Below are 81,255 nucleotides of genomic sequence, written 5' to 3' on the forward strand. Positions count from 1 at the left end.
CCCTAGCGTGTCTACAAGGCGGTCATGTCACCCTGGGCCCCGGACAGGAGCGCTTACGTGGGTGTCTTCTATGAGTACTACCGCGCTGCGGACCGGGCCTCGGCGACTGTCCAACCTGAGCATTCCCGCGAGATCGTCGATGGCTCGCGTGGAATTCCGGAGTTCGATGTGGTGGTGACCAAATGGATCGACCCCGAAGTGGTCCTGGGGCAACTCGTCGCGTTCGCCGGCCACGTCGACTATTCCCTGGGGTTGGTAGAGACGGTGGGGCTGTATCCACCCCCGGAGAGTGCGCCCCGAAGCGACGAGGAGTGGGACGCCCTTCCCGAAGGCTCGCCGTACCTGGAAGGGCCCGGCATCATGGAACTGTCGGCGGAGGCTCGTGACATGCTCGCCGGTGTGGACGACGCCCGCCTGCCGGTACTGGCGGAGCAGTGGGCAGCCATCGAGGAGTTCTCCCACTTCACCGCTGATGAGGACGGGTACATATTGTCGCTCACCAAGGATCTTGTTGGTCTGGCACGTCGAGCGAGAGAACATGATCAGCAGCTCTACTGCTGGATGTCCTTGTGACGATCCTGCCAGCCGTGCCCGTTGCGTGCCCGATGGGGTGGGAAACAAGGGGGAACAGCAGTGAGTCACCGGTAACGCGATCAGTGTGTTGAGCTGTGTGAGACCTGATGGAGCATGATCGGCATGCGTCTTTGCAAGCAGGAAGTCAGGGGTTCGAATCCCCTAGGCTCCACCCCACGTCAAGCTTGTCCCGGCTCTCCGCCCTGCTCGGCATCCGTTCGTGATGGTTGTGGCGCATCGGCCTCTCGGCGGCCCCTGTGAGGTTTAGGATATTCTTGAGCTCGATCGGTTGGCAACGAGGGGGTTGCAGTGGACGAGTGGGAGATCTTCTTCACCGATGAGGTGGGAGAGTTCCTTGACTCGCTCTACGAGACCGATCGTGACTCGCACAAGCTGGTCAATCAGGCGATCTTGATTCTGGAACGTAACGGTCCCGCCGAAGGCAGGCCACTGGTGGACACCGTAACCGGATCCAAGATTCCTAACATGAAGGAGTTGCGGCCCGGTTCGACCGGTCGTAGCGAGATCCGTATCTTGTTCGTCTTCGACCCCTGGCGAGCGGCGATCTTGCTGGTCGCGGGAGACAAGGCGGGCAACTGGGAACGCTGGTATCGGCAGGCGATTCCACGAGCCGAACACCTGTATGAGATCTATCTGACAGAGCGGTACAAGGAGATGGGCCAGTGAGCAGCTATCGCAAGTGGCGCGAGAGCGGTCACTTGGAGCGCGCGATTGAAACCGCCGGTGGCGTAGAGGCGTTCGAAGACGAGGTTCACTACCTGCGTCAGGAGGCACAGGGGTGGCGGCTCGCGGAGATGCGGAAGCGTCGTGGGCTTACGCAGACTCAGGTCGCCGAGCGGATGGGCATATCCGTGGCTCGCGTGTCACAGATCGAGAACGGCGATGTGTCCACTCGCGAGGTCCTGGATCGTTACGTTGCCGCGCTCGGTGGCACGCTCAAACTCGTTGCCGATTTCGGCGATGAGCAATTGAAGGTCAGCTGACGCGTTGAGCGCAGCAGGCAGGAGGGACCTCGGGTTCGACGCAGTACGGATGGCACTTCAGCCCGTTCGACAGGGAGTACCGGATGCCGTAGCCGATGTCTTGTCAGGTCAACTCGTCCCGTTTACGAATACATGATCGATTGATCTGCTGCTGGAAGCGAGCCTCGCAGTGGTGTCGGCCGTAGGCGGACGAGACCGACCGCCGGGCCATTAGGGGAGGTCGGCGGCGGTCCGACACGGTCACTCGCGGGCGGCTCCTTGCCCAGGTCGGGGCCGTTGGCCCTGGTGATCAGGCCGATTTGCAAGCAGGAAGTCAGGGGTTCGAATCCCCTAGCTCCACCAGCCAAAACGCCGCCGTCCTGATCAAGGAAAGCGGCGCTCGGATCGTTGGCATCTCTCTTCGGTTTGTGCTCCTACCCGGCAAGTTGGAGCTCACGCAGCTTTGCGGCGGTGCTCTCTGTCTCGCCGCCGTAGCACGGTCGCGATCACGCGATAGCGTCTCGTCCATGATTGAGAACAGTAGGATCAAGGAAACCGTGCAAACAGCAGGACCAGCGAAAGACCTGGGGCGCTCCCCACGCGTTACCTTGCGCCGGATCACCAGTCTCGATCAAGATGAGTTCCTCGAACGGGTCCATGCCAGCGTCGACCTGTACCAGCCGAGGATGTCCCTGCCCGCGACGCCGGAGGCGTTCCAGACGTTCCTCGGCCGATTCGATGAGGGACAATCCGCTGAAGGCTTGCTGGTCTGTCTGCGCGACACGGATGCCATCGCGGGCAACGTCAACATCAACAGCATCATTCGCGGACGCTTTCAAGGTGGCTCGCTGGGCTACGCGGCCTTCGCGCCCTACGCTGGTCACGGGTACATGTCAGAGGGTCTTGGCCTGGTGCTGCGTCATGCGTTTGAGGAGCTACGGTTGCACCGGCTGGAAGCGCAGATCCGGCCCGATAACCAGGCGTCCATCAAACTGGTCCAACGTCACGGCTTCCGCTACGAGGGTTACTCACCGGATCTGCTGTTCATTGACGGCGCCTGGCGAGGTCACGAACGATGGGCCATCACCAACGACATGATCGGCATCGTTCCCAGCGCCCCGCATCCAACACTGCCCAACCGTTGAGACCGTAGGCGGACGAGACCGATCGCCGGGCCATTAACGGGCCATTGGATCTCAGCACTGTTCTCCTTCTTGCCGTTGGCCGCCGGCCGTTCGGCCTCCATGTGAGCGTTCAGCGCGGAACGCGGATGCGGTAGAGCACGTGACGCCGCAGCGGGCTGCCCTTCGGGAGGGCGGGGTGGTCGAAGTCCTCCTCCGGGTCACGTGTCATGCCGATCCGGCGCATGACGGCCTGCGACCGCAGGTTGGGCACGGCCGTGAACGAGACGATCTCCGTCAGCCCCACCCGGCCGAACCCGTCCGCCAAGACGGCCAGGGCCGCCTCAGTGGCGTAGCCGTGCCCCCAGGTGGAACGGGCGAGCCGCCAGCCGATCTCCACGCAGGGCGTGAAGCGGGGCACCGACAGTCCGGTGAACCCTATGAACTGCCCGTCCGCCTCCACCGCCCACAGGCCGAACCCGCGCTGTTCGAACCCCGACTCAATGTGGTCCGCCAGTGCGTCGCTCTCCTCGCGCGTGAGCGGGGCGGGGAAGTGTTCCATTACGGCGGGGCCGGCGTTGAGCGTGGCGAAAGGCTCCCTGTCGCCGTCCCTCCAGCGCCGCAGCAGCAGCCGTTCCGTCCGGATTGCCGTCAGGCGCGGGATCTCTTCGCGCCTGACGCGCCCCTGGCGGGCGGTGGTGACGGAGGCGCCGCCCTGGATGGAGAGGGAGTCGGGGAGCACGGGGTTCACCTGGCCCCGGCGAAGGTCACCCGGATCGAGTACAGGTCGCCGCCCGAGCCCGTGATGAACAGGTTGTTGCGCTTGGGGCCGCCGAAGGTGAGGTTCGAGGCGGACTCGGGGAGGCGGAGGCGGGCGATCAGGGTGCCGTCGGGGTCGTAGCAGTGGAGACCCTCCATGGCCGCCGCCCACACCCGGCCGTAGCAGTCGAGGCGGATCCCGTCGAACCATGCCTCGGCGAAGACCGTGCCGCCCGCCAGAGTCCCTGCCGAGGTCACCTCGAACACTCGCAGGTGCCGCTTGCGCGTGTCCACGACGTACAGCAGCGACTCGTCCGGCGAGAAGGCCAGGCCGTTCGGCCGGATGAAGTCGTCGGCCACGATCGACAGTTCGCCGGAGGCGGGGTCGAGGCGGTAGACGTGGTCGCCGCCGATCTCGCTCTCGGCCGGGCTGCCCTCGTAGTAGCCGGTGATGCCGTAGCGCGGGTCGGTGAACCAGATAGTGCCGTCCGAGCGGACCACCACGTCGTTGGGGCTGTTGAGGCGCTTGCCCTGGTAGCGGTCGGCGAGGACGGTGACGGTGCCGTCGTGCTCGGTCCTGGTGACCCGTCTGGCGCCCTGCTCGCAGGTGATCAGCCGGCCCTCGAGGTCGATGGTGTTGCCGTTGGCGTTGCCTGACGGGGTGCGGAAGATGCCGACGGCGCCGGTGGTCTCGTCCCAGCGCAGCAGTCGGTCGTTGGGGATGTCGCTCCAGACCAGGTAGCGCCCCGCGGGGAAGTAGACGGGCCCTTCGGTCTTGCGGCCGCCGCTGTGGAGCACCTCCACGTACTCGTCGCCGCCGTCGTAACCGAAACGCTTGTCGAGCACCTCGAACTCGGCCCGAAATCGCTCCATAGCTGAATCTCCTTCGGTGATATTCGCATTATGCCGGGGCCTCCTGTCGTTGCGATCGAGCGCCGTCAGGAAGCGTGACGGTCCCGTCGGCCTCCTCGGGACCCTGCCCTTCGCGGGGAGGGATCAGCATCTCGAAGCCGGGTCGCACTGCGCCGGCGTTCGGCGAGGCGGCCCCATACCGATGCGGAGGCGATGGAGACGGCGAGCAACACGGCGCTCCCGATAATGTCGAACACGTAGTGGTTCCCCGTGACGAGCACATTCGCCGCCATGACGAGCGGGAACCCCCACGGCAACAGCGCCAATCGCGGGTGAGAGGCCCGGAGCGCGGACCATGCGGCGTACGCGCACCACGCTGACCATCCCACGTGCAGGCTGGGCATGGCCGAGTAGAGATTCTGGCCCTTCCCGGTCCCTTGTGCGGCATGGCTCCCCAGGATGTCGTGTTCAGCGACGATGTCGACGACACCCGGAAGGGCGAACCGCGGGGGTGACATGGGCAGCGCCCAGAAGACCGGCAGAACGAGGACGAGCATCGCGAGAAGGGCGCGGCGGACCTTGATGTAGATCTCGGCGTGCCGGACGAAAACCCAGATCAGCACACCGACGAGCACGACGTAGTACAGGCGGTAGTAGTACACCGCCGGTTGGATCAGGGCCGGATGTTCGGTGAGCCACTCGTTCGCCATCTGCTCGATGTCCACGTGGAGGGCGCGTTCCACGGACTGCAGGGCAAGGGCGTTGGCGGTGGCAGACGCGGTGTCCTTGCCGGCGAGGGCGTGGAAGTGCGTGAAGAGCAGAAACCCGAGCAGCAGAACAATCACTTCGACGAGCACCGCGGGGCGCCCACGCACGCTTCTGAGAAGCGGGCCCGATCGGGCGCTGCGTAGCCGCCGCTTCCTGAGTTCCTTCATCGGCCCGTCCAGCCGCTCACCCGATCACGTTGTCCAGGAAGGAGTGCAGGTTGGCCTGCGTGCGGGCGACCTTCTCCTCCGGGGTGAGGGACTCGTCGATGGCCGCGCCTCCCGCGGCCTTCTTCTTCCCCCGCGTGTAAAGGGAGCAGGCCAGATCGGTGCACAGGTATTGCCCGACCGAGTTGCCCTGGCGGCCGGCCTCGCCGGTTCGGCGCGCGGTCATCAGTGCCACCCCGCCGCTGGTGTGCGTGGTCAGGCACAGCGAGCACATGCTGCGAGAGGTGAAGCCGCGCGACGCGCCGGAGGTCGCTCGCAGCGCGATTCCGACGAGGACGCTCTCGCGTTCGGCGACCAGGTAGGCGCGTTCGGGCGCTCCCGGATCCCGCCATCCCAGGAAGTCGAGGTCTTCCCACGGAAGGTCTGCGAGATCTTTGGGGACGTCGAGACGCTTGGCCTCTCCCTTGGAACAGTTGACGAAGGACGCGCGGATGTCGCGCTCGGTGATTGGTCTCACGAGTAGGGACGCTAGTCGTCCCTAATAGCATTAGGCAACTAATTAAAGCTTGTAAGTACGCGAGAAGGACGGCACATGGCACGGGTGGGAATCACCGCGGAACGCCTGACGCGGGCGGCGGCGGACCTGGCCGACGAGATCGGCTTTCAGAACGTGACCGTCTCGGCGCTCGCGCGCGGATTCGGCGTCAAGCCCGCGGCCCTTTACGCACACATCAAGGACGTACAGGACCTGAGAATCAGGGTGGCGGTGCTGGCGCTGGCGGAGCTCGCCGACAGGGCGGCGGCCGCCCTGGCCGGGCGCGACGGCAAGGACGCGCTGGTGGCATTCGCGAACGCCTACCGGGACTACGCGAAAGAGCATCCCGGCAGGTACGCCGCGACGCAGGTCGAGCTTGAGATGGTGGACACCGGCGCGGGGATCCGGCACTCGGAGATGACGCGGGCACTCCTGCGGGGATACGACCTGCCGGAGCCCGACCAGACGGATGCGGTACGGATGCTGCACAGCACGTTCCACGGATATGTGAGCCTGGAAAGGGTGGGCGGGTTCCGCCGTCACCCCCGCGAGGTGGAGGCCTCGTGGTCCAGAACCCTGGACGCCCTCGACGCCGTCCTCAGAAACTGGCCTCCTGCCTGATGACGGCCGTGGCGCGTGGTATCACATGTCCGACCGAGGTGAGCAGAGCCGAGGGATCAGCATGGTGATCGTGCAGCGGATCGTGGTCCGGTGGACCAAACGAGGGCGTGGCGCCGCCGAGGCCGCGCTTCGGCGCGACATTCCCTCGGCGTTCGAGCTGCCGCCGATGCCCGACGCGCCACTCGTCGTCCACGATCTCCTCGCCGACGAACACACCGGGTACGCGCCGACCGCTGTGGTCGACAGCCACACCTTTCCAGCACAGCTCAACGGGCTTCGGTGCAAGTTGTCCGGAACATCGGTCGAAGTGATGCGGACGCCGATGTGGGTCGCGTACCCGACCAACCGTTTCCCCGGCAGGATGTTCCTTCTGCATCCGGGGGAGCAGGCCCGTTACCGGGCCAACTTCCGCTTCAGCGGCTCCAGCATCGAGTGGTACTACGAGCAGTGGACCGTCAACATCGCCCACAAGCCGTGGCGACGCGACCTGTTCCTGACAGAGGAGATCGACCACGACAAAGACGAACGCGTGTCTCTGTACGGTGGGCGTCGCTGATCCGTACGGCGGGGTGAGCCCGCAGATGTAACAGTGATCGCGACCTTCGTGCCCATCGCTCGGATAGCGTCTTGGGCCATGCGGCTTCATGTGGGATGTGCGATGTGGACCCATGCCCGATGGCAGGGGCGCTTCCTACCGCACCCGCTCGCCCCGGGAGAGCGGCTGCGCGCGTACGCGACCTGGTGCAACGCGGTGGAGGGCAACACGACGTTCTACGCGACGCCGACGAGGGACACGGTGGAGTCGTGGGCGCGGCAGACCGCCCCCGATTTCCGCTTCGTGGTCAAGCTGCCCAAGCCGATCACGCATGAGCGTCGCCTCCTCGGCGTCGACGACGAGGTCCGCTCGTTCCTGGACACGATCGAGCCGCTCGGGCCGCGGATCCACGCCCTCTGGATCCAGCTGCCGGGGTCGTTCGGCCCCACCGATGTCGGGGCCCTGGCCGGCTTTCTCCGCCGGCTTCCCCGCTCGTACGGCTTCGCCGTCGAGGTCCGGCACCGCGCGTTCTTCGACGACCCCCGATCCGTACGGCTCCTCGAAAAGGTCCTGACCGAGGCCGAGGCCGAGTGGGTTCCGTTCGACACCGTCGCCTTCTTCCAGAGCCCGCCGACCAGCGACGCCGAACGAGACGCGTGGACGAAGAAACCACGGGTGCCGCGCCGGTCGTCGGCGCTCACCGACCGTCCGATCGTCCGTTATCTCGGCCGGGACGACACGGCACGCACGGTCGAGGGCTGGCGGCAGTGGGTGGACACGGTCGCAGAATGGCTGCGCGAGGGCCGCTCGCCGACGGTTTTCATCCACACCCCCGACAACGCCGAGGCACTGACGCTCGCCCGTCGTTTTCATGATGACGTACGGGCCGCCCTGCCCGGGCTCGAGCCGCTGCCCGAGCCCATGCCGACCGCAGCGACAGAGCCGCTGACCCTCTTCTGATCGGTCGAGACTAACCGGCCGTGGGGTGTTTCGACCGGTGGGCGGTGACCAACAGGTACTCCCAGTCCATGGCGCCGCCGGCCGGATCGTGTCGGCGGGCCAGCTCGGCGAGTTCGCGATCCAGCGCGGCGACGCGCTCCGGCTGGTCGGCGATCCCCCGGTATGCGGCGATCGTCGGCCCATAGTGTGACTTGAAGTAGTCGCGGAAGCCTTCCGGTGTGTCGAACAGGCCCACGCGCACCGTCTGCCGGCGCATCGCGAGATCCTCGACGTGTTCACCCAGCAGGGAACGGACGTGCTCCTCGTCCCCCCACAGCGGCGGCGGCCGCACGCCCGGCGGAGGCGAGGCGACGTACGGCTTCATCGCCGCGAACATCTGCCCGACGAAACCCTCGGGGGTCCAGCTCAGCAGCCCGATGACGCCGCCCGGCCGGCATACCCGTACCAGCTCGTCGGCCGCGGCACGGTGATGCGGCGCGAACATGACGCCGACGCACGACATGACGACGTCGAACTCGCCGTCGGCGAACGGCAGCGCCTCGGCGTCGGCCGGCCGCCAGTCGATCTTCACGCCGTGCCGTACGGCCTGCTCGCGTCCGGCCTCGAGCAGTTCCGGCGTCAGGTCGCAGGCGACGACGGCGCCTCCGGCCAGCGCGGCCGGGATGGCCGCGTTGCCGGATCCGGTGGCGACGTCGAGCACCCGGGCACCGGGGCTGATCCCGCACGCCTGAACGAGGGTCGCGCCGAGCGTCGGAATGATCTCGCGGGCCAGGGCGGGATAGTCGCCGAGCGCCCACATCGCGCGATGTCCGGCCTTCAGGGCATGGTCTCTCTCGGCCGTCTCGTCCGGAGCGTTCACGCCGGTCCCCTCCCCGTTCGGCATCCCACGCCTACCGTTCCCGCCCTGGGTATTCCGTATGTGTCTGTCTCGCCCACTTCACGTGGGAGGTCCCGTTGGTGGTACGCCGCCGTCTCCGGGCAGCTGGAGCTCCTTTCTGTTTGCCGCGATTGCCCCGGTAGCCTTGGGCGAGGTGCTTCCACGGAAGGGCCGGGTAGGGGGCCTGCCGTCATGAGTGGAGGTGGTTGCGGTGAGTGACTCCCTGAGTCGATCTCGTAACGTCTCCATGGAACGCTGAAGCGCCGCGCTTTCCCTGGAACAGGCGACCGAGGCGCGATTTTTCCGCTCCCCACATGCCGTAGGCATGCGCGGAACCGTGGTTTTCGCTCGTCGCGATGGGAACCGGTATGACGATCACCCAAGAACCCCGCCAGATCCGTGACCGTATGAGCGCCGGCGACCTCGCGGGTCTCGCCCAGACACTCAAGGACCTGCCGCCCGTCGAGATCGTCGATCTGCTCGAAGACCTCCCGCCCCGGGAGGCCGCCGTGGCGTTCCGGGTGCTGCCCAAGCAGACCGCCGTCGCGGCGTTCGACCAGCTTCGGACGGCGACGCAGGCCGACCTCGTCGCCGAACTCGGCCACGGACACGTCGCGGACATATTCGCCGAGCTCGACCCTGATGATCAGGTCGGACTGCTCGACGAGCTGCCGGCAAGGGTCGCCAAGGAGTTGCTGCGCTCCCTGCACGGCGAGGACCTGCAGGCGGCCATGGTCGTGCTCGGTTATCCACAGGGCTCGGTGGGGCGGCGCATGTCCCCTGAGTACGTGCATGCGCGGCCTGCCGAGACCGCCGCGACCGTGATCACCAGAGCCACGGGCCTGGCCTCGGTGTCGGAGACGATCTACACCATTCCGGTGATCAGCCGTGACCGGGACCTGCTCGGTGTGGTCAGTCTCCGGGAACTACTCGCCGCCGAAGGCGATCGGGAGGTCGCGGAACTGATGTCTCCGGCGGTCGGCGCCCGCGCCACCGAGGATGTCGAGGAGGTGGCACGTAGGTGCCTCGACCACGGCATCCTGGCCATGCCGATCACCGATGACGAGAACCGGCTCGTCGGGCTGCTGACCATTGACGACGCCGCGAGGATCAGCCAGGCAGCGGCCGTGGAAGACCAGGCACGCGCGGGTGCCTCCGAGCCGCTGCGCCGGCCCTATCTGCTCACCTCTGTGCGCAGCATCACCAGGTCTCGGATCGTCTGGCTGCTCGTGCTCGCCGTCTCGGCGACCCTCACCGTCAACGTGCTGGAGATGTTCGAGGCCACACTCGAACAGCGAGTCGCTCTCGCGCTGTTCATCCCCCTGCTCACCGGGATCGGCGGAAACACCGGATCGCAGGCGGCCACCACCGTGACCCGCGCTCTCGCCATGGGTGACATCCGGGTGAGGGACGTCGTCAGGGTGGCCTCCAAGGAGGCACGGGCCGGGTTGCTCCTCGGCGGTCATCTCGGCCTGCTCGGGCTGTTGGTCGCGTCACCGTTCTACGGCACGCAACTCGGCGCCGTCATCGCGGTGACGCTGCTGACGGTATGCCCGCTGGCCGCGACCGTCGGGGGGGTCATGCCGCTGGTCGCCAAGGCGTGCCGGGTGGATCCGGCCGTCTTCTCCACCCCCTTCATCTCCACGTTCTGCGATGCCACCGGTCTGCTCGTGTATTTCACCGTCGCCACACTCGTTCTCGGACTGTGACCCGGACTGCCGAGGGAAGCCCCGGATGTCTCCCGAAACGTCCCCGACACTGCCAGTAGAGCATTGCAGTTGCAACTAATTTGCAATAAGATTGGAAGCGTTCTACTTTCGGCGCATGAAGTCCGTCTTGGTCAGATTTGCCACGCTTGTTGCGTCAACTGCCCTTCTGGGGGTTTCTGTTGCCTGCTCAACGCCGTCGTCCCCCCAGGAGACCGGGGGAAACACTCAGGCTGGGCAGGCCGTGGCCCGGGACACCTTCGTCCTCGGGCTGAGTGGAGAGCCCGACAACCTCAACCCGGTGCTCGGCTACGCCCCGGACGGAGGATCGCTCCTCTTCGACGGGCTGGTCACCCGTACCGCCGACCTGGAACTCAAGCCCGCTCTGGCGGTCGAACTGCCGAAGACGGACGGTGCGGGCACCACCGTCACCTTCAAGCTGCGCACCGATGTCCGCTTCCACGACGGCACTCCGTTGACCAGCGCCGACGTCGCCTACACCTATCAGGCGGTGCTGGATGAGAAGAACGACTCGAGCCTGCGAAGCGACTACGCGGCGATCGAGTCCGTCGAGGCGCCGGACCCGGAAACCGTGGTGTTCCACCTCAGGTATCCCTACGCGCCCTTCATCCAGCGCGCCACGTTGGGCATCGTGCCCAAGCAGAGCCTGGACCGGCCGGATTTCAACGCCAGGCCGGTCGGCACCGGCCCGTACCGCTTCGTGTCCTGGACCCCCGGCGACAAGATCGTGCTGGAGGCCGATCCGTCCCACTGGAACGGCGCCCCCGCCATCAAGAAGTTGATCTTGGCCTACGCGTCCGATGACAACATCCGGGCCACCCGGATGGCGGCCGGCGATTTCGACGCCACGGAGCTGGCGCCCAAGGCCGCGGCACGCTTCGAGAAGACGGCCGGCCTGACCGTCTACCGGGTGCCGAGCGCCGACTACCGCAGCGTGATGTTCCCGATGGAGGCTCCCGTCACCCGCGACAAGGCGATCCGGAAGGCGATCAGCCTGGCGGTGGACCGGTCGGCCATGGCGAAGACGATCCTCGCCGGGGCCGGCAGCGCCGCTTTCGGGCCGATCGCGCCCGGCACCTCCTGGTACGACCCGTCCGTACAGGGATCTCCCACCGCCGATCAGGCGCAGGCCGTACGGGCCCTGGAGCAGGCGGGGTGGATGCCCGGCCCGGACGGCGTACGGGTCAAGGACGGCACCGCGGCGAGGTTCACCCTCATGTATCCGGCGGGTGATTCGCTCCGCAAGGAGCTCGCCCTGGCGGTCGCCTCCGACGCCAGGCGCATCGGTGTCGACATCGAGCCGGCCGGGCTGGACTGGGACGCGATCGGGCCACGAATGGCCAAGGACGCCCTGCTCATGGCGTACGGGAACCCGTTCGACCCCGATCACACCAACTTCGAGTTGTTCCACTCCGACTTCGCCGGCCAGGGGTTCTTCAACCCCGCCCGTTACCGGGACTCCGAGGTCGACGCGCTGCTGGAGAAGGGGCGGCGCACGGCCGACCCCACGATCCGCAAGCAGGCGTACGACGCGTTCCAGCGGCGGATCAGAGAGGACGAGCCCTGGGTCTACCTCGTCCATCTCCAGCATGTCTATGTCGTACGCGGTGAGTGGACGGGGATCACTCCCGCCGTCGAGTCACACGAGCACGCCACCGGCGGGCTGTTCAGAAACCTCGCCGACTGGAAGCCCGCCGCATGACCTCCGGAACGCGCCGCGACACCGAGCACCCGGCATGAGCAGGGCACTGGCACGGATGGTGATCTGGCGGGTGGCGTTCACCGTCCCGCTGCTGCTCGCCGTCACCGCGGGCATGTTCGCCCTGGCCACGGCATCGCCGTTCGACCCGATCCGCCAGTATCTGGGAGACCGGGCACAGACGACGAGTCCCGAGATCGCCGCCCGGATCAGGGAGAACTGGGGCCTGGACCGGCCGGTCATCGAGCAGTACCTCGACTGGCTCGGGAGCCTGCTCCGGGGTGATCTCGGCGAGTCGCGGAGCCTGCACCGGCCGGTCGTCGACGTGATCGGCGACCGGCTGGGCTGGTCGCTGCTCGTCGTCGCCGGCGCCATGGTGGTCATGCTGGTCATCAGCCTGGCCGTCGGGGCGCTGGCCGCCTGGCGGCGGAACTCGTGGCTTGACCGCTTCATCACCGGAACGGCCTACGCCAACGAGGCCGCCCCGGTCTTCTGGACCGGGCTCATCGCGATCTGGATCTTCGCGGTGCAGCTGCGCTGGCTGCCCTCCGGCGGGCTCACCGACGCCGCCGCGACGACGGTGCGACCGACGGACGTGCTGCGCCACATGATCCTTCCGGTGGCGGTGCTGGCCTTCTCCCAGTCCTCCTGGCTGCTGCTGTTCGTCCGCGAGTCGCTCATCAGCACGCTGCGGGAGGATTTCGTCACCGGCGCTCGCGCCCGCGGCCTGCGCGAGCGGACGATCCTGTTCCGGCATGCGCTCCGGTCGGCGCTGCTGCCGTTCATCACCCTGCTCGGCGCGCGGATCCCGGAACTGGTCACCGGGGCGATCCTCGTCGAGACGATCTTCTCCTGGCCCGGAGTGGCCGGCACGTCGGTGCGGGCCGCTCTCGCCGCCGACTTCCCGCTGCTCGCGGCGCTCACCCTGCTCGCCACGCTCGCGGTGGTCGTCGGAAACCTGCTCGCCGACGCGGCGTACGTGATCGCGGATCCGCGTGTCCGCGTCCTGGGGGTGAGCTGATGTTCCAGACAGCACCGGGACGGAAACGCGGCCGGTCGGCACGCCTGGCGGCGGGCACGCTCATCGTGTTCGGCCTGGCCGTGCTCGTGGTGCCGTTCGTCGCCCGACTCGATCAGCACCTGGTCGATCTGACCGCGACCTCGCTGTCCCCGCGGCCCGCGCATCCGTTCGGCACCGACGAGATGGGCCGGGACGTACTGCTGCGCGCGGTGTACGGCCTGCGTGTCTCCCTGCTCGTAGGGCTCGTGGCGGCGCTGGTGTCGGTCACCATCGGAACTCTGGTGGGGCTCGTCTCCGGAGCGCTCGGCGGGATCGCCGACCGGATCATCATGCGTGTCGTCGACGGCCTCAACTCCATCCCCCATCTGCTGCTCGGCATTTTCATCGTCGCGATGCTCACCCCCAGCGTGGGCGCCGTCATCGTCTCGGTGGCACTCACGCACTGGACCACCACCGCTCGGATCATCCGTTCGGAGGTGCTCGCCCTGCGCTCCCGCCCGTTCGTGGACGCGGCGATCTCCGGCGGATCGGGCAGGCTGCGGATCGTACGCCGCCACTTCCTTCCGCATCTGTCACCCCAGGTCGCGCTCGCGGCGGTGCTCATGATGCCGCACGCGATCTGGCACGAAACCGCGCTCAGCTTCCTCGGCCTCGGACTGCCTCCCCACCTCGCGTCGCTCGGGAACATGATCAATGATGGATCCAGGTCGCTTCTCGCGGGCAACTGGTGGGCCTCGCTCGTTCCGGGGCTGTTCATCCTCCTGCCCACCCTGGCCATCTCGGCCCTGACGCAGCACTGGCGGGACCGGACCAGCCCACGCGAGCGATCGGAGCTTCAGCTGTGAGCCACACCTCCACAAGTCCTGAAGCCGTCTCTCGGCTGCGCGTCGACGGCCTGTCCGTCCGCTTCCAGATCCCCGGGGCTGTGGTCCGTGCGGTGACCGACGCGCGTTTCGAGGTGCGGCAGGGCGAGTGCCTGGCCCTGGTGGGGGAGTCCGGCTGCGGGAAGTCGGTGATGGCACATGCCCTTCTCGGGCTGCTGCCCGCCAACGCCGAGGTCACCGGGGCTGTCCGGCTGGAGACCGGCGGGGCCGAGCCCGTGGACCTGGTCGGGGCACCGGAAGACGTCCTGGCCCGCCGGGTGCGCGGCCGAATGATCGGCCTCGTCCCGCAGAGCCCGGCCACGCACCTCACCCCGGTCCGTACGGCTCGCGCCCAGCTCGCCGAGACCCTTCGAGAGCTCGGCAACCCGGCCGGGTCGGACGATCTGGCCGACCTGGCCCGGAGGGTCGGGCTCCGGCCGGCCGACCTCGACCTCTATCCCCATCAGCTCTCCGGCGGGATGGCGCAACGGGTGGCGAACGCCCTGGCGCTGGCCGGGGATCCCTGGCTGATCGTCGCGGACGAGCCAACCACCGGCCTCGACCGGCCCCTCGTCGAGACCACCATGTCCGAACTGCGGCGGCTGACCGACGAGGGCCGGGCCGTCCTGCTCATCACCCATGACCTGCGCGCCACCGAGCAGGTCGCCGACCGGGTCGCCGTGATGTACGCCGGCCGGATCGTCTCGCTCACCTCCGCCGACGAATTCTTCACCCGGCCTCGCCATCCGTACGCCGCCGGACTGCTGGACGCGCTGCCCTCACGTCGTTTCACGGCCATCCCCGGCCATCCGCCCGAGCTCACCCTGCTCCCTGACGGATGTGCGTTCCGGCCACGCTGCGACCGGGCGACCGCGGCCTGCGAACGGATTCCCGAACTCAACGAGGTCGCCTGCCATCACCCCCTGGAGCACCATGCCGTCCGCTGAAGGGCCGTCCACTGAAGGGCTGTCCGCTGAAGGTGTCACCGTCGTCTACGATCGTCGCCGCGTGCTGGACGGAGCATCGATGACCGTGCGCCCGGGGATCGTGACCGGGCTCTCCGGGCCCAGCGGGTGCGGCAAATCCACGCTCACCAGAGTCCTCGCGATGCTCCTGCGCCCGGCGGCCGGCCGCCTCACCATCGACGGGACGGAAGTCCGCCGCTGGCGTCACCGCGCCGGCCTTCGCACCCGGGTCGGGTTGATCTTCCAGCAGCCCAGGCTCGCCGTCGACCCCCGTTTCACCCTGCTCGACGTCATCGTCGAACCGTTGCGTGCCGCGGGCCGGCCGCTCGCGCAGGCGGTCGCCGACGCCGAACGGCTCGCCGACGAGATGGGGCTCACCGCGGACCTGCTCACCCGCCGGCCGCACGAGGTGTCCGACGGACAGCTGCAGCGCGCCTGTGTGGCGCGCGCGCTGGCGTTGCGGCCGCGCTACGTGATCTGCGACGAGATGACGACCATGCTCGACGCCTCCACGCAGGCCCACCTCGTCGCACGCCTGGAGAGCTATCGACAGGAGACCGGCGCGGGCGTGCTGGCCGTGACCCACGACATCGATCTCCTCGAGCGTTGGTGCCGACCGGATGCCGTTCATCATCTGCCGGATCCGGCGATCATGGTTGAGGGGATGCCCGCGTGCGTGACGAAGCAAGTGGCGAGGCCGGTCAGGAATCGAGAAGCCCGGCCGCCACGCAGCCCCTAGCGTGATGGTCATGGCAACCACCACTTCCACCGCAGCCCACACGTCCCTCGCGTCCGTCACCCTTGAGGTGGCCGACGTCGTGGCCGCCCGCCTCTTCTACAGCGCCTTCGGCGTGGACACGTACATACGCCTGCAGGCATCCGAGGCCCACTCCACCGGATTCCGCGGCTTCACCCTGGCTCTCACGGTGTCCGGGCCGGCCACTGTCGACGGGTTCGTCGGCGCCGCCGTCGATGCCGGAGCCACGGTGCTGAGGCCCGCTGCGAAGTCGCTGTGGGGTTACGGCGGCGTCGTCCAGGCCCCGGACGGGACGATCTGGAAGATCGCGACCTCGGCGAAGAAGGACACCGGCCCCGCCACCCGCGAGATCGACGAGGTCGTCCTGCTGCTCGGTGTCGAGGGCGTGAAGGCCACCAAGCAGTTCTACGTCAGCCGAGGCCTGACCGTGGCCAAGAGCTTCGGCGGCAAGTACGTCGAGTTCGCCCCCGGCGCATCCAGCGCCGTCAAGTTGGCGCTGTACAAGCGCCGCGCCCTGGCCAAGGACCTCGGCGTCCCCGCCGACGGCACGGGATCGCACCGCATCGTCCTCGGCGGCACCGCCGACGCCTTCACCGACCTGGACGGGTTCGCCTGGGAGGCCGCCGCATAGCTCGCCCTACGCCGTCCTGATTCCCGACCATGCACTCCCGCAGGAGCAGAAGAAGACGGCGGCGCGGCGCGGTTTGTCCCGGGCGGAGAAGGAGTCGGCAGCGGAGCAGGACGTGCTGACCGCGGCCGACGAACAGCTGCCTGGCCCCGCGCGAGCATGAGGTCACCGAGGAGCTCACTGGGCAGGCGACAGGTAGCGGCTCTACGACGCGCGTGTCCACGCCGTGGCCCGGCCAGACCGAGATCTGGCCGGACGGACGGCAGGCTGGTGAGAACGGGGCAGGTCAGAAGGGGTACTGTGCGGGCTCGCCGCGCATGGTGATCCAGCGGGTCTCGGTGAAGGCCTCGATGTTGGCGGCCGCGCCGCCGAAGCGGGACCCGGTGCCGGAGGCCCGTACGCCGCCGAAGGGGGCGTTGGCCTCGTCGTTCACGGTCTGGTCGTTGATGTGCACGATCCCGGTGGGGATCTGCTCGGCGACGGCGAGCCCGTGCATGACGTCGCGGGTCACGACGCCGAGAGATAGGCCGTACTCACTGGCCCCGGCCAGTTCCACGGCCTCCGCCACCGACGACACCCGGGTGACCGGCGCGACGGGACCGAACACCTCCTCGGCGAAGGCGGGCGCGGTGAGGGGAATGTCCGCCAGCACCGTGGGCCGGTAGAAGAGGTTCTCGTACGACCCGCCGGCGGCGATCCTCGCGCCCTGGTCGGCGCTGGCCGTGACCATGCCGTGGATCTTGTCGCGCTGTCCCGCGTCGATGACCGGACCCAGCGAGACCTCGCCGGTCGCCGGATCGCCGACCGTGAGCTTGCCCGCCTTCTCGGCGAGCCGCGCCACGAAGTCGTCGTACAGGCGGTCGGCGACCAGATGACGGCCGGTGGTCATGCAGATCTGGCCCTGGTGGAAGAACGACCCCCACGCGGCCAGGTTGACCGCGGCGTCGACGTCCGCGTCGTCGAGCACGAGCAGCGCGGAGTTGCCGCCCAGCTCGAGGTGTGCGCGCTTGAGGTGCTTGCCCGCGAGCTCGCCGATCCGGCGGCCCACGGCCGTCGAGCCGGTGAACGAGATGACCCGGATGTTCGGGTCGGTGATCAGGGCCTCGCCGACGTCGGCGCCGCCGGGCAGCATCTGCAGCACACCCGGGGGCAGGCCGGCCTCCTCGAACACGCGGGCCATCAGCGTGCCGCCGGTGACGGCGGTGCGGGGGTCGGGCTTGAGGATGACCGCGTTGCCGAGCGCGAGCGCCGGGGCGACCGACCGGATGCCGAGGATGATCGGCACGTTGAACGGCGCGATCACCCCGACCACGCCCGCCGGCATCCGCCGCGCCAGGGACAGTCGGGGCTCCCCCGACGGGAGGATCTCGCCGACGGCCCGGCTGGGCAGCGAGGCCGCCTCGTAGCATTCCTCGGCGGCGACGTGCAGCGCGAACCCGGCCATTCCGGGGACCGCGCCGACCTCGCGGATGTTCCAGCCGCTGATCTCCTCGGCGTGCCGCTGCCACAGGTCTCCGGCCCGGCGGAGCACGGCCGCCCGCTCGGTGTGCGGCATCGCCGCCCATTCCTTCTGGGCCTTGACGGCGGTGACCGCGGCTTCGGCGACGTCCTCGGAGGTCGCTCGCCCCATCCGGCCGAGTTCGCTTCCGGTGGCCGGCTCGATGACCGCGTAGTCGCCGCCACGAGCGGCGGTCCACTCGCCGTTCTTGAAGATGTTCCCCTGCCAGTCGGCACCGTCGAGAAGTCCCACAGCGGGCGTCCTTTCCTGTTGTCCTCAGTGGTTCATGCGCAGCACGGGTTTGAGCACGTCGCCGCGGTGGCTGTCGTCGAGCGCCCGGCCGATGTCGGCCAGGTCGTAGAACCGCACCAGCCGGTCGAACGGGAACCGTCCCTGCCGGTGCAGCTCGACGAGGGTGCCGATGAGCGGCTCGCTACGGCCGCTGCCGCCGAGCGTGCCGATGATCCGCTTGCCCCACAGCGTGGTCAGGTGGTCGAGGCCGAACTCGGCTCCCGCCGGAGCTCCGCCGATGAGCACGCAGGTCCCGAGCATGCCGACGCTGTCGGCGGCCTGCCGTACGACGGAGATGACGCCGGTGCACTCCAGCGCGTAATCGGCCGGGCCGCCGCAGATCCGGTGCACCTCCGCCACCGGATCGACCCCGCCACCGGACCCCACGCCGGAAACCGATTCGGAGACGTCGATGGTGTGGGTGGCGCCGAACTCCTCGGCCAGGGCGAGACGGGACGGATGCCGGTCCACCGCGATGATCTTCGTGGCGGGGGAGAGCCGGGCGGCCATCACGGCGGCCAGGCCGACCGCGCCCACGCCGTACACCACGAGGCTCGAGCCGAGCCGCGGCTTCAGCGTGTTCAGCACGGCGCCGGCCCCCGTGGAGATGCCGCAGGCGAGCGGGCCGAGCAGCTCCAGTGGCGCGTCCCGCGGTACGACGACCAGGGCGTCCGCCCAGGTCAGTGCGTACGTCGAGAACGAGGACTGGCCGAAGAAGTGGCTGTGCACCGGTGTCCCGCCGGGCCGGCGCAGCGCGGGTTCGCCGGCACGCGGGCCGAGCAGCCGTCCGCCGCCGCAGAGCGCCTCGCCGAGGCGTGCGCAATATCGCGGCTCGCCGTCCCGGCAGTTGCGACAGGCGCCACACGACGGCCAGCCGATGACGACATGGTCGCCGGGCCGTACGGCGGTGACGCCGTCGCCGACGGCCTCGACCACGCCTGCGCCCTCGTGGCCGAGCACGCAGGGGAACGGCATGGGCAGGTCCCCATGCCGGGTGATCTCGTCGGTGTGGCAGATCCCCGAGGCGACGATCTTCACCAGGGCTTCGCCGGGCCCTGGCTCGTCGAGTTCGAGTTCCTCGACACGGAACGGGCCGCCGAGCTCGTCGACGACCGCGGCGGTCACCTTCATCGGGTTCCTCCTGCATCGAGGCCGGCGGGTGCGGGGATGGCCGGTCGGGGCAGCGGCGGGCACAGGCGTTCGACGAGGCGGGCCGCGTCGAGCACGACGTCGTCCCGCATGGCGGCCCCGGCGAGCTGCAATCCCACCGGCAGACCGTCGGCGAGTGCCACGGGCACGGAGATCGCGGGCAGTCCGGCCGCGTTGTACGTCGACGTGAGCCGGGTCAGCACCAGCTCGACGGGCCACTCCTGACCGTCGACGTCGAGGATCATCGCCCCGATCTGGGGCGCGGTCACCGGCATGGTGGCACTGGCCAGCACGTCGTACGACGCAAGCGCCCCGTGTGACTCGAGAGCACGGTGCAGCGCGGCCGTCCGCCGCCGGATCGCCGCCTCGTTCCGCTCGACCTGTTCGGCATCGAGCGGAGCCATCCGCATCAGCTCGGCGAGGTCCGGCCCGAACCGGGCGGAGTCCCGTTCGAATGCCTCCCGGTGGAAGGCGCCGGCCTCGGCGACGATCCTGGCGAGCACGGCCTCGGGCAGCAGCGGCTCGTCGGGGACGACGACGTCCTCGACGTGCACGCCGCTGTCTTCGAGCAGCGCCCGGGTGGCCGCCATCGCCTCGCGCACCTCGGGAGCGAGCACCGCGTCGTACCAGCCGCCCAGCCAGCCCACCCGGAGCGCCCGCGGTGGTACGGCGGCAGGCACAGGTGCGGCCAGTCCGGATATCAGCAGCGCCGCGTCGTCCACGGTGCGGGCCAGCACGCCGAGGTGGTCGAGTGACGGCGCCAGCGGCAGCACGCCGTCGAGCGGGATCCGGCCGCGGGTCGGCTTGAACCCGACGCAGCCGCTGAGCGCGGCCGGAATGCGGACGCTGCCGGCCGTGTCCGAGCCGAGCGCGCCGAGGCAGCTCCCGGCGACGACGGAGGCCGCCGAGCCGCCGGAGGAGCCGCCGGGGATGTGGCCGCGGCGATAGGGGTTGTGGGTGGGACCGAAGAACGCGCTGTCCGTGCGCCCACCCCACGCCAGTTCGTGCGTGGTGTGCTTGCCTAGGACCACGACCCCGGCCTCCCGCAGCCTGCTCACCGCGGTCGCGTCCCGCGTGGGTATGTGGTCGGCGAACCGGGGCGATCCGTAGCTCGTGCGCACGCCCGCCGTGTCGATCAGATCCTTGATCCCGACGGGGATGCCGTGCAGTGGGCCGTGCCGTACGTCGCCAGTCAGTGCGACCGCCCGGGCGCGGGCCTCGTCGGCGGTCACCGTGGCGTAGGCGTTCAGGTGCGGCTCGGTGGCCTCGATCCTGGCCAGCATCCGCTCGACCAGCTCAACGGGGGAGATCTCGCCGTCGGCGATGGCGGCCGTGGCGGCCGTGGCGGTGTCGACAGATGTGGTGATCATGCGTCTCGCCCCCGCACGAAGTAGCCGACGGGGAACAGGCTCAGCCCGGTCCGGTCGCGCATCAGGCCCCACAGTCCGCGCGGCAGCCAGAGCGCGGCCGCCATGCCGATGGCGCCGAGGAGCACGAGATACCACGAGCCGTAGTCGGCCAGCAGTTGCTGCAGCCCGAAGAAGATCACCGCGCCGAGCAGCGGACCCTCGATGTAGCCGATGCCGCCGATCACCACGATGAAGATCATGTAAGCGGACCACTGCACGCTGAAGATGGCATCGGGGTTGACGCTGAGCGAGCTCACGGTTATCACTCCGCCCGCGGCGCCGCATCCGGCGGCCGAGACGAGGTAGACCACGCGCTTGGCCCGCCGTACGTCGATCCCGACCGAGCTCGCCGCGGTCTCCTCGTCGCGAACCGCCATGAGCGACAGGCCGAGCCGGCCGCGCAGCAGCAGGTAGCACGCGGCGATCGTGGCCAGCGCCAGCGCGAGCGCGACCCAGTAGGTGAGCGCGCCGCGCAGGGTCTGGTCGAGGTCGGACATGCCGGCCAGGCCCTTGCCGCTGCCGCCGCCGACGCTGTCGATCCGTACGACCAGGAGCCGGTAGACCTCGGCGATCACCCAGGTCCCGACGGCGAAGTAGTCGCCGCGCAGCCGGAACGCGAGCCACGAGGTGGGCACCGCGAAGATCACGCAGGTGACGGCCGCGAGCGGGACCGCCAGGTACGGCTGCACGCCCTGGTCGGCGAAGGCGATCACGCTGTAGGCGCCGATCCCGATGTAGGCCTGCTGCCCGACCGAGACCAGGCCGCCGAAGCCGGCCAGCAGGTTCCACATGCTCGCCAGCGCGATCAGCACGAACAGGTTGACCAGCGTGTCGGTGACGTTGCTGAACGCCACGAACGGCAGCGCCGCGAGGACCGCGACCGCGGCGAGCATGACGACGGCCGACAGCTTCGACGACCGGGCGGCGCGGCTCACGTCCAGCGCGGCGGCCGCGCGGGAGGTCACCATCTGGGAGATCGTCATGCGGTCCGTCCTGCGATCAGGCCCTGCGGCCGGAAGGCCAGCACGGCGAGGAAGACGAGGTGGCCGGCGAGCAGGGTCAGCGCGGGGTCGATCTGCGCGCCCAGCGACTGGGTGACGCCGAGGACCATGCCGCCGAGCAGCGTCCCCCACAGCGACCCGAGCCCGCCGATGACGACCGCCTCGAAGGCGAAGATCAGCCGGGAGGGGCCGGTGGCCGGGTCGAACGACGAGCGCATCGCGAACATCAGGCCGGCCAGCGCCACGGTCGCGAACGCGATGGCGGTCGCGATGCCGTACACGTGCCGGCTGTCGGCGCCCACGAGGTTCGCGGTCTCGCGGTCGTCGGAGGACGCGCGCAGCATCCGGCCCAGGCCCGTGCGGGACAGGAACAGCTGGATGGCGGCCAGTACGGCACAGGCCAGCAGGAACGTCGCCAGCGACAGGTAGCCGATCGAGATCGAGCCGTTGAGCTCGAACGAGCCGGTGCCGAACGATCCCCCGTCGATGGTCCGGGTGTCGGCCGAGAAGACCTCGAGCAGCACGTTCTGCAGCACGATGGACAGGCCGAACGTGACCAGCAGGGTCGCCAGCGGCCCGGACGACAGGCTGCGCTGCAGCAGCACCCGCTGGGTCAGGTAGCCGAGCACCGCGAACAGCGGCACGGTCACCACCAGCACGATCCACAGTGGCAGCCCGGTCCCGCTGACCAGGGCCAGCGCCAGGAACGAGGCCACCACGGCGAGGTCGCCGTGCGCCAGGTTGACGATCCGCATGACGCCGAACATCAGCGAGAGCCCGGTCGCGAACAGCGCGTAGAGGCCGCCGAGCAGCAGTCCTTGGATGACGGCGTTGAGCCAGCCCATGTCAGTCGTGTCCCTCTCGGGCGCTCCCGGCGGGGAGCGCCTGTCCGATGCCGAAGTACGCGTGCTCGACCTGCTCGGCGGTCAGGTCCCGCGGCCGCCCTTCGAGTACGGACCGTCCCTCCAGCAGGCAGTGCACGCGGTCGGCCACCCGCATCGCCTGGGAGACGTCCTGCTCGACGATCAGCGCGGTGGTGCCGGCGCCGACGATGCCGGGGAGGACCTCGTAGATGCGGCGTACGATCACCGGCGCGAGGCCCAGCGACAGCTCGTCGATGAGCAGCAGGTCGGGGTTGGCCAGCAGCGCCCTGCCGATCGCCACCGACTGTTGCTCGCCGCCCGACAGCTGCGAGGCGTTCTGCCTGCGCCGGTCGGACATCCACGGGAACAGCTCGTAGACGCGGGTGAGCGTCCAGGGGCCGGGGCGTTTGCGGTAGGCGCCGGTGAGCAGGTTCTCCTCGACCGTGAGGGAGTGGAACAGCCGCCGTCCCTCCGGCACGAGGGCGATCCCCTCCGACACCCGCTTGTACGCCGGGAGCCGGGTGATGTCGCGGCCGCCGAGGTGAACGGAGCCCGAGGTCGGCGGGTTGAGCCCGGCCAGGGCGCGCAGCAGCGTGGACTTGCCCGCGCCGTTGGCGCCGATGATCGCGAGCACCTCGCCCTTCTCGAGGTCGAGGCTGAGGCCGTCCACCGCGCGCAGCTGCCCGTGGTGCACGGTCAGGTCGCTGATCGACAGCAGCGTCATGCGCCCTCCTCGTCGGTCCGGTCCTCCTCGTCGGCCAGGCCGGTCTCCGGGCCGCCGCCCAGGTAGAGCTCACGCACCTTCGGGTCGGCGAGCACCCCCATCGGCTCGCCGTCCGCGATCACGTCGCCGCCGGCCAGGCAGACCATCCGGCCGACGGCCTCGACCAGCGCGTGCACGACATGCTCGATCCAGACGATGCCGAGACCCTCGGCGTGCAGCTGCTTCACGACCTCGACGAGCTCGAGCACCTCCGGCTCGGTCAGGCCGCCGGCGACCTCGTCGAGCAGCAGCAGCCGGGGGCCCGTGCCCAGGGCCCGCGCCACCTCGAGGCGCTTGCGCTGGAGCAGCGCGAGCCGCCCGGCGGGGGTGTTGGCCAGCTCGGCCAGGCCCGTACGCTCGAGCACCTCCATCGCATGCGTCCAGGCCTGCCTGCCCTTCAGCGCGGCGCCCTGGTGCGCGCAGACCAGCACGTTCTCGAACACGGTCAGGTGCTCGAAGGGCCGGGGCACCTGGTAGGTGCGGCCGATGCCGGCACGGGTCCGGGCGTGGGGCGGGACGTCGGTGACCTTCCGCCCCTGGAACCACACCGCACCGCTGTCCGGGCGCAGATCACCGGAGATCATCGCGAACAGGCTGGACTTGCCGGCGCCGTTCGGACCCACGATCCCGAGCGCCTCACCCGGCCGGACCGACAGCGTCAGATCCTTGGCGACCGTCACCCTGCCGAACCTTTTGGTGATCCCGTCGAGGTGCAGCAGCGCTTGTTCTGTCATCAGCCGTTGGTGGGCCGCAGGTCGCCGCCGACCGGCACGGCCTTGTTCGGCGTGTTGTCCACGATCACGACGTCCCAGGGGAACTTCTCCCCCTTGCGCCACTGACCGCCGACCGGATGCTGGATCGCGATGCCCGGCTCGGGACCCGCCGTGAAGTCCAGGTCGCCGCTCATGCAGCTGAGCTTCATGCCGCGCAGCTTGGCCGCGACCTCGTCACGGTCCTTGGGGTCACCGGCCTCCTTGAACGCCTGGATCGCGATCTCGAACAGCGAGTAGACCGAGCCCAGGGCCTGGGTCCACTGCTTGCCCGTCTCGGCGGCGAAGTCGTCGGCGAGCTGCTGGGCGCTCTTGCCGTCCAGGATCGACTTGTACGGGTGTGCCGGGCTCCACCAGAAGTCGGTGGCGATGTTGTCGGTCAGCGCGCCGAGCGCCTCGGCCTCCGACGGGAACAGCATGACCTTCGCGACCGTGGCCAGCTTCGGCTTGAAGCCCTGCTGCTGCGCCTGCTTCCAGAAGGTCTGGAAGTCCGGGGGGATCGGGGTGCAGGTGAACAGCTCGGCACCCGACTCCTTGAACTTCGCGATCTGGGCGCTGAAGTCGGTCGCGCCGTTCTGGTAGGCGCCGCCGTCGATCGGGGAGTAGCCGGCCTTCTCCATCATCGGGCCGAGCCCCTGGCGGAACGCGTTGGCGTCGGTGTCGTTGGGCCACAGCGCCGCGACGTTCTTGTTGGAGACGTCCATGCGCTCCCACATCGGGAAGAAGCAGTCGGCGAACTCCTGCATGCCGAAGAAGAACAGCGTCGTGTACTTGAAACCCTCACCCGGCTTGCCGTTCCGGCCGTGGAACCACGCCTCCCAGGGGGCGATCGTGGTGACGTTGGGGATCCCGTTGGCCTCGCACTGGTCGGCGACGGGGTTGGTGGTGTCGGGTGTGGAGGAACCGACGATCAGGTCGACCTTGTCGCTGTTGATGAGCTGCCGGGTGACCTCGGTGGCGCGGTTCGGGTTGGACTGCGTGTCCTTGACGATGATCTCGATGGTGCGCTTCTTGCCGCCGGCGGTGAAGCCGCCCCGCATCGCCTCCTGGATCTGCTTGACCACGAAGTTGTCGGCGGTGGCGAAGCCGGCCAGCGGACCCGTCTGGGGACTGACGTAGCCGATCTTTAGTACGTCCGAGGACGAACTGCCGGTGCCCTTCAGCCCGCCGCAGGCGCTCAGCAGGGAAGTTCCGCCGAGGGCGGCGGCGCCGAGGCCGACCGCGCTGAGGAAGGAACGGCGGTCCATCCCGCCGCCCATGGAAGCGTCGCTCACGCCAGGCTCCTTGCGTAAACGGTGTCCGCGCGCGGGGGCGCCGCATGGAACACCGGGAGTTGTTCTTCAGGGGATCAGGTGAGTCGTCCGAGATCGCTCGACCGGCTCGTGACCGGGAGGGACGCCGGTCCGTTGAATGTCAGGAGATGTCGGATGGGGGAGTTCGGGTGTCGCGGAAGTTGCCCCGACCGTACGAGCCCCCTCAGACGCGAGCAACAGAGCGTTCCAAAATTTCGAACGCGAATTGCTCTCTTGAAACAAGATCTAGGAGGTGGGACGGTGGCCGAGGCGGCGGGAGATCTCGGCGGCCGTACGACGGAGGGCCGGCTCGACGCGTCCCGCCAGCATGTCGACGGACGTCGGCGCGATGGTCAGGTGGACGGCGATGTTCACCGCTGCGACGACCTCCCCGGTACGGTCGTGGACCGGCGCGGCGAACGACCGCAGACCCGGGGCGAGCTCCTCGTCGTTGACCGCGACGCCGCTCTGGCGCACCTTGGCGAGGGCCGCCATGAGCTGCTCGCGGTTCGTGATCGTCCTGGGTCCCCGGCGCGCCAGATCGACGCGGTCGAGGATCTGCCGCAGCGTCGCATGGTCCTTGTACGCCAGCAGGACCTTGCCCATCGACGTGCAGTAGGCGGGCAGCCGGGAACCCGCGTGCAGGTTGAGGTCCATGGCGAGGGAGCTGCGGCGGTTGCTGCGCCGCCGGTCCACGTAAACGACGTCCGGCCCGTCGCTCAGGCCCATGCTGACCGTGAACCCCGTCTCGTCGGCGAGGGCCTGCAGCAGCGGCGCGGCGACCCGCGGGAGCTCCATCGAGTCGATCGCCGCGAACCCGAGGTCCACCACCCGGGGGCCGAGAAAATACTTCCTGGTCTCCGGGTCCTGCTGGACGTACTCCAGCTTGGTCAGCGTGGCGACGTACCGGTACGTCGTGCTCTTGTTGAGGCCGACGGCCCGCGCGAGGTCGGCGATCCCGAGCGTGGAGCGGTCGCCGGCGAAGGCTGACAGGATGCGCAGGCCGCGCTCCAGCGACACCGAGAAGGAGGCGGAGGGCTCGGTGGTACGGCCACGGGGGCGCGGGGCGTTCTCTGCGGTCATGAGCGCCAGGATACGGACAGAAACGGACAGGATACGGACAGGGCGTTTTACATACTCGAACGATGGCTTGACCGCCGGGCCGATCACGTGAACGCTTCTCGATCGGGCGCGTCGCGGCCTCCAAGGACAGAGAATCCGATGCGAGCGAGGAGATCGAGGCAGATGGCACCGGGGGAACGCATCGGACACTTCAGCGGGCACGTCATCGGGCACGTCATCGGGCACTTCATCGGGCACTTCATCGGCGGAGAGTGGATGACCTCCGAGTCCGGCCGCTCGTACCGGAAGCGCTCTCCCTGGTCCGGTGAGGTTCTCGCCGAGGTGGCCGCCGGCGACGGTGAGGACGCGCGGCGGGCGATCGTCGCCGCCCACGAGGCGTTCGAGGGCTGGGCCGGGGCGCTGCCCTGGCGGCGGCAGCAGATCTTCCTGCGTGCGGCCGACATCCTCGAACGCCGCCGCGACGAGGTGCTGGGCGCCCTCGCCGTCGAGACCGGATGCGGCCGCGTCTTCGGCGAGGTCCAGGTCGGCTTCGCGCTCAAGCTGCTCCGGCAGGCCGCTCAGCTGGGCTATCGGCCGGCCGGGGAGCTGCTCCCCTCGGATGTGGAGGGCACGCGTGCGGCGGCCGTCCGGCGTCCGGTTGGCGTGGTCGGGGCGATAGCGCCGTGGAACGCCTCGCTCACGCTGGCGGGCCGGGCGGTCGTCGGACCGCTCGCCCTCGGCAACACGGTGGTGCTGAAACCCTCGGAGGAGTCTCCGTACACGGGTGGCGCCCTGTGGGCGGAGATCCTCCAGGAGGCCGGCCTGCCGGCCGGGACGTTCAACGTCGTCACCCACGCCCCGGGGGAGGCCGGAGCGGTGGGCGACGCGATGCTCGCGAGCCCCCTCGTCAAGCGGATCAACTTCACCGGGTCGACGCCGACGGGCAGACGGCTCGCCGAGAAGGCCGGGACGTACCTGAAGCGCGTCGTGCTTCAGCTCAGCGGCCAGAACCCGCTCATCGTCGCGGCCGACGCCGATGTCGGGTACGCGGTGGACGCGGCGGCCTACGGCGCCTTCGTGCATCAGGGGCAGGTGTGCATGTGCGCGAGGCGCATCTATGTCGAACGGCCGCTGGCCGAGGAGTTCACCACCCGGTTCGCGGCGAAGGTGGCGACGCTGCCGACCGGAGACCCGTCCGATCCGGCGACGGTCGTCGGCCCGGTCATCAACGAGTGGGCCCTGGCCCTTCTGGAGCGCCGGGTCAACGAGGCCGTCGAGCTCGGCGCCCGCGTCCTGGCCGGGGGCGTCCCCGCGCCGCCGTGCTATCCGGCCACGGTCCTCGCCGACGTCCCCGACGAGGCCGAGATCACCCAGGGGGAGACCTTCGGACCGGTTGTGATCGTGGAGGCCGTCGACTCGGCGGAGGAGGCGGTCGCCCGGGCCAACGCCTCGGACCTCGGGCTGGCCGCCTCGATCATCACCGGGGACACCCGCCGCGGTCTGCGTCTGGCGTCCACCTTGGAGGTCGGCATCATCCACGTGAACGACCAGCCCGTCAACGACGAGCCGCAGATGCCGTTCGGCGGGGTCAGGGACAGCGGCTGGGGACGGTTCGGCCTCGGGTTCGCCGCCGAGGAGTTCTGCGAGCTCCGATGGGTCACCGTACGCGACCAGGACCGCGAGTTCCCCTTCTGACGCGGCGGCGTGCCGACGGGCTCCGGCATTTGACGTAGAGGGTGCATGGCGGATCGGCTCAGTCAGGTGGCGTCGGTTCGCCGATTCCGTGCGTGATCTCCTCCGGGAGCATCGGAGTCGTACTCCCCTCCTGTCGCGCCCTAACAGGGCCGAGCTGAAAACCACTCGAAAGTGAGGTGCCCCTTGGCGCCCCCCACCTCAACCCTCCTCGACGTGGCTGCCCGTACCGTGGACACGGTAAAGGTGTACGGGCGCAACGAGTCCGTCGTCCGTGCGCTGGACGGTGTGACCATCGACTTCACCCGTGGCGCGTTCACGGCGATCATGGGCCCGTCCGGGTCGGGAAAGTCGACCCTGCTGCATTGCCTCGCCGGGCTGGACACCGTGACCTCCGGAGAGGTCTACATCGGTGACACGGCGATCGCGGGGCTGTCCGACAGCGACCTGACGTTGTTGCGGCGCGACCGGCTCGGGTTCGTGTTCCAGACCTACAACCTGGTCCCCACGTTGACCGCCGCGGAGAACATCGAGCTGCCACTTCGTTTGGCGGGCCGGCGTGCCGACCCGGCGTGGCTGGAGACCGTCGTCGCCGCCGTTGGACTCGCGGATCGGCTGGGCCACCGGCCGGCGGAGCTGTCCGGCGGACAGCAGCAGCGGGTCGCCGCGGCCAGGGCGCTGGTCACCCGGCCGGAGATCCTCTTCGCGGACGAGCCGACGGGCGCGTTGGATTCGCGCTCCAGCGCGGAGCTGCTGGCCTTCCTGCGCCGCGCGGTGGACGAGTTCGGCCAGACGATCGTCATGGTGACCCACGACCCGATGGCCGCCGCTCGGGCGGACCGGGTGGTGTTCCTGGCCGACGGCCGCATCGTCAACGAGATGATCGCGCCCACCACGGGCGACATCCTGGACGCGATGAAGAAGCTGGGTGGCTAGATGTTCATCGTCGCACTCAAGGGACTGGCCGCCCGCAAGCTGAGGCTGTTGCTGACCGCCGTCTCCATCGCCCTGGGCGTGTCGTTCGTCACCGGGACCTTCGTGCTCGGCGACACGATGACCGCCACGTTCGACAAGCTGTACGCCGACATGGGGCAGGGAACGGACGTCACCGTCCGGGCCCGGCCCGCCTTCACCGACGCCCCCACCATGGGCTCACCCCGTCCCATGCCCGTCGACCTGGTGGATCGGGTCCGGGAGGTGCCCGGGGTCGCGGCGGCCGAGGGCGGCATCACCGGCTACGCCCTCATGCTGGACAAGTCCGGCAAGCCGATCCAGCCGGGCGGCGCCCCCACGCTCGGCGTGAGCCACGCCGAGGACGAGAAGCTCGGCGGCAGCATCAGCCTGCGGGCGGGGCGGGCGCCGGCCGGGCCGAACGAGGTGGCCATCGACGCGGCGACCGCCCGCAAGCACGGCTACGCCCCGGGCGACCGCATCCGGATCGTCTTCGAGTCCGGCAAGCCGGCCGACTTCGCGCTGGTCGGCGTCATCGGGTTCGGCGACGCCGACAATCTGGCCGGCGCGACCCTCGCCGCGTTCGACCTGACGACCGCGCAGCAGGTGCTGGGCCGTCCCGGCCAGGTGGACCAGATCGCGGTACGGGCCACCGACGGGATCGGCCCGGATGAGCTTCGGACCCGGATCGCGGCCGTACTGCCGGCCGATCTGGAGGCCGTGACCCGCGCGACCGTGGCCGGCGAGGCCAGCCGGGCGGTGCGCGAGGGCCTGTCCTTCTTCACCACCGCGTTCCTCGGTTTCGCGGCCGTCTCCCTGCTCGTCGGCGGCTTCCTCATCTGGAACACGTTCTCGATCCTGGTGGCGCAGCGCGGCCGGGAGCACGCCCTGTTGCGCGCCATCGGTGCCCGACGCCGGCAGTTGCTCGCCGCGGTCCTGACCGAAGCGGTCGCGGTCGGCCTGCTGGCGTCGGCGCTCGGGCTCGGCCTCGGTCTGCTCGTCTCAGGTGGGCTGCGCGGCCTGCTCGCCGCCGTCGGCATCGAGGTGCCGACGACGACGCTGCAGCTCGAGTCGCGTACGGTCGTCGCCGCGCTGGCGGTCGGCCTCGGCGTGACGCTGGTCGCGGCGCTGGTGCCGGCCTGGCGGGCCACGCGCGTGCCACCGATCGCGGCGCTGCGGGAGGCCGCCACGCCGGCCCACACGTTGCCGAAGGTCAGGATCGTTCTGGGCGGGGCTCTCCTCGCGGCCGGACTGCCCGCACTCTCCTGGGCGATCGCCGGTCCGTCCCGTGGCGGTGCGGCGATGCTCGGTTCGCTGGCCACCTTCGTCGGGTTTCTCCTGCTCGCTCCCGCGCTGGTCCGCCCCCTGGTCGCGGTGCTCGGGGCGCCGATCGCCCGGCTCGGTATGGCAGGGGAGCTGGCCCGGCAGAACGCCGGGCGGACGCCGCGTCGCACCGCGTCGACCGCCGCCGCGCTCACCATCGGGCTCACCCTCGTGGTGGCGATGACGGTCGTGGCGACCTCCATGAAGGCTTCCGTCGCCGATGTGCTGGTCCGCGCCAACCGTGCCGACCTGATCCTGAAGGCCGACAGCCAGATGGCTCCCGGCATCCCGGCGGCCGCAGCGGACAAGCTGCGCGTGCTCCCCGAGGTGGGGGTGGTCTCGCCCATGCGGTTCGGCCGGATCCAGGTCGCCGGTCAGACCAACTCGGTCGCGGCCGTCGATCCCGGGACGGCGGAGCAGGTGGCCGACATCGGGGTCGCGTCCGGCTCGCTGTCGGCGCTCGCCGACGGTGAGTTCATGGCGACGGTGGACGAGGCGAAGGCGCATGGCTGGCAGGCCGGCGACCAGGTGACGCTGCGCTTCCCGCACACGGGGGACCACACGCTGCGGCTCGCCGGCACCTACACCGACACCACCCTGCTCGGCGCCGGCTATCTGATCACGATTCCGACGTACGAGGAGAACTTCAGCGAGCGACTGGACGTCGCGGTACTCGTCACCGCCGCCGGGGGCATCCCCGCGGACGCCCTGAAGCGGTCCGTGCAGCAGGCGCTGGCCGACTACCCCAACGTCGCGGTCCAGGACACCGCCGAGTTCAACGCCGCCCAGGGTGCCACCGTCGACCAACTGCTCGGCCTGGTCAACGCGCTGCTCGGCCTGGCCGTGCTCATCGCGCTGCTCGGCGTGGTGAACACGCTGGCGCTGTCCGTGCTCGAACGCACCCGCGAGCTGGGCCTGCTGCGCGCGGTGGGCATGACCCGGCGACAGGTGCGTGCCTGCATCCGCTGGGAGGCGGTGCTCGTCGCCGCGATCGGATCCGTGCTGGGGACGGTGCTCGGGCTCCTCATCGGCATGGCCGCGGCCCGGGCCCTGGCCGGCGAGGGGATCACCGTGCTTCAGGTGCCGATCGCCCAGCCCCTGGTGTACGCCGTGGTGGGCGCGGCCGCCGGGATCCTCGCCGCGATCACCCCGGCCCGGAAGGCGGCGAAGGTGGACGTGCTGCGGGCCGTCGTCGCCGAGTGATCAGGCTCGATTCACGAATCCGACTGTGACCCCCTGGGGGCCGGGAACGCACTCGCGTTCCCGGCCCCCAGGCATGAGCGGCCGGGCCCGCTAACCGCGCTTCTCGGCGAATCGGGCGATGGGGTTCGCCAGTTCGCCGATGAGCTGGAGCGCGGCGGACGGGTCGGCCAGGTCGACCATCTGCCGGTTGTCGCGCAGCTGCAGCCGGTTGAGGCACGACAGCGCGAACTTCTCGGCGAACAGGTCATATCGCTCGAACTTCTCGGCCAACCGTGGGACCGACTCCTGATAGGCCGAGGCGCACTCGGCGACGGCCCGCCAGAAGGTCTCCTCGTCCAGCACGCCCTCGCTGACCAGCACCGCGTTCAGGAAGCGGAAGAAGCAGTCGAAGACGTCCGTGAAGATCGACAGCAGCCGCATGTGCTCGGGGACCTCGGCACGGATCCGCTCGACCTTCGGCGGCAGCGGCACGCCGGAGTCCATCACCACGATCTCCTCGGCGATGTCCTTGAAGATCACCCGCTCGACCGTGCCGCCGTCGAGGACCAGGATGACGTTCTCGCCGTGCGGCATGAACGCCAGGTCATAGGCGTAGAAAGCGTGCAGCAGCGGGGTCAGGTACGCATCCAGGTAGCGCCGCAGCCACACCTCGGGGGCGAGGCCCGACTGCTCGATCAGCGTACCCGCGAAGGACCGCCCCTCGTGGTCGACGTGCAGCAGGGACGCCATGGTCGCCAGGCGCCTGCCAGGCGCCAACCCCGCCACCGGGCTCTCCCGCCACAGCGCGGCGAGCATCTTCCGGTACGGCGAATAGCGGTCGGTGACGGCCTCGTACTGCCGGTGCCGGTACCCGACGGCCGCCCGCTCCCGGATGATCGTCAGGCCGGTCGCCCGCAGGACCTCGTCGTCGGCGATGAGGTCGGCGAGCCAGTCGTTGATCGCCGGAGTCGCCTCCATGTACGCCGCCGACAGCCCCCGCATGAAGCCCATGTTCAGCACGGACAGCGAGGTCTTCACATAGTGCCTGTCCGGCCTGGCGACGTTGAAGAACGTACGGACCGACTGCTGCGCGAGGTAGTCGTCGTCACCAGGGCCCAGGCAGACCAGGCGCCGCCGGGCGACCTCGCCGGCGAAGGTCACCGACAGCTTGTTCCACCACTGCCAGGGATGGACCGGGATGAGCAGATAGTCGGTCAGGTCGAGGCCGTGACCGGCCATGATGGCCGCGAAGCGGCCGAGGAGCTCCTCGCCCAACTCGGCGCGCGTCAGCCGGTCGTAGTCGATGTCGGCCGAGCAGGTGAAGGTCGCGTGGTCGGGGTGGGCGGCCAGCCAGAGCAGCCGTACGGGATGCCCGGCCTCGGGGGCGTACGCGTGGTAGTCGTGCACGCCGTAGCCGATCCGCCCGTTGTTGGCGACGAAGCACGGGTGGCCCTCGGTCATGCCGGTTTCGATCTCCTGGAAGCCGGCCTCGGCGAGATCGGCGGCGCCGACCTGCGACCGGGTGAGCTTGTAGGCCAGGCCGGCCAGGGTCGAGGCGATCTCCTCCAGGTAGACCGGGATGATCTCGTCGCTGAGGCCGAGCGCGCCGCGCAGCTCGATGCAGAAGTCGACCGCGTCCAGCGGAAGTTCGGCCTCACCGCGATGGCGGGTGATGCTGCCGGCGTCGATCCGCCAGTGATCGAGGGACAGGATGTCGGCCTCGAAGCCGTACTCCGTGGCGCCGTCGTCGCTGTGCACGACATAGCGCCCATCGCCGCGCGCCTCCGGGACGAGCAGCCGCTCATGGGAGAACTCGGCGAGCGCCTTGCGCACCAGGAGCCGGTTGGCCCGATCCCAGTTCTCCGGCGTGAGGTGGCCGACGGCCGCACGGGGATCCAGGTTCACGGACTCACCCTCCTGGCGGCCAGGAAGGCGTCGCGGGTGCAGACGCTGAGCAGCGCCTCCTTCTCGGGTTTGCCGACCACGCCGACGACCTCGAAGCCGACCGCCGCGTTGAGCGCGTGCACCGCGGTGTTGCGGACGTCCGGCTCGACCACGACGCGCCGGGTCGCCGGATCGGCGAACAGCAGCTCCATGACCGTGGTGATCACGGCGAGGCTGAAGCCGTGGACGGGGGTGTCGGCCGGCGCGCACAGGAAGTGCATCCCGACGTCGCCCTGCTGAAAGTCGTACAAGCCGACCAGTTCGACGTAGGCGGGGTCATAACGCTCGACCAGGAAGGCGGGGCGGCCGTCGACCAGCCCGACGAACGCGTCGTGGTGCGGATGCTCGGCGATCGCGCGGTACTCGTCGACGACCCGGGCCAGATCGTGGCCCTGCATCATCCAGAACGCCGCCTTGGGGTGGGTCACCCACCGGTGCAAGGTCTCGGCGTCGGCGTCCAGGTCCAGCGGGCGTACGGAGAACTCGCCGAGACGGTCGTCCGTACGGGAAAAGATGATCTCTCTCATCGGATCTCTCATCTGGCGACCACGGCCTCCGGTGCGCCGAACTCCTGGAACGCGATGGCCTTCTCGATCGGGTAGTGCTCGCGGCCCAGCAGCTCGCGGATGATCCACGAGTTGCGGTACGGCCCCATGCCCAGGTCGGGGGAGGTGACGCTGTGCGTGTGCGTCCCGCCGTTCTGCAGGAAGATCCCGCGGCCGGTGACGTCGATGCTGTAGTTCCTGGCGACGTCGACGCGGCCGTGCCGGTCCCATCGGATGCGGTCGCGCACCGGCTCCAGAAAGGCGGGCGGCTGGTAGCGGTAGCCGGTGGCCAGCACAAGTCCCTGGGTGACCAGCGAGAAATCGCGCTCCTGCTCCTCGTGGCGTAGTCGCAGTGTGTATTCGCCGTTGCCGTACGAGGCGCCGCGTAGCGCGGTGTTGGTCATCAGCCGGGTGGGGATCGGGCCGCCGACGGTCTTCTGGTAGAGCAGGTCGAAGATGTCGTTGATGAGCTCCGCGTCGATGCCCTTGTAGAGCCCCTTCTGCTCGGTTTCGAGCCGATATCGGGTGTCCTCGGGCAGCGCGTGGAAGTAGTCCACGTACTCGGGGGAGGTCATCTCCAGGGTGAGCTTGGTGTACTCCAGCGGGAAGAACCGCGGCGACCTGGTCACCCAGTTGAGGCGGTAGCCGTACGACTCGATGTCGGCGAGCAGATCGCGGTAGATCTCCGCCGCGCTCTGGCCGCTGCCGACGACGGTGATGCTGTCCTTGGCCCGCAGCGACTCCCTGGCGTCCAGGTAGCCGGCGCTGTGGACGAGGTCGCCGCCCAGGCCGGCGCACCCGTCGGGGAGGTGCGGCGGCGTGCCGGTGCCGAGGACGAGCCGCCGGGCCCGGTGCTCGGTCGTCTCTCCGGTGTCGGTCCTGGTCGCGCGTACGACGTAGCAGCCGTCGGCCGTCTCGTACGTCACCGACGTCACCTCGTGCTGGAAGCGGATGGTGCGGAGCTTGGCGGCGGCCCAGCGGCAGTACGCGACGTACTCCCCGCGCAGCTGGTAGAAGATCTCGCGGATGTAGAAGGGGTAGAGGCGCCCGGTCTCCTTCAGATAGTTGAGGAACGAGTAGGGGGAGGTCGGGTCGGCCAGCGTGACCAGGTCGGCGATGAACGGGGTCTGCATCGTCGCCGAGTCGAGCAGCATCCCCGGGTGCCAGTCGAAGTCGGGTTTCCGCTCCAGGAACAGCCCGCCGAGCTCGTCGATCGGCTCGGTCAGGCAGGCCAGGCCCAGGTTGTACGGGCCGAGCCCGATCGCGATGAAGTCATGCGTGGACATGCGTCTCTCCGGTTGGGGGACAGCAGCGGATTCAACGGGCGTGCGCCGGGATCCGGGCGTCGACGTACCGCTCGGCGTGACCGGCGAGGAGACCGAGGACGTGCGCGATGTCGTCCGGCGTGGTCTCCGGGTTGAGCAGCGTGAGCTTCAGGTAGTGGCGGCCGTCGACCCGGGTGCCCGCGACGAGGGCCTCACCCGAGGCGGCCAGCGCCTCCCTGGCGTACAGGTTCGCCTCGTCGGCAAGGCCGATGTTTTTCGGCAGGTAGCGGAACACGACCGTGCTGAGCTGTGACTTCGTGACGACCTCGAAGCGGGGGTCGGCGGCCAGCAGGGCCCAGGCGTCCGCCGCGAGATCCACCACCCGGTCGAAGAGCTCGCCGACCGCGTCCGGGCCCATGATGCGCAGCGTCAGCCACAGCTTGAGCGCGTCGAAGCGGCGGGTGGTCTGCAGGCTCTTGTCCACCTGGTTCGGGGTACGCTGCCCGGCCGGGTTGAGGTAGTCGGCGTGGTAGGTCGCGTGCCGCAGCACCGCGCCGTCGCGCACCAGCACCGCGCTCGAACTCACCGGCTGGAAGAAGGACTTGTGGAAGTCGACGGTGACCGAGTCGGCGCGCTCGATGCCGTCGAGCAGATGCCGCCGGGTGGGGGAGGCCAGCAGCCCGCAGCCGTACGCCGCGTCCACGTGCAGCCACACCCCGTCCTGCGCACACAGGTCGGCGATCTCCGGCAGCGGGTCGATCGAGCCGAAGTCGGTCGTCCCGGCCGTGGCGACCACGGCCATGACGGGCCGGTCCTCCCGGCGGCAGCGGTCGAGATCCCGGGCGAGCGCGTCGGGCCGCATCCGCCGGTCGGCGTCGGTCGCCACCTCGATGACGGCGTCCGGGCCGAGGCCGAGCAGTTTCGCCGCCTTCCGCACGCTGAAGTGCCCGGCCGCCGAGGTGATCACCACGGCCCGCCCGCAGGCCGGCGTCTCCTCCCGGGCGAGCAGCAGGGCCTGCAGGTTCGACTGGGTGCCGCCGCTGGTGAACACCCCGTCGGCGTACGGCCCGAGGCCGAGCCGCCCGGCCGTCCAGTCGATCAGCCTGCGCTCGATGAGGGTGGCGCCCGCGCTCTGGTCCCAGGTGTCGAGTGAGGAGTTGACCGCGCTGAGCACCGCCTCGCCGAGCAGCGCCGGGATCACCACCGGGCAGTTGAGGTGCGCCAGATAGCGGGGGTGATGGAAGTAGACGGCGTCGCGCAGGTAGACCTCCTCCAGCTCGTCGAGGGCGGCGGCGGTGTCGTGCAGCGGCCGGTCCAGGTCGACGGCGGAGATCTCGTGGGCCAGCGGAGCGGGGGACACCCCGCTGAACGGCCGTTCCGTACGGCCGACCCGCGAGGCCACCCGGTCGATCCCGTCGACGAGGGCCCGCCGGTAGTGGTTCAGGTTGCGGTCGTTGAAGAGGTACGGCCTGGCGGCGTCGACGGGCTGCCCGTCCACGGTCATGATCCGTCGGCCTTCTTGGCGTTCTGAATGGCCGTGGCGAGGTTCTCCAGCTGGGGCGCGAAGCCCGCGTAGGAGAAGCGGGGCACGGAGTCCCAGGGGGTGATCTGGTTGGCCTTGACGGCGGGGAGCTCGGCCCAGGCGGGCTTGGCCGCGAGAGCGTCGGGCTGCAGGGCCGTGCCGCGAGCGTCGAGCAGGATCAGGTCGGCGTGGTACTTGTCGGCGTTCTCCCAGCTCAGGCTCTCGAAGTAGCCGCCGTCGTCGAGCTTGTCCGGCTTGACGAAGTCGACGCCGAGCTCGGCGAAATACTTCAGGTCGGCGGCGACCTCGGGGTTGGACGCATACAGCAGGTCGGGGCTGCCGGAGGCGGCCATGACCTTGATCCCGGGGTTGGCGGCCACCGCCTTGCGCAGCTTCTCGGCCGCGGCGTCGAACCGGGCCTTGGCCTCGGTCACCTTGGGGGCGTCGAGATCGGCGCCGAGGGAGGCGGCCAGCTCGGCGTAGCGCTTGATCGGCTCGGTGATCGGAACCCGTGCGACGTTGACGGCCACGGTGGGGGCCAGCTTGAGGATCTTGTCCTTGCTCTCGTCGGGGACGTACCACAGCGCCCCGGGGTCGTACATGTGGGTGACGAGAAGTTCCGGCCGCAGGGCCGCGTACTTCTCGATGTTGAACTCGCCCCACACGTTGCCGAGGATCGTCACCTTGTTCACGTCCAGGTCGCCCGCCTGAGGCTCGGCCGTGCCGTCCGCCTTCTTCGTCTCGCCGAAGACGCCGACGATCTTCTGGTCGAGGCCGAAATCGGCGAGGGCCGCCGCGGTGCCGGTGAAGGCGACGACACGCGACGGGGTGGCGGCGGCGGTGACCGTCTCCTTGCGGTCGTCGGTGAACGACCAGCTCCCGCCGCCCTCGGCGGAGGCGGACGACGATGCGGACGCCGACGTCCCCGCGCCGCTCGTTCCGCCGTTCGTTCCGCCGCAGGCCGTGAGCAGGACGCCGAGGGCGGCGGCGCCGCCCAGGGCCAGCAGGCGCCGGCGGGAGGACCGCGTGGTGATCATCGTGCGAGATGTGGGATGCGGCATAGGTGATTCAGTCCTTCTCGTGGCGGAGCTTTTTGGTTAGCCTTACCTAATGACGATCACATTTTTAGGGTAACCTAACCTAAGTTGTCCAACCAGGCCCACACAGAGTCCCCCCGCCCTCCTGGAGTCCCCGACATGGTCGTAACCGAGTCCGCCCAGGTCACGGGGGCTGTGTCGGCGGCGCAAGCCGTACCGATGACAAAGCCGGCGGGAACGCGGAACGCGGTGCGCGCGGCCGGTCTGGTGGTCGCGGTGCTCGTGCTTCTCGCCGTCCTCGTGCTCAGCGTCGGGCTCGGGGCCAGGCAGCTGTCCGTCGGCGAGGTCTGGCACGGGCTCTTCGGCGACCACTCGGCCGCCTCGACCGTGGTGCGGGAGATGCGGCTGCCGCGCACCCTGCTCGGGCTGCTCGTGGGCGCGGCGCTGGGCGTGGCGGGCGGGGTGATGCAGGCGCTGACCCGTAACCCGCTCGCCGATCCGGGACTGCTGGGGATCAACGCGGGCGCCTCGGCCGCGGTGGCCACGGCCACCGGACTCCTGGGAATGGCCGCGTTCGAGAGCTATGTGTGGTTCGCGCTGGCCGGTGCGGCGGCCGTCTCGGTGCTGGTCTACGTGGTCGGCGGCGGACGCGGCGCGACCCCGGCCCGGCTGACGCTGGCGGGCGCCGCGCTCAACGCCGCGCTCTTCTCGTACGTCAGCGCGATGATGCTGCTCGACAGCGGATCGCTGGAGAAGATGCGTTTCTGGACGGTCGGCTCGCTGGCGAGCGCACCGGCCGCGACGGTGGTCGCGATGCTGCCGTTCGTCGCGACGGGGCTGGTCCTCGCCCTGGCGCTGGCCCGGTCGCTCAACGCCCTCGCGCTCGGTGACGACTCCGCCCGCGCGCTGGGCGTCCGGCCCGCCGGGGTGCGCGTCGCCGCCATGGTGGCCGTGACGCTGCTGTGCGGGGCGGCCACCGCGGCCTGCGGTCCGATCGTCTTCGTCGGCCTGATGGTGCCCCATCTCGTCCGAGCGCTGACCGGCCCCGACCTGCGCTGGCTGCTCCCCTACTGCGCGGTGCTCGCGCCCGTGCTCCTGCTCGGCGCGGACGTGCTCGGCCGGGTGCTCGGCAGGCCGGGTGAGCTGCAGGTGGGGATCGTGACGGCGGTGCTCGGCGGCCCGTTCTTCCTGTACTTCGCCCGGCGGGCCCGGATAGCGCGGATGGCGCGGACATGAGCGTCGTACGCCTCCCGGGGGACCGTTCCGTACGGTTCCACCCTCGGACGCTGGCCGTGGGAACCGGCTGCGCGCTGCTGGCGCTCGCCGTCGGCGTGCTGACGATCGGCGACGGCGACTATCCGATGAGCCCGGCGGAGGTCCTGCGTACGATCGCCGGCGGCGGCACCGCCGCCCAGGACTTCATCGTCAACGAGCTCCGGCTGCCCCGGGTCGTCACCGCGCTGCTCGTCGGCGCCGCGCTGGCCCTGGCCGGTGCGCTCTTCCAGTCGCTCGTACGCAACCCGCTGGGCAGCCCCGACATCCTCGGCTTCACCCAGGGCGCGGCGACCGGGGCGCTCGTCGTGGTCGTCGCGGGCGGCGGCAGCCTGGCACTGGCCGGCGGCGCGGTGCTCGGCGGCACCGTGACCGGCCTCGCGATCTATGCCCTGGCCTGGCGGAACGGCGTGCACGGCCAGCGGCTCGTGCTGATCGGCATCGGCACAGCCGCCATCCTCACTGGCGTCAACGGCTATCTGCTGACCCGGGCTCAGCTCATGGAGGCGGCACGAGCCGTGCTGTGGCTGACCGGCAGCCTCGACGGCCGGGGCTGGGATGACGCCCTGCCGCTGCTGGCGGCGATGGCCGTGCTGGTCCCGGTGGTGCTCCTCGGCTGCGGCCGGGCGCTGCACATGATCGAGATGGGCGACGACCTGGCGAGCGGCCTCGGCGTCCGGGTCGAACGCGTCCGCCTGACGCTGCTGGCGGCGGCCGTGCTGCTCGCCTCGCTGGCGGCGGCCGCCGCCGGACCGGTGGCGTTCGTGGCGCTGACCGCGCCGCAGGTGGCCAGGCGGCTGACCGAGGCGCCGGGGCCGAACCTGCTCGCCTCGATGTGCACGGGCGCGGGCCTGCTGGTGGCGGCCGACTGGGCGGCGCAGCGGCTGTTCGGCGGGCACCAACTCCCGGTCGGCGTGATCACCGGCGTGCTCGGCGGCGGCTATCTCGTCTGGCTGCTCGCCGTCGAGCGCAGGGCCGGCCGGATATGAGGGAATCGGGTAGCCATGAGGGTTGAGGGAATGGAACACGACGGATCATCGTCGCGGCTGGGCGGCAGCGGGCTGACCCTCGCCTACGACAGGCGGGTGATCGCCGAGGAACTGACCGTCGCCATCCCCGACCGGTCCTTCACCGTCATCGTCGGACCCAACGCGTGCGGCAAGTCCACGCTGCTGCGGGCGTTGTCGCGGACGCTCAAACCGGCGGCCGGAGCCGTACTGCTGGACGGGCGGGACATCGCGGCCCTGCCCGCCAAGAAGATCGCCCGCGTCCTGGGCCTGCTGCCCCAGACGTCCATCGCGCCCGAGGGCATCACGGTCGCCGACCTGGTCGGGCGTGGACGTTATCCACACCAGTCGCTGCTGCGCCAGTGGTCGAGGGAGGACGAACGCGTGACGGGGGAGTCGATGGCGGCGACCGGGGTGGCCGATCTCGCCGACCGCCCGGTGGACGAGCTGTCCGGCGGCCAGCGCCAGCGGGTGTGGATCGCGATGGCACTCGCGCAGCAGACGCCGCTGCTTCTGCTGGACGAGCCGACGACCTACCTCGACATCGCCCACCAGATCGAGATCCTCGACCTGTGCGCGCGGCTGCACGAGGAGGAGGGGCGCACGCTGGTGGCCGTGCTCCACGACCTCAACCACGCCGCCCGCTACGCCACCCACCTGATCGCGATGCGCGACGGCCGGGTGGTGGCGGCCGGACCGCCGCAGGAGATCGTGACCGCCGAGCTGATCCGCGAGGTCTTCCGGCTTCCCTGCCGGGTGATCGACGACCCGGAGACCGGCACCCCGCTCGTCGTCCCCGCGGCCCGTCGGCGTACCGAACCGGAAGGGGCGATGGCGTGAGCATCACCATCTGCCGGGACGCCTGGGGGATCCCGCACCTTCGCGCGGACAGCGCGCTGGAACTCGCCTTCGCCCAGGGGCGCGTCACCGCGCTGGACCGCGGCTGGCAGATCGAGGTCGAACGGCACCGGGCCGCCGGGACGACCGCCGCCTTCCTCGGCCCCGCCGCGGTCGGCTGGGACCGGTTCGCCCGGCAGGCCCGGCTGGCGGACACCGCCCGGCGCTGCTTCGACAACCTCGACGCCGGCACCGCCGCCTGGGTGCGTGCGTACGTGGACGGGGTCGACGCCGGCCTGGCCGAGGGCGCCCGCCGGGCGCCGGAGTTCGCGGCGGTCGGGCTTCGGCCGGGACGGTGGCAGCCCTGGACGCCGCTGGCCATCTGGCTGTCCCACCACATCCTCTTCGCCGGCTTCCCTGCCAAGCTGTGGCGCGAGGAGGTCGCCCGGCGGCTCGGCCCCGAGGCGATCGGGCTGTTCGCCTCCGATGGGGCGGCCGTCTCCGGCAGCAACGGCTGGCTCGTGCCCGGTGATCGCACCACCACCGGGCACGCCATCATCGCGGGCGATCCGCACCGGTTCATCGAGGACCCCGGCGTCTACCAGCAGATCCACCTCGCCTGCCCCGAGTACGACGTGGTGGGGCTGGCCGTGCCCGGCGTCCCCGGCATCCCCCATTTCGGGCACACCGGCACGGTGGCCTGGGCGATCACCAACGCCATGGCCGACTACCAGGATCTCTACCGTGAACGACTCCGGCGCGGTGCCACGGGAGTCGAAGCGCTCGGCCCGGGCGGGTGGCGCCCCGCCGCGGCCCACGTCGAGACCATCGAGGTCGCCGGTGCCTCCGAGCCCGTCGAGGTCGAGGTCATCGAGACCAAGCGCGGCCCCGTCGTGATGGCCGAGCCATACGAACCGGGTGCTGCCGATGCCGCCTGGGAGGCGATCAGCCTCCGCTATCCGCCGCGGGTGCGCGGGGAGCTCGGGTTCGAGGCGCTGCCCGCCCTGCTCAGGGCGGAGACCGTCGCCGACGTGGACCGGGCGCTCGACCGGTGGGCCGAGCCCGTCAACGTCGTGCTGGCGGCGGACACCCGCGGCGGGACGCTGCACCGCGTCGCCGGTGCCGTACCGGTCCGGCATCCCGACAACGGCCTGCGCGTCGTGCCGGCCTGGGACTCCGCGTACGAGTGGCACGGCCGGCACACGCCGATGCCGCGCCGCGTGGTCGACGGCATCACGGTGATGGCGAACCAGCGGGACCTGTCCGAGCCGCTCGGCGTCGAGTTCGCCGCGCCGCACCGCGCCGACCGGATCCGCCACCTGCTCGAAAGCTCGCCCGGCCCCTGGGCCGTCGAGGACATGGCGGCCGTGCACACCGACACCCACCTGGCCTCGGCCGGAGCGCTGCTGGACCTGCTGGCCGGGCTGCACGAGCTCGGCCCGGAGGCCGTACGGCTACGCGACCGGCTGCTGAGCTGGGACCGCCGGATGGACGCCGACAGCGCCGACGCCCTGGCCTACGCGGAACTGAGGTCGGCGGTGGTACGGCGGCTCGCGGCCCACCCCGCGCTCGCCGCGCTGAAGGGAATCGGCGGGGCCGCGCCGTACCCGGAGGTCTTCCTGCCGTGGCTCTCCCTGGTCCCCCGCGTCGCGCACGGACTGGGGACGTTGCTCACCACCGACCCCCTGCCCGACCTGTTGCCCGGGCTGGATCGGACCGGCCTGGTCGAACTGGTGCGGGCGGCCCTCGAGGAGGCGGCATCCCGCGAGACTGCGAGCAGTTGGGGGGAGGCGCATCGGCTCGTGCCCTGGCGGGCGCTGCCCGCGGGCTCCCTCGATGAACCGCCGGAACGGCCCGGGCTGTCCGGCGACCACGACTGCGTGCTGGCGACGTCGAGCATCCCCGGCGTCACCCACCACTGCGCCCGCGGACCCGCCGCGCGCTATGTGTGGGACCTGGCGCGACGTGACGACAGCCGGTGGGTGGTCCCGCTCGGCGCCTCCGGCGTACCCGGCGATCCCCACCGGCGCGACCAGCTACCGCTGTGGCTGCGCGGCGAGCTCGTCCCCGTGATCACCGACTGGCGTCATCTCACCGAGGAGCGAACGTGACCACCGAGTCCCGCAAGGCCGTACACGAGCAGGTGATCGACGGGTTCGGCGCCGTCCGCGTCGTCCCTGTGGATCCGGTGGCCGACCTCGATCTGATCCATACCTGGGTCACCCAGGAGCGGGCCGGATTCTGGGGGATGCTCGACGCCGATCGCGAGCGGGTCCTGGAGATCTACACCTATCTGGACGGCCTGAGCACGCACCACGCGTACCTGATCCATCGAGGCGACCGGCCGATCGCGCTCTTCCAGACGTACGAGCCGGCGCACGATCCGGTCGGCGAGTGCTATGACGTCCAGGCCGGCGACTTCGGCGTCCACCTGCTGGTCGGCCCGGTCGAGGGTGCGACGGAAGCGGGCTTCACCGGCAACCTGATCTCCGTGATCCTCACCTACGTGCTGGCCGACCCGAGCAGGAAGCGCATCGTGGTCGAGCCGGACGCCCGCAACGCCAAGGTCATCGCGCGTCTGCTCCGGACCGGTTTCGAGCTCGGACCCGAGATCGACCTACCCGAGAAACGCGCCCGGCTGGCCTTCCTGACCCGGGACGCCATCCGTGCTGACAGCTGATCCGATGTGTTCTGACAGGAGAAAAGCAGTGCCGCTGCTCGACACCCTCTCGAAGCAACTGGAGAGCCTCACGGCCGAACGCGGCGGCGTGCTGGGCGTGCTGCCGGGGTTGGTCGCGGACGACTCCCCGGACTGGATCCGCGTCGCGGATCTGGTGCGGGAGCCGTACGACGGGCTGCGCGCTTTCGTGGAAGAAACGGCGGGCCGGTGGGGTGCGGCGCCCCACGTGGGGGCGGCGTTGCTGTGGAAGACGTACAGCTACTGGCAGACCCTCCCGCTGGTTCTCGGGTGGGCACTCGGGCGTCGGGTGCCGCTGATGCGCTTCGACGACACGGTGGTGAGGTCGTCGGCGGCGGGCGTGACGGTCGCGGCGACCGAGGTGACCGTCGCGGTCCTTCCCGACGATCCGCTGGCCGGCGCGCCCGGCGCGGTGGTCGTAGAGGACCTGGCGGCGGCCATCCGTGAGTCGCTCATGGACGGTCAACTCCCCCTGATCAGGGCGTTGAACGCGCTGACCAAGGTGGGCGAGCGCACGCTGTGGGGCTCCACCGCCGAGGCGGTCGTCCATCCGCTCACGCTGCTCGGCTCGTACGGCGAGGCGCGTCGGCTACTGGACGAGATCGGGCCGCCGGTGGCCGGCCTGGTCGTCCCGGAGGGCGACGGGTTCCGCCGCCGCACCTGCTGCCTGTGGATCACCATCCAGCCCTCCGACCCCTGCTCCACCTGCTGCATCAAGGGGTGAGGGTGAGCGTGTCGGCCGCGTCCGCGCTGGCCGCCTTCTCGGAGGAGCGCATCGGGGTCGTCTGCCCGTCGGCCCACAGCTCGGCCTGATCGTCATAGTTGGCGTGGAAGGCGTGGCCGGAGGCGCCGGTCAGGTTGATCCAGCGTGAACGGTCGAAGTCCGCCAGGTCGACGACCATGCGCATCGACGGCACCCAGCTCACCTGGTAACCCTCCGTGGCGTCCCAGCCGGTCGCGTCCACGGTGTCCTTGCCGCCCTGGGTGCGTAGCGGGCCGCGGTTGAACAGCCACTCGATCGGCCCGATGCCCGAGCTGCCGAGCGTCTCATGGGTGAGCTCCAGCGTGTGCAGGTCGCCCCAGCGCCAGGCGGACGGGTCGTCGCCGAGCAACTCGGTGAGCTCCGCCTTGGCGTCCGCCAGGGCGGCGGTGAGCATGTCGTCCCTGGTCTCGGCCCGGTCCGTGGTGCTCACGTCGTCCCACCACGGGTCGTCCGGCCGGTCCAGCAGAGCTCTGATCACCTCATACCACCGGTCGCCGCCACCGGGCTGGGCGGAATCGGGCAGCTCGTCGCCGAACGTCCGCCGCAGCAGGTGCCGCCAGACCGCGTTGAAGTAGGCGGCCCCGGCCGACTCGCGGTCCTGGTCGAAGTCCCAGCCGCGCAGCGGCTCCCCGGCGCCGACGCGCAGCAGGTGCGGCACGAGCAGGGGCGCGAGGCCGTTGCGGGTGTCGCGCTGGATGTCCTGCATGGTCTCGACCGAGACCTTGCCCTTGGCGATGGCCTGCTCCAGCCGGTCGACGACGCGCTGGGAGCGGTAGCCGTACGACCAGTCGCCGGTCAGGAACGGGCCGCCCTTCTCCTGACGGATCACCGCGTTGTTGGCGGTGACGATATATCCCGCCGGCGGGTTGTAGACGTACGGCAGCTTCTCGAACGGGATGAAACCCTGCCACTCGTACTCGCCGGTCCAGCCCGGCGCGGGCCAGCGGCCGTCGCCCTTGGCACGAACCGGGATCCGGCCCGGGGCCTGATATCCGATGTTGCCGTCGACGTCGGCGTAGATCAGGTTCTGTGCCGGGACCTCGAAGGCCGCCGCGGCCGCGCGGAAGTCTTCGAAGTCGTCGGCCTTGTTCAGCAGGAGGATCGCGTCGGCCGTGCGGCCCGGGTCCAGCGCGGTCCAGCGCAGCGCGACCTCCACTCCCTGCGACAGGTCCTGCGGCAGGTCCGGTGGCTGCTCGCCCAGCTTGGCGGCGGCGCCCGGTACGGCTCTGCCTGCGTCGGCGAGCACCTCGGAGATGATCGGGCCGTGGCCGGTCGAGCGTACGGTGAGGCTCACCGGCGCGCCGCCCGCGACCTTGATCTGTTCGACGCGGGTCTCCATGGCCCGCCACTCGCCCCTGAACTGGTAGGTGTCGCCCTTGGTCCGCTCCAGGTAGAGGTCGGTGACGTCCGGACCGAGGTTGGTGAAGCCCCAGGCGATGCGGTGGTTGTGGCCGATCACCACGCCGGGGAGCCCGGCGAAGGTGTAGCCGGTCAGGTCGAAGGGACATGCCGGGCCGCGCTGTCGGCAGTGCAGCCCCGCCTGATACCAGATCGACGGGATCCGCGGGCCGAGGTGCGGGTCGTTGGCGAGCAGCGGTTCGCCGGTCGTGGTGTGCGCCCCGCTCACCACCCAGGAGTTGGATCCGATGCCGGCGAGGTCGCCCCCGGCGGTGCCGAGCAGGGCGGGCAGGGCGCGCATCGCCTCGGCCGTCCTGGCCAGCGCCCGCGCCTGTTCGGGTACGGCCTGCCGTACGACTCGCGTCATGCCTTTCGCCGCGGTCCCGGCGCCGCTTTCACCTGTCACGATGGGCCGGTGCCGGTCGAACGGGTAGCCGGGGAAGAGCTGCTCGGCCCGGTCGACAGGGACGGACCCGGCGGTCAGCGCCCGGTCCAGCTCCTCGCCCATGTTGGAGCGCAGGTCCCAGGCCATCGCCTTCAGCCAGGCGAGGGAGTCGGCGGGGGTCCACCGCTCGGGCGTGTAGTCACCGTTGGTCAGCTTGAGCACGGCGTACTCCAGGCTCTTGTCCGCCGCGCCCGCGTGCTGGTCGAGCCAGGCGTTGACGCCCGCCGCGTAGTCCTCCAGGGCCTTGCGCGTCTCGGGCGCGAGCAGCGCGATCTCCTGCTCGGCGACCCGCCGCCAGCCGAGCGTGCGTACGACCTTGTCGATTTCGAGAGTGCTCGCGCCGAAGAGCTCCGACAGCCGGCCCGCCGTGGTCTTGCGGCGGAAGTCCATCTCCCAGAAGCGGTCCTGGGCGTGGACGTACCCCTGCGCCCGGAACAGGTCGGCCGGGCTGTCCGCATAGATCTGCGGGATGCCGTACGCGTCCCGATGCACGGTCACCGTCGCTGCCAGGCCGGGCAGCCTGATCTCGCCGTCGAGCTGTGGGAACGACTGCCGCACCGTCCAGACCACCACGCCCGCCCCGGCGATCGCCACCACGAGGACCAGGACCAGCAGCGTGGTCAGGACGCGGGCGGCCCAGCGAAGCGGGCGCGGCAGACGAGCGAAGGGAGCGATCCTGACCACGAGCGACCTCTCATGACACGTGGCCACGGCACATGTGGCCACAGCTCAGCCTGTCAGCCTGCCGTTTAGGGCCGGTTACTTCCCGGTAGCGTTTCGGCCTCACCCCGGTCATGACAGATGGGGTCATCACCACTGGAAGCCAGGGGCTGGACGCCATGCCTCTGCCGGAGCATGACCCGCCGACAGGCAGGTGCTAGTCGCTCACCGGATAAGGCGTTCCACATCACGCCAGAACTTGTCGAAGGAGGCCGCGTTCCTCCTGGCCTGTGCCATGTCGAAGACCGCTGCGAGCGGGGCCTGGTCAATGGTCTCCTTGTACGAGGTCCCGTCGATCTTCTGATGGGTGAGCCATCCCTTGGCATCTCGGATACTTTCGGGATTCGAAGGGGGCTGTAACGGGTCGGCGAGCCCACGGTGCCCGGCCAGCGACGCGGCAGCGGCCAGGAACCACGCCTCGAACTCCCGGTTCGCCAGCACGACTGATATCTCCTTGTCATTCCGTGCGGTCTGCGCTCGCTTGAGCAGAGCGGGCCCATAGTCGGCAGGGCAATCATCGTCCGCGTCGAACAGCACCAGGACTCCCCCTGGACCGGTTACCTGACGCGACGCCTGGAGGACGGCGTTTTCCACCCCGCCCTGCGCGATCAGCTTGCCGCGGGGTATGCGGTGCGGCTCCGGAATCTTGGCGTCCCATATGCCGCAATCCTGGGTGATCCGACGCAGCAGGACCGGTAGCGCAGTTACTTCGCCGTAGCCTTCGACGATCGAGGCGATTGTGATCCGCACGCTCATTCGCCGCCCTCCGGTCGGAGTTGGCGACCTCGCATCAACTCGCCCACCGTGGCCAGCTTGTCCTTGACGAGACCACGACTGATCTCATCGATTCCCCCGATTTCTGTGACACCGCCGTCGATCGTCACCACGCGAACCCAGTCCGGATCGATGTCCTCTCGTTCAAGCAGATCAGCGCTCTGGGTCGTGACAATGACCTGGCATCGCTCGCTGGCCTCCGCCAGCGCGTCGAACAGCGCCCCGGACGCGGCCGGATGAAGCGCAGTCTCCGGCTCCTCGATCGCGAGCAGCGTCGCCTTGCCTTCAAGGACGACAGGCTGGAACAACGCCGCGAGCACCCCTGCTGCGTGTAGCGTCCCCTCAGAGATCGATTCAGGGCCGAAAGCCCGCTCGCTTTCGCGAGTCCGCAACTCCACCGTCGAGTAGGGGCCCGCGAGCCGCTGGTCCACGCCGGCGGTCCCGGGGACGATCGCCGACATGTAGTCATCCAGGCGAGCCTTGAAGACAGGGAAGTCCCGCTTCAAAGCTCCGAGCACTTCTCCCAGGCCTTCCCCTGAATAACCGAGCTGTCTGCTTACTCGTTCGGGCTCGACACGCCGCATGAGATCGGTGTCCAGGTGATAGAAGAGCATGGCCCGTAGTGCCTGGTAGACCTCGCTGAACTCGCCCTGTGTGGCTGCCAGCGGGAGGTAGAGGCGATCAGGCTCGATCTCGCCGCGCGTACGGCGGCGAGTGCCATTTGTTTCCCCGCCTTGAACGATCCGGCCCGCCTCCACCCTGAATGCGGCCCACAAGGGCTCATCCTCGCCGTCCTGTAGATAGCATCGCTCGTGCCGGACGATCAAAGACCCATGGCTGGTGAGATCCCGGCCGATGGTGAAGCCGTACAGGACGGGGATCCGCTGTCCGCGCACGTCGATTGAGAGTTCCAGTTCGATGCTGAACTCATCCAACGCTTCGGGAACACGTCGGATCACCGCGTCCAGACCACCCCGTTTGGCTACGGCATCGGCTGGGGTCGATCCCAGAACGTCGGCGACAAACGACAGCGCATCGATGAAATTGCTCTTCCCCGCACCGTTCGGGCCCACCAGGATGAGCAAGGGTGTGAAAACGACTTCGCAGGAAGCGATGCTCTTGTAGTTTGCCACCCGGACCCGGCCCAGGGCTGGTGCCGGCTGCTTCATCACACCCCCCTCGCCGTCACGACATCAGCCTGGACGGTGGCTGCGGCTGCCATCGAAGTCTGATTCCGATCGGGGTATCGATCCATTCGATCACGCCCGGCACAGCCGTCCCGGAGCAGATTGGCCCCATCCCAGGTCTGGACCTCCAGGTTGCTGCGACTTGACTTCGCAGCCACCTCACTCGCCTTCCACATGAACGGAGTCAAACACACCTGCTATCAGGCCGGTGTTCGACACCTGTACGACATCATCACAGACGGCGCCGCGTGGTGCAGGGAGTGCTGACAAGTCAGTTGCTCGTTGCACGAGGGAACGGGGCGGCCAGACGGAACAGGGCGGCCAGGAGGAAGGGGACACCGAAGACGGGTGAGTCCGGAGGCTGCTCCTCCATCTGACGTATCTCCACCTCTTCGTAGTCGGAGAAGATCCAACGCAGTTCCTCGGGGGAGAAGGCCAGGCCGCCATGCAGGCGGCCTTCGCGGTAGAGCTGCTCGTCGGGCAGCTCGGAGCCCATGGCCCCCGCGGCGAAGCAGGAGATCGCGAGATGACCGCCAAGGGTCAGCAGCCGGTCCACCAGGTCCAAATAGCTCACCCGGCGGTGCGGCGGCAGGTGGTGCAGGCAGCCCGAGTCGTAGACCAGGTCGTACGCGCCGGATTGGAACTCGGCCGTGAAGGCGTCGCCGCAGTGGAATCGGACATCGACGCCGGACTCCCGGGCACGCTCCTCAGCCCAGGCGACGGCCGTCGGAGAGAGGTCGATCGCGTCGACTTCGAAGCCGAGCGAGGCCAGGTAGACCGCATTGCGGCCCGGTCCGCACCCCAGGTCCAGAGCGCGCCCCGGCCTGAGCACCTCCCGCTCGACGTAGGACACGAGGCTCTCGTCGGGCTTCCTGGTGAAGAAGGGGACCGGCTTCGATCGGTCGGTATAGAAGGTGTCCCACCAGGGCGACGCGTTGCCCGTCCACCGGTCGGCGTCCGAGGAGAACAGCCGGTCGAGCAGGGCCATGACATCGTCCATCGAGCGGATGCTTCGGTTCACGTGGTCTCTCCTCAGGAGCTAACTCGGTCTGCGGCAGGGACAGCAGGCACAACTGCACGATCGGGCGATTTGCCCCGAAAACATGCGAGAAGCTCCCTTCTTCTAGAATGCGCCGATAGTCTGTCGTATCCCTAGTCTCAGGAGTGAGCAGGACTTGCGTCACGTCTCCCTCATCGTCGGCACACTCGTCGCGGCGGTAACCGTTCCCCTGGCCGCCGGCCCCGCCCAGGCCGCCAGACCTGCCGTTGAGATCACGAAGATCTACTACAACAGTCCGGGCAGCGACCGGGGTGGCAACCGCAGCCTCAACGCCGAGTACATCACCATCCGCAACAACACCAAGAAGAAGATCAGCCTGAAAGGCTGGACCATCCGCGACAAGACCGGCTTCCGCTACACGTTTGGCAAGGTCGCCTTGAAGTCCGGCAAGAAGCTCACCCTGCACACCGGACAGGGCCGGGACGGCACCCGCGACGTCTACTGGAACCGTCGCTGGTACGTCTGGAACAACACCGGGGACAAGGCTTATCTGCGCAACGACGCTGGAAAGCTGATCGACTCCTGTGCGTACAAGGGCACCCGGCGCGGCTACAAGAACTGCTGACCGAGGGGCGCTCAGGGCCTCGCTCTCCTCGCCGAGGGCGGGGCCTTCCGCCGGCGGCCTGTCACGGCTACCGCAGGGAGCGGAGGCCGTCGCGTATCCGGCGGACGTCCTTCAGCCGGGCCTCGTAGGTCGCCCCGATCAGGAGCAGCGCCAGGCCGCCGGCGGCCATCGGGACCCAGCGCGGCACGAGCGTGATGAGCTGTGCGATCCAGGGCGCGAGCTCGTGCAGGGCGACGGCGGCCAGCGTGAACCCGCCCAGCACGGCGGGCGCCTGCAGCCGGAATCTCGCTCCGGCCAGCAGGACCGCCATCGACACCAGGCCGAGCACCAACGGCCGGATCCAGCCCTCGGGCTGGGCGTAGAGCGCCAGCAGACTCGGGAGCAAGGAGAAGGCCAGGCCCGAGCCGTACGCCTGCCACGACGAGGACTCCCGCACGTGCCACCAGCCGATCACCAACAGCACCAGGGAGAACGGCACGGTGTAGGCCTCCACCGTCTCCACCCCGTCCGCGAAGAGCCGGGTCCAGCCGGCCAGCAGCAGAAAGGCGGTCCCGGCATATCCCGCCCCCCGCCGGTCGGGGCGCAGAGCCGTACCGAACCCGAGGACGCCCGCGACGGCGCACGCGAGGCTGAACATCCGCAGATCCACCACCAGGAACAGCCCGATCGACCCGAGCACATATCCCGCGATTTCCACCGCCGTCCCCGGAACGGCCTTGAGCCGCGCCGCGACGATCGCGGCCACACAGGCCACCGCGAGGAGGACGAAGGTGATGAATCGCGGCTGGACGTCGGCGGCGATCCACAGCGCGACCGCCTCGCCGCCGGCCAGCAGGGTCGCGAGACCGGCGGCGCCGATACGTACGGCAGGCTCGCGAGCGATCACGACCGTCACCGCGGCGGTGACGGCGAGGACAGCCAGCGTGATCAGTGTCGCGGGCTCGGACGCGAGCGCCCAGATACCCGCCACCAGCACCGCCGCGAGCGCCGGCACGCCCGCGAGGGGGACCCGTGCCGAGAGTGCGGCAAGCGCGACGGCCAGCCCGACCTGTACGGATGTCACCGCCGGATAGGGCAGGTCGAGCGCGACAGGGCAGACGGCCACGGCCACCGCGCCGAACGCCAGGGTGACCAGGGTGAGCACCTGTCGCAGGTCGTACGGCGTCCCGCCCGATGACTCATCCGGCGACTCGTCCGGCGACTCGGCCCGGTCAGTCCCGGGAAGCCGCCGGAGCAGCAGCGTGGTCGCCGCGGAGGCGAGCGCGAGCATCGTGAGCACGACCAGGTCGGGTGGCCCGGCGAGGAGCCACGGGGCGCCCGATGCCGAACCGACGCCACCCGAACTGACGCCACCCGAACCGACGCCGCCCCAGACCCCGACCCGGCCCAGTGGTCCGGCGAGGGCGTCGGCCACCGGCGGCAGCACCGGCGCGGACAGCAGGGCCATCATGATCGCGGCTGTGATGGCGGCGGGCATCGCGACCGCCTCGACCGCCGCGGCGGCCGTACGGCGCGCGAGAACCGCGAGAACGGCCACGAGCAGTGCGGCGACGGGGCCGGGGACGACCGCCCAGTGACCCTCCAGAACCAGGCGGGCGGGGAGCGCGAGCGCACTGATCAGTGTGATCGTCGACGCCACCGCGAGCACGACCGGCCACGGGCTGCTCACGGGCCCGCTCACGGGCTTGATTGCGGGCCTGCTCGCGCGAACGGCGATGACCAGCCCCGTCACCACGGCGACGAGCAGCGCGGCGGACAGCCTCCAGACGGTGCGCGGTTCGTACGCGTCGAGAGACTCCACGATCCCGACCACCGACCCGAGTGACCAGGTGAAACCGAAGCAGACCGCCACCGCCACCCGCGGCGTGGCGAGCCACAGCGTGGCGTCGGCGCAGGCGGTGGCGAGCAACGCCGCGACGAGCCAGACCGCGCCCTGGTCGAACGCCAGCACGGTGAGCGGAAACTGCGCGAGCACGACCGCCACGGGAACCGGCCACCTGAGCCGGGCAAGCCGCCCATAGATAGCGAACACCCCGGCGACGACCGTGATCAGCCCGGCCGTGTAGTGCTGAGGATCGATTCGGTCGAGACCGGCCAGCCCCAGGTGCCAGGCGGCGTACCCGTCGAGGAACAGCAGCGCGAGGCCGAGCAGGGCGAGGGTCTCCGCGGTGGCGGCCAGACCACGCTTCCGCAACCCGAGCGGGGCCGCGAGGACCAGGCCGGTGAAGCCGAGCAGGATCGCGGCGCGGCCGCCGATGCCGAGGTGCCCCCAGCTCACCGCCGTGAACACGATCGCCGCCACGACCAGCAGGATCCCGCCGAGTGCCAATAACAGGTTCTGTACGGCTTTCGCGGACAGGTCCTTCGGCCGCTCGGTGCCGGGCATCGGCGGCGGGAGGGCGCCGGAGGCGTCCCCGGACTGCCCGGTCCCGACTTCAGTCCCGACCGCGGTTCCGATTCCAGTTCCGGCGCGGGCGGTTCGCAACATCACGAGAAGCTCGGTGCGCCGGGCAGTGAGCTGCATCTCACGTCGCCTGAGCTCGGCGCGCTCCACATCGACCCGCCACAGTTCGGCGGCGACAGGACCGCTCAGCGGCAGCGCGCAAACCGGGCAGGCGGTGTGCGGGCCGGCGAGCGGCTCGCCGCAGTCGGGACATCGCGGGGGCGCGCCAGGATCCATGTCACTACGATCCCGCAAACCGCGTGCCCGCGCACGCGCCAGTCCCAGCCTCCCGATCCCTGTTCAGATGTCGTCCCCCACGGTGAGCAGGATATTGATCGCGCTGGTGATGAGCTCGGCCGCGTCGTGCCGAGCCAGCGCGGCCGGGGTGAGGGACGGGCGTCTGGCGTAGTTCGCCGCCACGAGTTGACCGCGCATGCGCGCCCACTCGGGAAACACCGCCAGAGCCTCTGCCAGCTGATGGAGGCGCTCAGGTGAGGCCCCCCGGTTGTGCATCCATTGGAAGTTGATCGAGAGCACCGACTGACTGGCACCGGTGTAGATGCTCCAGACCGCGGCCTCGTCGGTCCCGAGGCTGAACCGCGCGGTGGCCGAGGGATATTCGCCCGTGCCGAAGTAGTACCCCCGGAAGGAGGGGTGGCGCTCGGCGTGCCGGTAGACGGCCAGCAGCGTCTCGGCCACGTCCGGCGGGCAGTAATGCTGAATCGCGTGGAGGAGGCTGTCTTCATCCCATTTGCCGTCACCTTGAGAGACCTGTCGCTCGTCGAGGGCTCTCGCCGGCACTGGTCCCAGCGTGCCCACCTCGGCAGGGGCCGTGTCGTAGTCGGCGGCCGGAAGCGGATCACCGAGTGCGTGCTGGATGGCGATCGCGACGGACTCGAGGAAGCTGATGACGTCGTCGGCATCGCCGGACTTGATGGGGAGCTTCTGACCGGGATCGTCCGGATCGTGGTCGGCCGTGTGCGCGATGTTGTTGCGGCGCCGGGCGATGTCCCTGAGCTGACCCCGCACGTCGTCGGCGGTGACGCGACTCGTCGGGTCCTGCTCGGTGAGGATCTCCGCGACCTTCACCCAGAGATTGACGGTGCTGACGTACGCGAAGCCTTCCTTGATCTTGTCGGGGTTCTGGAAGGTCATGAACGCGAAGAACTGTTCCAGGTGCGTACGGAACATCTCGCCCAGTGGGGCGGCACGGTAGTAGACCTGCTCGAACAGCTCAACCGGGATGGAGAGCTTGTTGAACTTGGGAGGCCGGTTCCCATCGGGCTGGAGCGCGAGAGCCACGGCCCGGTCGACGATCTCCCGGGTCACCCAGTGGTCCAGTGCGGCCACCGACTGGGTCCAGGCCGCACGGTAGAGATCGGTGACGTCGAAGGCGCCGACGCCGAGTCGTTCCAGATTCCGACCGCCGTGCACGAGCTGCCGGGCGTATCCGAGGTTCTGCTGGAACTGCTCGAACGCCCCGGGAATCTCGTCCGGGAACTCCTCGGACTCCGGCTCGGGCTCGCCACGGGAGGCCGACGGCGTGAGCACACCGGCCTCTGCGAGCTTCGCGCGGAGCATGTCCGTGGTGACGCGCCGCGCCGGGTTCGCCCGCCCGGTCGCGTCGAAGGTGAGGCCTTCGCTTTCCAGGACCTCACGGGGATCCTCGGCCCGCTCTGGGTCGAGCCAGTGGAAATTGGGGGAGATCGTGCCACCCGCTTGGAGCACGCGATGGACGTTGTCGTCGGCGGACTGGGCCATGAAACCACCGACCGACTGGGCTGACATACCGACCAGGTCGGCGATGTCGCGGTATGTCGTCCAACTGCCCGGCGTCACCCGTGCCAGGGCCGCGAGAACGGTCTTCCATCGCGGATCCGTGTAGGAGCGGACCTGAGCGGGCTGCCGTCGCGCCCGGTACTGCCGGCCCAGCTCCCGGTAGAGCTCGACACCCGGATGGTCCTCCAGCGCCCGCACCCCGGCCGAGGTGATCGCCCAGCCGTTCCTCTTGGTCATCCATCCGATGGAGGCCGCCTCCCCGGTACGGAAGCCCAGTTGGGATTGCCAGCGGACCTGGCCGTGCCCGTTGAGAGCCTGCTGCTCGGGTGCGATCGAGACCTTCTCGGCGACGGCCCTCCGCACCTCGTCGGGCGACATCGGGCGGCCGGCATCCCGGAGGATCTCCATTGCCGCACGAAGGATCGGGGCGATGTGCTCGGCAAAGGACATCGGGGGCTTCCTTTGTGCGATCGGGGGAACCTGTAGATCAAGACTAGGACGGTGGCGTACTGCCCGCCATGCGGATCGAGACGCCGACCGATAACGGTGGCATCACCCGGACAGTCACGCGGGATCCACCAGGCGGTCAAGAAGGCGCCCACGGTGCACGGCCCAGACCACGGACAGGAGGTTGCCGTACGTGCTGGTTCCCGAGCGCACCGACTGCGTTATCGCACGAACGTAGGGTGCGGTTCGGCCCCGGAACAGATGCGCGTGCACGTCTATGGCCGCGTAGAGGGCCAGCGGGTAGTACTCGCGCCAGCCGAAGGGATCGCTGACGGGTGTCCTGTGCACCTGCTCCACAGCTGTTCTGTCGCGCAGGTAACGAGTTATCGCCGCTGGGATGGAACTCATTCCCGCCACGGTGTCCCGGGCACGGAGCTTCGGCGGACGGATGCCGCCGACCGGACCCAGGACCGGCAGATGGCCCACCGGTGCTGAGGACGACCACAGCACTTCTGAGTAGTAGATCCACCGGGTCGTACGCCAGCCGATCATGTCGCCGAAGGTGATCAGGTCGTCCGCCGCCTTCCGCATGGCCACCAGCTGTGTGGTCAGCCCGAATCTCCCTTCACTGTGGGACATCCAGAGCTGGTCAATCCCGCGCAGGTCAGCGGGAGAGATCTTGTCGACATCGTCCATTCGGATCATGTACGACCGGGGCTTCAGCAGATCGCCTCCAGCCGCCGCCACCAGCAGTCTGGCGGACTCCCGATCAGCCTCCTGCCAGCGGCGGGCAGCCAGGAGATCGTCCAGTCGCTCGAAGTCGAGTCCGCTTTCCAGCCTGCCGGGAAGATCGACGGAGTCCAGCGCGAACGGGTTCGCCACGCGAAGCCGGCTGAACTGGGGGACGGTCTGACGGATCCGTGAGATCAGGTTGGACAGGTCGGCGGCGTCGTTGCGGAACCTGAGTTCGGCGGTCTGGCGTCGTGCGAGCGGCTTGAGCGGCTCCGGAAGGTCGGCCTCGGTGAGCCGAGGCGTCTTCTCCAGCATCACGGGGATCACATGTACACCGGCCTCCAGCGACGCCTTCACCTCGCGATGCACCCAGTCGTCGGGGTCGTCGATTCGCCGTCCGCCGGGGCCGTCGCCGCACCATTGCGGGCCTATGAGCACAAGCAGCACGCAGGCCCGGCGCAGGGCGGTCTCCAGCACCTCGTCGAACAGCGAACCCAGTTCGATGGACCTGCTGGATCGGAACACGCGGTCGGCGCCGAAGGCCTGACGCAGCACCAGGTCGACGTGCGCCGCTGTCGGACCGCTGTCCTTGCCGCGGAAGCTGATGAATATCAGATCCCGCTCCACGGAGTCCGTCACTGGCCGTTCCTTTCCGGAATTCCCCGCCGTTCGTGCCACAAGTACGGGATTGTGCCGAAGTCACCGCCCCGAGATAACCGAGATCACCGAAGACCACCGAAGATCACTGAGGTCCGCGTCCGCCCAGGATCAGCCACAACTGAGGCCACAGGTCGGCCACGGAGGGATGGGTGCGCCGACGGCGGATGGCATTGGCGAAACAGCGCAGATCCGCTCTGATCGTCGCGGAGTCGACGGTGCGGATGTCGTCCAGTACATCGGCGATCAGCGAGCAGGCGTCCGCGATGGACCCGTCGTCGGCGAGCGCGAGTGCGCGCCTGACCGTGAAGCGTGCGCGGGACCGGCGCGATGACGGGCCCAGGCCGGGCAGCGCCCGGCCGAGCACCTCCGCGGCCTCACCGGGTCGGCCCAGGTCATGGAGGCACCATCCGGTGACCATCGTGGTCATGATGTCGACGGGGACCGAGGTGCCGAGCGGCCGGGCGACCGCTCCCTCGCCGCCGGGACGCGGAGGGGCCGGGGCGTCCCGGCTCGCGCGCTCCCAGAGCGCGTGAGCACCGTCGATGGCGGACCGGCAGCTGTGGTCGTCGCCCACCAGTGCGTGGCCCTGCGCCTCACGAAGCGCCGCGAGCCAGCGCAACCGGGGTGAGAGCGCGTGCCGGTGTCGGACCCGAGCCGCCAGATGGACCGTCGTGGCGGCCTCACCTCGGTAGAGAGTCATCAGGGCACGCCGTACGTCCGCGTACTCGGCCAGTTCCTGATCCGCTCCGTCAGCGGCGAACTCCACCGCGAGATCCGTCCACCAGGCTCCGGCGGAATCGTCACCGGACTCCTGGGCCATCCAGCCGGTGAATTCGGCCGCCCGCGCCGCGAGCGTGAGCAATCGCTTGCGCGAGCGGCCTCCGGAATGGGGGATCGCCGTCCGAGCGGCATGGACCTGAGCGATCGCGATCGGTAGCACCATGCCGGGAGGACTCGACCGTCCTGCTTGGATCAGCAGGTCGAGCAGCGAGGACAGGGCATCGATGTCACCGGATGCGGCGGTGAACCGCATGCTGACCGGACCGGTCAGATCAGCGGACGCGAACTCTCCCGGTCCGCCGCCCGGCAATCTCAGCAACCACTCGGCGTCGAGCGTCCGGCCGGACGACTCCGCCGCCGCCTTGCCGTCGGGCGGTCGGGCCGCATGGGCGAGTGCCCGTAGAGCGCCGCCGGCCTTGAGAGCACCGTCACAGAGTCGCGCGAGGTCAGGTGTCGGCGGCTTGTTTCCGGTCTCCACCTTGGAGAGATGGCTTTTGCTGTAATTGACCGCCGTCGCCAGTGCGCTCAGCGACAGGCCCGCGGCCATACGTCGCCGGCGCAACTCCTCTCCGAAGGACGAATGCGCCATAGTGCCCTTCCCGCCAATGACACGTCCCCCGTTTCCTGTTGAGGAGAGTAACAGGAAACGGTTGAAGGGGGCATATCACTTCGACACTCTTGTGGTCGTACAGTGATCCGACAAGGCGGGATATCTGTGCCCATTCCCCTCATTATTTACGGCCTCGGCATCGGCCTCGGCACGGTCATCTCCTTCTTCCTGCTCATGAAGCTTCGCCGGAAAAAGTTTCACATTGCTGTGCTCGGGGTCAGGTACACCGGAAAGACCACGCTGATCAACTCGTGGCGCGGCACCTGGGTGGACGACGATCCCGGTCGTACGCAGGCGCCGCGCATCCATCCCAAGACGAAGCTCACCGCGAACGGCATCCGTCTGACCTTTCTGGGCCTGGGTGATCTGAGCGGTGAGGAAAAGGCCTGGCCCCAGTGGGAGAACCGGGTGGCCGAGAGCCGATACGTGCTTTACCTGGTGGACGCGCGCATGCTCGCCGGACTCGGGATGCCGCCGGAGCGGGACTGGCATCGGGTCGACGACGATGCCGGACAGATCGGGAGGTGGCTGAAAGACGGGCAGGTCTACCTCTGCATCGTCGTGGTGACGCATACCGACGAAGACCCTCGATCACCTCAGGTCGACGAGGCCGCGTATCACCAGATCATCGTCGACCAACTCGACCGGATCCTGCTGCGACTCGGCGGTGACGCCATGGTCCGGGTGGTCGTCGGGTCCCTGAAGGACCGGCCGTCAGCGGACCGCGTCACGTCGAAGATCATGGAGCACGTCGTGGCTCACGAAAAGGAACTGCCATGAGAAGAGCCGGCTACGTCGACATCGTCTACGTAGAGTTTCCCGATCGAGAGCCCTTTGCCTGGCGGTACGGGCATGTGCTCGGCGCGGACGAGCGTACGGCGGTCCATCGGGACTTCGTGGACCTGGTCACCAACGCGTCCGAGCAGAACGACACCCGCCTCGGGCGGTACGTCCTGTCCGGTTCGCGGCTGCTGGTGGAGTTTCCGGTCACCGCCAACGGGTCGAGCAGGAAGTCGAAGAGACAGGCGGAGAGGCAGCGGCTCAGGGCCTCCCTCGTGGTCACCGCTCCGGCAAGGGAGCGGACATGGACGCAGGCCGCGGCGATCGAGGCGGCCGGGATCCTGAGCGAAGGCGGGCTGACCGCCGACCCCGCCGACATCGATCGACTGCTCGCAGAGGGGTGGGCGGGCAGGCGCCCTTTCGCCCTGGACCTGCTGTCCCGTCCGAAAGCCCAGGCGGCGCTCCTGGCACTGCTCGCCGCTCTCCTGTACCTGCTGGTCAGAAAGCTGGTGGGCTAGCGATGCCGGACGATGCCCCCAAGCTCGAGAAGAAGATCGTCGTACTCCATCGTGACGACTACAACAGGGCCAGAAGCGTGGTCCCGGAGTTGCTCACCGATCCCTTCACCACGGTGGTTCCCGTACCGCTGCGGCCTCCGCTCAGCGACGACCCGACGCTCCAGTCGATCGAGGACGTGCTCCAGCCGGGAACGCTTCTGATCCGCAACCGCTGGGACGCCGACACGTACGTCGAGGCGGCGCTGGCGTACGAGCGCATATCGGCGGCCAAGTTCAACCTCGTCGCGGAAGTCTGCCAGATGCTCGGTGCGGCCCGGCTCGAGGTCAGGGAGATCCGTGAGGTGACCGAGGACGGGCAGGTCGGCGCGGCGATTCGGTTCCAGGCCGGTGCGGTCACCGGCTCGGTCCACGGCGTCGGCGAGTCGCTGCGGCGCGTCGCCCAGTCGATGCAGGCCCTGTGGGAGTGGCGCGGCGGCGAACCCGCCACGGACGCCGCCGCAGCGCACGCCCGCCGAGAAGGAATTCAGGACGACCCGGCCATCCGCACTCTCATCCGGCAGCGCAGCTTTCCTCAGAACGAACTCGAGGAGCACTCGCTCGAACTCGACATCAGTTCGGAGGCGCTGCGAGAGGTGCACGCCGCTGTGCACGTCGCCTCCGTCCTCCGCAAGCTCGGCCCATCCTTCGACGGCGCGTTCCAGGCCGTCACCAAGGATGCCCGGCGGCTCATCCTGACCATGAGGGTGGTTTTCCCGCCCACCGGCCACCACCCCATCAGGTGATCGGAGGCTGCCATGTCCCGCGCGGACATCGCCCGCGAACTGCTCAACCGCCTGCTGTCCAAAGACTGGTCCATGTCCGACGAGGAGGAGCTCGGCTGGGGATATGCCATGGGCCTGCTCGCGGCGGCGACCTATGCCGACGACCCCGTGGCGGCGGCACTCGCCGCGATCAGGCAGGCCGTACGTGGCGAGTGGCGGGTGCGGATCGCCGCGACACACGACGATCACGAAGTACACGTCACCAACACCCTGATCTGCGAGTCGGACGATCTCACATTGGTGGCCTACCGCGGCACGACCACCTTCGGGGCAGATCTGAGCGAGGACCGCATGGCCGCGACCATCCTGGGCTGGCTGGACAACATCACGAGCGCCTTGGGGCGGACCGACTACCAGGCGGCCTATCACTGGCGCGCGCTCGCCACGCTCGACGACGTCCGCCGGGCCGTGGCCGCCGCACGCGAACGTAAGGCGCGCGTCTTCATGTCCGGCCACAGCGCGGGCGGAGCGATCGCACTGATGGCCGCCCGTGACCTGACTCAGGAGTTCCACCGCGTCCACAGGGTCTTCACCTACGGCTCACCGATGCCCGGAACGGCGGACTTCGAGTTTTCCGTCGCAAATGTGCCGGTGACGCGCTTCGAGCATGGCGACGACCCGGTTCCGTGGTTTCCGGGGCAGTACTCCCACGTCCGCGCTCCCGGCGTGGCCATGGTGGGGGAGCTCGCCGGAGGTCTGTTCCGTGGCACCCCGCTGCCCCTCTCCTGGCGCCCTGTCGGCCGGCTCCGATACCTGCATCCGCCCGGATCGGCCATCGAGCCGTCCGACCGCCGAACACCGGACGGGCACGGTTTGACCACCGGCGAGTCGAAGCACCTCATCGAGAGGCGTCTGAAAACCCGGGGACGCCTCCGCGATTCGGTCAAGGATCACCACATCGCCGCATACCTCGCCGCACTCCGTGCCTTGACGGCGCAGGGCCCGCGACAGCCATGACCCGGACCGGCCTGCGACGATTGGAACCCGATGCAGCCCATCCCACGGCTGACCGCCCGGATCATCCTCGTCGACGCAGAGGATCGCCTGCTCCTCTTACAGGGGTACGGCAGCGGCGAGCGGCAACATCGGCTTGAATGGACCACCCCCGGGGGAAGGGTCGGCGAAGGCGAGTCGCTCACGCAAACGGCCTCGCGGGAGTTGCGCGAGGAGACCGGCCTGCTTGTGCCGCCCGCCGACCTCGGCCCGGTCGTGGCGGTCAGTTCGGGAACCTGGCGGCGGGACGGAACGACGGTCCTGGGGATCGACACGTTCTTCTACGCCCGCTTCTACGCCCGCATGGGAGAGACGACTGTGAAGACCTCGGGCCGGGACGAGTTCGAGCAGTCGCTGATCGTCGCGCATCACTGGTGGAGCATTCCTGAGCTGCGATGCTCCAACGAACGGGTGTTCCCGTCCGGTCTGGCCGGCCTTGTCGCGCAGTTGATCGGTGGGAACATCCCGGCAACGCCTGTCGCCCTCTCCTCACCGTGGTGAGCCCGTCGCGGGGTTGCGCGAATCCCCCCTCTCTCCCGCTCAAAAGGGGGGACGCTCGGCGTGGGGGTGTCAGGATCACCATCGACGCTGAGAACGGCATGAGCAGCGCCGCGCCGGCAGGGCGGCTGTTAGGCGGCCCCGACATCGTGCGACTATCGCCTCAGCACACGTTTGTGGTAGTTCTCGATGTCTCGAACCTCGACGGTGACCTGGGTGGTCAGCCCGGTCCCGGGCCTGATGTGATCGCAGAGCGTCGCGAGGGTCAGATCCCCCAGCCGGGTTTTGACCGCGGGGTCACGGCCGGGCAGGATCGCCAGATCCACGTGGATCATCGCCTCGGTGGCTGCTCCGCTACCGATGACCGCTTCAGCGATGGGATAGAAGCGAGTCTTGAAGTCTGGCAGGGCGCTGCCGATCAGCCCGGCCGCGGCCGAGTGAAGTGCCAGCGCGAACCCGCGCCGATCGAACGCCTCAGCAAGGGCGGCTGAGTACTCGACAGTGATCTGTGGCATGCCACTGATTATCGAGGCCGGCTGAGGCGCGCCATCGCCTACGGTGATCACACTCAGGCCTCTTCCAGAAAGACGTAGGGGTCGGTGCGGTTGTCGTGTTTGTCGAGGATGAGGAAGGCGACGGTGTCGACTTCGGGGAAGCTCATCACCAGTCGCCAACCCTCGGGAAGTTGCACAACGCAGAACCGGGGCCAGTTGCCCGGGCCCGATAGGCGGTAATGCGCGGCGGCACATCCACGCTGCGCGGTGTCGCGGTGGACCTGTACGAACGCTTCGGGCGGCTCGGCCGTACGACCTTCGTTATGCTGCCGTCTCGCTCTGGTTGAACGCGGGGTAGCAGCTCCCGAGGCCGCCGAACGTGCGGGGGCATGGCGTGGATGTGCTGTTCAGGGTCCACATGAAGTGCATCGATGGCGGTGCGGTCATCCCGTCCTCAAAGACCTTCTCCTGATGCGCGGGATCCACGATCACGTTCCCTTCGCCGGGGTTTCCAACCCAATCGTCAGCCACGATCCATGACGGGGTAGCAGAGACCGGGGGTTCGATGTCGCTCGACGTCAATTACGGTATGCATCTGGACGATCACGGAAATTGGCCGAAGACCTGCGGGAGACCGCGCCTTACAGTGAAGATATGGGCATGTTGACTGTTGAACTCGACGTCAAGGCCGAGAAGGCCCTGGGCGAGCTGACTTCCGACGGCCGCTCCGCATCTGAAGCCGTCCGCGAAGCGCTTCTCATCGCCCAGCGTCTCCGTCGTATGGAACAGGCCCAAGTCGCAGCCGAGCGGTTGGCCAACGACCCCGCCGACAGGGCCGAAGCAGAAGCGATCATGAGGGACACGGAGCACCTGCGTGCGTGGTGACGTGTACAGGCTGCGCGCTCCCCGAGACGCGATGGCCCATGAGCAACGAGGTGAGCGTTTCGCGGTGATCCTCCAGTCGGACTTCCTCGCCCACATCTCCACCGTGCGGATAGCCCCGACCTCAGCGAGTACGCCTCCCGCACATGGACCTATGGCGGCGGGTTTCGTCTGGGTTGCGGGCGGGGCAGTCGCCCGATGTAACCGCTGGTCAGACGCCGTTTTGACTGGTTGAGCGGAGAGCGTGGGATTCGAACCCACGAGGACCGTCACCGGCCCTAGAGCGGTTTTCAAGAGCACTACGGTTCCCGCACCCCACCGCCCCTGACCTACGGCTCAGCCCTAAACAGAGATCGGACCAAATAAGATCATCCCGAAAATATCCCGCGGGGTGAGGCCGCCGTGTCGCTCCGAGGAGGCTCGGGGTCTAGATCCCCTCACCCGGACGGGTGATGTCGACGTTCGGGAACAGGTGGTGGAGGACGTCGTCATCGGCGTCCAGGTTGCACTCGACGAAGTGGTGATAGCCCACCTCCGACGCATACTGCCGCCATTCCTCGCGCTCGTGCTCCGAAATCGACCACCACGCGTCGCTGGACTCCAACGGGCTCTTCTCCTGCTCACTCATGCCCATCATCATGCCTTGGACGGGGGACAAACCCGGACTGGCCCTCGGAGCCCGCGGGAGCCGAGAACGGTGACTGACGCCATACGGCACGCCGCCGTGGTCGTCACGGCCTCGATCCCCGCGCTCGACGGCGAACCAGCGCGCGTGCTGTGCTGGGGATCAGCTCGACTCGGCCAGCGTCCAGCCGTTCTTGCGCTCCAGCCCCGACAGCAGGCCCTCCAGGCATCTGCGGGTACGCAGCCGGACCTCCCGGCGCTCGAACCGGCCCGCGACCAGAGCGAACGCTTCGTCGAGCTCTCCCTGATCGGTTAGCTCCCGTCCACGGTGATCGGTCGGACGTCGTGGCATCCGCCCCAGAGGCGGTGCATCTCGACATTCTGGCCGTGCCTTGAAATGGTCAACGTGTACGACCTGTGGTGAGGCCCTTGGTCAGAGATCGCGTATCAGCAAGCAACTGGGGGTGATCAGCCCGTAGGGGCATACCGCGGCTTAGCGGATCGTTCGGACCAGATCGGCTGCCCGTGCGCTGACCGCCGTCACCGCTTCGACTGGATGGACGCTGGCCTTGAGTGTTCGGAACACCTGCTCTGCCTCTTCGTAGGCCGCTTGCTGCTCAGAGGTTTCCGGTGTCGCCACCACTATCTGCAGGTCGACGTCTTTGGCGATAGAACTAAGTCGACCTTGAGCATCCACGAGTCGGGCCTCGTCGCCACTACGCAACCGTTCTAGGGCGAATCCCCAAGCTTTGACCTGTGTGATCACTCGGTCCAGGTGGGTGACACGGAAGGACCAGCCCTGTGCCAACTGCAATACTTTCCCGTTTGCGCCGGCCCGAACTCGCTGCTGTACGGCCCTCCGTTGGGCTGAAGCCGCCACAAGGCCCGCATATATCCCGTGCCTGACGTGGAGGGTGCTCCACGGGGAAGCACCCTCCATAATCTCCCCGCCCCTACTTCTTCTTCCTTGAGTGCTGAAGCAGGATGTACATCAGGGTCGCTGTGGTTAGGTCTGCCATGATCATTCGAGCATCGTCAGTCTTGACCCCAAGCCGTATCAAAGCCACCGCTAGCAGCGCGAGGACGGCAAGAGGCAGGCCGGGACCATTCTTGATGCGAAGCGATACGCTAACCACGTAGGGCTCCTTCCGTGTCGGAGGTGAGTTCTGCTGCGCCGCCTCGGCTCGGGTTCGAGAGTCCTTCCCGAGGCGGCGCGCGTCAGCCTACTCCTCCACGCCCAAGATCGCGACACGCGTAGCTAAACTTTCAGTATCTCATGTTAGCCAGATCGCTAGCAACAATATTCACTGTCGAAAAATAATACTTCGAGATTCCCCCGTACAGGGGGGTACTGCCCTCCAAGCCGCGCTCGTCTCCGCATGGCTCAGGCTCGTCCGGTGCGTCTCTCGCAGTCTCTACCGTCTCAAGGCCTCCTTCAGGAGGTCGGAGCAGGTGCTGAAGCCTCCGGCCGCGATCTCGAGCTGGCCGGGGTGACCGTGCCACCACCTTGGTCGCCGCCCCGCAAAGGACTTGATCGCTGCTCCTGTGAGCACGATCAACAAGCCCACACAGTCTGATCAATCCGGGATAGCTTCAGTGCGCTGGCCATACCGATACAACGCCCACGTACCGACCAATCAAGGCAGTCAGTCAACTATTCGGAAGTTCATGGCACTGCCGCTACCTGTGCTCGTGGAGGATCTCCATAGCTTCCAGCACGTTGCGGACTACGGCGGCGTTGCGCTTGCACCTCGGGCCAGGTTCCGCGTTGACCCGCACTGTTCGAAGACCGGCGCGTCAGCCGGCTACGTCAGTGACCGGGTTGTCACCGATCACCTATCTGCTCTCGCTGAAAGTTGCGTCGTATCCCTTGGACGCGTTTTCGAACAGCTCGGCATCGGGCTTGCGGATGCCCTCGGCTCCCGACAGGGCGTGGGCGTCGACGGTCTCGGCCAACCCGGTTTGCGGGATCTTCCCGAGCTGGTTGTCTGCTGTATCGTAGGTGACGATCGCTATAGGCCATGCACGCCGCCACCCTGGTCGGTCTACTATTACGCGGCCGCTCCGGGAACGGTCTGATCTGTAATACGGTGGTAAGAGGAGCAGGACCTCAAGTCGCCGGACCCAGAGTCGGAAGCGGCAGCCAACAGAGCACCCGCTTTAGGAGAGCGGTGGTCGTATAGCCCTCCCGCGTGGCGTGAGCTGCGCGAACACCCCATGTGACACGCTTGCGTTTCCAAGATCATCCCGCACCTGTCCCGCACGCGTCCACTCGGGCCACACGCCGCTCGGCGGCAAGCCGGACCCGAAGCGCAAGGCCATCAGGGCTGACCACCGGGCGGCCCGGCGGCATGACCTTCGCTTTTCCAGCAGAGTAGTCACTCTGGCTGAGCCGATGGTTTTACAGCGCGTGACCTTTCCACGGTCTACGGTGCTCTTGACCTGCACCGGAGCCTTGCCGTATGCCCCCTCGCCCTCAAGATCATTTCAGGCAATTGCACAGTGCGGTGATCAAGCTTCTCTAGACCGGAAATCAACGCTATGAGAACCACGTCCAGCGGAACGCCCCTGGGATCCAGGCCCTAGCTAAGGGCCGAAAGCCGCGAGGCAGGTGGGTAACAGCACCGCACCTGGATGGTCTCCGCACCTTCCGGCTGGCAGGACAATGCATCTTCTCCCGGTGCGCTAGAGATCATCGCGCCTACCCACCCGCCCTGCCGTCCGCCCCACGGCTGGAGGATCAGTCCAGGATTTGACCAAATCAGCCAAGACGAAGCGGATCACAGTCATGTATCTGGGGTCTGTAGCGTCCTGCTGCGAAACGATCTACTTCCCAGGCGGCCCTCTATGCAGCTACTCTCGACCCAGGAACTTGAGCAAGTCATCGGGAGAGGCGATGGACCGACAGACGCACCGTAGAGACGACCTCGTGGTCTCCTCCAACTTCATACGCGCAATCCGGGAGTCGGGCTACGTCAGCCTCTCGACCGCCCTCGCCGAACTCATAGACAACTCGCTCCAGGCATCCGCAACGCAGGTCGAGGTCACGATCACGCGTCCCACCGCAGGCAGCCTTCCGGAGATTCGTGTAGAGGACAACGGGGAAGGCATGTCGCGCTCCCAACTGGAGGCGTGCCTCCGCTTCGGTGGCTCGTCACGCTTCGACGAGCGGCAGTCGTTCGGTCGGTTTGGTATGGGCCTGCCTGCTGCATCCCTCAGCCAGGCTCGGCGAGTCGAGGTGACCTCCTGGCAGAACGGACACACGGCAAACCAGGTCTTCTTAGACGTCGACGCCATCGCCGTAGGGACCCCGGTTGATCTTCATGCTCGGCCACAATCTGGCATCACTACAGGGTCGGGCTGCCTGGTGGTCTGGCGAAGCTGCGACCGCATAGAGTACCGGCGTCTCGCGTGGCTCGAACGCGCCTTGCGCCGCGATCTCGGACGCATGTACCGGCGCTTCCTGAGCAACGGCGACCTCACCCTGACCATCAACGGCAGGCAGGTTGATCCGGTTGATCCCCTGCTGCTCATGGCGAAGGTGGAGGGGCACAGCGCACGCCTGGCCTTCGAGCCGCTCCGCTACGAACTCGCAGCGTCGTCGGGCGAGACGGCCTTCGTCACAGTTCGGTTTGCGATGCTGCCGGTTCATAAGTGGCATCATCTGGATAACATGACCAAGCGACGCGTAGGCATCGTGGGCGGAGCAGGTGTCTCCATCCTCCGTGCCAGCCGCGAGATCGCAAGTGGTTGGCACCTCATGGGCGCGAAACGAAAAGAAAACTATGACGACTGGTGGCGCTGCGAGATCGAGTTCGACCCGATCCTCGATGAGCATTTCGGCATTACCATCAACAAGCAGGGCATCCGACCTTCTCAGGTACTCCAGGAGGCCCTCGGGCCGGAATTGGAGTCGATTGCCCGACTGTTGAACTCGCGCGTGCGCCAGGCGTTCGAGGAGGTCAAGTTTCAAGCGGCGACGGAAACGTCCTGTCGGATAGCGGAGGCCGCGGATGTTGACCTGCCCGTCATTCGTACGGCTGGAAAAGGCTCGGGTGCCCTGAGCTACCGAATCGGATCCGAGCAACTTCCGATAGAGACGATGTTCATCTCGGCCCTGAAGCGGCGCACGCTCGACGTAACGCTGAACGTGGACCACCCCGCCTTCGCAGCGTTGTACCGCCCCCTCCAGACGCTGAGTGACGAGGCGGCAGGAGAACTGCGCATTGCACTCGAGCTTTTCCTCCTGTCCTTTGCGCGAACCACAGCGCTCCTGGATCGCGACGGCCATAACTGCGACGCTCTCCTACAACTGTGGAGCAGGACCTACGGACGGATGCTCCAGAAGTCATGAACCAAGACGCGATGCTCGTGCCTCTCAGCCTTCCGGCCGACGCCTCCCGCCAGGAACGGCAAGGGTTCGCCCGACTCTGCACGCTGCTCGCGAGCGCTGCGGAGGGTGCTAAGACTGTAGGCGATCACGACCACTGGGTCCGCACCGCAAAGATCAAAAATCTGTATGACCAGCCTCTGCTCGCTGCAGCTGCTCACGCCGCTATCGATCTCGTAAATCAAGGCTGGACGGTTCGGATCGACAAGTCCAGGGCTATATTTGCTCCTCCGTCGGTACACAGCGACCGCGAGGCCGAGAAGGCCCGGATCCGCCGTCAGGAGCTCCTCCGTCGCGATGAGCAGCTTAGGAAGGGCAGCGTTCGGAAATTTGTCGAGAGCATGGAGCGCACGCACCAGCATGGCGACCGGTTAGTCTCCGTCTTCAACTTGATGCGCGACGGCCGAGAGTTGATAGAAGCACTTCAGCGCGCCGGTGCGTCCGCGGATGTCATCAAGCCCTACGTTCAGATTGTTGACTCCTCCACCTGCGAACTGACCGGTTTCAAGCTCCACGACATCTGGCGCTACTTTCGCCACACGTGGTCCAATGCCTACGCGACCGTGCCCGGCCGCTCGATGCCGATTCTGATCCGGGACGCAGCCACCCAGTTTCACGCCGTGATCGGGCTTGCGGCGATCTCCAGCCCGGTCGTCCAGATCGCTGAGCGCGACCAATGGATAGGCTGGGAGACCGATCAATTCCTCGAGCAGGTGCGCGCTAAGCCCACTGACGATATCGCCTGCTGGCTGGCCCAGCGGATCAATGCTCAGCAGAGCGAGATCTATGTCGACGATCTCCTCCGCGACGGAATTCTCCAACCGACCGACCTGACGACGCCCACTCCGGAGGTGATTGCCCGGCTGCGGGCGGACGCCGAGCGACACCGTCAGAGGCACCACCAGGCCAGCACGATCCGCGAGGTCCGCAACATCAAGCACGGCGCGTGGGTGGATCGCGCTATGACAGACCTGTTTCGGAGCAAGCGTTCGTCGGCGCTCGCTGAGACCCTGGAGATCGCCACCCTGCTCGGCGCATATCTCTCCCCGCCTACGGCCGAAGGACTCACCAAGGCCTTTTCGGATCCTAAGACTCGTACGCAGATGCGTCGCGTGGTGCGTCGCGCACGAGGAGAGCGAGTCGGCACCGTCATTGCCGACCTCACCGTCTGCGGCGCAGTGGCACCCTACAACGCACTTGCGGCGGGAAAACTGGTGGGGGCGCTGGCCGTCTCCCCCCGGGTACTGGCCGCTTACCGTGAGAAGTACGCGCGCCCAAGTGAGATTGCGTCGGCGATGGCCGGTCGTCCAATCCTGCGTGAGACCCGCCTCTCCTTCGTCGGAACCACGTCGCTCTACGGCACCGGTTCAAGCCAGTACAACCGGCTGTTCTGGCCCGCCGAGATCATGGGGGGCAAAAGTAACACTCGTGTGGGCTTCCATGAACTCGGACGGTCGCGCTCGTTCGGAACCTCTCACTTCTCGGAAGAGACCGTCAACGCGCTAGTCCGACTTTCGGCGCTGAGCGGCTCGGTCGTCCGAGTCAACGGCCTGTTCGGCGAGGGTGTCAGCCCTCGGCTGCGCAAGGTGCGGCTAGGGCTCGCCGCACTCGGTTGGCCCGCCGACGAACTACTCAGGCACGGGCGCGAACGCATCCTCTACGGCGTTCCACTGGTCGAAAACCTGCGGGACTACTCACTCGGCATCGACCGTGAACCGAAGTACCTGCTGAATCCCGAATTGCCCGAAGCGGACGCCAAGGTCGCCGATTGGTGGCTCGAGCGCTGGTGCCGGCAGAGGGCGACGCGCCAGGATGTCCTTGAGTCCATGCGTTCCCACCGGTTGGTCCGGCCGGTGCGGCACGGCGCCCGCGTACCGTTGCCTGCCGGAGACGAAATGCTCGAAATGCTCCCTATCGTCACCTAACGCCCCGAGCATCGCCGAACACCACTAACCCTTGCTGTCGGTCAGGACGAATACCTCGGATGCTGCGGTTAGCGTCGCCACGATTGCCTCCACCTCGGGATCGTCGTCGAGTCGCAGATTCAGCACGCGAATGCGACGACTAGGCAGGAGCGCGCGCATGGTCGCCGCTGCTCGCAGCAATATCGTTTTCTGGCCAGTGCGTTCACTGAGCAGCCACCAACTATGCGCGCCGTTCTGGGGACCGACAACACCCTGGTAGTCGAACCAGGTTCCACGAGAAAGCGTGTGGGCTTCCGGCGCCTGCTCCCAGTAGGCGTTGCAGAGGTGCCGTACCTGGCAGAGTGCACACTTCTGCTTGCTCGGGAGGGCCCTCGGCACGGACGCGACCAACTCGGTCTCCGCAGCGGCGATCCGCTGCCTCACGTTTTCCTCCAGATCCCGCAGTTGGCTGTCTCCCGGCGCAGGTATCGTGATCTCGCGACTTGAATAGGCGGCGGTCAACTCGGTCGCCGGCCTCCGCTCGTGGTTAGCGATCCGGTCGAGGTCCCACAACAACGCGTAAAGCCGAAGTTGGTCGAGGTGACTCGGATCCTCGGCGCCAGTCTTGTAGTCGGTGATGTCCACACGGTCCTGGGTGACGGTGAGCAGATCGACGCGGCCCATTAGCCGTAGCGTCTCCGCAACCAACGGGATCTCAGGATGCGTACCCAGTACCGCAGGCCTTCGACCCGGTCCCCTCACCGACGTGCGGGAATCGGCCTGAGGACCGGTGGCGTGCGGAGTCGCAGGAAGGGCAGTCCGGCTCAAATACGCCTGCACCTGGGCACGTGCGTGAGGCACGCGGTCCCGGAGTTCGACACTGAGGCGCTTCATTCGATCATCGTCCAGCCGGGGATTTCCCTCCAGCATGGCCAGCAGATTGCGCATCGCCGTCTCCACAACAGCTGTGATGCCGCCGAGGTCGCGGAGGACCTGGACTGCCTCAGCGGTCCGAAGCGACGTGCACCGAGCTGCCACCAGCCTCTTGACAATGGTCTCGAGCACCGCATGTACGACATCTCCGAAGAGCGCCGCGGCGACAGGAAGTCGGGGGTAGCCGCGCTTTCCCCAAAGCTCTGGGTACTCCGCCCGCGACAACATCCATCGTCGCGGACAAGCTTCCATCTCCTGCAACGAGGAGTAGCTCCAATATGCGGGTCGCAGCGGCAAGACCGCCTCGGACGCCTCGACGCCGGTGGCGAACGAAATCCTGTTCTCGCTCACGTCAGCGCCTGTTGAACTAGCTGGCTGGCGAACGGCAGATTGCGAGAGATCACCATGTCGTCGATTAGTCTGACCGGGACGCTACCGAACTCCTTGGCATCGCGTAACTCGTCGGTCGGTGCCACGTCAGGGGTCAAGGGACCATGCACGCCGAAAATCCACTGCCGGTCGTCCCGCGTGGCCAGGATGGGCACGGTGACCGACCCGATCCCCTCGATCTCGATCGCGGCGCCTCGCTCGAAGGTGACGCCGGTGATCCCTCGGCCGATGAGGTCCTCTAAAAGCCTGTCGGCCGACCGCGCAAGCCGCTTCTCGTCCAAGGCCGGTAGGGTCCCGTGGATCAAGTAGCGCAGGAGACTGGCGCCGACGTGGCGGTCGAGGAGGTTGTGCTCGAACCGGTTGCGGAAACTGCGTAGACAGCGGTAGCAGGACTCATCGCAGTTTGCTGGGCAGTCCTCCAGGCGTTCCAGCGTCCGCTCGAAGATCTCCATTCCGTAGTCGTTCACCCGGCGGGTGAACCCTGCGCCGCCAGCGAGCGTGTCGTACACGTAGATTTCGGCCTCGAGGCCCGCGCTACCCAGCGGAGTCAGCGCAGGTCGGTACTCCGCTTGCAGTTCCGTCGCCTCGATGTCGAGCTTCCGGGCCGCGGCAATCGTCAGTGCCTCAGCGACTGTACGGAGCGCGATATGCGTCGAGAGAAACGCCGGCCTCAGCGTGATCGGCGCGGCCACCTTCAGGCGAACCAGGAGCACGTCAGAGATAAAGTCAGTACCCAGTACCAGGCCCCGTGTCGAGGCCGAGCCCGGGCAATCCGACTCCTTCTCGTCGGGGTACGGCTTCTTGTGCGATCCGATCACTACGCCCGACGCAGTGGCGGTCGGTTCGATGAGCCCGCAGCGAGTGCAGTAGGTGTACCCCTCGCTGCGCGGACCGGTATTAGTAACGAGCAGGGTCTCGCGGCGGTACGTCTGCTCCAGGCGATCGGTGACATGCCGCCAGGCAGTTTCCTCGGTTGGACCAGGCGCCATGAGCTTGGCACGCGTGGCGTAACTGCGCGCGGGCGCGTCGTCGGGGCTTGTGCCGGGATCCTTCGTAGCCAGGTGCGCAAACCCCGGCGGACGCATCCAGTTCTTGGCCTTGCCGAACCTGCCCGCAGCGCCACAAGCCGGACAGTCACGCTCCTCCCCGCGCTCGGCCTGGCCATAAGGGAAGTGCTTGGCGTAGTGACAGATCTGGCACTCGAAGTAGAGCAGTTTGTCCCGCCAGGCCTGAAAGCGTTCCTTCTGGACCTGTGCGTAGATAGCCCCTGAGGTCCACTCCTTGTTGTCGATCCACACCACTTTGCCCGGCGCGTACTGGCTGAGCGCCACCGGGAGGCCCTGACTGGGCGCGTAGCGAAACTCGGCTTTGAACGGTGTTGATCGATCGAGATCGAAGACATGGAAGGCAACGACATCCGTGGGAAACGCGTAGCGCGGCAGCACTCCTTTGTACAGCAGTCGATCAAGCAGGTTCCTCTGACTCCGCCCGACGCTCGGCTCCTCGGCACCGTCCTCGGCCGGTCCTTCTGCCTTCACCTCATCGGACTCGGGTGCGGCATCACCCTCGGAGGTAGTCGGCAGGCTACCGTCGAGGTCGAGGTCAAGAGCCTTGTCGATCTCTTGGAGTGTCCTCGTGACGACACCTCCGAGAATGGATTCGCGGTCGGCCTGGCTCAACTCATCGGGAAGCCACGACGCAACCTCTTCACGTAGCGCACTCTCCCTGGCCTTCAGCCACTCTTCCAGGTCGGTCCGATTCAGCGGTGAGGTCGTCCTCACGAATGCCCCGACAGTTCCAAGGACCTCGAAAAGCTGCGGCTGCTCGTCCGGGTCGATCGCCGGCAGCCGATCCTGGTGATAGCGCTGCAGTAGGTAGGCGATGACGTGGCGCCGAGCGATCTCGTCATTGTCCATCGTCAGCACCGGATCTTCGACTTTTCCTCGGATCATGAGCTCCGGCTGACGGAAGTAGTGGTCATCGTGTGTGTCGGCGCTTCCGAAGGCCAGCACAGTGGCGACCGCGTTGCCCCGACGACCCGCTCGACCTGCGCGCTGCTGGTAGTTGGCGCGTGATGGTGGCATGTTGCGAAGAGCGACGCCGGTCAGGCTGCCGATGTCGATGCCCACTTCCATCGTTGTTGTGCAGGACAGAACGTCGATGGCGGCGCGTGGCTGCTCTCCCGGGCGCGGCAAGCCGAGGTCGACATCTTGGAACAGCAATTCGTGCTCTTCTGCCTTGGAGAACACGGCGTCGGACTGGGCGGCATTGAGCTGCGCTGTGTGCTCGGCGGCAATAATGCTGACCGGCGACTCAGTCGGGTCGCTAAGAGCCCGAGCCGCGCTGGCCCGGTAATAGCCCTTGCGGGCCTGGAAAACCGGATCGGTGTCGGGGTTGAGCGTGTGGACCCGATCGGCGCCGCAGTTGGCGCACCGAGTCGTGCCGGGAAACGGTCGCTGCGTAAAGCGGCAGCGCTTGCAATAGCCCCAAAGCTCACCGAGTTCCAGGGCGACATTCGCGGCCAACAACCGAAACTTGCCGGCCACCTGTTCGCAGAAAGTTGTGAGCAACGTCTGCAGCCAGCCATCCCTAAACTTATTCTTAGCCGCTCTCGAATCGAGCCAGCGCTCGATCGATTGGAACTTACCAGTGTGCGGTTTGACACCCCTTTTCGCGTTCCACCATTCACCGTCGGTCATCGACGGGAACCAGATTCCACGGGCAGGGGTGCTCCACTGCGTCAGCCACAACCGCACGAGAGCGAGCTTCGCATCGGCGCTGGTCGCGACACCTTCGATGTCCGGCAGCCTTGCCAGCAACGTATCGGTCTGATCCGCCCGCTCACGGAGGGACGCTAGGCCCAGGGACGACAGCCCGTAGTACTTGTCCGTCAGCGTTGCGTACATGGCCCGCAACAGTGACTGCGGCGGCAGGGCGGTGCTCAGGAGCGGCACCAACGCAGCCGCATTGCCAGTAAACGCGCCCTTGTCGATCGCCTGCGCGACCTGGCCCAAGAAATGGAGCGTCTCCGTGGGTCGCAGTTCCGGGCGCAGTCGCACCGACAGCAGTCGCGCTCCGACCACGACGGCCAGGTACAAACGCTCCAGGCTGAGGGATGGCGCCAGTAACCGTTGATTCTCCAGTTCCTGCCAGCCGCGCAAGATCAGGGGCCGAATAACGTCCCGCATCGAGTAACTCTGCAGGTTGGGGGCCAGCCGGGCAGCGACCTGCCTGGAGTCAGAGAAAGCGAGTACCTTGCGACCGCGCAACGGCGCAAAGTCGGTGTACGGCTGTACGCCTGGTGGCTGGACCTCGATCTGACGTGCCACCAGGGCTTGGAACGGCTGATCACCCTTCGTCTGATGGTCCTGCACGGATGAACGACCAAAGCCCGCGAGTTGCCCGCAGACACCGCAGGGTTTGAACTCTCCGTTCGCCTCGGCCTCGTCCTCCTCGTCGTCGTCACCCTTGACGAACTCTCCTCCCCGAAGCCGAGGAATGAAGACTCCGCGGATGCGGGAGCCCAACTCCTCTGGATTGAGCCGCCCAGTGATCAGATCGAGGTCTGCGGGCTCGACATTGCCCGCGGACGGCTCCTCGAGCAGCAGGTCGAGGGGCTGGAGCTCCGGGATGAAACCCGAGGCGGACTGGAACTCTCCCCCCGGCTCGTGCCACAGGTACGACGGCTCGAGGACGTCATCCGTATAGGCCCGCGCGTAGGCAGAGCCACAGTGCCGACAGGTGTACAACTCGAAGACCCTGGCGCCACAGCTACAGGTTGCCCGTGGTTGGGCGTAGAGCTTGCCTACCGGCCCCGGCAGCGGATGCGCCTCCCGGTCCACCTCCGGGCAGTCGCGGTCGAGGCACGCCCATAGGCCAGGCAGACCGCGAAAGAACGCATGCACGCGACACGGCAGCAAACCTGCAGCATCCTCTGACCGACGCGCCGCGCTGCCGAGCGCTACGAGCGCGGAAACGGCCCTGTTTGCAAGCTCCGTCTCTACCGTCGGGAAGATGAGCTTGCCCAACTCGTTGACCGGGTGTGCCTGCTTCATTGTCTCGTTAACCAGCAGGTTCATCGGACCGAAGGCGCTGAGTGCATCATGCAACAGTTCGCCGACCGAGGCGTCCTTCGTCACACGCACCTTACGGTAGTCCAGGAGCCCCCGAACTCCAGCGATGCGGGCCTCGTCACCCTGGCCTTCGTAGAATGCCTGAATCGGCACGGCAGCGAGAGCCTGCGCGTCCTGGAGGCTGCCTGTGTCAGCCAATTCCCGCAGCGCGAGTTGACCCTCCACGGTCTTGAAAGCGGCCTCGGACTTCCCGCTCAACTGCGCCGCGAACTCACGTGCATACTCGGCGCTCGTGAAGCTAGCACTGGTGCAGATCACCTGAAGCCGATCCGGGGGGATCCCAAGCCGTGCGCGAAGGCGGCGCAGCAGGAGTGCAACCTCCGCGCCGGCCGCGCCCCTATAGAGGTGGGCCTCATCAATGATCAAGAGGAACTGCTCGTCGGGGTTGCTCTCCAACCAGGTCCGTGTCGCATCGAACACCGGCCGCTCGAGCGGGCGCATCAACATGTACTCAAGCATCGAGTAGTTCGTAATCAACACGTCTGGAGGTGTTTCCAGCACCTCATGGCGTGTCAGCAGTTCGGGGTCGTCGGGCCGAAGAACAGCTCGGACAAACTCGCCAGCCGTGTTCTTCCAGCGGGAACCTTTCTCGCCATACCAGGCCTTCAGGTCCGGCTTGGCCGGCCATTTTCCGCGTGAGCGCAGCTTATCGATGAGAGCTGCCGCTTCGTCGTGCCAGGGCGACGAAGTGTTGGCCTCCTCATCGATTAGCATGATGTAGAAGTCCTCGATCGAGCGCAGCCGCGCCTGGTCCTTCTCGACCCTCCGCACACCCGGGTACAACGTTCGGCTGGTGTAGCGAGCGAAGCGGGCCGGACGGCCAGCCCACGCGCTGAATTGGGCGGTGACGCGTGGGTCGCCTAGCAGGAGTCGAAGACGACCCAACTGGTCATTCACCAGCGCGTTCATCGGATAGAGGATCAAGGATCGGACCGCCGGGGCCGCGAACGACTCGGGCTTGTGCGCAGCCTCTGCAGCAAGCTTCGCTAGCATCGGCAGGAGGAACGACTCCGTCTTTCCAGAGCCAGTGCCAGTAGTGACAGCCAGGCTGAGGCCATCGCGAGCCGTCCACTCGAGCGCCTCGGCTTGGTGGGTATAGGGCGGGTCATACAGCAGCGGCCTCAGCCCACCTACACCTGTCGTCAGGCTGCCGAAGAGCGCGTGGACGGCAGGGTCGATATCTAGATCGGCAAAGCGTCGGTTCGTCTGGTAGCGCGGGGTGCTCTCGATAAAAGGCGCGCGGAACAGCACGCCCTCCTGCTCGAGCAGCACGCGACGCTGCTCGAGCAAGGTGGGATGACCAACATGGTAGGTTGCCTCGATGTAGTCTCGGAGGGCAGCCTGAATCTTGGCGACCGTCTCTGCGATCGTAGGCGCTTCCGCTGTCACGCTATCTCTCCCTCTTCCTTGATCCACAGCATGTCAGCCAAGAACACCAACAACTCGCCGATTACCGACATTGGTACTCGATAGGAGATCAACGCCCCTCTCACCCGTGAGACAGGGATCCCCACGAGTTCGAGGTAGCGCTGCGCCCACCCAGGCACGGGTCCGAACAGGTCTAAAACTGGGCTCCCGTCCGCCTTTGCAGCGGACCGGACGCGCAGCAGTTGTGGCCGGCCCGCGACGGCATCGATGGCCGCCTGCAAGCGCCATGCCTCGTCGCAGCCGGGGGCAGCAGGGTCGTCGACTGGCAGATCCACAAGCGCGCGAGGCACGCCATGCTTGATACGTACGAGGCACCACAGGTCGGCACCGTAGGCCTGCGTTCGACGGGCAACGAAGTCCCCAGAGTCGCTGGCCGCAGGTAGCCGCCAGCGGCCACGGTAATAGCGAACAGATGCCTCCGGGCCAATGATTCTCAAACCGGCGACCTGACCAGACTCCGCTGCCCGGTCCAAGCGCTGACGCATCGCCTCAACAACAGCGGCCGCGTTGTGCGGACGCGGGTGTTCGAGCCAGTTGGCACGGCGGATCTCATGCAAGCCAACTGCGTCCAGTCGGGCAGCCGCCACTTTGGCGTCGAGTTGGAGTGAACGCGTATGGCTCTCGTACTGTATCTTCGCGCCCACCGACTCGTCGACGAGCGACGCGCCGTTGGGGCGTACGCCGAGCAGGAGATACTGCCCGGGCGCCTTCGTCACATACGAGGGCGGCCCTAGGTAGAGCTGCCGTCCTCCACGAACCCCCTGGCGAGGGAGTTCGACCAGGTCACCAATCGACACCAAGAGATCCAACTGCTCCGCAACCAGGTCACGACTAATAGAGGACGACGCGTCGAGTGCGGTGACGGCCTCAAGCACGGCTTCCACGAGTTGACCAGGCGTCGTCGGACACAGGAACGAACCCGCGCGGCGAAGGGAGGCGCAGAGCGCCTCCGTCGAGAACAGGTCAGTTGCCGTCTCATCCAGCCCTAGTGCGTGGACTGTACGTTCGGCGGCCTCTCGGCCATTGAGTGGGGTTATGATCATCGATGGCCTCCGGCAATCGACTCGTCCGATATGTCTCGTAGGTCCTCAGTCCCGAGCACCGCGAATCGAGCCGCGCGAATGAGGACGGGAGAGCGGAGCACGCAGTTCAAGAGTCTGTCTCGTTCGGTTTTGTCCCAACTCGCGAGAGACCCCGGCCTGCTCGCAAGACGCAGCAAAAAGTCGGCTGCGGTATGCGGGTCGTCGATGCCATTGGCTGCCGCGATGGGGGCTATCGCGTTGGCGAATCCCTCGCTCAGCGCGGCTGGCGAGTCCAACCACTGCCATAGATGGCCGGCAATCTGCTGGGCCACAGCACGCTGCGTTGGCGCCTCGCCCACGAGTTCCTGCATCTCGTCCAACACGTCCGGCGCCTTGCAATTGCCGACAGGGACGCGTTTGCGCTCGAGGCGAGCCCATCTGCTTCCGGCGACAAGGGACACAAGGGCCGTTGCGATCGCGTTGAGAGCCTGCTCCTGCTGGCGGCGGGCAAAGGGATCGGCCGGCAGGTTAGCGTCTAGCCATCGACAGTGACCATGGATCAGTCGCTGTACCTCGGACAGTGACAGACTTGCGCACTGGACGACGGGACGGTCATTCGGCCTCTGGCGCAGCCGATTGGGGTCGGGTGGCAGGATGATGGCCGCGGTCGCGTTGCCGGACGTCGCCTGCAGCATGCCGCCACTCGCTGGAATGGCAATCGGACCACGGGAATCACGCTCCTCGCCGGTCAGAGGTGCCTCCACTGGGAACAGTTGGACCTGGGTGCCATCCCTGTCTGTGCGATCGATTAGACGTGCCTCGTGTCCGCCGTCGCGCCGCTTGGTCAGCACCCAGCGGAGCGGGTGGAAGCCCCGTTCGCAGATCAGCGACGCGAAGCCCACCCCACCCCGGGACACCGATACCTCGCAAGACTCGGCCTCGTCGTAGGAGCCGAGCAACTTCCCCTTGCGCAGTTGCTGCTCTGCGAACTTCTTCCATGCGCCGTCACTGAAGGGAAGTGAGATGACCTGACGATGCTGCGCCAGTTCTTTTCCGGCATCGTCACGCAGCACGATCATCAGCTCCGCTGTCAGATCTAGCGGTCCAGCGATCGAAAGGCTGGACAGACCATCCCAAAGCTCGGTCAGTTTCGGGCGAGCCGGCGCGGCAAACAGCCGGATTCCCGACCCCTTCGTCGCTTCTTCAAGGGTCGTGTGCGGGTCACGGATCGTCACCACGAGCGAACCACTGACAAGGGAGGCACCCGTAGCTGGCGTCAGTACCGAAACGTCCACCTCGTGCGTACCCACGGCAAGGTTCTCAAGCGCGAAGATCAGCTCCGACTTACCTGCAGGCCAATCGAGCACAAAGGGCGTGCCATGGTCAACGGTCACGACAATTTTATCTACGGCCCTAGCAGCACGTACCGCCAGCATCGCCGGCTCCCCTGCTAGCCAATCGACAGCCCCCTCTCCGTCCCAGGAGCCCGGAACCAGCCCGGCCGGCCGAATGGAGACATCCGAGACTACCGACAGCCCTGCCGCCACAAGCTGGGCTATGTCCGTTTCACGAAGGATTTGTGGCATCTTCAGATCGAAGGCGTGCACTCCGTCAGCCAGGACCGTCGTTTTAGCAACCCATGGCAGCGCGGGGGGGTCGCTCTCGATCCAGCCGACCAGGCAATACTCGTGGCCGGGCCGCAAGAACTTGCCCTTCACCTCGAGGGCCAGCCCACCGCTTTGCTTCCGGAACACCCACCACGGGCCCTGGCTGATGAAGCAATTCTCGGCGATCAGACTGTTCACAACCGAGGAACCGCGCTCCAGTTGGATAAGGGGTACCTCGGGCCGAGGCCACGCGGACAGGGGCACTTTGTCCAGGTACACCAATTTCCCTCGAGGAAGAGGGCCACGGTGGCCTTCCACACGTGGACGCAGACTCCGGAGTTCCTGATCGACTTGCTTCTGTCGAACCTGCAGCGGCGTGAGATCGGGCAATTCCATGTACGGGCGCCAGCCCCCGTTCTCGCGCCGCAGCAGAAGCTTCGGATCAGTGATGACCGCGAGACGCTTTGCTCGCTCTGTAGCCCTAAGGCCCGAACTGTTCGAACGGAATCCGCTGGAGCGTGCCAAGTCGGCAGAGCGCTTGGCCCGGGTCAGCCAGGTACGTGACTGTCGTTCGCTGGACAGGTCGTCGACCAGACGAACGAGTGCCGAGTGCACCAAGTAGGGGGACTCCTCGCCGTCACCCGAGAGCAGCGCCGCAGCGACCTGGCCGAGGAGGCTCTGGTTAGCGCAGAAGATCTGGAACCGTTCGCTGTATCCGACTGTGCGCGACGCCAGGCATGCACCCAGCGCGCGCGGATCGCTCAACAACTCCGTGGTCAGGACTGCGCGGGACTCAAAGAGAAGCTGGGCCAACTGCCGCTGAAGGTAGGCCGGCATAACGGCATGCGTGATCGGCCACGCAATGATGTTGAAGTTTTCGGCGAAGCTCCCCTTCGGCTCGGCCCCGCCGTACTCTGCCGAGAACTTTTTGAACCACCGCTTGATGCGGTCGCGGTTGCTAGAGACGTTCCAACCCGGGCTGCTCTCCCAGCCCGGTGTCTTCTGAGCAAAGAGGGGCCAGTACTCGCCGCCAGCATAGTTGTAACCAATTTCTGCCGCATAGACGACAAAGGGTAACCACCAGACGCGGCAATGAGCAGGGAGCCCCTGCGCAACAGCCCCACGCACCGCAGCCAGAAGCAACTCGAAGTCAGCGCCGCTGAGGTCATGCTCCAGCGCGAAGACGGGAGCCGCCGGCTGCAGCACCTTGCGACGTTCGTGAAGCACCCGGAAGTGGTTATCGAGATGCCTGTGCAGGTACTCGAGGGTTTCCGCTGAACCGCTACATGCTATCCCCTCCACGCTCGATACCACCTCCCTTGGGCCTCGCCTTGGTCTGAAGACAGTCTGGGACAGGGCACTGACATTTGGGAGGGTCGTCACGCAATCGTCACCCTTGGTTATTTTTTTACAGCTCCGCTGCCGACACCCCACGACAGCCAGGCCCTAGTCCCACTGACTACGGAAGCTCGCTGGACCGGTGCCGCCATTGGGCCCCGACGCCGTCCAGCCAAGTTGAAGATCGAAAAGGGTCAGCAGGCTGAGTTCGACCTCCACGGGAGGAAAACGACGGTTGGAATACTGTGCCTGGGCGATCAGCTCTTCGTCTGGATTCTCCTCCCATATGAGGCACTGGGCGGCTCATCTGTGTCCATTCAGGGATGGAGCAGGGTCAGGCGGTGACTGGCGGGGGG

General features: G+C 68.0%; 67 protein-coding genes, 2 tRNA genes and 1 pseudogene. 34 read left to right on the plus strand and 36 right to left on the minus strand.

The genetic code is table 11. The annotated features are described in order from the left end of the window. Window positions 1–57 precede the first annotated feature (57 nt). The 5 genes from Mth01_RS18775 to Mth01_RS18795 all read left to right on the plus strand — a co-directional run bounded on the left by Mth01_RS18775 (window position 58) and on the right by Mth01_RS18795 (window position 2,701). Window positions 58–573: a hypothetical protein gene (locus tag Mth01_RS18775; RefSeq protein ID WP_204017195.1), complete on the plus strand. Its 516-nt coding sequence runs from the start codon at window positions 58–60 to the stop codon at window positions 571–573. A gap of 109 nt (window positions 574–682) precedes the next feature. Continuing rightward, window positions 683–745: transfer RNA gene (locus Mth01_RS18780), tRNA-Ser, on the plus strand. Window positions 746–882: 137 nt separating this feature from the next. Beyond that, window positions 883–1,260: a type II toxin-antitoxin system RelE/ParE family toxin gene (locus Mth01_RS18785; RefSeq protein ID WP_204017196.1), complete on the plus strand. Its 378-nt coding sequence runs from the start codon at window positions 883–885 to the stop codon at window positions 1,258–1,260. After that, the gene (locus tag Mth01_RS18790; protein ID WP_204017197.1) at window positions 1,257–1,577 is read left to right on the plus strand and encodes a helix-turn-helix domain-containing protein; all 321 of its coding nucleotides are present in this window, start codon (window positions 1,257–1,259) and stop codon (window positions 1,575–1,577) included. The genes Mth01_RS18785 and Mth01_RS18790 overlap by 4 nt, the downstream gene beginning before the upstream one ends. A gap of 506 nt (window positions 1,578–2,083) precedes the next feature. Further along, window positions 2,084–2,701, plus strand: a complete 618-nt coding sequence (locus Mth01_RS18795; protein WP_204017198.1) for a GNAT family N-acetyltransferase — start codon at window positions 2,084–2,086, stop codon at window positions 2,699–2,701. A 109-nt stretch (window positions 2,702–2,810) separates the two neighbouring features. Here Mth01_RS18795 and Mth01_RS18800 read toward each other — a convergent pair whose 3' ends face one another. From Mth01_RS18800 to Mth01_RS18815, 4 genes are all read right to left on the minus strand, one after another. Continuing rightward, entirely contained in the window at window positions 2,811–3,419 is a 609-nt protein-coding gene (locus Mth01_RS18800; protein WP_239089800.1) for a GNAT family N-acetyltransferase, read from the minus strand. 5 nt (window positions 3,420–3,424) lie between these two features. Further along, on the minus strand, window positions 3,425–4,309 hold the full coding sequence (locus Mth01_RS18805; RefSeq protein ID WP_204017199.1) for an SMP-30/gluconolactonase/LRE family protein: 885 nt from the start codon (window positions 4,307–4,309) through the stop codon (window positions 3,425–3,427). Between the two features lie 65 nt (window positions 4,310–4,374). Then, on the minus strand, window positions 4,375–5,163 hold the full coding sequence (locus tag Mth01_RS18810) for a phosphatase PAP2 family protein (RefSeq protein ID WP_204017200.1): 789 nt from the start codon (window positions 5,161–5,163) through the stop codon (window positions 4,375–4,377). 76 nt (window positions 5,164–5,239) lie between these two features. Then, window positions 5,240–5,737 (minus strand): FBP domain-containing protein, encoded by a 498-nt coding sequence (locus tag Mth01_RS18815; RefSeq protein ID WP_204017201.1) that lies wholly within the window; start codon window positions 5,735–5,737, stop codon window positions 5,240–5,242. Window positions 5,738–5,812: 75 nt separating this feature from the next. Between Mth01_RS18815 and Mth01_RS18820 the strand changes: the two genes are divergently transcribed. The 3 genes from Mth01_RS18820 to Mth01_RS18830 all read left to right on the plus strand — a co-directional run bounded on the left by Mth01_RS18820 (window position 5,813) and on the right by Mth01_RS18830 (window position 7,871). After that, window positions 5,813–6,376 carry a TetR/AcrR family transcriptional regulator gene (locus Mth01_RS18820; protein ID WP_204017202.1) on the plus strand — a complete coding sequence of 188 codons (564 nt, stop codon included), beginning with the start codon at window positions 5,813–5,815 and terminating at the stop codon, window positions 6,374–6,376. Between the two features lie 61 nt (window positions 6,377–6,437). Continuing rightward, a complete protein-coding gene (locus tag Mth01_RS18825; protein WP_204017203.1) occupies window positions 6,438–6,932 on the plus strand; it encodes a hypothetical protein in 495 nt (164 codons plus the stop codon). Window positions 6,933–7,010: 78 nt separating this feature from the next. Further along, a complete protein-coding gene (locus tag Mth01_RS18830; RefSeq protein ID WP_239089801.1) occupies window positions 7,011–7,871 on the plus strand; it encodes a DUF72 domain-containing protein in 861 nt (286 codons plus the stop codon). Between the two features lie 10 nt (window positions 7,872–7,881). On the opposite strand, the gene Mth01_RS18835 is transcribed toward Mth01_RS18830, so the two are convergent. Then, on the minus strand, window positions 7,882–8,730 hold the full coding sequence (locus Mth01_RS18835; protein ID WP_239089802.1) for a class I SAM-dependent methyltransferase: 849 nt from the start codon (window positions 8,728–8,730) through the stop codon (window positions 7,882–7,884). Window positions 8,731–9,116: 386 nt separating this feature from the next. On the opposite strand from Mth01_RS18835, the gene mgtE reads away from it, so the two are divergent. The 7 genes from mgtE (at window position 9,117) to Mth01_RS18870 (ending at window position 16,411) form a co-directional block, all read left to right on the plus strand. Continuing rightward, entirely contained in the window at window positions 9,117–10,457 is a 1,341-nt protein-coding gene (gene mgtE, locus Mth01_RS18840; RefSeq protein WP_204017205.1) for a magnesium transporter, read from the plus strand. A 241-nt stretch (window positions 10,458–10,698) separates the two neighbouring features. After that, window positions 10,699–12,177, plus strand: coding sequence for an ABC transporter substrate-binding protein (locus Mth01_RS18845; RefSeq protein ID WP_239089803.1), 1,479 nt, complete (start codon window positions 10,699–10,701; stop codon window positions 12,175–12,177). Between the two features lie 34 nt (window positions 12,178–12,211). Next, window positions 12,212–13,195, plus strand: coding sequence for an ABC transporter permease (locus Mth01_RS18850; protein ID WP_204017207.1), 984 nt, complete (start codon window positions 12,212–12,214; stop codon window positions 13,193–13,195). Then, window positions 13,195–14,040: an ABC transporter permease gene (locus Mth01_RS18855; RefSeq protein WP_204017208.1), complete on the plus strand. Its 846-nt coding sequence runs from the start codon at window positions 13,195–13,197 to the stop codon at window positions 14,038–14,040. Before Mth01_RS18850 ends, Mth01_RS18855 begins: the two co-directional genes overlap by 1 nt. Further along, window positions 14,037–15,005 (plus strand): ABC transporter ATP-binding protein, encoded by a 969-nt coding sequence (locus Mth01_RS18860; RefSeq protein ID WP_204017209.1) that lies wholly within the window; start codon window positions 14,037–14,039, stop codon window positions 15,003–15,005. Before Mth01_RS18855 ends, Mth01_RS18860 begins: the two co-directional genes overlap by 4 nt. Then, a complete protein-coding gene (locus tag Mth01_RS18865) occupies window positions 14,992–15,762 on the plus strand; it encodes an ABC transporter ATP-binding protein (protein WP_204017210.1) in 771 nt (256 codons plus the stop codon). Before Mth01_RS18860 ends, Mth01_RS18865 begins: the two co-directional genes overlap by 14 nt. 10 nt (window positions 15,763–15,772) lie before the next feature. Beyond that, entirely contained in the window at window positions 15,773–16,411 is a 639-nt protein-coding gene (locus Mth01_RS18870) for a VOC family protein (RefSeq protein WP_204017211.1), read from the plus strand. A 283-nt stretch (window positions 16,412–16,694) separates the two neighbouring features. Here the strand turns inward: Mth01_RS18870 and Mth01_RS18875 are convergent, their stop codons facing one another. The 9 genes from Mth01_RS18875 to Mth01_RS18915 all read right to left on the minus strand — a co-directional run bounded on the left by Mth01_RS18875 (window position 16,695) and on the right by Mth01_RS18915 (window position 26,527). Next, on the minus strand, window positions 16,695–18,158 hold the full coding sequence (locus Mth01_RS18875; RefSeq protein WP_204017212.1) for a benzaldehyde dehydrogenase: 1,464 nt from the start codon (window positions 18,156–18,158) through the stop codon (window positions 16,695–16,697). 24 nt (window positions 18,159–18,182) lie between these two features. Continuing rightward, window positions 18,183–19,328: an NAD(P)-dependent alcohol dehydrogenase gene (locus Mth01_RS18880; protein ID WP_239089805.1), complete on the minus strand. Its 1,146-nt coding sequence runs from the start codon at window positions 19,326–19,328 to the stop codon at window positions 18,183–18,185. Then, window positions 19,325–20,716 carry an amidase gene (locus Mth01_RS18885; protein ID WP_204017213.1) on the minus strand — a complete coding sequence of 464 codons (1,392 nt, stop codon included), beginning with the start codon at window positions 20,714–20,716 and terminating at the stop codon, window positions 19,325–19,327. Before Mth01_RS18885 ends, Mth01_RS18880 begins: the two co-directional genes overlap by 4 nt. Continuing rightward, a complete protein-coding gene (locus Mth01_RS18890) occupies window positions 20,713–21,738 on the minus strand; it encodes a branched-chain amino acid ABC transporter permease (protein ID WP_204017214.1) in 1,026 nt (341 codons plus the stop codon). Before Mth01_RS18890 ends, Mth01_RS18885 begins: the two co-directional genes overlap by 4 nt. Then, window positions 21,735–22,601 carry a branched-chain amino acid ABC transporter permease gene (locus Mth01_RS18895; protein ID WP_204017215.1) on the minus strand — a complete coding sequence of 289 codons (867 nt, stop codon included), beginning with the start codon at window positions 22,599–22,601 and terminating at the stop codon, window positions 21,735–21,737. The genes Mth01_RS18890 and Mth01_RS18895 overlap by 4 nt, the downstream gene beginning before the upstream one ends. 1 nt (window position 22,602) lies before the next feature. Further along, on the minus strand, window positions 22,603–23,343 hold the full coding sequence (locus Mth01_RS18900) for an ABC transporter ATP-binding protein (RefSeq protein WP_204017216.1): 741 nt from the start codon (window positions 23,341–23,343) through the stop codon (window positions 22,603–22,605). Beyond that, window positions 23,340–24,116, minus strand: a complete 777-nt coding sequence (locus Mth01_RS18905; RefSeq protein WP_204017217.1) for an ABC transporter ATP-binding protein — start codon at window positions 24,114–24,116, stop codon at window positions 23,340–23,342. Before Mth01_RS18905 ends, Mth01_RS18900 begins: the two co-directional genes overlap by 4 nt. Further along, window positions 24,116–25,426 carry an ABC transporter substrate-binding protein gene (locus tag Mth01_RS18910; RefSeq protein ID WP_204017218.1) on the minus strand — a complete coding sequence of 437 codons (1,311 nt, stop codon included), beginning with the start codon at window positions 25,424–25,426 and terminating at the stop codon, window positions 24,116–24,118. The genes Mth01_RS18905 and Mth01_RS18910 overlap by 1 nt, the downstream gene beginning before the upstream one ends. 264 nt (window positions 25,427–25,690) lie before the next feature. Then, window positions 25,691–26,527, minus strand: coding sequence for an IclR family transcriptional regulator (locus Mth01_RS18915; RefSeq protein WP_204017219.1), 837 nt, complete (start codon window positions 26,525–26,527; stop codon window positions 25,691–25,693). A 162-nt stretch (window positions 26,528–26,689) separates the two neighbouring features. Between Mth01_RS18915 and Mth01_RS18920 the strand changes: the two genes are divergently transcribed. The 3 genes from Mth01_RS18920 (at window position 26,690) to Mth01_RS18930 (ending at window position 31,675) form a co-directional block, all read left to right on the plus strand. Continuing rightward, window positions 26,690–28,201 (plus strand): aldehyde dehydrogenase family protein, encoded by a 1,512-nt coding sequence (locus tag Mth01_RS18920; protein WP_204017220.1) that lies wholly within the window; start codon window positions 26,690–26,692, stop codon window positions 28,199–28,201. Window positions 28,202–28,414: 213 nt separating this feature from the next. After that, window positions 28,415–29,134 (plus strand): ABC transporter ATP-binding protein, encoded by a 720-nt coding sequence (locus tag Mth01_RS18925; protein ID WP_239089806.1) that lies wholly within the window; start codon window positions 28,415–28,417, stop codon window positions 29,132–29,134. Next, window positions 29,135–31,675 carry an ABC transporter permease gene (locus Mth01_RS18930; protein ID WP_204017222.1) on the plus strand — a complete coding sequence of 847 codons (2,541 nt, stop codon included), beginning with the start codon at window positions 29,135–29,137 and terminating at the stop codon, window positions 31,673–31,675. Between the two features lie 90 nt (window positions 31,676–31,765). On the opposite strand, the gene Mth01_RS18935 is transcribed toward Mth01_RS18930, so the two are convergent. From Mth01_RS18935 to Mth01_RS18955, 5 genes are read right to left on the minus strand one after another with little or no spacing between them, the layout of a single operon-like run. Beyond that, window positions 31,766–33,553: an IucA/IucC family protein gene (locus Mth01_RS18935; protein WP_204017260.1), complete on the minus strand. Its 1,788-nt coding sequence runs from the start codon at window positions 33,551–33,553 to the stop codon at window positions 31,766–31,768. 2 nt (window positions 33,554–33,555) lie between these two features. Then, window positions 33,556–34,125 carry a GNAT family N-acetyltransferase gene (locus tag Mth01_RS18940; protein WP_204017223.1) on the minus strand — a complete coding sequence of 190 codons (570 nt, stop codon included), beginning with the start codon at window positions 34,123–34,125 and terminating at the stop codon, window positions 33,556–33,558. An 8-nt stretch (window positions 34,126–34,133) separates the two neighbouring features. Next, the gene (locus tag Mth01_RS18945; protein ID WP_204017224.1) at window positions 34,134–35,429 is read right to left on the minus strand and encodes a lysine N(6)-hydroxylase/L-ornithine N(5)-oxygenase family protein; all 1,296 of its coding nucleotides are present in this window, start codon (window positions 35,427–35,429) and stop codon (window positions 34,134–34,136) included. A gap of 31 nt (window positions 35,430–35,460) precedes the next feature. Further along, complete coding sequence (locus Mth01_RS18950; RefSeq protein WP_204017225.1) at window positions 35,461–36,912, minus strand: pyridoxal phosphate-dependent decarboxylase family protein; 1,452 nt, start codon at window positions 36,910–36,912, stop codon at window positions 35,461–35,463. Further along, window positions 36,909–37,967 (minus strand): ABC transporter substrate-binding protein, encoded by a 1,059-nt coding sequence (locus Mth01_RS18955; protein WP_204017226.1) that lies wholly within the window; start codon window positions 37,965–37,967, stop codon window positions 36,909–36,911. Before Mth01_RS18955 ends, Mth01_RS18950 begins: the two co-directional genes overlap by 4 nt. A gap of 159 nt (window positions 37,968–38,126) precedes the next feature. Between Mth01_RS18955 and Mth01_RS18960 the strand changes: the two genes are divergently transcribed. Genes Mth01_RS18960 through Mth01_RS18985 form a run of 6 tightly spaced genes read left to right on the plus strand, consistent with a single transcriptional unit; the run spans window position 38,127 to window position 44,505 of the window. Then, window positions 38,127–39,203, plus strand: coding sequence for a FecCD family ABC transporter permease (locus Mth01_RS18960; protein WP_239089807.1), 1,077 nt, complete (start codon window positions 38,127–38,129; stop codon window positions 39,201–39,203). Next, on the plus strand, window positions 39,200–40,228 hold the full coding sequence (locus Mth01_RS18965) for a FecCD family ABC transporter permease (RefSeq protein ID WP_204017227.1): 1,029 nt from the start codon (window positions 39,200–39,202) through the stop codon (window positions 40,226–40,228). Before Mth01_RS18960 ends, Mth01_RS18965 begins: the two co-directional genes overlap by 4 nt. A gap of 30 nt (window positions 40,229–40,258) precedes the next feature. Continuing rightward, window positions 40,259–41,086 carry an ABC transporter ATP-binding protein gene (locus tag Mth01_RS18970; RefSeq protein WP_204017228.1) on the plus strand — a complete coding sequence of 276 codons (828 nt, stop codon included), beginning with the start codon at window positions 40,259–40,261 and terminating at the stop codon, window positions 41,084–41,086. After that, window positions 41,083–43,194 carry a penicillin acylase family protein gene (locus Mth01_RS18975; RefSeq protein ID WP_204017229.1) on the plus strand — a complete coding sequence of 704 codons (2,112 nt, stop codon included), beginning with the start codon at window positions 41,083–41,085 and terminating at the stop codon, window positions 43,192–43,194. The genes Mth01_RS18970 and Mth01_RS18975 overlap by 4 nt, the downstream gene beginning before the upstream one ends. After that, the gene (locus Mth01_RS18980) at window positions 43,191–43,763 is read left to right on the plus strand and encodes a GNAT family N-acetyltransferase (RefSeq protein WP_239089808.1); all 573 of its coding nucleotides are present in this window, start codon (window positions 43,191–43,193) and stop codon (window positions 43,761–43,763) included. The genes Mth01_RS18975 and Mth01_RS18980 overlap by 4 nt, the downstream gene beginning before the upstream one ends. A gap of 28 nt (window positions 43,764–43,791) precedes the next feature. Then, window positions 43,792–44,505 (plus strand): hypothetical protein, encoded by a 714-nt coding sequence (locus Mth01_RS18985; protein WP_204017230.1) that lies wholly within the window; start codon window positions 43,792–43,794, stop codon window positions 44,503–44,505. On the opposite strand, the gene Mth01_RS18990 is transcribed toward Mth01_RS18985, so the two are convergent. From Mth01_RS18990 to Mth01_RS19005, 4 genes are all read right to left on the minus strand, one after another. Continuing rightward, a complete protein-coding gene (locus Mth01_RS18990) occupies window positions 44,495–47,071 on the minus strand; it encodes a penicillin acylase family protein (protein WP_204017231.1) in 2,577 nt (858 codons plus the stop codon). The two genes, Mth01_RS18985 and Mth01_RS18990, sit on opposite strands and share 11 nt — an antisense overlap. 201 nt (window positions 47,072–47,272) lie before the next feature. After that, window positions 47,273–47,863, minus strand: coding sequence for a DUF4276 family protein (locus Mth01_RS18995; protein ID WP_204017232.1), 591 nt, complete (start codon window positions 47,861–47,863; stop codon window positions 47,273–47,275). Beyond that, window positions 47,860–49,050 carry an AAA family ATPase gene (locus Mth01_RS19000; protein ID WP_204017233.1) on the minus strand — a complete coding sequence of 397 codons (1,191 nt, stop codon included), beginning with the start codon at window positions 49,048–49,050 and terminating at the stop codon, window positions 47,860–47,862. Before Mth01_RS19000 ends, Mth01_RS18995 begins: the two co-directional genes overlap by 4 nt. Window positions 49,051–49,339: 289 nt before the next feature. Then, window positions 49,340–50,089, minus strand: a complete 750-nt coding sequence (locus Mth01_RS19005) for a class I SAM-dependent methyltransferase (protein ID WP_204017234.1) — start codon at window positions 50,087–50,089, stop codon at window positions 49,340–49,342. A 154-nt stretch (window positions 50,090–50,243) separates the two neighbouring features. Between Mth01_RS19005 and Mth01_RS19010 the strand changes: the two genes are divergently transcribed. Continuing rightward, entirely contained in the window at window positions 50,244–50,693 is a 450-nt protein-coding gene (locus tag Mth01_RS19010) for a lamin tail domain-containing protein (protein ID WP_204017235.1), read from the plus strand. 67 nt (window positions 50,694–50,760) lie between these two features. Here Mth01_RS19010 and Mth01_RS19015 read toward each other — a convergent pair whose 3' ends face one another. The 4 genes from Mth01_RS19015 to Mth01_RS19030 all read right to left on the minus strand — a co-directional run bounded on the left by Mth01_RS19015 (window position 50,761) and on the right by Mth01_RS19030 (window position 58,123). Further along, entirely contained in the window at window positions 50,761–53,373 is a 2,613-nt protein-coding gene (locus Mth01_RS19015; RefSeq protein WP_204017236.1) for an SCO7613 C-terminal domain-containing membrane protein, read from the minus strand. Between the two features lie 63 nt (window positions 53,374–53,436). Next, the gene (locus Mth01_RS19020; protein WP_204017237.1) at window positions 53,437–55,365 is read right to left on the minus strand and encodes an MGMT family protein; all 1,929 of its coding nucleotides are present in this window, start codon (window positions 55,363–55,365) and stop codon (window positions 53,437–53,439) included. A gap of 114 nt (window positions 55,366–55,479) precedes the next feature. Continuing rightward, entirely contained in the window at window positions 55,480–56,733 is a 1,254-nt protein-coding gene (locus Mth01_RS19025) for a GUN4 domain-containing protein (RefSeq protein WP_204017238.1), read from the minus strand. A 103-nt stretch (window positions 56,734–56,836) separates the two neighbouring features. Further along, on the minus strand, window positions 56,837–58,123 hold the full coding sequence (locus Mth01_RS19030; RefSeq protein WP_204017239.1) for a helix-turn-helix domain-containing protein: 1,287 nt from the start codon (window positions 58,121–58,123) through the stop codon (window positions 56,837–56,839). 126 nt (window positions 58,124–58,249) lie between these two features. Between Mth01_RS19030 and Mth01_RS19035 the strand changes: the two genes are divergently transcribed. The 5 genes from Mth01_RS19035 to Mth01_RS19055 are packed head-to-tail and all read left to right on the plus strand — an operon-like array spanning window position 58,250 to window position 61,757. Further along, a complete protein-coding gene (locus tag Mth01_RS19035) occupies window positions 58,250–58,924 on the plus strand; it encodes a GTPase domain-containing protein (protein ID WP_204017240.1) in 675 nt (224 codons plus the stop codon). Next, complete coding sequence (locus Mth01_RS19040) at window positions 58,921–59,442, plus strand: hypothetical protein (RefSeq protein ID WP_204017241.1); 522 nt, start codon at window positions 58,921–58,923, stop codon at window positions 59,440–59,442. Before Mth01_RS19035 ends, Mth01_RS19040 begins: the two co-directional genes overlap by 4 nt. A 2-nt stretch (window positions 59,443–59,444) precedes the next feature. Then, a complete protein-coding gene (locus tag Mth01_RS19045) occupies window positions 59,445–60,224 on the plus strand; it encodes a hypothetical protein (RefSeq protein WP_204017242.1) in 780 nt (259 codons plus the stop codon). 12 nt (window positions 60,225–60,236) lie between these two features. Further along, window positions 60,237–61,220, plus strand: a complete 984-nt coding sequence (locus Mth01_RS19050) for a lipase family protein (protein WP_204017243.1) — start codon at window positions 60,237–60,239, stop codon at window positions 61,218–61,220. A 30-nt stretch (window positions 61,221–61,250) separates the two neighbouring features. After that, on the plus strand, window positions 61,251–61,757 hold the full coding sequence (locus Mth01_RS19055) for an NUDIX hydrolase (protein ID WP_204017244.1): 507 nt from the start codon (window positions 61,251–61,253) through the stop codon (window positions 61,755–61,757). Between the two features lie 152 nt (window positions 61,758–61,909). Here Mth01_RS19055 and Mth01_RS19060 read toward each other — a convergent pair whose 3' ends face one another. After that, window positions 61,910–62,269: a 5-carboxymethyl-2-hydroxymuconate Delta-isomerase gene (locus Mth01_RS19060; protein WP_204017245.1), complete on the minus strand. Its 360-nt coding sequence runs from the start codon at window positions 62,267–62,269 to the stop codon at window positions 61,910–61,912. A 591-nt stretch (window positions 62,270–62,860) separates the two neighbouring features. Here Mth01_RS19060 and Mth01_RS19065 point away from each other — a divergent pair. Further along, window positions 62,861–63,133: a hypothetical protein gene (locus Mth01_RS19065; RefSeq protein ID WP_204017246.1), complete on the plus strand. Its 273-nt coding sequence runs from the start codon at window positions 62,861–62,863 to the stop codon at window positions 63,131–63,133. A 31-nt stretch (window positions 63,134–63,164) separates the two neighbouring features. Further along, window positions 63,165–63,365 (plus strand): hypothetical protein, encoded by a 201-nt coding sequence (locus tag Mth01_RS30430; RefSeq protein WP_407695959.1) that lies wholly within the window; start codon window positions 63,165–63,167, stop codon window positions 63,363–63,365. On the opposite strand, the gene Mth01_RS19075 is transcribed toward Mth01_RS30430, so the two are convergent. From Mth01_RS19075 to Mth01_RS19090, 4 genes and pseudogenes are all read right to left on the minus strand, one after another. After that, window positions 63,365–63,452 (minus strand) — tRNA-Ser (locus Mth01_RS19075). The two genes, Mth01_RS30430 and Mth01_RS19075, sit on opposite strands and share 1 nt — an antisense overlap. A gap of 105 nt (window positions 63,453–63,557) precedes the next feature. Next, on the minus strand, window positions 63,558–63,758 hold the full coding sequence (locus Mth01_RS19080; protein ID WP_204017248.1) for a hypothetical protein: 201 nt from the start codon (window positions 63,756–63,758) through the stop codon (window positions 63,558–63,560). Window positions 63,759–63,926: 168 nt separating this feature from the next. Next, window positions 63,927–64,106 (minus strand): annotated as a pseudogene (locus Mth01_RS19085) (hypothetical protein); the annotation flags it as partial. Between the two features lie 141 nt (window positions 64,107–64,247). Next, entirely contained in the window at window positions 64,248–64,520 is a 273-nt protein-coding gene (locus Mth01_RS19090) for a hypothetical protein (protein ID WP_204017250.1), read from the minus strand. A gap of 2,130 nt (window positions 64,521–66,650) precedes the next feature. Here Mth01_RS19090 and Mth01_RS19095 point away from each other — a divergent pair. Together Mth01_RS19095 and Mth01_RS19100 are read left to right on the plus strand one after the other, a co-directional pair. Next, window positions 66,651–68,108, plus strand: coding sequence for an ATP-binding protein (locus Mth01_RS19095; protein ID WP_204017251.1), 1,458 nt, complete (start codon window positions 66,651–66,653; stop codon window positions 68,106–68,108). Next, window positions 68,069–70,069 carry a Druantia anti-phage system protein DruA gene (locus Mth01_RS19100; protein WP_204017252.1) on the plus strand — a complete coding sequence of 667 codons (2,001 nt, stop codon included), beginning with the start codon at window positions 68,069–68,071 and terminating at the stop codon, window positions 70,067–70,069. Before Mth01_RS19095 ends, Mth01_RS19100 begins: the two co-directional genes overlap by 40 nt. Before the next feature lie 24 nt (window positions 70,070–70,093). Here Mth01_RS19100 and Mth01_RS19105 read toward each other — a convergent pair whose 3' ends face one another. Genes Mth01_RS19105 through Mth01_RS19120 form a run of 4 tightly spaced genes read right to left on the minus strand, consistent with a single transcriptional unit; the run spans window position 70,094 to window position 80,863 of the window. After that, window positions 70,094–71,332, minus strand: coding sequence for a PD-(D/E)XK nuclease family protein (locus Mth01_RS19105; protein WP_204017253.1), 1,239 nt, complete (start codon window positions 71,330–71,332; stop codon window positions 70,094–70,096). Next, window positions 71,329–76,893 (minus strand): DEAD/DEAH box helicase, encoded by a 5,565-nt coding sequence (locus Mth01_RS19110; protein WP_204017254.1) that lies wholly within the window; start codon window positions 76,891–76,893, stop codon window positions 71,329–71,331. Before Mth01_RS19110 ends, Mth01_RS19105 begins: the two co-directional genes overlap by 4 nt. Continuing rightward, window positions 76,890–77,975 carry a hypothetical protein gene (locus Mth01_RS19115; RefSeq protein WP_204017255.1) on the minus strand — a complete coding sequence of 362 codons (1,086 nt, stop codon included), beginning with the start codon at window positions 77,973–77,975 and terminating at the stop codon, window positions 76,890–76,892. Before Mth01_RS19115 ends, Mth01_RS19110 begins: the two co-directional genes overlap by 4 nt. Further along, window positions 77,972–80,863 (minus strand): hypothetical protein, encoded by a 2,892-nt coding sequence (locus Mth01_RS19120; RefSeq protein ID WP_204017256.1) that lies wholly within the window; start codon window positions 80,861–80,863, stop codon window positions 77,972–77,974. The genes Mth01_RS19115 and Mth01_RS19120 overlap by 4 nt, the downstream gene beginning before the upstream one ends. Window positions 80,864–81,255 lie beyond the last annotated feature (392 nt).

The organism is Sphaerimonospora thailandensis (assembly GCF_016863115.1).
GTDB lineage: Bacteria > Actinomycetota > Actinomycetes > Streptosporangiales > Streptosporangiaceae > Sphaerimonospora > Sphaerimonospora cavernae.

Coding starts and splice junctions, on each gene's coding strand:
- Mth01_RS18830 (WP_239089801.1), top strand. CDS start 7,011: ATGCGGCTTCATGTGGGATGTGCGATGTGGACCCATGCCCGATGGCAG.
- Mth01_RS18930 (WP_204017222.1), top strand. CDS start 29,135: ATGTTCATCGTCGCACTCAAGGGACTGGCCGCCCGCAAGCTGAGGCTG.
- Mth01_RS18805 (WP_204017199.1), bottom strand. CDS start 4,309: ATGGAGCGATTTCGGGCCGAGTTCGAGGTGCTCGACAAGCGTTTCGGT.
- Mth01_RS18870 (WP_204017211.1), top strand. CDS start 15,773: ATGGCAACCACCACTTCCACCGCAGCCCACACGTCCCTCGCGTCCGTC.
- Mth01_RS18965 (WP_204017227.1), top strand. CDS start 39,200: ATGAGCGTCGTACGCCTCCCGGGGGACCGTTCCGTACGGTTCCACCCT.
- Mth01_RS19050 (WP_204017243.1), top strand. CDS start 60,237: ATGTCCCGCGCGGACATCGCCCGCGAACTGCTCAACCGCCTGCTGTCC.
- Mth01_RS19040 (WP_204017241.1), top strand. CDS start 58,921: ATGAGAAGAGCCGGCTACGTCGACATCGTCTACGTAGAGTTTCCCGAT.
- Mth01_RS19015 (WP_204017236.1), bottom strand. CDS start 53,373: ATGGATCCTGGCGCGCCCCCGCGATGTCCCGACTGCGGCGAGCCGCTC.
- Mth01_RS18940 (WP_204017223.1), bottom strand. CDS start 34,125: ATGAGAGAGATCATCTTTTCCCGTACGGACGACCGTCTCGGCGAGTTC.
- Mth01_RS18960 (WP_239089807.1), top strand. CDS start 38,127: ATGGTCGTAACCGAGTCCGCCCAGGTCACGGGGGCTGTGTCGGCGGCG.
- Mth01_RS19095 (WP_204017251.1), top strand. CDS start 66,651: ATGGACCGACAGACGCACCGTAGAGACGACCTCGTGGTCTCCTCCAAC.
- Mth01_RS19080 (WP_204017248.1), bottom strand. CDS start 63,758: ATGAGTGAGCAGGAGAAGAGCCCGTTGGAGTCCAGCGACGCGTGGTGG.
- Mth01_RS18890 (WP_204017214.1), bottom strand. CDS start 21,738: ATGACGATCTCCCAGATGGTGACCTCCCGCGCGGCCGCCGCGCTGGAC.
- mgtE (WP_204017205.1), top strand. CDS start 9,117: ATGACGATCACCCAAGAACCCCGCCAGATCCGTGACCGTATGAGCGCC.
- Mth01_RS18955 (WP_204017226.1), bottom strand. CDS start 37,967: ATGATCACCACGCGGTCCTCCCGCCGGCGCCTGCTGGCCCTGGGCGGC.
- Mth01_RS18905 (WP_204017217.1), bottom strand. CDS start 24,116: ATGACAGAACAAGCGCTGCTGCACCTCGACGGGATCACCAAAAGGTTC.
- Mth01_RS18970 (WP_204017228.1), top strand. CDS start 40,259: ATGGAACACGACGGATCATCGTCGCGGCTGGGCGGCAGCGGGCTGACC.
- Mth01_RS18820 (WP_204017202.1), top strand. CDS start 5,813: ATGGCACGGGTGGGAATCACCGCGGAACGCCTGACGCGGGCGGCGGCG.
- Mth01_RS19055 (WP_204017244.1), top strand. CDS start 61,251: ATGCAGCCCATCCCACGGCTGACCGCCCGGATCATCCTCGTCGACGCA.
- Mth01_RS18850 (WP_204017207.1), top strand. CDS start 12,212: ATGAGCAGGGCACTGGCACGGATGGTGATCTGGCGGGTGGCGTTCACC.
- Mth01_RS18900 (WP_204017216.1), bottom strand. CDS start 23,343: ATGACGCTGCTGTCGATCAGCGACCTGACCGTGCACCACGGGCAGCTG.
- Mth01_RS19030 (WP_204017239.1), bottom strand. CDS start 58,123: ATGGCGCATTCGTCCTTCGGAGAGGAGTTGCGCCGGCGACGTATGGCC.
- Mth01_RS19060 (WP_204017245.1), bottom strand. CDS start 62,269: ATGCCACAGATCACTGTCGAGTACTCAGCCGCCCTTGCTGAGGCGTTC.
- Mth01_RS18950 (WP_204017225.1), bottom strand. CDS start 36,912: ATGACCGTGGACGGGCAGCCCGTCGACGCCGCCAGGCCGTACCTCTTC.
- Mth01_RS19020 (WP_204017237.1), bottom strand. CDS start 55,365: ATGTCCTTTGCCGAGCACATCGCCCCGATCCTTCGTGCGGCAATGGAG.
- Mth01_RS30430 (WP_407695959.1), top strand. CDS start 63,165: ATGGCCCATGAGCAACGAGGTGAGCGTTTCGCGGTGATCCTCCAGTCG.
- Mth01_RS18795 (WP_204017198.1), top strand. CDS start 2,084: ATGATTGAGAACAGTAGGATCAAGGAAACCGTGCAAACAGCAGGACCA.
- Mth01_RS19115 (WP_204017255.1), bottom strand. CDS start 77,975: ATGATCATAACCCCACTCAATGGCCGAGAGGCCGCCGAACGTACAGTC.
- Mth01_RS19045 (WP_204017242.1), top strand. CDS start 59,445: ATGCCGGACGATGCCCCCAAGCTCGAGAAGAAGATCGTCGTACTCCAT.
- Mth01_RS19000 (WP_204017233.1), bottom strand. CDS start 49,050: ATGAAGCAGCCGGCACCAGCCCTGGGCCGGGTCCGGGTGGCAAACTAC.
- Mth01_RS18915 (WP_204017219.1), bottom strand. CDS start 26,527: ATGACCGCAGAGAACGCCCCGCGCCCCCGTGGCCGTACCACCGAGCCC.
- Mth01_RS18855 (WP_204017208.1), top strand. CDS start 13,195: ATGTTCCAGACAGCACCGGGACGGAAACGCGGCCGGTCGGCACGCCTG.
- Mth01_RS18885 (WP_204017213.1), bottom strand. CDS start 20,716: ATGATCACCACATCTGTCGACACCGCCACGGCCGCCACGGCCGCCATC.
- Mth01_RS18825 (WP_204017203.1), top strand. CDS start 6,438: ATGGTGATCGTGCAGCGGATCGTGGTCCGGTGGACCAAACGAGGGCGT.
- Mth01_RS18880 (WP_239089805.1), bottom strand. CDS start 19,328: ATGAAGGTGACCGCCGCGGTCGTCGACGAGCTCGGCGGCCCGTTCCGT.
- Mth01_RS18865 (WP_204017210.1), top strand. CDS start 14,992: ATGCCGTCCGCTGAAGGGCCGTCCACTGAAGGGCTGTCCGCTGAAGGT.
- Mth01_RS18920 (WP_204017220.1), top strand. CDS start 26,690: ATGGCACCGGGGGAACGCATCGGACACTTCAGCGGGCACGTCATCGGG.
- Mth01_RS18895 (WP_204017215.1), bottom strand. CDS start 22,601: ATGGGCTGGCTCAACGCCGTCATCCAAGGACTGCTGCTCGGCGGCCTC.
- Mth01_RS18995 (WP_204017232.1), bottom strand. CDS start 47,863: ATGAGCGTGCGGATCACAATCGCCTCGATCGTCGAAGGCTACGGCGAA.
- Mth01_RS18945 (WP_204017224.1), bottom strand. CDS start 35,429: ATGTCCACGCATGACTTCATCGCGATCGGGCTCGGCCCGTACAACCTG.